This window comes from Cupriavidus sp. USMAA2-4 (assembly GCF_001854305.1).
In the GTDB taxonomy this organism is placed as follows: domain Bacteria; phylum Pseudomonadota; class Gammaproteobacteria; order Burkholderiales; family Burkholderiaceae; genus Cupriavidus; species Cupriavidus malaysiensis.
In genome coordinates, this window is record NZ_CP017750.1 from 113027 (window position 1) to 228369 (window position 115343).

The following is a 115343-nucleotide window of genomic DNA, read 5'->3' on the forward strand; positions in this document are numbered from 1 at the left end:
TCGGCGCGCTTCTGTCTCCAGACCCGGAGGACCCCTTCGACAAGCGGCCAATCTACGACACGGCCAAGATCATCAACGAAGGCGCCGTCTTCTACTGCGCCCTCGACTCCCTGTCCGACCCTATCGTCGGCTCTGCCATCGGCAGCATGGCCTGTGCCGATCTCGCGTCCGTCGCCGGATCGATCTACAACGCCACGGGCAAATCCGACATCTACCTGATGGCTGATGAGGCGGCCGAGATGACGAACAACCAGCTGATCCAGCTGCTCAACAAGGGCGGCGGCGCGGGCTTCAAGGTATTCCTAGCAACCCAGACGGAGGCCGACTTCATTGTTCGCCTCGGGTCACGCGAGAAGGCCAGGCAGATGCTCGGCAACCTGAACAACGTCATCTGCCTGCGCGTCAAGGATACCGACACCGCAGAGTGGATCGCCGGCAGCTTCGGGAAAACCGTGGCGCGACGACAGGCGACCTCCTACTCGAACACGTCGGAAAGCTCCACTGCCTTCACCGAGTTCCGCGGCAGCACGAGCCGCTCGCTCAACGAGACTGAGGTGCCCCTCGTTTCTCCTGACCTACTCACCCGCCTGCCAGGCCTCCACTACTTCGCCTTCCTTGGCGGCAGCACTCTTTACAAAGGACGCTTGCCCTTTATCGGCCGGTCAACTACCCCGCCCTAACGGGCGGAGCTTGAAAGAAGCTCGGGTTGACCAGACCGAGCGGTAACCAACCCGCTACGTTGTACGCAGTGCCCAAGACCGACCCTGCCGTGCTTCCTCAGCGGCAGGCTCTCGAAGCCCCGGTTGCAGACAAGCGAAAGGGTAAGCACGAAACGGATCGAGGCAGATGGCCGGCGTACGACATGGTCGAGGGGAGCGGGTCCGCAAGGACCCCGTCACCAGGCCCGTAAGGGCGATGTTGAATAGGAGGTACCGCATGGCGGTATGTGTGTTAGACCGGCAGGGCAGACCACTGATGCCCTGCAGCGAGAAGCGGGCGAGGTTGCTACTGGCCCGCGGCCGCGCCCGTGTGCATCGGGTCGTGCCGTTCGTGATCCGGATCGTCGACCGGCGCCAGGCCGACGGCCATCTCCAGTCGCTGCGCGTGAAGCTGGACCCCGGAAGCAAAGTGACCGGCATCGCGTTGGTGCGCGAGCTTCCGGTCGCCGACGATGGGAACGGCGACTCGGCGCCAGGCGCGGTGGTGTTGAGCTTGATCGAGCTGGTCCACCGTGGTCGTAGCATTTCCGAGGCACTGACGGCGCGCCGCATGTTCCGCCGCCGCCGGCGTGGGGCGAACCTGCGCTTCCGGGCACCACGCTTCCACAACCGAGTCCGCGCTCCCAGGTGGCTGCCGCCCAGTCTGGAGCATCGCGTCAAGACGACGCTGACGTGGGTGGCGCGGCTGCGTCGCTGGGCGCCAGTCACCGCGCTGAGCTGCGAGCTAGTCCGGTTCGATCCTCAGGCGCTCGAACAACCTGAGATTGCCGGCGTCGAGTATCAGCAGGGAACACTCTTCGGGTACGAATTGCGCGAGTACCTGCTGGAGAAGTGGAGCCGACGCTGTGCCTACTGTGACCGGGAGAATCTGCCGCTGCAGATCGAACATATCCAGGCTCGGGCGAAGGGGGGTACCGATCGGGCGAGCAATCTCACGTTGGCCTGCGCTACGTGTAATCAGGCAAAGGGCGCACTACCCATTGAACGCTTTCTGGCCCGACAGCCAGCGCGGCTGACCAAGATTCTTGCGCAGACCAAGCGCCCACTCAAGGACGCAACTGCGGTCAACGCCACGCGCTGGGCACTGTTGAACGCACTGAAGCACACAGGTTTGACTGTGGACGTCGGCAGTGGTGGCCGCACCAAGTTCAATCGGTCCCGCCTCGGCATTCCGAAGACGCACGCACTCGACGCCGTGTGCGTCGGGAGCCTGGCGCTCGTGAAGGCCTGGCGCCGGCCGACCTTGACGATCACGTGCACCGGGCGCGGCAGCTACAAACGGACGCGGCTGGATCGCTACGGCTTCCCGCGCGGCTATCTGATGCGTGGCAAGAGCGTGCACGGGTTCCGGACCGGCGATGCGGTGCGGGCCAAGGTTCCCACAGGTAAGAAGACTGGCGAGTATTTCGGGCGCGTGGCGGTCCGGGCGTCCGGCCGCTTCAACATCCAAACCAGCGCAACCCTGGTGCAAGGCATCGGCCATCGGCACTGTTGCCTCGTGCAACGAGCCGATGGCTATGGTTATCAGTTCCAAACGACGGATAGCTTAACGCGAGAAAGAGCGGGTTCTGGGCGTGCCGCGCACGCCGCGCTATCCCTGCCCGGCCAGACCGCCGAGGTTTCCCGCGCTGCATGATGACATTTCCACAACGAATCAAGAAGGCGGACCACAAGCCGCTCAACGACCTGGCGAACGAGCTATTCGTTCGGCAGCCAGCCCGCCGCGCCTGGAACGACGAGCCGTTTCTGCGCGAGATCACGATTTGGTTCCTCCAGTACATCGGTGTTGGGCGCCGGGCCATTGCGGACCGCGACGTCGCCAGCCGCGTCGTCAAAATGGCAGTCCTCAAGTACCGCAACGCGCAACGCTTGAATGGCGACAGTGTCGATTCTTATCTGTTCGCGTGGATGGAGGAGGGCAGCTACATCTTCCGCTTCGACTACACCGACAACACGGGACAGACCTGGGACTACCTGAATCAGACCCTCTGTGAGTTCCTCGATGGAAAGGAGGCAGTGATCTGCTCGCAGAACAGCCTTGATCAGTGGACCGCAATGGAACGCTTTGCGACTCGCTTTCTCCGACCAGAGTACGTCCAGGGCCTTCTCGACCGGTACCGCAACCACGCGCACCATGGGAGCCCGCCGTGATCCTGTTCGCTGAGAAGAGTGAGTTCAATCGGCACATCCTGTTCTGGTGGCTGATCGCGCCGCTCCTCACGCTGCTGATCCTTCCGGCCTTCATGCAACCGGAATCGTTCGCGATCGCGTCCGCGGAGGTCCGATACCTCACGCATTGGGGAAGCCGCGTGCACCCGGTCACAGAGCGTGCTGACGCACTTTTCAACTCCCTGTTCGTTGACAGTGGCTGGGTACGCGGGAGCCTCGACCTCGCCCAGCCCCGCACACGCGACCTACCCGCCGCCACCGGTCTATTCCGTTGGCTCCACGGTTGGATTGCTGGGTTCTGGATGCTCCTCTACCGAGTGATCTGGCGCGTCTATGCGCTGCTTCCGATCTACTTGGCGGCGATCCTCGGCTACGCCCTTCCGGCGTTCGTCGATGGCCTCACCACCCGCTTGAAAAAGCGATACGACTTTGGTCAGCACAATCCGATCTTCTTCTATTCCAGCATGCATTTCGTGCTGCTTGCAGTCGGCCTCGCTCTCTTCGTCCCGATCACCCCGCTGACTCTCACGCCGTGGATCCTGGGCGGCTACTTTTTTCTCACAGCGGCCGCGGTATGGATCATGGCATCGAACCTCCAAACCGGCGGGTAGGCGGCCCGGGAATCCGACGGAAATTGGTGCGGCATTCGCATGCACCGACACCCCTGGCGCGTCCGATCATGAACGGATGATCCAGAAGAACGTCATCGCCGAGGCGATATCCCGCTCCCTGCGCCCTCTGGTGCCATACCTCGACGACCTTGAAGTCACCGAGATCATGGTCAATCCCGGCGGAAGGGTGTTCATTGAGCGTAGCGGTGAGCTTTTCGAAACCGACGTCCGCCTTGGGGACAGCGATATCGCCGTGGCAATCCAGGCTGTGGCGAAGTCGATCAATAAGGACACGCGAGCGAACACCCCGGACGCGATACTGGACGCATCGCTCAACGGCATGCGCTTCGCCGGCGCCGTCGCGCCAACGTCCCCGGGGGGCGCCACGTTCTCCATCCGGAAGCACCCACCGCCCGACCAGCGCCCGACGTTGGACTTGCTGATCGACCGTGGAATGCTTGCCCGCCACCAGGCTGATCTGGTGGTCGACCTCCTCGTGAGGCAAGGCAAGAACGTCTTGGTCGCTGGCGGCACCTCGTCCGGAAAGACCACATTGGCGAATGCATTCCTCGGCAGCCTGCCGAGCCACGAGCGAGTCATCACGATCGAAGACGCCCGGGAACTGAACATCAACTTGGCGAACTACGTTCCGTTTGTCACGAATCATCAAGTCGGGCTTACCGCTCGCGCCTTAGTCAAGCACGCTCTTCGATTCCGCCCCGACCGAATCATCCTCGGCGAGACCCGCGGCGACGATACCTATGACCTGATCCGCGCCATGAACAGTGGCCACGACGGAGCCATGACGACCGTCCACGCGAATGGGCCGCAGGAAGCGATGGACGCCATCGAGCTTCTATTTCAACAGTCGTTGCCTCCCGGCGCCCAGATCGACGCGTTGGCCGCACGCCGTTACATAGCACGAGCCATCAACGTGGTCGTTTGCGCGAAGCGCCGGATCGAGGTCCGTCCCGATCAACCCCCGCTGATTCGACGCACCGTCGACAGCATTAGCCTTGTCAAAGGAGTGACACCAGATGGCCAATACGAACTTGAAGCACTCTAGCCCACAAGGCGGACGGCTTCGCTCGGCCGTAGCAATCACCGCAATCCTGTCCTTGTACTCGGCCAGTGCCATGGCCGACGGCGGGATGGCCAGCATGTGTTTCTTCATCACCTACATGAAGCAGATCGTTGGGAGCGTGGCAGTGATCGCGATCTTCGTGTGGGTGATGGGCTATTTCGAGAAGAAAGCGGTCCTCGCCGATATTGGGCAGTACGTTGTCCTCGGTTGCATGATCGCCGCGATGGCGGGCTGGTTCGTCAGCCAAGCAGGCCTCGTCCCGCCAAGTTGCAGCGCATGAGACAGTCCCCCACCTATCTCGCGCTCCAACGCCCGCGCCTCGCCGCCGGCATTGGTTTGAAGGCGATTGCGCTGATCTGGCCCCTCGGCGCGATGGCTTGCATCCTGATGGAAACCGGCTGGCCTTTACTCGTCTCGGTCGGAGCGCACGTCTTCCTGCGGTGGGTCTATCGCCGCGACCAGCACATCCTCGCGATATACATCAAGTACGCGCAAACCTCAGACCACTACGCCCCCGGTGTGTACGACGAGTTGCCCGGAAGGGAACGGCCGCGCGGCTATGGAAGGGGGGTACGATGCTAGACCTCCACTACAAGCGGCCTTTGGAAGGCTCGCCACTTCAGGCCGTCCTGCCGTGGCTGGACTATCTCAGCCCCGAGCTGGTGCTGTGTAAGGATGGATCGATCCTCGCTGGATACCATTTCACCGGCTTGGATCCGGACAATCTCGACGAAGACCTGGTCGATCAAGTCGCCGAGCAGGTCCAGCGTTCGATCTCGCAGTTCGACTCACGAGTCACCGCCTGGTGGCTAATCGACAAGCGCCGCGATTTCAGCTACCCCGAGTCAGAGTTCACCAACCGCGGGGCTGCCCTGCTCGATCGCCTGATCGGCAACGCTTACCGTCGTGGCATCACCTACCGGTTCCGCCGCTGGCTATTCCTTCTCTACACCCCAGCGGGCGGCGCCGACGGCTACTTCGAAACAGTGTCCCGCTTGACGAACGAGGAAGGGATGAGCTTCCCCGCCGCAGTGGTACGTGGCGCCTTCTCTTCGATTTCCACGAGCGAAGCAGCGATGCGAGACGGGTCTCGTCTGCAAGCCGCACAGGGCGATTTCGAGACCATCCTCGCGATGTTCTCGAGCACTGTCCCCGCCATCCAGCTTCAACGGATGGGCCGCCGGGATTTCGAGGTCGCTTTCCACCACCTGACGAACGTCGCGAGCCGCCTCCCGGCCGGAACGAAGCCCGGTGGCGTCATGTTCGACGGCTGGCTCCCGACGGGGGAGGTCACCCCCGGTCGGTCTGCAATCGCGTTCCAGTCCGAGGGCGACGTCCGATACTGCGCGGCGATCGGTATCAACCAATGGCCGGCCCCTACGACGCCGGGCCTCTTCGAGGCGTTGCTGGCATCCGACGTCGAGATGACCATCTGCCACATCATTCGCTTCCTCAGCAACGAGCAGGCGAAGGCGCAGTTGGATGACGCGATCAACTACTACCGGATGACCCAGTTTTCCCCGATCAACTACGTCGCGCAGAAACTCACTGATGCGCCAGCGGAGCCGGACAGCGGAAAGCAGGATCTTCTCGAAGAGTGCATGGAGGCCAAGCGACGGCTCTCCGGCGAGGGCCTGGGCTTCGCGTTGCACAACCTGTCGGTACTGGTCTACGCAGGTAGCCCGGACCAGCTTGAGACCGACTGCCTCGCGGTCCACGGGCGCCTTGCGGACGCAAACTTCCAAACGACACGGGAGCGCCTCAATCTCATGCCGACGTGGGAGGCAATGCTCCCCGGGCAGTGGTCTCGGCAGACCCGCTTTCACGAGGTCAGCCTCGAGACGGTGGCAAACAGCCTTCCGCTGTTCACCATGTCGGAGGGGAGTCACCAACACACCTACTTCTCGGAAGTGCTCCGGCGTCCGGTTTCCGCACTTGCCATCTTCATTGACGGTTACGGTGGTCGTTACCACTACGTTCCGCACGTCGGCCAAGTTGGTCACGCCGTCATCGTCGCGCCAACCGGCATGGGCAAGACAACGTTTGCCAATCTCTGCCTGAGCCAGTTTCGCCGATACGACGACCCCGACCGAGGTGAAGCCCAGGTCTTCATCTTTGACCGCGGCCATTCGTGCCGCATCGTCACCGAGCTGCACGATGGAAAGCACATCGACATGGCCAGCGGCACCATGCGGTGCAATCCCCTCGCACCGCTAAGGGATGGCTCCGCCGACGGTTTGCTCTGGGTCCGGGAATGGATCATCCGTCGAATCGAGGAGGGCGGATACCGCTGCAACGCGCAGGACCGCGAAGACATCGACCTGGCGCTTGTACGCCTGCGCGACACGAGCCAGGAACTCCGTCTTTCCGCACTGGCGATCCAGCTTCCGGCGCATCTGACGCTCCAACTCGGAGAATGGCTGGAGGGCCGGCCCTACGGCATGTTCGATAGTGTCGAGGACACGTATGAGCTGGCAAGTTGGACGTGTACCGAGATGATCCAACTACTCGCGGTGGAGCGCCTGGCGCGCGCGTTCATCGACTACGCGTTCCGGAAGCTCTTTGCCATGCTCGATGGGCGGCCGACCTTCGTCTACATCGAGGAGTCGTCCTTCCTGCTCAGCAACCCGGCATTCGCCCCGCGGCTCGACGAGATTCTCAAGACGCTACGAGCACGAGGCGGCTTCGTATGGCTCACGATGCAGTCGCCTACGTCGATCACATCGTCCGAGATCTCCGCCACGCTCACCGACAACGTCCTGACGAAGATTCTGTTGGCGAACAAGGCGGCTGAGACCCACCGGAAGGCATACCGCGACCACTTCGGCCTGACCGACGAGAACGTGGACGTCATCAAGGCATTGATGCCGCAGCGCGAGTACCTGATCGTCTCGAACGGCTTCGCGCGCGTCGTCCAGCCCGTAATCCCCGCTGAAGCGCTGCCATTTCTCCGCGCCGAGCAGTTCCTGCAGACGGTCTTCGATCGGCACCGTAATAGCGGATCCCCCAACTGGAAGGCTCACTATCTCGCGGAGGCGGCCCGACTATGAACGCTCGTACGCTACTCACTGCCGCAGCACTCATGCTCTCGGTCCAAGCCGCACACGCCGGCGGCGGCGGGGGCGGGATTGTCTTCGACCCCACGAACTGGATACAGACGTCGGCGACCGCCGCTTCGACTGTCAAGCAAGAAGGAATCGCGGTGCAGAACGCCGCCCGGATGGCCAAGATGGTGATCGACTCGGGAAAGATGGTCCAAGGGCGATCCCTCGGGATCACCGACATGACCCAAGCTGTCCAGCTCGCGCAGCAACTCGGGAAGCTGGCCGGCGCAGACGACGCTCTGCTAAACGCCATCGGGAACAAGCAGACCTACATCAACGACGTGATCGCCCTCTATGGCGCCAGCAAATCGGGCGACTTTACGACGTTCGTGAACAGCATCGGCCAGCGCGCGAACCTCGGGAACGCGAACGCGAAGAACCTGCTTACGCAGCACGACGTCCTGAATGCCGCAATTCAGGTTGCCCAAGGCAAGCGCCTGCAGATCGCCTCGGAGATGGGCTCCGTTCCCGGGGTCACACAAGCAGTCCAGGTCGCAACGGCGGCCCTGGACACATTGATCGAGCAGAACCAGGTCCAGGCTTCCGCGTTGGCAGCCCAGTTGGCCGCTGCCGCGAAGCGTGAAGCGATGGAGACCGCGAGCAGAACCAATGCGGACTCTCAGATGGCCGACTACGCGACAGCCACCCGCTCGCGCCTCCGCACCCTCGGCATCACTCCCTAAGGCCAGAACATCGTGAATATCGTCGCCCAATGCTTGCGAGGCCTGATCGCATTCGTTGCTTGCCTGGTTTTGTGGCAGCCGTCCGTGCACGCGCAATCCGAGGTCAACAACGTGCCGGCTGCGCCGTCGGCTCAGCAAGCCGCCAACGGAAAGTGCGGAGGCACGACTGACTTCTTCTCGGGCATTGAAACGGCAACCGCTCGCTTCGAGGGGATGACCAACGTCAAGGCCACGCTCATTCAGGGTGGGAGCGACACTGCGGCCAAGATCGTTCCCTTTGCTAAGGGGATCGCGGGCGGCCTTGCCGTGCTGTCGTTGCTATGGGGCATTGCGCGGGCCATGTGGGGGGGGCAAGGAACACCGATCACTGCAACCCTCGACGTCCTGGTCCCCTCTCTCATCGTCGCCTTCCTCTTGACTAGCTACTCGGGAACGATAGCTGTACTTCAGGAAGGCACCGACATGATCTCCAGTGTCCTGCCAGGGCCGTGGACTGCTGTTGTCAAACTGTTCTCGGCCATGTTCGGCGCAATCGTCGCGGGATTTCAGCACACGATCGCCGCGATCGATTGCGTCGGCGTCTTTAGCTCGGGATTCCTGTGGGCTGTCGGAGTAACCGCTGTCTCCTGCGTTCTCCTGATCTATGCAACGATCTGCGTCGTCGATGGACTTATCGAGATCGTTCGCGTTCTTTTTCTCGGCCCCTTCTTGGCGGCGGTCGGCATCGCCGTGGGCCCGATTTTTGTCGCGTTCGGCGTCTCGGGATGGACACGCTCGTGGATCGGGCCGTGGCTCGGATTCACCATTCAGGCGCTGCTGCTCTCCTTCTTCTCCTCGCTAGTCCTACTGCTGATGGCCACGCCGTTCGCGGCGGTGTCCGACGCAATGAGGTTCGGAGACGTGAGATCCAGCAGTGGCGTCGTGATGCTGGATTGCCTGATGATCGTTGGGCTATCCCTTCTCGCAAGCCGGCTCTTTGCGCAGATCCCTCAGATTGTTTCGACGCTCTTTCCTGGAAATCTCGGCATGGTCGTTGGAAACGGCGCCCGGCATCCCCGCCCCCCCAAAGACGACGGCAAAGGCTCTGGCCGTTCGCAGGGGTCCGGAGGCATCGTCCGGCAGGTACTGCAGGGTGCAGCGAGCGGGATCATTCGTAGCAGTCCCACGCTGTCGCTAGCAGTACGTGGCGCTACAGCACTCACCAACGCAGCGTTTCGCTTCGGCGGTGGTAGCAGAGCTGGGGCAAGCGCTGCCGGTCGGGGAGCCGCCCCGGCGCCGAGGCCCTTCCAGGCCGTGTCGTCAAGTCGTCAACAACGTGCCGCCGATCGGCTCGCACGGCGGCGACGACCCAATGGCACCTAGCCACTTCCTCACCACGGCCCGCATATGCGGGCCGTTTGCATTGGGCAACCCAACCAAATCCCGCGAAATTCTCCATTGCATTCAAGCGCCGGCGTCAAGGTCCAGCGGGAAAAATCTCCTGTATGAAACTTCTCCGCCGCTCACGTCCCTCCGAAGCCGCCGCCAGCTCCACGCCGGTCAGCTTTACTCCTGGCCCGCCGGAAGAAGCGGCGAAGCGAAAGCACTTCGAGCTCGGCGCTGCCGAGCGGATTTCGCGCAATCGCTGGTTTCTCATCGCAATCATCGAAGGCCTCGCGCTGGTGGGCAACGGCTTCGGCATTGCCCATGTGCTCCCTTTGAAGACCGTGGAGCCTGTGGTGATCTACCAGAACGACACCGGCCGGCGGATCGTGGACACGAGTCAGACCGGGAAGTGGCAACCCGATCAGTCAGCAGTAGCGTTCGCCATCAACCAGTGGGCACTGAAGGTCTTCACGATCAACGCGGCGACCCTCGATGCCAACCTCGAGTTCGCTGCCTCACGGACGTCGGGCACCGCTACCGACCAGCTCCGAGACCTGCGCCGCAAAGACAACCCCTATACGGCGCTTCACGACAATCCTCGGCTCGTCAGGGAGTACGACAACCTCTCCCTGAACTTCCTTGGCGATGGTTCGGCGGCGTTGCTCCGCTTCAAAACGACGACAAGGCGGTCGGCCGGCGACAAGCCTGAAGTCCGGTACTTCTCCTTGACGATCAACTTCTACACGGTCAAGCCAGCAAGCCGCGAGGAGGCCTTGAAGGATCCCGCAGGCTTGTTCGTGTCGAGCTTCAACCTCAACGACGAATCGACGCCTGCGGCCCTCAAATAATGCGATCCCTCTTGCCCCTGATTCTCATCGCTGCGGCAGCATTCCCCGCGGCACATGCAAAAGCACCAGCAGACGCCGAACTCGCTCGGATCGCGCCGGCTGCAGCGCCAAGTGAGCTGCCGGATGACAGCCGGATCGTGATGTTCACGTTCAGCCCGGATGCAATCTTTCGGGTCTATACAACCCCGGGAACGATGACCCATCTGGAACTGGAGGCAGACGAGGGCATTGTTGAGAAGCCAGCGCTGGGGGACACGATGCGTTGGCGTGTCGCCGGCGGGCCGAGAAACCTCTTCATCAAGCCGCTGACACCGAACCTCGTCACCTCGATGACAGTGGTCACGGATAAGCGCACGTACCAACTCGAGCTGATCTCGGGTGAACCAGGCGCCAAGCGATATCAGAAGGTCACCTTCCACTATCCCGAGGAAGAGGCCGCACTGACGCTCAAGGAACGTGAGAAGAGCGAGGCGGCGGATGTTGTCGCGGCGCGGGCCAAGGAACGAGACCTCGGCGGGACGCCCGATCCGACCGCCTATGACTTTGCCTACGACATCGATGGCGATGCGACGTTCCGTCCGGTCGCGGTCTTCAACGACGGGAAGCAGACCTACATCAGGCTGCCACAGGTCCAGGACCGACCAGCAGTGTTCCTCTATGAGGACAAGAAACCTTCTCTCGTCAACTATCTCGAGAAGGGCGACTACCTGGTTGTCGACCGTGTCGCCAGCAACCTCTTGCTGAAGCTCGGAAGCCGCGAGGTCCGGGTCTCCCGTAAGACGGGCCTGTTCGGCTGGGGGCGAAACTGATGGCCGAAGAGCTGAAGGATCCCTTCGCCAGGCCGCCGGAGCCGCCACCGCCCCCGTCCGGCGATTCCGCTCCGCACGAGGCCTTGGGGAAGGGGAAGGTACGCCGGAACCTTCACATCGTGGCTCTCATGTCCGCCGCCGTGGCAATCGTCTTGTGGATGTTCTGGCCTCAGGCAAAGACATTGCCGGCATCGCCAGACCAATCGAAGGCCTCGCAGGCAGCGGAGACGAACGCCGCGGGAAAGCAATTGCTCCAGCAACTGCAAGCCGACGCTAGCGCGGCATCTGTGCAACCTGCGTCCGCACCAGCGGTGCCCGGGGCGGGTGCCGGCGCATATGAGTACCGACAAGCGACTGTGCCGACGCCAATGGGCGATGGGGGGGCCGCCGGTCGAGCCGTCTATGCCTCGGCCGATACCTCACAACCTGTGGGTTCTGGCACCACAAAGGAGGAGGACGCCTGGGCATCCGCGCTCGATGTCGGGTCAGTCACGCTTAAGGCAGGATCAAGCGCGGGCCAACGCACTGACAGCGCAGCGGCGCTGGTCGGCGCCATCTCCGGCATTGATCCAGCGAACCAAGGCAGCTCCGCGGCCGGCGGCACCACCGGTGCCTCGCAAGCCAGTCTCGCCGAACGTCAACTCGACGTAATGGGGCAGGTGATGCAACGTCAGCAGACGACCTCGGCAAAGGCGAGCGACGCCGAGTTCGTGAAGCAAGCCGGCGCCGCCATCACGAACCCCGTGAATCGCCAGCAACCCGCGTACACAGAGTTTGCGCTCTATCAGGGTACGGTCGTTCGCAGCGTCCTGCTCACCGGTATGAACAGTGACCTACCGTGCACGGTGACGGCCCGAGTGACCTCGACGGTCTACGACTCGGTCAGTCAGCGAATGCCTCTCGTGCCGGCAGGCTCGCGGCTCTACGGTGTTTGCAAGAGCGAGGTCTCGTCGGGCCAGACGCGAATCCTCGTGGCCCTCCAACGGCTGATTCGGCCGGATGGCACCTGGATCGCGCTGTCTGGCGCGACGGGAGCGGACATGCAGGGGATGGGCGGTGTTGCGGCAGATGTCGACACGCACTTCCTCAAGATCTTCGGCAGTTCGCTCGTGATCGGCGCCGCATCCCTGCTCGCATCGACGTCCTCACAGAACGTCACCGTCAACGTCGGTGCGGGAGCAACGCAGCTCGGCGGGTCCGTGTTTGCACAGACCCTCTCCGACACCGTTCGAGCCATTCTGCAACGCAACGTCAATATCCAGCCCACGTTGACTGTGGAGCCCGGCTCGGAGTTTCTTTTCGTGGTTTCGCGCGACATGCTCCTGTCGCCTTGGAGAACTAAGTGAGCAAGACGTATCTCTGCGCCCTTGCCTTGTGCACCCTCCCGGCGATCGCCTCCGCACAAGGCCCCGACTCCCCTGTACGGATGGTCTTCAACGACGGGGTGAACACCTATATTCAGGCCCGCCCGGGCGCAGTGCTCGCCGTTCCCGATGCCGTCAGGCGGCAGGACGCCTTTATGGTGCGGGGCATGCCGGTTGAGATCACCGTCTACGCACGCGGCCGACGCTACGACGTACGCCGGATCGGAAACTCGACTCAGGCATATGCCGTCGATCTCGCGCCTGAACGCGCCCCCTTGAACCCGGCCCTGCAGGTAGAGATGTCGCCTCCACCCGCCAGCGCCTTGCCTACACGCTCGGCAAGCTCGGCCGTGCCCCGTGTCGACGATGCGGCGGCCGTACAGCCCACGCAGGTTGAGTCCGCCCTGTCGATCATCGGCGCCGAACCGGCCCAGGCCTCGACCAAGGCAACGACCACGCGACCGGCTCCTCCAATGCAGGTCGACCGCCCCGAGACCGACTCACGCGGCATAGCCCAGGTTCCCGTGACCGCAGAGGCTGCGCCACCACAGCTCCGGCCGGATCCGGATATTCGCCTTGAAGTGACCGGGGCCAGCGAGGCTGAAATCCGGGCCGCAATCGCCCAAGCCAAGGCCAACGGGTGGACCTCCTTCTCGGCGTCGGGCGAACCGGACTTCGTAGCGCGCGTTCAGGCCTTGTGGCCCGACGTCCCGGCGGCCCTGGTCGTCAACGGCAACTGATCTAACTCCCGAGCGGAGCTTCTCCCATGGCAAAGAAATTCCTCACTTCCGTATTGCTTTCGACGGCGCTGGCCTCCCCGGCCTACTCGGCCAATTACCTCGTGAAGGGCACGCCCCCGTCCCCCGACTCTCTCGGCACGCTGGTCGCGCAGAAGGACCCGGGCGCCCAACTGACGGCTGCCCCTCAATCCTCTGGCCAGGCCTGGGTCGTAACTCCCGCGGACCAGAACCTCCGGATGCTGCTGAACCGGTGGGCAAGCGCCGCTGGTTGGACCGTTGTGTGGAAGGCCGAACGCGATTCGCCCGTCGAAGGTAGTGCCCAGTTTGCGGGCGACTTCAAGCGCGCTGTGCGCGATCTGCTTCAGGGCACCGAAGGAACCGACCAGCCGCTGCAGCCTTGCTTTCACACCAATGCCGTCATCCGGGTGATCTCCGCCCGCGCTGTCTGCGACCGCACCGAATAAGGAACAACGATGCGACCGACCCTCAAACTCGCAGCATGCGCTGCAGCTGCCGTATCCCTCGCCGGCTGCCTCTCCCCGGAACTCACCCAGCGCACGCTCGGCGCTCATCGCGACGCTCAAGCGCTGGCCGACGCCCAGCGCGGTATGCTCAATCGCACGATCGACAACAAGCGAGCGTTCATCGAGCAAGCGCAGGAGGTCAACCGCCCGTACCTGGTCGGCCGATCGATCCCGCTCTCGAAAGACGTGGCATTGCCGCGCGCGCTCCAGAAGGGCGTTCGGACCGCCACGCTCTTCCCGGATACCCGTGTCTCGCTCGCCCAAGCGGCCCAACGAATTACGCTTGTCACCGGGATCACGGTCAGCATCACGCCGGATGTCTACCTCCCGGCGATCTCGCTCATGCCGAAGAGCGGTACCGTGACCGCCCCTGCAGCTGCCACCCCGGCCGCCGCCGCGGTCCCGCTACCGACCCCCATCGCGGCTGCGGGAGCCACAGTGGGCAGCCTGCCGCCGGCGCCGATGCCGATCTCAGTGGCCCAGGCCAGCGGGGTCGGGCCGGTCCAACCGGACTCGCCGCTTGAACTCGACTTTCCTCGGATGGAAGCGCCGCTGTCCCAGATTCTCGACAGCATCGCGAACCGCCTGCAGATCAAGTGGAAATACGACGAGCAGGCGAACGCCATCAAGTTCTACCGCCTGGTCACGAAGTCGTGGAATATTCCGGTGTCGCCGGCCACGAATTCCTACTCGACGTCCTTCTCCGGTCCGACCTACCAAAGCAACAACAGCAATGCGCTAACCGCCCAGCAGGCCGCCAGTACGGTCCGCAGCGAGGCCAGCGGGCTCAATGAGCTCAACTCCATCAAGGAGGCTGCCGACACGGTCCTGACTCGCGCCGGAACGATCAACGCGAGCCAGGCCACCGGCACGATCACGATCACCGACACGGCGGATGCGATCGAGCGTGCAGACGCGATCATTACGGAGCAGGTCGCCATCCTGTCCCGGATGGTTCTTCTGCGTGTCCAGACCGTGCAGATCACGACGACCGACACCGGCGAAAGCGGCGTCGACTGGAACGCGGTGCTGACGAAGGCATTGGAGCATGTGCCGGCATTCAGCCTGACGGCGCTGTCTCCGGCAACGCTGGTCAGCGGCAACGCAGGCACGCTCGGTCTCAACCTCCTGTCTGGCTCGGGTAGCGGGACCCAAGCGATCATCCGGGCGCTGGCCGAGATCGGGAGGGTACAGACCTCGACCGAGCTTCCGCTGTCCACGCGGAACCGGCACGCGATCAGCTACAACGTCCGGAATACGTTCTCCTACGTCAGTAGCACGACCCCCGGGGTTTCGTCCGTCGCTGGAACGGCCTCCACCCCCGGCATTCAGACCGCGCAGGACTCCACGGGCCTGAAGTTGGTGCTCTTCCCGAACGCGACCAGCAAAGACACAGTCATGCTGACGCTCTCGATCGACCAATCGGTTCTCCAGAGCCTCCAGACTTTCGTATCAGGCTCTGGCACCGCTCAGCAGTCTGTGCAGCTTCCGAATGTGAACGGCGAGGGCTCCACCCAGGAAGTTCCCATCCGAAATGGCCAGACGCTGATCCTGACCGGATTCGACCGCCTCAACTCGCAGTACGACCGCCGGACTATGGGCGACGGCCTGCCTCTCGCCCTGGGCGGATCGAACACACAAAGCCGCACCCGCACAACCACGATCGTCCTCGTCTCCGCGGTGATCCGCGACGACAAGGACAGCTAAGGGGGGGGCCAACTGTGATCCTTACCGTCAACAATCGCCCGGTCGCCTTCGGGCTTGATTGGCGCGTCTTGCTCAGCCGCGGCAAGCCCGATGGCCTCGCCCGCAAGAGCAAGGCGGCGCTACTCTGGGCAGATCCCAACGGCCAGTACGCCGGCCTGCTGCCGCCGGCGGAGGTCCCGCCGAAGCGGGGCGGGCCCGTGTTTGCCGGCGGTCAACTCGTGGCTCGAGCGACTTCAGAGCCGAACGTCGCGTACGTCGCTGAGATGCCGGGCAATGAGCATCACTACCTGGTCTGCTGTATCCATCAGCGCCGTCCTCGTCGTGACTTTGACCAGGTGGACCGCTCTGCGAGTCAGGTATCCGACCTACTGGCCGAGTTCGCTACGCTTTGCGGCGAGCAGGGCTACGTGCTCTACGGCGACGCCCACCTCGAGCATCTGCGCATGCTCACGCTGCAGGATCTGGTGCGGTATGCCGATCCCCAAGCCGCGATGCGCCGCCCGGCTGCGAGTCTCAAGCTAACCCATGTCGCGGCGGCTGTCGTCGTGGTGGGTGGCTCCGTGCTTGGCTATCAGGCCTATCGAGACTGGCAGACCAAGAGGGCGGCAGACGAGGCTGCGCGCAACACCCTGAGCGCAGAGGAACTGTACACGCAGGCGCTGGCTGCGGCAGCGAGCAAGCCTGTCCTGCTCGCTAGGGATCTCGGCCCGTATCTCGACTGGGTGCGCGGGCTGCCGGTCTCTGTTGGCGGGTGGGGTCTGAAGGGCGGCGAATGCAAGCCGGTGGGCCCGGACCGCCTCCAATGCGACGTGCGGTTGGAGCGTAACTTCGCGGCCGCCACCAACGCGACCTTCCTGGCGGCTGCGCCGGAGGCCTGGCGCAGCACCGCGACGTTCGCCCCGGACCAGAAGACCGTGTATGCGTCGGAGAGCGTGGTGTTGGCAGGCTGGACCACCGTGGCGAACGTGCTCAAGGCGGCGCTGCCGCGCGCCGACGTGCCCGGCCAGTTTTTGCCGATCTTGCAGACACTGGCGATTGTCGGGACAGAGCCGAAGCTCGATGCGCTAAGCCCCTTTGCCTTGCCTCCGGGCGTGGCGGAAGGGGACCTCAAGACGATCTACAGGGAAGGGAAGTGGACCGTCCAGATGCCCTTACGCACCGTCCCAAAACTCACCAATTTCCCTACCTACGCCTCGATCCGCTCGATCGGCATCGCCGTGGACCGTAGCCCCAAGGCCACCTCGGCGGAGTCGTTCGCCATCGTCACGGTAACTGGATCCATTCTCACGAGATAACACGCCATGGAACGCAAACACCTCCTGATCCTGCTGGCGACCCTCGCCGGCGCCGGCCCGGCATGGGCCCAAGTCGACGTGGCGACGGTCGGCCAGATCGAACGCCTGGAGTCCGACCTCACCATCAAGAAGCTGAGGGACGAGTTGATGAAGCCCGGTGCGGGCAGCGCCGGAGTCGCACCCGGAGCGCCAGTCAGCACCGGCGCGCCAATCGCCGGCGCCATGCCTCTGAAAGACGCCCCCCCGGTGTCAGAAGCACGGCCGGTGGTCACGGCAGTGTACGGCGTCGGCAACGGCGACGGCACGATCAACTACCAGGCCAGCCTGCGCATGCATGGAAAGATCTACCCGATCCATAAGGGCGCGCGCGTGGGCGGCTACCGCGTGGTCAAGCTGACCACGGCTGGAGCGGATCTCGTCCCAGACACTCGCGATGGCAAGGGTGCCCGCGTCTGGGCGCCTGCGCAGTAATCCAGCCAAGGAACGCGCCATGTTCGCTCGATTCTTCTCCCGACGGGCCCGGCCGAGCACACCAGGAGCACCGCGGGCGCCCGCGCTCTCCGCAACGGCCGTCAAATCGCCAATCGTTGGAGCACAGCCGCCCTCCGCGATGACGGCCGCACGGCCGGGCACGGCTTCGCCAACCCCAGCGCTGGCGCCGGCGCCAGCGCCGATCCGCCAAACAATCGTGCACCAGGTAGCGCCGTCGGTCGTTGAGCACAGTGACGACATGCCGGCCTTTCTTCGCAAGCTGTACGACGAGGTCAACCTGCAGCCTTCGCTTCGGCATCTTGTTTGTCCAATCGAGTTGGAGAATAGCCGCTTCGCCTTGGTTGTGACGGAAGAGCATGTGCGCTCAGATGTGGCGACCGAGCTGATCAAGGCGTTGTCGTTCAAGTACACCGCAGCGGATCCCCTGTACTACGTCGCATCGACCGTTGTCATGGTCGAGCTCTGCCGGGACGGTGAGACGGAACCCCAGCAGCGCGGCCGCTCGAAGTCAGCGCTGATCGGCTCGCGGGCCGGCGAATCATCGCTGTGGTCGCAATTCGAGAACATGGTCCGATTTGCCTCCGTCAATGATGGCTCCGATTTGCATTTCGAGATTGACCGAAGCAAGCCGCGCTCGGTAGTTGGCTTTCGCATCGATGGCAAGCTGATCCGACCGCGCGCCTTCGAGGTCAAGACGTCAGACCTTTTGGATACCGCGGCCTATCTGTACAACGTGAAATCGCAGTCTGGCTCGGAGAACACCTTCAACGAAAACAAGCCGCAGCAGTGCCAGATCAAAGCGGCCATCCACGGCTCCAACCTACTGTTTCGCTGGGCATCCAACAAGAGCGCCAGTGGGACGAAAGTCGTAATGCGTATGCTTCACCAAGATGAGGAGCAGACGATCCGAACGCTGCCCGAGTTGGGCTATCTACCAGATCAGATTGGCATCTGGGATCGATCGATAGGGAGGTTGGGGGGCGGGATCGTGATCGCCGGTGTCGTCGGGTCGGGAAAGTCCACCACCGGCCAGACAGTGATGACGATGCTTCCCTCCACGATGGCCAAGTACACCGTCGAGGATCCCGTTGAGTACATCATACCGGGCACGACCCAGTTCTCCGTCTCGCGCAGCATGACCGATGCGGGATCGGACCCGTTCATCGCCGTCAAGCGCCAATTGAAGCGGATGGACCCGGATGTGGTTCTGATCGGCGAGATCCGGGATAGGGAGAGCGCCGGCTTGTTCCGGGATATCGCGGAATCTGGTCACCGCGCCTTCTCCACGGTCCACGCCCCGAGTGCCATCGACACCATCACGATGCGGTTGACCTCCGACGAGCTGGGCATCCCCATCGATGTCATCGCGACGCCCGGCTTCATGAACCTTCTGGTCTACCAAGCACTGCTGCCGCTGAACTGCCCCCATTGCAAACTCGACCACATCGCCGCTACCTGGATCGAGGAGGACTACCTCGCTCGCGTGGAGAAGCTGTTTGACCTCTCTCGCCGGGATCTACGGTTCGCCAACCCGGAGGGTTGCGAGCATTGCCGGCGAGAGGGGCTTCCCGAACTGCATGGCGTGAAAGGCCGAACCGTCGTCGCGGAGATGATCGAACTCGACGAGCAGATGCTGCATCTTTTCCGCGAGCGCAAGAATCTCGAACTGAAGCACTACGTGCGGTCCCTCAATCGCGCCAAGTTCTACGAGCCTCAGACCGTTGGCAAGCGGGTGCTAGAGGTGTCCATGTACAAAGTCTCACAGGGGCTTATCGACCCCCGTGAAGTCGAGTACAAGTTCGGGACCTTCGAGCAGTACGAAATCCAGAACAATGCCGAGCGCCAACTGCGTCGCGTGGCCTAACCCCTTCCTTGAAACCATGGCACTCTTCAACCGAGAGAAGAACGGCGCGACGGGCGTGTCGACCTCTGTAAGCTTCTCCACGAAGTTCGAGTTCTCCAGCGAGCGTGGGCAGTTTTACTTGGACCTTTGCGAGAACATGCGCGCCCTACCTGGCGTGCCGATCACCACATTCCTCCAGAACTTCGCTCGACGGTACCCGACACGTGCAGTGGGAAAGATGTCGGCGTACTGGTTGCAGCGCGTCAACGAGACCGGAACGATGACGGAAGCCATGCGCGGCACCGTCCCACCCGAGGACCTGACGATCTTGTCCGTATCCGAGCGAGCTGGAGATCTTAGTGCCGGGATGCAATCGCTCGGCGAGAACATCCAAGCGATGCGCGATACGCGCAATCAGATGCTGGGGACGCTTCTCTCGGGCTTCGTCCTGCTCGCTCTCCTCCACGTCTTCCTGGGTGTCCAAGCGTTCATGGTGATGCCTCAATTGGAGAGGGCTCTCTCCTCCGGCGGCGACCCGTCTACCCTCGGCACGCTCGCCAAAGTTCTCTTCGGTGGCGCCGACATCATCAGAACCTGGTGGGCGCTGGAGCTGATGCTCGTTGGTGCGCTCGTCGGGTGGGTGATCTGGTCGTTGCCTCGCTACACCGGTCGCTTCCGACCTTGGCTCGACAATCATGTCCTTCCCTACCAGATGTACCGGGACTTCCAGGGCGCGTCGTTCTTGGTTGCGCTCGGATCGGTGACGAGGCTGATTGGTACGCAACTCGTGCAGGTCGTCGACGCGCTGCAGCGCATCCGTGAGAACTCTGTGCGATGGCTATGCTGGCACATCGACAAGATCCTCCTCAACATGGAGGAACGGCCGAACGCGAAAGGAGAGTTGTTTGACACCGGCATCGTCAACGAGAAGAACTACTATCGCGTGGTCGACGTCGCCGAGTATGCTCAACTCTCCGCGATGCTGAACACCATCGGGGCGCTGATCATGAAGACCGCTCCCGTCGAGATGGCGAAGAAGGCAACGAAGTCGCGGTTCGGCCTCATGGTTGTCAGCTTGCTGCTGATGTTCGGCATCTATGGCGCAACGCTGGTTCTCATCAATGATTTCAAGAACCAGGTCTACATACGGACCATGGCGTCGTAAGGACGTCCTGGATCTGGATGACCGAGAAGGGCCGCTGCGAAGGCGGCCCTTCTTGCTTTTTGCCCCGGCCTCGACACGCCCGCCAGCGCGCGCGACGCCGCGATAACTGCTCGAAAAAGGCTTTGCATTCGATCCGAAGAAAACGGGCACGGCGCACAGACTTGTGTCTGGCAATGACCACCGCGGACACTCCAGCCGCGCGCGGCCAGGCCGCTTTCCACACAACCGGAACGAGGAAAATCGTTATGCAATCCACCACCAAGGCCCGCCGCCGCGAGGCCCATCGCGCCGAGATCGCACGCTTGCGTGCTGACGGCGCATCCCGCACCAAGATCCTGCGCAAGCAGGCCGGCTACAGCATGGTTGAAATCGGCCTTGCGCTGGTCATCATCACGCTCGCGTTGGTCGGCATCGTCGTGTACTTCTCGTCCAACAGCACCGCGAGCCAGGCGCAAGCCCTCGCAGGCGACCTGACGAGCCTGATGGGCAAGGTCAAGCAGGCCTACCAGGGGAGCTATGCCAGCGTCACGAACGCCAACCTGAAGGCCGGCGGCTTCTTCATGAAGCTCAGCACGATCAACTCCACTGCGGCCACGCCGACGCTCGCCTTGGGTGGTGGCACGCTGACGGTCGCGTCCGGCACGGTCAATACGGCCGGTGACTCGGTTCAGTACACGCTGACCCAACTCCCCGACTCGTCCTGCCTGCCGCTGGTCTCGGCGCTGTCGAGCAGCGTTGCCTTCATCTCCGTCGCACCGAACGGTGGCACGGCTTCGGTGGTGAAGGCGATCGGCGCCCAAGCAGATCCGTCGAAGATCACCTGCTCCAACGACAAGAACACCCTCGTGTTCACGGTGCTGTAAGGCGGCCCACGGCACGCCCGCCGCGGTCCTCCCCTCGCGGCGGGCGTACAAGAAGGGGCCGGCATATCGCGGCCCCAAGTCACCTCCCTGCCTCCGGCTTTCGAGCTATGCCAACTCTCCGCAAACGATACCCGAGTCGCACGGCGCGACGAGACGGCGGCTTCATGATGATCGAGCTGGGGCTCTATCTCGTCATCGCCGCGCTGTTGTTCGCAACAGTCAAGCTGCCGGAAATGATCCGGGAGATCGAGAACAACAACGCCAACTCGACCGGCGAGTACGCGACCGAGGTCCGCACGGCTGTGAACCGGTACGTCGCCGGTAACCAGGCTCAGATCGTTGCCGGCGCCGTGCCAGGCTTCGTCAACCCACTCGCGCCCACTATCGCGGAGCTGATCAACACGCAGTATCTTCCGACGGGGTTCCCCACTCGCACGGCACTTGGCCCTGCGATGCGAATCACCCTCTCGAAGACGAATTGCCCGGGCACAAACTGCCAGATCGGCGGAACCGGATTCACCATCCAGGCTGTCGCCGACGAAACGGGTGCTCCCAGAATTCCATTGCTGGCCACAGCTGCGTCGAAAATCGGTGTCGACGGCATGCTGTCATTCCCGGCCGCCCCATCGACGATGACAGGAACCGGCGGCGCGACAGCGGCCAACCCTGTTGCCGGCACACCGGCCGGCATTCTCGGCATTAGGGTCGGATACGGTAGCGCCGGCTACCAAGACATCATCGCCTCTGGCATCAACGGACCCTGCCTGACCATTACGAGCACCACCGGCATCATTTCGGTCAAGTGCAACGGCAACATCACCGTCACCGACGGCACAAACACCACCACGATGAACGCCGCGGGCTTCTCCGCTCCCACCGGCACGCTGCAGTCGCAAACGCTCTCGACGACCGGCGACAACTACTTCAATGGCACGGCGGCGCAAGGGACAGCCTGCACGACCACAGGCTCGATCCGCACGAACACGAAGGCCGCCGGCCTCGTGATTTGCGACGGCGCGAAGTGGCAGCCGATTGGCACGGCAATCTCCAACATCACCACCGGTACCGCTTGCTCCATTACTGGCCAACTGGCGACGGGCAGCGACAACAGTGGCTACATTTGCCGCGGTGGTGTCTACGTGTCGTTGAATACGGCATTTGGCTCGATCACAACCACCCGCAAAGTCAACAACGTGACGGACGGCATGACGTTCACAAAGGACGCCTGCCCAGGCGGAACGCCATGGGCGCTCTATACACCGGCCATCCTTTTGGTGAATGTCACTGGTTACGTGCTGCCGCCGATTCAGGGCGCCTACTTTATGGCAAACGATGGCGGGTCATACTGGTCGGCCCAGGCCTCGGGCCGCTCGCCGGCGGGGTGGTACTCCGGTAATGACACCTGGAACCTCGGCGGCCAACTTGTTGGGACCATGACAATGGGTTGTGCTTATTGATCTGGATGCGCGGCATACCCCGTCCTTTCGGGCGGGGTGGCCGTCAAAGGAGCCTGTTTAGGAGGAGGCTGCCGAACAGGCGCAAATACGTCAGGGGCCACAGGCCAAACATCACAAGTTTGTCGGCGACGACATTCTGGAGTGTGTCGTACATCGGATGATACGTCACGAGCTTTCGATACACCCTTCTGTTCAGGTAGATTCCTGCGAAAATATAGAACCATAAACAGTAGGCATAGGCTTCCGGAACTCCTTTCCAACTGCCATATTTGAACAAGACGTACGTGATTCCCACGCACACCAGATACCTGAATACCGCTTGGCTTAACGACATCCGAGCCTCACGAACAGTTGCGCCACCAGTTGCGAGAACCGGGGGCGGACCACCTGTGAAATTTCCGCCATGCTGATGCAATAGTAGAAGCGCGGTTCCACCGGCTTCCTACGACAGTCTCAGAAAAACATGGGCAGACAGGCGTGGTGGAACGAGCGGACGGTACAACATCCGCTCGTTATCGTAGCACCGATCAGAAGTAGGTCTTGAACGACCAGGACTTGCTGATGGCCACGCCGTTTCGCGCCCCGCTGAAGACCGCAGTGTACGTCTTGTTCGACCCGAGCGGCACCTGTGGGAGGAAGAATGCGACACCGGCATTGATGCCGCTGTCCGTAACCGCCCCCGAGTTCGACGCCGCTTTCGCGTTGGGCGCGATCAAGATTCGTCCAGCAACATCCGCACCGGAACTGTCCACCAGTTTGAACGTCGACACAGAAAGCACGTCAGTCGTCAGATCGGCACGGACACGCACCATCACTGGATGGCCGGGGGCGGCGATGTCCGGAGCTGGCTGAGGGGACTCAGGTGCCATCGCCTTGTCGACCGTCTCTCCATCCAGCGGAGAGTAGGCGATGGCTGTGGCCGCCATCTGCTGGCCACCGCCGACCGGAATAGCATTGAGCTGGCTCACCGTCTGCCCGGTGTAGCCGGTGACCGTGCCAAAGTCCATCACACAATTCACGTTGTAGCCGATGCCCACGGACTCCTGATTGGCGGTGAGGGACTGCAGGTGATAGACGCTATTCGCGAGAACCGTCAAGCAAGCTTGAGCCGATCCCGTACCGCTGATAGTCTCGCCGACCCACGTCGAGGCCGGGACCCCCGCTACCGTGGCGCGATCGCGAGGGTAGGCGCCTGTGAAACCCGGGTTAGAGGCCACTTCCACGTGGCCACCTACAACGCCATTCAGGCTCAGATAGTTCGCGTGCGCCTGTGCCGCGGCGTCCAACAGCGCGTCCTGGCGCAATTCACCAACACCCATCTGGTTGCGATAAGTGTTGACCAGGTTGAAGAGCGAATAACGGATGTCCGTTGTCGCGTAGGTAGGTGCACCAACACCGGTCGCCGGCGCAACGGACGCCGGCGCCGCAGGCGTGGTCGGTTGAGTGACCGGGGCCGTAGGAGTAGGTTGGGGGGTAGACGTCGACGCACTGCTGCCGCCGTCACCACCACCGCCGCAACCCGACAAAGCGGCCAGGGCCGCGAGAACAAAAATCGTTTTTTTCATGAAAGGCTCCGAGTTGACATTCTTGTGCGCGAAGTCAGTCGCCACAATTAAAATTTACCGCGCGACTTCTTCTTCGCAACAAATGCCACAGCAGATTTTCGACGGTTCTAGTGGATTTCAATCCCCCCAATAAGTGGGGGCCAGTCGATTGCAACCGCGTTATGTCGGCCACCGCTACGCTGAATACCTCTGAAAATGGCGAGTCATTCCGGATTTGTCCGTGGGCGGTTAGGGGGCATAGTGTTAGCGTCAGTAGTCTCATGGACCTTCGTTATGCGCACCGCCGCAACCATCTCGGCTCTCATTGCATTCGCAAGTTCCTGGATGCCCCTCCAGGTTCATGCGGAAGTAATCAATCTCCCTGCGGTTCCCGTCACCGTCGCAGACTGCCGATCCGGATATCACTGGGCGGTCGTGAACGGGATAACTCGCTGCGTAGTAAATCAGCCGCCGGACTCATGCTCAAACCACGGTCTATACGCAAACGACCAGGGCGGTGGTTCTACGTTCATCGCTGGCGTCGGGACCTGCTACTACGCCTATACCCCGCCACCCCCGCCGGCATGCCGGTATGCGATGAACTCCAATCCTTCCTACTACCTCGAGATTGGCCCGAGCCGGCCTTCATATGGGGACGGCGGCGGGGGCGGGGGCGGGGTTGGCTATGCCGTCTACTGGGGTACGCCGTTTAACTCGACTACTCCGACCATCTCGGGTTACAACCTCGGCGGCGATCTCACCTTTAACTACAATGCGGCAATCGCTTGGGTCGATTCTCAGCTTGCCGCTCAAGGCTACTCTCGCGGCGCATACCAGAACGGGACCGTCTCAGACGGCAACTACGCCTCGACTCAGTGGTTCGTGGTATGCCATTGATTAAAAGGCGTGCGTTGCTCGGTCGCCTGGTGGTCTGTGGGCTCGCATTGGCGAGCATTGATGCGCAGGCTTTCTGCTTCGACGAAGCGGCGGCGCGATACGGCGTCAATCCTGTTGTTCTTCGCGGGATTGCCTTTGTCGAGTCGCGCCTGCGAGCTACCGTCGTGCGCCGCAATGAGGACGGCTCCATCGACTACGGCCCGATGCAGGTCAACAGCGTCCATCTACCCGAATTGGCTCGATGGGGGATCACGCCGGCCAGGCTGATGGACCCGTGCACGAACGTGATGGTTGGCGCCTACCTGTATCGGAAGAAGATGGAGCGGTACGGGAACACCTGGGTTGCAGTGGGCGCCTACCATTCGGAGACGCCGGAGAACCGCGACGCATACTCTTCCAAGGTACAAGCTGCCGTGCAGAGTTGGATTGGTAGCGTCCGATAGACGCGGTGTCGGTCGAGCATTGGCCAGGTGTGCGGCATGCCTCCTCCTTCACGGCGGGGGCATGACCGCCACCGAAGCCAAGGAATGCCGCCATTCATAGCCTCCCATAGGGGGGCTATTTTATTGCGAGCAATCGCCTACCATGCGCTTGCTTAGACTGGTGACTCGATGCTAACTGCCATGCCCCTTCGCCGATTAATTGCCACCGCACTGTCGGTGATGGTCCTTGGGGCCTGCGCTGTGAAGCCGCCTGAGCCATTGACTGACTCGCAGGTCGCAGACGTTGCGACAGCCTTCTTTTCCGAGCAGGTCCGCTCCCTCTTAGTGCACCGCTACTGGAACTCTGAGAGCCATGGCCAGCGCGCGATCTACTGCGTTAGCAGTCGCGATGCGGAGAAGATTGGGAGCGAGCTGGTACCTGACCTCCGACGAAATCTGACGACTTCCGAGCTCGAGCAAGCGCGGGACTTCCTGGCCACACCAGTCGGTCGCGCATTCATGGACCGGCAAGTCTACAACACGCCACGCCTCGCCTTGAGTGCGAGCGAGATGGCTGCCTTGCGCGATTTCTTGAACACACCAGTTGGATTCAAACTCCTCGATCCGGCTACCGCGGCTCGGTACGCGGACGCGTACGACGCGAAGGTCGCAGAGCGCTTGGATCAATGCGGGAGAACATACCAGCCGATCGAGGTCGACCTCGCTGTTGGGCAGGCAGTTGCGCGCACACACGAAGACATCATATGCACCCGACCGCGCCTGCATTATCCGGCCGACGCGAAGCGGAAGAGGCAATTCGGTAAGGCGGTGGTACGCCTCTGGATCAATACTAAGGGCATCGTGTATCTGACTCTTCTCACGCAGTCGACGGGCGTACCGTTGCTCGATGAGGCGGCCGATAGCGCCGTACGCGATATGCACTGCGTCCCGTACAACGATGGAGGCGAGCTAGTCAAGTCCACCGCATTGCAGCCAATCTCGTTCGAACTAGACTGAGCGCCCAGCTCGAGGCGCAGCATCACGCTGGCACAGTTGACGGAGCCGTTCGCGCGATTCGCGGAGTCTCCCTTTCATAGGGCATTGTGACGCCGCTTGCAGCGCTCGCCGGGGCAGGGGGCTTTGCCCTGGACCTAAGAGGAAAGAAATGAGTCAAGTAACTATAGGAATAGACCCCAACACCTCGCTTCTTTACGAGGGGACTCCTTCCCTCTACGGCCACGCCATCTGGCCATCGCCCTTCCTCGCGATCGCGTCGCATGTGGGCCCACTACAGAACTGGCAGTCACCCGCGTTGCAGGAGAGCGCGACGAATGCGCAGATGCTATTCCGAGAAGACTTCTTCGATCCGGTGGCTCGAGTCAGGCGCGGTCGATTGTACGTTCGGCGCCCGGGAGTAAATCCCGAAACATGGCACGTCCAAAGGCATCCCGCCTATGCCACATCTGGGCAAAGCAGCATGGCAAGGCCAAACGTGGTCGTGGCACCTGATACTCAGGGTTTCCTCGTGACCCGACTTACGACCTTTATGTCGTGGCGCGCTTCAGATGAATTCTTCGCGGGCCGCAGGGACGCCGTCCTGGTCCTCGGATCTGGAAGCCGAACCGTCGTGCACGCAGTTCTCGATATTGAGCGCCTCGCGACAGGAGAGGAATTGATAACGATTCGGACCAGAGCAAACCTCAGCGGGCTGCCGAATCTCATTGATTCGCGGCTTCCAGAGCAGCATTCCGCTTTGATCATTGAGCAGTACGAGAAGGCGGCAAACGCGGCCTTCAGGGATGACGCTGAAAGCGTGATTGACCGATGCCGAGAAGCGGCTACCGCAGCCCTGAATGCGCAACGCGCGACAATGGGCACGGGAGGGGAGTCGATAGGTAAGGACCTTGCAAAGTTAGCTGGATTCTTTGCGCAGCATGATCGGTTCATTGTCGCCAACTCCGCACAAACTCTTGCGCTGTTGCACTCAAGGGCGAAGTCTGTCGAGCGGCTGAATCGCGGTACGCAAGCGCCATCCGAGGCCGACGCTGAACTGGCTATATCTCTGCTTGGATCGATATATCGAGAGCTCGGTTGGGCTTAGTCGGCGCCCCCAGAAGTCTACAGGCGAAAAACGGAGGCACGCGGTAACCCCTTTGCGGCCGTCGCCGCTTACCATTCGCTGCCCCCAATAACCGCGATGCGCGCCAATGCCCGACCTGAAGGACAAGGCTTCTCGCGCATCGTGGTGACAGGCCACCGGATGGGGCCCCTTCTCTTTTGCCGGGCCCCCGCTTGGCGCGTGCGTCGATGTACCTGGAACCTCTGCATCAGCTGAGGGACTTAGCAGCAGGCGCGTACTGGCCCGTACGCGGCACCGAAGCGAGTCGCATACCTGATCTGGCTCCAGGTGCGGACACGCAGAAGGCCTGCGGCACGAGGCTGGACCATGGCACGTTCAAGCCGCAAAGTAGAAGGCATCTGGTACAAAACCTTGGGTGAGATCCAACTCTGTCCGAGGTTTTGTACCATCGCTAGACAGGCGACAACACCAAGGCTGCCGTCGACGCTTTCCTTCCCAGCCCGGAAGGACGGGGCTTGCCACACGCCTGGGCCGATAGCGCCCACGGCTTACCGAGCGACGGCATCGGCGCCGACAGGTTGGTCACAAAGGCGGCTCCCAATATCCATACGAACAAGCGTGCGGCAGAAGTCCCACAATTACGGCCACTTCTGCCGCACGGTTTATACACCTCCTCCACCGAGTAGCCTTTCGCGTACGTTGGCGCACCGGCCATTATCGGCCACAACAGCAGGCGTCGACGTTCTCTGACAGGAGGATCGCACATGTTATCGAACGGTAAGCCCAGGGCCTCGGCCCGCGCTGTCTTGCACGGAGTTCTTCAAGGAATCACTATGGCCGCGCTGGTCACGCTCGGCCTCGCGATGACGGCAGCTTTTGCTGGGACAACGACAGGAGGGAGCCGCCCGAGCGTCGTCGCTGACGTGCTCGGCTGGATCGAGCGATGGCAAGGCGCCCTCGCGCTGGCCGGCTTTGCGATCGCGATCTGGGCAGGTCTCGTGCGCGGCAACCTGGCCGCTTTCCTGGGCGGCATCGCCTTCGCCATGGGAGCGGTGTACCTACCGGGCCTGGCGACTTGGTGAAAGCTATTGCGCAGCGTCCGGCGGCGCAGTATTGACGAGGGAACGCAGGGGCAGGGTGGTAGGAACTGCCTAGTCTACTTCCGCGGTATCGCCGATCTCTGCAAAGTTGGAGATCCGCACGGCGCCATCTGGGAAGCGCGCCACAATCTCAAGTTCGCCGCCCATGGCACGGATGTGGCTGCGCAGCGTTGAGATATACATATCGGTGCGCTGCTCCATCTTGGCGATACTTGGCTGCTTAACATGCAGCACCGAGGCTAGGGCCTCCTGCGATAGACCGCGTGCACGACGCAACTCGCTCAGCGCCATTTCCGCTACCAGGCGCTGGGCCTTCGCATCAGCCCGAGCCCGGGACTCAGGCGCCATCGTGGCCCGCAGCTCCGAAAATTTCTTAGCCATCGTTTTGACCCTCCTGCTTTAGTTCGGCCAGATGCGCGTCATAGAGTGCATCGGCGCGCGGAACATTTTCGTCATACCACCTATCGTTGCCCGTCTTGTCCCCTCCCAATAGGAGAATTGCCGCGCGGCGCGGGTCGAATGCGTACAACACTCGGTACGGCCTCCCCTCATGCTGTATCCGAAGCTCTCGCATATGCCCGTGCCGAGAGCCATTGATCCCGCTCGAGTGCGGATGTCGAAGGTTCGGTCCGAAATGCTCCAGCAACGAGACCGAGGCGGCAACTGACTCCTGCTCCGCTTCGGAGAGGTCCTCCCACCAGTCGCCAAAGATTGATGTGTACTCTACGTCCCATTCCATGCATCAAATATAGCTCTCAAGCTATATTCCGTCAAGGGAATGTCGCTGCACAAGCGTAATGGTCTGCGCCCACCTCTCTGACCGGAAGGTGGCGCAACAGGGTAACGCCGTCACGGGCGAGGCACCGGTCACCAAGGCGACATCGACATCCATAGAAACAAGCATGCGGCAGAAGTCCCACAGATAAGGCCATTTATGACGCACGGTTTATACGCATCCTCCGGCGGGTAGCCTTGCCAATGCGTTGGCGCGCCGGTCACGATCGGCCACAACAGCAGGCATCGACGCTCTCGAACAGGAGGATCGCACATGTTTTCGAACGGTAAGCCCGGGGCCTCGGCCCGCGCCGTCATGCACGGAGTTCATCAAGGGACAACTATGGCCGCGCTGGTCGCGCTCGGCATCGCGGCGACGGCGACCGTCGCAGGGACAGCGACAGAGGGGAGTGGCCCGAGCGATGTCGCTGCCGTACTCGGCTGGCTTGAGCGATGGCAGGGCGCCCTCGCGCTGGCCGGCTTTGCGATCGCCATCTGGGCAGGTCTCGTGCGCGGCAACCTGGCCGCTCTCCTGGGCGGCATCGCCCTCGCCATGGGGGCGATTTACCTACCTGGACTGGCGACCCCGCTCGTGTCGGGCACCTTCTAATCTCCCGCGCGCGGTAGATGGGGCACAGCTACTGCGCGCTCTCCCACTCGCCGCGCGGTTGCGCTTGCCCCGTCTCAAGCGCTGCCTGGCGGGCGCACTCGTGCGCAAGCGTTGGATACTCACCCGCTAGCGCGCTGAGCATGCGGAGCCGGAGTTCTTTACGCGCCTCACGGATGCCTCCGTTCCAGCGATACAGATCGAGCTCATCCTCCGCGTCCTGCATCATCCGCAACAGATCTCCGACAAGCGCCTCCGGAGTGGCTGAGTACCACGGCCGCGATCCAATAAGAGCCTCAAGCGAGATGTTGGGCACCTTGACCTCGATCTCCCGTGCCGCGTCGAGGAGCATATATCGCTTCTTGAGATTGAGATGCTCCAAGACGGCACGCCGCTTCACCGCAGCGGCCAGTGCTGTACGGAAAGCGTCGGTGTTCTCATTGGCGAGGACGCGAGCGCGCTGATAGAGCATAGCCGGGCGCCCGCCACACATTCCGGTAGGGTAACGGTAGGTGTCGGGCACACCAAGGAGCTTCGCGATGATTGCTTTGCTCCAACCGCGCTCAACGAGTTGACTAGTCGTAAAGTAGCTGTCCTGACTGGATTCGGATGTGTCGTCACTCGCCATATGAATATGCGCGTTTCGTGGCCCTAGTTTCGCGGTAATTCGCGGCATTTCTTCCGATAAATCAATCGCTTGAGTGCTGCCGACTTGCGACAGTTGTCGCAAGTCGGCTCTGCAGTGATGGCGCAAGCCGTGGGTCAATCACTAGGCTGCCGCGCCCTCAATCGAGCCCGCCCCATATGCGAAACCCCGTCGCATTGCCCATAACAGGATTGCGGACCTGGCGGATGACGTCGGTCGGCAAGCGCTGGCGCAGTGGCTCCTCGAAAAGGTCCAGCGCGCCGCCCGTCAGCACAATATTGTCAAAGCTATCTTCGGGCAAGCGTCGTACCAGTTGGTCGACCGTATCTGCCGCGAGCATCCGCGCATGCTCTCTGAACGGCGCGGTCGGTATAGTGGTTGTCTGGCCAGCAAGGGCAAGCTGCTCCTGCTTGAACACAGCTTCGGCCATCTTGTAGGAGATGTGCGTACCCAGCGTCTTGGTCATGTAGTTTGTCAAGCTGAACATCAGCGACGACTTGCCTACCGGAATCGCGCCGGAATGCTCATAGATCGGCTTGGTACCGTTTCCCGCATACCAGTCGAAGGTTCGTTCGCCCGGGTCGATGACAAGGTTGCGGACTCCCTCCTGAAGCGCATCCGTACGGCCGGCTTCGAAGCCCCACGCGATGAGAGCGCCGACCGGTTGCGGGACGACCTCCACATTCTGGATTCGGACTTCTGTCGTCGGACCAAACGTACTCACGAGTTGGTCAGGCGTCGGCACCCGAAGTACCACTCCGGAGTAGGCTTCGACCAGCGCGGGGCGGCGGGACTGGAACGTGCTCATCGGTAAGCCGAGCACAAGCTGCCGGATCTCGCGCCGAGCGGTGCCCATCTTCTCGAACATATAGTGGAGCCCGCCGATCACCAGTGCCTTGTACTCGGGCCGGCTGCTGTAGTCATCCGAGATAGATGGCTCCTCGACGGCCGAGGCCATGTCTGGCCCGACGAAGAAGTGCTTGCCGTCAACCTCGACCAGAACGCGGTTCAGGCGGGTGACCTGGCGATTCAGCTGATCCGCACGGGCTGCGTCCGACGACGCAACGCGCGCAACACGGGCTGGGAAGTGAAAGTTTCCCGAGCCCCATTCGATCTTGTTGTTTCCATAGCCAACATCAATTGCGACGACGCCGTTAAAAGCCTGGGAGATTGTCATTGAGAATTCCTCCGTCAAAAAGTATGTCGTTTCACTGTATCGCTTGAAACCGGTGGTGCAACAACGGAAAGCGGTGGCGATTGCCGATGAACTTGTGCAACCTCGCCCGCATAGAGCCCTCGCATTAACAGCGCTTTCAAGTACTTGGCACGCTCACGCGATCCGGCGTGACCGGGTAACTCCGAAAGGCGGTCGTAAAGCGGGCCATCGGCCGGTGTCACCAGAATTTCGGTGCGAATACTGGCTCTTTTCGTCATGGATTCGAATGGTCGTAGGATGGTGGCAGGATGCTGGTAGCTCGATAAAAATAGACGCGCCTAACGCAGCACAAAGTGCGCGCCATATAGGCAATTCGGCAGCATGGTCGTAGCAAATATTTTGGCCTTTCGAGGTAGTTGGTCGGGCAGCAAATCGCGTCCATTCTTCGTTGGATTTTTGCTTCCCAAGTCCCTATGTAGCGCCGCATAATCTGCGTACGCCCCACGGGCCCAGTATTACGTCGCCGTACGTCACGGCAGGAATCAGACTTATCGGTGCGCGGTTGAGTGACCTTCCGCGTCAGCCATTTCACCCATGCCAGTCCACCTGGGCGAAGCGGATACATGCACGCATGTGTCCGGCTCCCACGATGACTGGCGTATTTTTGTTGTTCGGCGCGCCCTTACTTGCCAACACTGAGGACCCCGGACACGCGATCACGCCTGCCTTTGCGGTCTGTTCCGCCGAATGCCACTGGATGAGACACAGTGGGAGCGGACACGGACACGCCCAACGAGAGCACACAACGAGTAGCCATGATCGCCTGCAGAGGCGGGGATGCAAGTCACGAAGCCCGATACACGGCGGCGGGATGGCTTGATCAGGCATGGCGGCCGCGCGGCCAGGACCTGCTTTCGCCAAGAGCGAAGCAGCCTGCGGCGGCTCACCCCTTCAACAGGCCCGTGGCAGCCTGCACAAATTGCCAAATCAGAACCCGTGGCCAGCAATAGGGCACGCGGGCGCACTGACGACTTTCGTCATTGCGATGGTCTGGGTTTCGGAGGCTCCCCGAACCCGGCCAGTCGGCGCGATCGCTAAAGGAGAGGAGCAGATCTACCACGTCCCAGGTACTTGGGCGTGCCGGCCGCCGCCCGTGAGGCGGGCAGCTACCGTACCCATTTCTTCCTGTGCCTTTCGGCATGGGAGAGCTTGTTCGGAAGCCCCATGCTGACAGTCAAATTCGCCATCATCGCCAAGCGTTACGGTCTCCCCGAGCGCTTCGTGGATTCGTTCGTCGCGCTCGCCGGCAAGCATCTAACGAAGGTGCAGAGTCAAACGCGGGTCTCGGATCGCCCCGTCTCGTTTCAGACGCAGTATCGCCGCGTCGTGAACCTTCTTGCTGGCTTCCGCGAGCTGCGCGAGGACGGATACAAACTGGAGAGCCCCTGGAACCTGAAGCAGAAACACATCGCCCATCTTGTGCGCAAGTGGGTCACCGACCTGAAACAATCCCCGGGTACGGTGGAGAACAAATTAACCTACCTCCGGACGATCGCGACCTGGATGGGAAAGCCCAATCTTGTCGGCCGACTCGACGACTACATCGAGCGACCCGAGGACTACAGGCGCGTCTACTACGCCGAGGTTGAGAAGACGTGGGAAGCCAGCGGGGTCGACGTGGACGAGCTGCTGCGGAAAATCGAGCAGACCGACCGCCATGTCGCGCTCCAGTTGAGGCTGCAGGCCGCGTTCGGCCTCCGCAAGAATGAATCATTCTTCCTCAAGCCTCACCGCATCACTGCCGAGGGGAAATTGCTCGTCGACGAGGGCACAAAGGCCAAGCGCGCGCGGACCGTTGCCATCGAGTTCGAGGCCCAGTATCAATTGCTGGCCGATGCCTGCCGAATGGCAAACGGCACCACGGGAACGACCATTCCAAGCCAGTTCACCTTGGATCGGTGGCGCCATCACTACGACTACGTGCTCCGCGTCCACGGCGTGACAAAGCGGGAGCTGCAGATAACCTCACACGGCCTGCGGCACCAGTACTTGAACGGCCTCTACCACCGGGTCACAGGTGAGTTGTCTCCCATCCAGGGTGGACAGCGACCAGACGCCGCTCTGCACCAGGAAGGCATGCGTCGCGTAGTCGAGGCGGCCGGCCACTCGCGGGCGACGAAAAGCAATGCTTACCTGGGGGCACATCGCGTGACCAGTAGGCGTCGGCCCACGCTTGCGGAAGTGCATGCTGCGCTGAACGAGTCCGGTGGCGAGAAGAAGGCTGCAGCAGCCGCGCTCGGTATCTCCCGACAAGCTCTCTACCGCGTGCTAGCCGCCGCGACTTAGCCCCACGGTATCCAGCCACCGAGCTGCGCGGGGGTGCTGAGTCCGGCTCGGACGTCGTGAAGCGCCGGATATACTGCACCGTCCCCGTTGGGTGCTGGGGACAGCATCCGGGCCGTAGATCCGGTCATGGCCTGGATTGTTGCCGGCCGCGCCGCTAGACCACCTCCATTGGCACCGCTAGGCGACATTCCTTCGTTAGAATGAGCGGCACGATTCTTGTCTTCCGCTACCGGGTGACGGCGCTCGCTGCGAGCGAGTGAGGGCGGCGATCCCGGCGGACCAGGTCAAGCTGTAGCGGCGCGCGCTCTCGCGGCGATGGCAACCGCGGGCAAGCTCAAGCTACGCGGTCAGAACTAGGTGCTGGCCTAACATAGAACAAGGGCCGGCGCCGTGCCGTCCCACTGAGAGAGATCATCATGATGCGACAGACCACAGTCACAAAGGTCGGTGAGGGCTTTGTCGACGTCACCGAGCATCGCGTGCAGGCCACCGCGGTCGACGCGCTGATTGAGCACCTCGACCAGTTTTTCGGGAGCGAGCCGACCGACGCTCAGCGCGCGCAGGAGATCCGCGCCCAGGATGAAAGCAACGGCCTGGATTCGCTGCAGCGCCTGTACAAGCTCGCGCAGGGCAACTCCGGCCAGTGTCAGCATGTCGCCGCGTTCCTGCTGGGCTTGTACAACGGCCAACGCTTTCGCTTTGACCTAACCGACTTCCGCTGCGTTGACGCCAGCATCTTCGAGGACATGCTGCGCGTGCTGCGCATGGACAAACAGGCCCGCGCCGAGGTCCACACCTATTTCCCGCAGGGTGGCCAGCGCTTCGAAGAGATCGCCAACGACTGGAACTTGCACTCGCAGACGTGGGAGCCATCCGCTGACGGCTTCAGCCAGCAACGCAACGGCTACATGTGCCACGTCGAGCCGTACGCGTTCGAGGGTCACGTTCACTGGAAGTGGTACATAACCTCGGGCGGTGGCTGGGCCTGGCGCCGGCGTCAGGAGCACGAGATCATCACCCACATCGAGGGCAAGGCCTGGAGCGTCGGTATGGCCAAGGACTCGATCAACGAGTGGTTCGAGCGCGGCGGCGAAACCCCGTATCCCCGCGAGGAGTGAGACGGGCGAGCGATTGGCCAATGCGGGCGTGGTGGCCGAACGCCTCGCGACGGCCAAAGCGCTTTCTGTGCCCGGCTGGCCCGGACAAGGCCAGCCAGCCTCGCTGAAACAGCTACGTGCAGTCGGGCCCCGGCCGCTGGCCAAGGGCGATGTGGTCGGAGACGCGCCGCCTCTTCAGACGACCGCTTCCAGATCAACGTTGCTCGGCCGGGAAGCCGCGACATTGCTGCCCGCCGAACGGGCAGACACCAGAGCCGCATAGCGCGCGCGAACCGATTCCGCATCGAGATAGTCGGACGGGATGCCGACCAACTCGCTGATCCGCCCCCGCACTCTAGCGACCAACGCGGCCTCGGCCAACGTCGGCACGGCTGTCGGCCATCCGCCGGCATAGAGTAGATGCTCCGGCAGCAGTCGCTCCAGCGCCTCGCGTTCCGCAGCCGCCTCCTTCGCCAGCCGTACCCGGTCGGCGAGCTCATCGGACAGCAGGTGCGAAGCTGCATCTGCCAGCCACTTCCCGCTCTGGAAGGAGAACGTGCTTCTGGCCTCGAGCTCGACCATCGCGCGATATATCCCGTGATTCTCCTCACAGGACGCAGCGGCCAGCAGATCAGCCCCGGAGGACATGATGCAGAACGCGCAACTCACCCGGCTCGCGCCGTAGACGCGATAGGCCTCGTGCAGCTCCAGGCCGGCGCCGGCGATCGTCGAAAACACGTCCTCGACCTTCCACTCGATGATCGGATGCCAGGACACCCCCTCGGCGTCCTTCCGGCAAAGCTTCTGCATGCGGGCGGACACTGGCATCTTGCGCCGCGCCGGGCTCTCCTGGCGCCGGATGCCGGCGACGTTGAGGATCGTCTTGCCCGGGTACCACTTTCGCAGCCCGGACGCGATCACCGCGGTCTTCAGCTCGCTGGTGCAGAACCTCATCGCGGGGGTGCTCCATGGCAGCACGAGTTTGGCGCACTCCAGCTTGGCGTAGCGCGTGACGTTCGCGTCCCAGCGCCCCTCCCAACGAGCAAGCATGTCGCCTGCCTGCCGCGCCACCACCTTCAGCTCCCAGCCAATCGCGGCCGCGAGCCGCTCGCATGCCGGCAGACTGTCCTTCCACTCGACGCGACCGAGATCCGCGTGCACGAGCACACGGGGCCCGGCGTGGCCGATCTGGTCCAGGTAGCGCGACGTGGCAATCGCGCAGGCGACCGAGTCTTTGCCACCGCTGACGCCGATGGCGACAACGCAATCCCGGGCGAGGGCCGCATCGACTTCGGTCGTGGTCACGACCGGGAGATGGCTAGCCTGGCCCGCGGCACTTGTCGCGAGTGGGAAAAGCTGTCCGGGCTTTGGCATGAAGATGAGCGAGGCGAGGTCGGACATCGCAGCCTCACTCAAAGTAGCGGCGCGGCAGCACCGTGACCGCCAGCTCGGCGGTACGCAGGCGCAACGCCAGCGAATGGGTGTGCCACCACCCGCCGGTCGTTTCGTTCCGATACACCGTTTGAGGAGGGCCGAACTGGTCAGCGGCGCGGCGGGCACTGGCTTCGGCGGACTCGATCGTGGTGTCCATGGGGCATTCGGTCGTGGTGGGCATGTATTCATTGTCAGCCCCACTTCCCGCGATGCAACCTGCCCTTGGGCGCCGACAATTCGAATGCGGCCGGGCCCGCCCAAGGTGGCCACTCCCCTTTGCGCCCGGCTGCCGCGGCGGAGGATGGCCGCCCCGCCACCACCGCCAGCCCGCAGCTACCCGAGCGCCGGATGCAGCTCGAACCCTGTCGAGTCGCGGAAGAGCCCAGCTGCCCCCTGCAGGTACTGCAGCATCCATTCCACGACCAGCCACCGCCGTCCGAGGCGCTCGGCAGCCAGCCCCGTGCGGGCGGTGCCACCGAACGGGTCGACGACCAGGTCACCGGGCTCGGTCAAGAAACGAACGAAGAAGTCCGGGATATCGGTTGGGTACATTGCCCCATGCACCGGCAGCCCGCGCTCGGCCGCGTGCTTCCGGTACCGTAGCGTGTCCGCGCAGACGTGGCCGCGCTCGATGACGTTCCTCGGGATTCGTCCGGCCGTCGGCAAACCGAAGTCGCCAGGACGCAGCCGGTAGGCGCCGTCGCCGTAGGAGGCGGCGCGCCGCTCGCCGCCGGCGGCGATCAGCTCCCGGTGTCGCTCGGTGTGAGGCTCCAACACGCGGCGATTGTCGGAGCGGACCCGCGCGGGATCGTTCGTGAGCCAGTACACCAGCTCGTGCGCACTGGCCAACTGCACGCGGTTGACGCACGCCCACCACGTGGGGCCTGGCGGCTTGCTGTAGTTGACCCAGGGCACTCGGTCCATGAGGTGAAGACCAAGCCAGTCATGCAGGGCGAGGAGCAGCCGCTCGGCATACATCGACCGCGCCGGGCTACGCTCGAGGAACACGTCGTTCCCGATGTTCAGGACGATGCTGCCGCCAGGAACCAGGGCGCGCACGATCGGCTCCAGGACCACGCAAAGGAAGTCCACGAACTCCCTCTCGGTTGGGTTGCCGTAGGCCCGGGCGGCGCGCAGCGGGTAGGGAGGCGACGTAACGCAAAGCGCGATGGGCTCGCCCAGCGCAGGGAATACGCTCTGCGATCGTGCCCAGATCGCAACACCCAAGTCGGTGCTGAACGCGACGAGCCGCACGCCCGCCGCGGCTTGGTGAAGCTTTTTCGAAGCGCTGTCGCGTAGTTGCCAGAGGCCACGTTGCCCGTCGATGCGCTCAATCACGCCGAGTTGCCTCAGAGTTTGTTGGTGCCAACGAATCGCCCGCTTGATCGGGCTTCGCTGGGCGCCCGCCGTGCCGATCGCCACCGTTGCGTCGAGTTGAGCACGGGCGACGCCAGCCTGCCGTGCGACGGCACGATAGAGCGCCGCGTTATCGACCACTCGCTCGCCGGCTGCCGCGTAGACCGCGGCGACATGCGGGAACAGATCAAGTTGCGTGGAAACCTTCTTGGCCATCGAGGACGTGAGCACCGTAGTGATTCGTGACCATTCCAGTTTGCACGTGGGCCCGCCGCCTGCAACAGAAGCACCGGCGCTGCGGCAGCTACGGACGATGGCTCCGCGCGCGTCCGCCTCACGCACCCTAGCCTCGACTGATAGCGCCACCACGAAAGAGGCAGCCACGATCGTCACTGAAGGGCCCCATCTTGCTCGCCGGCACGAGCAACTGACACGGGTTCGCGGGTAGGCATCGGCATGTTCCGCGTCGGACACGTGACCGATCAGCGCGTCAATTCAGAGCGTACAGGTTGCCGCCGGCGGCTCCACAGGTAGACTGGCTCGGTACCTGTACGGCGCACGCCCCTGCGCCGGCTTACCGGGAGTACGGCATGGATTGGTTGGTACGGATGATCGGGATGCTTTGCGCTTACACACTCATTTAGTGGAGCGGGCGAGCCATTTTTGCCGTCCTCCTGGGGCTCCCTTTTTGATGCCGCTTTGGCTGCGGTATCAAACTTCCGGTGCCGCGGCAGCCGAGATGGGCCCTGAGCGCACGCAAGCACGCTCAGGTCGATAGGGTCATACGGTTGCACAAGAAGACATCATGCGCCCGCCGGCGCAGATCATTGGGGCCTGGATGTCTCAGCCACCCCCCTGGGAAATCACACGATCATGTACTGGCCGTACGCTTCGCGCAGGCGGTCGTCGAGTTCGCTGATCCTATGCTGCGTATCCAACTTAAGCAGACCAGCGTCATACGCGCGGTGGATGTCCGCTCGCAGCGGAATGCCGTCAAGCGCGGCATTTGCGCCGCCCTGCCAGCTCCTGCCCACCAGATGGGCCGCCTCCAGCATCTCCGCCACGGTGCAACCGGTGATAACGCAGCGCGCCCCGTGCCACCCGAAGACCGCCTTTCGGAAGGCCTTTTGCTGCAACCGGAGCTTGACCTGCGCCATAGTGTAAGTTGGGCCATCACGTCTATCGATGTGCGTATCCGCAGATCGAGCGACTCTTTTCCGGACCTTCGGTGACAATTTGGTCGGGTCGAAGTACGAGTAAATGACCGCGCCGTCTTGCTTCAAAATTCCCCTGAGTACTTCCTGGCGAGGATCGCCAAGATTGAGATCTTCTATCTCGAAGCACTGTGCTTGACCGACGACCAGCGAATAGACACCGTCCCGCGCTTCACCCTCCTGCGTACCCAGGTAGGCGCCAAGCCACAGTCGCTTGTGGCGCTCGACGAAGTGAATAGCAAAACCCTCCCCGGGCGACACCCGGGTTGGCCGCCCTTTCCAATACCCGTCAAGCATGGTCCCTGACCGCCTGGCGCGAGCGCGATAGTTCTCTTCCGATTCGGGATGCTTGTTTTTTGTGATGACGGCCGGAGCACCAAGGGCCATCAGAATGGAAACCATCTCGTTCGCTGTCGTTGGCAATGCAACCATCATTCCTCTCTTCGGATTTGGCAGCGAACGTCGGGAGCGCTCGCTAGGTGAACAGTTGTATAAGGGAATAATGGCTATTGTCCGTGGAAACTTCAATCCAACGCTCCCCGTCTTCGAAGATCCAAGGGACGGGACCGTGGCTGGGAAATTTCTCCCACTCATCATCAGGCCAAGGATTACTCGCGCCCCCCTCGCCTCCGGCTGGGGCCTTCGTTTCAGTCATCCATCACGGGTTCTCGTGCAGGCGCCTCGCGCGGCGCTCGCTGACCTTCTGCATAGCCGTGTCCATCCACGTTGAAAAGCGCTCGACCTCCTTGAGCACGGAGAGCAATTGCTCCCCTGTGACGGACACCCGCGGCGCCATGAGCCAGATGCTCTCGCCTTTTTTTTCGCGCACGAGAACGCTGTGCTCGTGCTTGTCCACGAAGAAGGGGTGGTGAAAGCGCTTCAGATCCGATTGCGAATGGCTGGGGCGGTTCGACCCAAGATATTCTTGGTGCTGGATGCGGTTGCGCGCCATGACGACTTGCTCGAGAAGCCGCAGATCAACCTCGCTGTCCGCGAAACGGATACCGAGGGATTTCTCGAAAAGAGCGCGGTAACCCTCCACGAAGCCCCTCTTCTGGAAGATCTTTTGTAGGCTTGGATCGTCCCGCACGCGAGCCTCTCGTTGCCAAGTGCTCAAGAACACCTTCATCGTGTCCGACAGCATAGACAAACAGGCATAGCCCAGCACGTGGAGCGAATCATCCGCTTCTTCCCATTCCACTAGGAAAGGTGGCTCACCGTCTTCGCTGTACGGTGGCTCGTATGGTGCTTGGCCGGCCTCGATCAGACGCTTTCGCTCCCTGTATGCAGCGGCCGAGGTCTCATACAGTTGGCGAATGAACCCCACGCGCACGCGCAGGAAAAAGTCCACATCCATGGCTGTTCTCCTATTTCTTCTCGATGGAAAGACGGTAGCTCGTGTGAGGGCTGATCGCGGTCGTATGCAGATCGAGACAAAGCATTCGGCCCAGAGTGACGGCCCGAAGCGGAACGTGCACTGAAGCACTCTCGGGCTCAACGGGGCAGGTTCCCACCGGAGACCGGACGTTCGCGGCAAGTGCTGCTGGACGGCAGCAATGGATCGAGGCCGTGAGGGAACGTTGCTCAAATCCCGCCAATGCGCGTCCCCCCCCGGGGCGTAGCCTGCCTTATCGAATTCTCGGCAAATCCGGTCGTGGACAGCGTCGAAACGGGTGCGAGCAGCGCCAATTGGCCCCTGGGAGCGATCTTCAGCCCCTTTGGGTGCAATTCAAGACGTTTCCAAACGACCTCGACCCCAAGCAGTCGTCCAATCCCCTATAAGGAAGTCTCTTAACAATTCTGACCGGAATGACGAAACCAACTATATGTTTGTCCTAAAAAAATCTTCATCTGGGACAACGTAGCTGGGGTTGGATTTCACGTAACCGTAAAAGAATCCAAAAATTTTGTCTTTCGCGATGTCGCTAGGAGAGAATGTTTCAGGCGTAAAAACCACGGCCGCTGATTGCTCAATTATCCCTACATGAATAAAGGCCGCAGTGATGAGCTCCGAGCAAAAGTAAACATCTCGGCCACTCAAAACTGCTGCTGTCGTTCCCTCAAAGTACCCACGGACTCGATCCATAAGGTCATTTCGATAAACGTCCTTTCGACTGGGAACTCTTGCCAAACCTATCTGATTAAAACGTTTCCCTTTTACTTGATCTGCAAATTTCTCCAGAGAGCTCACTCTTGCTTCGCCCCATAACGGACTATTTTCCGATTCTCTAAGTACCGCGATGTGGTCGTAGTCTTCGAGAAGCTTTCCTACCGAGACAATCTGCACGCCCTCGTTGGTCGCCTCGAGGACTCGTTCCCCTCGCAAGGCGATCGCTACGTGCGAGTAGCCCGTGCCAATAGCAGTTTTCTCTCCAGCAGTCATGCTCGAATAGCACAACAAGATGTCACCAGCCTGAATATCAGCAATTTTCAAATCCACGAGTTCCCCCTCATTTTAACGTATGGTATTGTCCGAACTGAGTCAGGCATTCTGACGTTATCTATTTGATCTAGTTCAGGCATAACAAGTAATCCTCTGGACGGTTGTCGAGCGGAGCGAGGCTAGCGGTAGCGAGTGGCGGGCGCAGTGATGGCGTTCCTCGCCACGCGCGGATCCGTCCCAAACCACTCATCGCGCACGGCGATCCGCTCGCACTCGAAGCATCAGTCGGCGCTCTCCAGCGCCTTAGGTCGACGGCATACGGTCTTCCAAGCTACGCCTGAAACCAATGCACTCTGTCATTTAACCCCGGAGATATCCCCCGCGCGTCAGCCCGCAAACTCTTGCCAACGGCTGACCGTTACATTCCAGTACGTCTCTGCCGACACCCCGTCGTACGCTCCGAACGCGAACCCATCGTTCATCTCGATCAAGGCTGTGTCTCCAGACTCCAGAACACCAAAGTCGATAACATAGCCAGCCGGCGCAACACCTGCCCTTCCGAGAGCGCGTACCGCGTTCCCAATCACAATATGATCCGGCTGGGCGCTACGATCACCGCCGTTGTCAGCGAACCGCACATCTAAGACTTCTCCCTCGGCAACATAGCCCCTCCATTCGCTGACGAACCGAACCGGGTCAGAAATCCATACTGGCTTCTTCCCAGAAATTCCGTTGAATCGGAAGTCGTCCTCAAACTCGGCTACGAACCCGGTGAATCGCTTCAACCCGTCCGCAGGCTTGATGAACGGCCGACGGCCAGATGCCAATAGTTCGCGGGCTTCGTTCAATGAAGACAGCTTTCGCACCTGGCGGTACAGAAGATCAGCGAGCTGGGCAGGGTAGGGCGTGTAGGCTGGCAAATCCTTTCCAATCTGGCGCAATGCGTGCTTGACGAACGCCACCGAGCCGACTGCCACCACGCCATCGCCCAACACCACCCGCTTTCGCTCCACCTGACTTGCCGAGCCTCGCACAACTGCAATGCCGCACCTCCCCGCCAGCCCAGCCATCATGGCCTCCTCACGGCCAAGCGTACCGTTGCCCTTTATCTCGACCAGAAGTCCGGCCGGCCTGTGCATTCCGCGTCTCCGTTATTCGCCGTGAGTAGGCCCGCTGCGGTCCCCATTGGCCCGCTCGACTTGGAAGCCGCCGGTGCTCCATGCGACGCCATTACCTCCCGGCCGACCTTGCGACACGGCAACGAACTCAACGCGGCGGAAGTGGTTCTGGCGGTACGCACTCACGTAGCATCTTCCTTCCTGAAACTGTTTGGATTTCATCGCGCCTATCCTGATTAAACATCTTCAATTTCGTCCCTTCAGTATTGTCGGCTCAAAAGCTGATCAGATCACCCCGCTCTTAGGGGGGGCGTTCTGCACGTAAGCGATGGCAGGATATTTCCCCCGCAACCGGAGCTCCTCGGGGGGCTGAAATGACGCCGACAGCCGGCCTCGCGTCGCGCTTCGGAGGGCCGCCGTTACGGGCCGGCTCCTGCCGATTGGCGCAGGCGTAGCGGATCTTGAGATCAATCAGACGCTGACCGGCCATGCCGCCGCCTCTCGACATGCTCGTCCAGATTGCACATACTGTTAGCACAGCACAGCACAGCACAGCACAGCACAGCACAGCACAGCATTTAGAAGTCATCTTTGGGTTTTGCCCGACAAACGGGTGCTTCACCTGCGAGAATCGACCTTAGAGCGAGATGCCTGTCAACAAGAGCCCACATACTGTCGTCATAACCGTGAAGCCACGACGCAAGCGCCTGGAGCTGCCCCGTGGCCACAAAGTAGCAGGGACGCATGGTTCGGGGGGAAAACGACCCCACAGTGCCACACAAGAGAGTTCGCAAGCGGTTGCACGGCCGGTCGCAAAGCCGAAGCGTCAAAACTCGTCGAAAAAGAAGCGGGCAACGGTTGCTGCCAAATCGGACCGCCGGAAAATGGTCGAGAGTTTACGTGAAGAGCAGCAGGACGGGCGATTTGGCGGTATGCGAACTTTGCGGAAGTTTGCGGAGTCCTATCCTCGAACAAGGTCCGACAAGCAGAAGCGCAAGGTCGATATCATGATCACCGCTTGGCAAGGTGGCGCCCCCGGGCTGAAGAGTCAGAAATAGCATCGGCGTATCTGCTCAGCCTAGTTTTTTCAACCTAGAAATTCAAATGCAATGAATGATCGGAATCGCTCCGGCGACGTGCAGATCGCATGGCAGTCCTTGAGTGCGGCTATGCTCGATGCCTCGTCGGTTCATAGCGTAAAGGACCTACGCGTTGGGGACGTCAATTGCGTACCTGCTAGTCCGGGGGTCTATGCGTTTTGGTGGGTTGGCGAAAAGAAGCACCTAATGGGCGCGAACCGACACATTGTTTTGAAAGGCCCTGGAGGAGTGGATGTAGATGTTCACTATCACGACTGGTGGCCGAGCGCCGCCCCTTACCCGTGCTTATACGTGGGAAAGTCGACCGACCTGAAGACTCGCTTCAGGCAGCACTTGTTACCTGGTACCGCTGAACGTGCACACCAACCGCTCGAGGGCAACTTCAAAGCGAAGCCTCGGACTACGTCGTGTCAGCTTCGATTTGGCATCGAACACATCTTTCCACAGGAACAGAAACCGCTGAAGCTAATCAGCGAGCACGTCGGCTTTTCCTGGTGTGACGAGTTTCCTGACAATGCTGTCGCGGAGCGCTTCTTTGCCGAGGACCGGCTTGTCGGATATCTTCGGCCTTGGTTCAATATTGACTCCGAACGTTGAGCCGACGCGGTCAAGGACGAAATCTCAATCCCTTGGCGCTCACGTAGCTTCTCGGCCGCCAGGGTCGGGCCGAAGTCGGCGTAACTGTCGCGGATCAGGCTACGCGAGCGACTCCAGGCCTGGGGCCAAACTGGCGCTTGCCAGTTTGGCCCCATTTGCGCGATACGAGGCCGCGCGGGCCGTCCTCCTGGTAGCATTGCGCCACTCGCTCGACCTGGCGCTTCGAGATCCCCTGCCACTCGGCGGCGCGCCCGGCGATCAGGCCGTCCTGCACTACGGCCTCGATGACCTTGCACCGATCCAGCTTTCGCATCTGGCGGCGTTGCTGAGGGGCGGTGGGGCCGGCCTGATGCGACTGAGTCGCGCGCAGGCTGGGTCGGTGGCCGCGCGGTGGGCCAAGTTCAACTGTCCGCATGATTGTGTGGTACCGCTGGGCCGCGCGATCGAGCCGGGGCTATCGCTCGGACGCGCTCGGCAAGCTGTCGCGCCTCGGCCAAGCGGGCAGGGACGCTTTGCTCCGATCGGTGGCGACCGGCCGGCTTCGGCCAGAGGCAGTCCTTGAAAGCATTTCCGCAAACGACTGCTTCAGGTTGGTTGCAGCCGCTCATCGTCGATCCGCCAACCGACCGCGTCCGACAGCGAACGGCTTTACTTTTCTCCCGCTCTACTCATGACCTCCGAAAAGCAGACTCCCTGTGCACCAAACGGCGTGGCCGAAGTTGCAGATCAACTGCTCGCCTTGCCGCAGATACGACGCCGCAGTGTCGATGCCGGCTAGCTTGAGGGCTTCGTCGATCGTCGAGCTCGTCGGGTGTGCGTCGCCAAGGCGCATGTCGTAGGCCCCAGCGATGGCAGCGAAGACCTCGCGTGCGCGCGCCTCCCCGGCCTTCTGTGCCAGGATGCTCTGCAGCAACTTGTTAGAACCCAGCTTCTCCTTGTCGGGGTGGTTGGACAGCTTTCGAAGAGAGCGCACGTCGAGTCGGTCGGAGAAGACGCGAATGAGCTCCTTGGCCAGCCGCAAGAGCGACGCCTGGTCCTTGCTCGAGAAGCGAGAAACGTGCTGCATCGACGCCACATCGTCAATCTCATGTGAAAACAGCGACACACCGAATGTCTTGCGGAAGTCCGCTTCCAGTAACCGCATGCACCCAAACAGCATCTTCTCCACGGCATTGGTGTCCGCTGGCTGCGCCTTGACCTGTGAGGCGAGGAGCTCTGCACTGACTTTACCCTCCGGCGCAACGTTGTTCGCAGCCCAGAGGAACTGCTCCCAGGCGGGCAGCTTGGCAATGTCGTAAGCGTAGACGGTGATGAGTTCCGAGGCGTTGATACCGAAATGGGTCGAATACCCCGAAGTGGATTTGATTGCGCCGGTTTCAGCCGTGTACCACTCCAGGGAGAAGCCTCGATGGCTCAGAATCTCGTTAACCACGGATGGGCGGAACCAGAGCCACCGTCCGATGTCTTCGTTGTTGAGCTCGGCCGAGAACTTGCGCGAGCCGTCAGTGTCGGCGATGAAGTACGGCAGATCCTGATCCTCGTCCCCGCGCACACGTGTGCTCTTTTCCTGATGCTCGATCCACTCATCTCGCCAGAACTCGCCTTCGACACGCACGCCGGGGTAGCCGCTCCGATGACCCCTGGCGCTCTCTGAGGCGGTGTTATCGTTCGTCTCAGGCCCCATGACCGGAGCGTCTTCCTCTTCGTCGACGTCGGTACGCCACATACGAAGCGACGCCCAGCTCCCGCCGAACACGGCGTTCAGTTCCTTGATGCGCAGCTCGTACCTTCCACCTTCACGCTGCTCCTGGATCTCGTTCAGACCGGCATAGGGGCTGTCCTTGAGGTCGACCACGTTCTCGACGCGCTGGCGGTAATAGGACAGACGAAGGGACAGACCCCGCGCAGCCAGATAGTCCATCAGGAATTCGCGCTTGATCTCTATCAGGCGATGGCTGCCATCGCTGCCCACCGTCTCCCTGGCGACCACGACAAAGTCCTCTTCCGGCCTGACCCAGTTCTGCCCCTCCTTAATCAGGCGAAGCGCGACCAGCAGGTCCGGATTCAGGATCCACTGCCGGCCACCGACCACGGGCTGCGGATGCTCGAAAACGAGGTTGACCCCAACGGGCTCCTTGTCGTTGTACTGATACTCGTCGATCGGCGAGTAATGGCCGTCCGAGTATGCATACGGTGCCACGGTGTGCCCGATGCCGATGTCGCTCCAACTCAAACGCTCGGCTAGCTCGTGATGTTGCTTGGGAAAAGCAACGGAGCCGCAAGCGAATACGTCGCTGACATAACCCACTTCCGTCACGTTGCCCTTCTCGTCATTGAGCGACGCACGAAGGGGAACCCAGGTCGCCCGCGAGAACGGACGCCGAATTTCAGAGGCTTGAAGAATCCAGGCTTCGTTCATAGGTTGGTTCTCTAAGTGATGTCAGCAGTCACTACTCTGATCCAGCAGCCCGCGTCGAAATTATATGGGGCCTGTTCGCCAATCGTAGATCCGAGAGCCAGCCGCATCATGCAAGTTGGTCGAGGAGCCCATATCAGAAAGCAGTCACGGGCGAGTGCCAGACTTCGCCGGCAGCGGCTCGCGGGTAATTTTATAGGAGAGCCGCTATGGGGGAGACCGCTATCGCCGTGCAGCAGTCGTTCGCAAACAGACTTCGGGTGACCGCTACGGGTCGGTTGCCGCCGCATCGAGCTCGCCCGGCGTCCGCTATCGGGTCGCAAGCGGCTAACCAGGGCAAGGGCGCCGTTGATAGCCCGCTCCAGGCCCATCCGGGAAATCAGGCGCTGACGCTTCACGTGCCCCGGCGGGTGCTGCGGCCGCGGTGGCTCGCCCTGCAGCGTGCGCGACGGGCCGGCCTGATGCCGGTCGTCGCGCAGCGCCTGCACCTGGGCGGCGATATCCAGCACGTGCCCCAGCCGCTTGTTCTCCACGATGGCCCCCTGGTCGGTCTCCGAGAGCCGGTGGTAGGTGGTGTAGGGCAGGGAAGCACCATCGGCCCACAGTTCCACGTGCCCGTCAGGATAGTCGGCCACTTCGGTGTAGCGATGGATCGGGGGGCGGTGCTCGGGCCGGTCCTCCAGCAGGTACATCACCTTGTCGTATTGCAGCGTGAGGCTGGCCGACACCTTGCGCCACTCGCGCCAGCTGAAGATTCCTTCCAGATCCTCGTCGCCACGCAGCGGCCGGTGCGCGTTGAAATCGCTCTTTGGCACCTTGGCAAAGCGCGCGTTGAAGTCCGCGATAAGCGTCGGCGCATAGGCGTTGCCGGCGTCCATCGAGCTGATGCCGCGCAACCGCAGCTCCTTGACCAGGCGGTCCTGCAGCGTGCCGTTCATCCGTTCGACGCGGCCCTTGGCCTGGCTGGAATTGGCGCACAGGCTGTCGATATTCAGCTCGAACAACGCCCGTCCGAACTGCGTATAGCCTCGGCCTTCGGCGTTGGCCTTAGCGCTGACCCGGAACACGCTGAACTTGTCCGAATAGAACGCCTGCGGCTTGCCGTGCCGCTCGAGGTAGGCCCGGGTGGCGGTGAAATAGGCGGGGGTCGACTCGGTCGGCACGAACAGCAGTTGCATCAGTCGGCCGGTGGCGTCGTCGACATAGACCAGCAGCGTGCACGCCGGCGCGCGGTCTTCGAACCAGTGGTGGTCGCTGCCGTCGATCTGGACCAGCTCGCCCAGGCACGCCCGCCGATTGCGCGGCTGGTGGACCTTGGGCGGGCGCTGCCTGCGCGGCACCCAGAAGCCCGCGTCGACCATGATCCGGCGCACCGTTTCCTTGGCCAGGTCGATGCCATGACGCTCCCGCAGTTTCTCGGCGGCCAGAGTTGGGCCGAAGTCGGCGTAGCTGTCACGGATCAGTCCGCGCACGCGAGACTCCAGGCCAGGCGGCAACTGGCGGTTGCCGGGGCGGCCGCGCTTGCGCGAAGCGAGGCCGCTCGGCCCATCCGCCCGGTACCGCTGCGCCAAGCGCTCCACCTGCCGGCGCGACAAGCCCAGCTTCTCGGCGGCGCGCCAGACCGCCAGGCCGTGCTCCACCACGGCCTGTATCACCTTGAGTCGGTCCAGTTCGCGCATCGTCACGGTCAGGATCTCTGGCTTGCCCATGGCGGCCTCCAGTCTCGGACGGACGGAAAGCCGCCAGCTTGCCAGGGCCGGCAAGCGCTGCGACAGTTCTAATTGGCCCAAGTACGACAATACTATTTGGCCGTAACATGCAAAAAATGCATAATAAACATTATGTAAAATAAAGCACAGCTCAGAGCAGTCGATGCTTGCACTCGCGTTGGTTTGCAAAAAAATTCCCGAACTTTGCAAAAGTTTGCTCCTTGCCCCCATGGGCCAGGCCAAGGAGCCTCACGCGAAGGAGGCCTGACACGTGGCGACCATCCTTCCAGCCTCACCGCCGAACCGCCGCCTTGGCAACGTGCTTGCACGGGGGCGTACACGGCGCCCCTAACGGCGCGCGTCCGCGGCTTCGCAAGTCTCAGTGGGCCACTGACCGATTCGCTGGGATAAGGAACAAAATTGCTCAAAACGTCGACTGGATGAACAATATTCTGCAAAATTCCTTGGCATAAACTTGTTCCCGGTGCCTCGGAAACGGCCAGCTGGCGTGCGACCAGCAGGAACAAAAATATGCAAACCGATGAAAGCGGATGGGTATTCCGCAACCGAAAATATCGGGCATGATGCGCGGCGATTTTACCAACCTATCCGAGCGCAAGCTGATGGAGTGCCTAAATCGCCTCGGCTACGACATTGAGATTAAGGTACGGCCGGCCGCCGGGCCGATTGGGCATCTAACGCTTGCGGCCGCTTGACTAATACTGGTCAGCCGTCCGGTCATTCCGTGCAAAGAGCCGCCTCTGGTGGCTCTTTTTCATCTGGGATGTATGATTGCCTGAAGGCCTTGAGGCGGAGATTGACTTCTACAAGGGGATAACCATGGCTGAGGCCGACCTGTGCCACCTCTACCTGCTGGCCCATGCAAAGGAGCCCGCTATCAAGATCGGCGTGGCCAATGACGTGTTTGCGCGGGCGGCCGCACTCTCACAGAGCATCGATTTCGGTGGATCGTACGTTGCCAAGGGCGAGCGAGAGGCCTGCTACCGCGCCGAGAAGGTGCTACACAAACTGCTGGTGAAACATCGCCTGCCCGCGATGGCGGGCGATGGCGGCACAGAGTGGTTTGGCAATGCGTGCAAGGATCGGGCTCTCGAACTACTTTCGGCACTCAGCGAAGATCTCGGCGTCGGCGCACCGCAGCCGTGTCCTGCCAAACCACGGAACACCCAAGCGCCCGCACCAACACGCCGCTGGCAGCCGCCGCAACCCGAGGCATTAGCCCGACTGTGCCGCAAGCACTATGAACACAATCTGTCGACGGTCCCATTGATTCGCCAGATGCTCTGCTGCGACGACATTCTCCTCACTGGCAGTCACGAAGAACATTTCACGGGATGGCCCTCGTCGACCACTATTTACGTTGTAAAGAGAAGCCCGCCGGTGTCGGCATGGAAGGAAATTGACGATCGTTTCAACGTGAGACTTTATCGCGAGGCAGGGAGGGTAGCCGGCTGGTCAAGCTGGTACAGAGAGAGCTTCGCCCAACGCAAGCTTTTCTCCAGCTGGAGCCGCGACGCCGCCTATTGGATCCTGGATCTCTCCAGCATTGAAGCCTATACCGCCCCAGGGGACACGGTCTACACGCAGTCAATCCGACACGAGATGATGACCGTCATTGCCGAACTGATGGAGAAGGAGCGCCCGGACGTGGCGGGCATCTGCCGAAGTATGCCTTCGATATTTGATGACTCGCGAGACATGAGCGAGGTCTGGCGCGCCTTGGGACTAGAGTAAGGACTTGGCAAAAATTAAAGTGCCCTACCTGGGACACTTCTCATGGATAAAACCTGTGGATCCCCAGCCGCACGATTGCTACCTTTATCTTCTGGCTCACGCCACTCTTCCAGCCATCAAGATCGGCGTGAGCAACGATGTAATCCTGCGCGCCTCCGTCATTGGGCATGAGATCGCATGGGATCGCTCACTGGTCGCCGTGGGCGAGCGAGATGCGTGCTTCGCTGCGGAGAAGGTGCTGCACCAGCTGCTGCGCCGTCATCGCCTCGAAGGAATGGCTGGCAGCGGCAGAACCGAATGGTTCGATGCGGCCTGCTTTGAGCGCGCGAAGGAACTTATCGGCACGCTTGGTAACGAAATGGGAGTAGGGGCGCTCGCTGCCGCACCGAAGCCGGCCGAGAAGACCGCCGCACAGAAGAAGCCGCGAGCGATTCGCGTGTGGGACGAAGCCAGAGTTGCACGGATCGAATCCGCCATCGCGGCGCTAAACGGCCTGCTGGCAATCATCTCGCCCGCAAATCCGTACATCGACGAGTCATGGGAGGACGCCTACCGAGTGCAATTCGACGGCGACTTGGTGCAAGTACCCAATTGCCTGCAGGGAGCCGCCTATGCCCTGGAGTCGCTCAACGGAGGAATGGCTGGACTTCATGGCTACGGCGGAAACAAGAGGGACGTTGTGTCGTATTTGCGTTTGATCAGCCCCGACAAGCTTTTCCGGTGGGTGAGAAGTGATGAGAGTCTGCCCGTCGGATACACGGAGCGCATCGAGCGGGCGGCAACGCGCTACGCAGCAGCCCATGCCGCGATTCCAAGGGAACCACGCGCATCATAGAACTGAGCGATGTTGCATAAATCGAGATTGAAAACAAGGGCTCCTCGGTGAGACTGAGCTCAGGCGATACGGACGGATTGCGGGCGAGCGAGCACGACCATTCGGTTGAGCACTCCCGCACGGATGGCCACTTCGGTGGCCTGCGACCCGATTTCGCGTGTCCACAGACTGTGTCCCGTCAGCGTCTTGAGGCGGTACATCAGGGTCTCAGCCAGCGAGCGCCCGTGATAGCCGCTGGCGGCTTTCCATTCGCGTCGACTGCTCTTCTCGACGGCATCGATGGCCTCGTTACGCCAGGCTGCACCCGGCGTACTTTCGGACCAAGGCTTCGCTCCATCGCGTGGTGGAATCGAGGGCTGTGCACCTCGCGCAGCAATCTCCGCGTGGCACGGCTTGCTGTCGTAAGCGCCATCACCCCCGATGGGATCGATCGGTGTATCAGCCGGGATCTGATCGAGCAGGTCGGCCAACACCTCGCCATCGCCAACGTCCTGGTGAGTCGTCAGTGCAGCACAGGTTTGGCCGGTGTTCGCGTCCATGGCAAGATGGACCTTGCGCCAAGTCCGGCGCTTGAACCAACCATGCTTCCGAACCGTCCACTCGCCTTCGCCGTAAAGCTTCAGCCCAGTGCCGTCGATCACCAGTGGCAGCGGTTCGCCGGTACGCGAGCCGGGCAGCAGGACGTTCAGATTCTGCGCGCAGCGGCAGGTGGAACACCTGCTTGAGACCGAGCAACACCTGGATCAGTGCATCCGTGTAGGCGAGCGGGTGGCCACGCTTAGACTGGGCTTTAGCCGGTGGCACGAACAAGCTCTCATCGACCCATATCGTCACGTCTCCTCTGGCTATCATCCCCTTGTTTTATGCGCCCAGTTCTTGACGCGGTAGACCCCCTGGGGCTCGGCTTGCTGTCGATTGTCCTTGCGCATCGTCCAGGAAAAAGTCCAAGACACTACGCCGCTTCGTCAGAAGTTAACAGAGCCAACGTTCCAGCCGTTGCGCGTAAACGTCAGTTGACCTGCCCCTACGCTTGACGCATAACGCAGAAAAAATCGCTTGGGGGCAAGCAAGAAATACTCTGCTCCTGTCAACCAATCTTCGCATCATGCGTAATGGTGAGAAGCGACCACTCCGTTGCCCAGCGGATATCATTCCGCCCCGAACGGGGACCTATCGATTGACCTGGCCTTGGGGTAAGCATGAACCAAGCAACCGAAGCGAGTTCGGAAGTCTATACGCAAGGTAGCGACGCCATCGCGGTGTTCAACGCGATGACGGCAAGCAGCCTGGGGTTGTAAGCCGGAACCGCCGAAAATTCCGTCAGCCGATCAACGTGGCTTATCTCGCGCCCGGTCGATACGTTCCTGCATCGCCTGCATGACTTCTTCGTGAGTGTACAACTTGGCGTTGGGGTCGTTGGCTTCCCGTAGGGCTTCTTGGACCTCGCGGGTCATACGATCATAGTCCTCTGGCCACAGTACTTGCTCCATGCGCAGCGACGCCTGCCCCAGCAAGTGCAGCAGGCCGAACAGCCGCATGTCGTTGGTGGCGACGATGTGTTCCCGAATCCGCTCCTGAATGGCTTCACTGGCCTCATGCGCTTCGGGCGAAGCCGTGCCCTCGTAGTCGGCGGGGAACTCCACTTCCTCGGCAATTTGTGCCCATGCGCTGGCCAGCGCCTCGATGCTCGGCATGCTCATTTCCGTCGCTCCTGCGCTCTTTGGCGAATCAATCGGCCAAGAGGCCATGATGCGAAAACCAGCAGCATCACGCCTATCGGATACCAGGTCGAGAAGACCACCAAGGCATCGAAGGCTGGCCGTCCCGTGTTGGTCGGCAGAACAGTAGTCACGGCCATCAACCCGCCGACCGTCCAGATGATGCGCCACACGTAGGGCACCACGCGGGACACGTAGCCGTCATCGAAAGCGATCTGGTAGTAGCGGCGCAGGTTGCGCTGGGCAAGCGCCTGGCGCTGACGCTCCGACAGCGCATCCGTCCAGCCGTACCAGCGCCGGAATGGTGGCCAGCGCAGTAGTAAGGGCGTGAAGAGGATCATCACCGCCACGATGGCGACACCCCACGCCATGACGACACCGGCATCGGGCCGCTTGGCGTTCTCGATCACGGGCGCGAAGACGCCCGGAGCGCCGATCATCCAGAACAGCGCGATGTGCTGATGGAGGGAAAGCTTCACTTGCTCATCCACTTGCGCAGCAGGCGCTGTTTCAGGGAAGTGCGTTCCTGCGGGTTGCGTCCCTTGTGGTTGGCGATGCGATCCGCTGTGGCGGCCTGGCGCTTGAGGGGCCAGTAGGAACGGCCATCCTTGCCCATCGACCAAACGCTGCTGACCTGGTTTTCCAGCAGAGGCAGATGGGTGTTCAGGGCGTCCGGCGATGCGCTGGCCAGCGCCATGCGTTCGCGGGTGCGCCAGCGCTGATGCCAGAGCTTCTTGTCCTCGCGCTCGCTGCGGCAGGTCGTGTGCCCGACGATAGGTGTTTTGCGGCGGCTGCGGCTCATGATGTAGCTGTCTCCAAAAACATTCAGGACTGATCCCAGGCGTCGATGGTCAAGACCTGATCGGCAGGACAGGCCGCCACGCGGTCGGAATGCACTTCAACCTTTCCCATCCAGCCGGGCGGCTGCGCGTATTCCTCGCCCTCGTCGATGCCGAAAATCCAAACGCCATCCTTGGGCGGTTGGATGCCGCCGCCCTGGATCAGCGGCAGCACGTCGCCAGCACGGGCGGTATAGCGGTTCGGGTAGCCCCCTCCGGCGAGCTTGGTAGCCTTGCCAGCTTCCGCCAGGTGTTCAATCCAGCGGATACCCTCCGCGCCCGTCTCCCACTGCGCCAGGATGGCCGCACGGCGGGCGTCCTGGTCGGCGCGGTCGCGTTCCTCCGGGCTTTGCGTCGATACGACGATCCACCAGCCGATCATGCGTCACCGTCCATTCCGCCGTAGCACAAGCTGTCCGGGTACAGCGCCGTCAACCGTGACAGCGTTTCCTGTACCTCTTCCAGCTTGGTCATCATGGTGGACACCTGCTCATCCAGATCGCCGGCCAGCTCGAACAGGTCGGCCACTTGGCTGCGCGATCTCTCGTTGATAACCGCCATCGCCAGTTGATGCAGCTTCAGCAGGTCAGTACGAAGCTGGGGCGGCGTAGCGTATTCGCCATCGTTGAGGTCGTCGCGCAGCTCGTCCACGGCATCGACCGCGCGCAGCAGCGAATGCGTCTCGAAATTCTCCGGGGACAGCTTGTCCCATTCGTCGTCGGTGATACGCGCGGCCATTGGTGCCCCCGGTCAGGCGGTGGCGAGCGTCAGATGCCCGACTGGCTCGGCCGCCGGCCGCACCTTGATTTCGATGTCGTAGCCGAGACGGTTCAGGCAGTCCATCAGCTTGCGTTCGGACAGATTGGTGAAATCGCCGTGCATCATGCCCGACACCTTCGGTTGCGGGATGCCCATGCGCTTGGCCGCCGCCTGTTGTGTCAGGCCAAGGGCCCGCATCGCCTTCCTGATCTCGATCACCAGGCCGGTCTTGATCTTCAGTTTCTCGGCATCGGGCAGTCCCAGATCGGCAAAGACGTTGCCCGAGCTGCGTTGAACCTCGACGCCTTCAATGATTCGTTTTTGCATTTCGTAGCTCCTGTGCCAATGCCTCGGCCACCTTCAGCCGAGCGCGGATGATGTCCATGTCCACCTTGGGCGTGGCGATCCCGCTCTTGCTCTTCTTCTGGAAGCAGTGCAGGACAAACACCGCTTCCGCGAACTTCACCGTGTAGACCGCCCGATACGTGCCGCCGGCATCGTCTTCGACGACCTCCAGCACGCCGGCCCCGCCGAAGCCCTTGAGCACCTTCGCCGCGTCGTCCTGGTCGCCCATCTGGGCCAGCGACAGCGCGTAACCGAAACGCCGACGCACGTCAGGCGGCAACGCCATCAGATCCTTGTAGCTGCTCGCGATCCATTCGAGCGGTTTTTCTTTATCGACCATGGCGGCAGTTTATACCTGTTCAGGTAATACGGCAAGCACGACAGGCGCAAAGCAGGTGTCGCCAAACATTTGTTTTGCGACATATCTGCAACAGTCCTGTGCACCAACCTCCTGGTGGCCTCAAAATTGTGCGGAAAACTCTGTCGCCACGCGCTACCATACGGAAACCTATTTTCGATGGTTATCCGCCTATGTTGGTTGGCTACATGCGCGTTTCGTCGGATTCCGACCGCCAGAGCACGGACTTGCAGCGCGATGCGCTGCTCGCCGCCGGCGTCGATCCGCGTCACCTGTTCGAGGATCGCGCCTCCGGCGCGAAGGATGACCGCACCGGCTTGGCGCGGGCGCTCGAATTCGTCCGACCTGGCGATGTGCTGGTCGTGTGGAAGCTCGACCGCCTTGGTCGCTCGCTGTCGCACCTGCTCGCCATCGTGACCTCGCTCAAGGACAAGCGAGTGGCATTCCGCTCACTGACGGAGAACCTGGACACCACGACGCCCTCGGGCGAGTTCCTGTTTCAGGTGTTCGGTGCGCTCGCGCAGTATGAGCGCGCCTTGATCCAGGAGCGCGTCGTCGCCGGCCTGGCCTCCGCGCGCAAACGCGGCCGGATCGGCGGCCGGCCGCAGGCGATCACCGGCGAGAAGCTGGACGCCATCATCGCCGCGCTGGACGGCGGCATGTCCAAGGCGGCGGTATGCCGCAACTTCGGCGTCAAGCGAACCACGCTGATCGAGACCCTGGCACGGGTCGGTTGGATGGGCTCCCGTGGAGCGTCATCGCGATGACGACCAAGAGCGAACGATTGACCGTCCTGTCGGACGCCGAGCAGGAAGCCCTGTACAGCCTGCCGGATTTCGACGACACCCAGCGGCTGGAATACTTGGCGTTGACCGAAACCGAACTGGCGCTCGCCAGCAGCCGCCCCAGCCTCACCGCCCAGGTCTATTGCGTCTTGCAGATCGGCTACTTCAAGGCCAAGCACGCCTTCTTCCGCTTCGACTGGAACGAGGTCGAAGACGATTGCGCCTTCGTGCTGAGCCGCTACTTTCACGGCGAGACATTCGAGCGGAAAGAGATCACCAAGCACGAGCATTACGCCCAGCGCGAACGAATCGCCGACCTGTTCGGCTACCGGTCGTGGGCAGCCGACTTTTTGCCGCAGCTCGCGCAGCAGGCCGCGTTGATCGTGCGCCGCGACGTGACGCCCGGATTCGTGGCCACCGAGCTGATTGTCTGGCTCAACGAGCACAAAATCATCCGGCCCGGTTACACCACGCTGCAAGAACTGGTCAGCGAAGCCTTGTCCGCCGAGCGTCGGCGTTTGGGCGACCTGCTGGCGCAAGCGCTGGACGAATCCGCCAAGGCCGCGCTGGGTCAGCTTCTGGTGCGCGACGACACCCTGTCGCAACTGGCGGCGCTCAAGCAGGATGCCAAGGATTTCGGCTGGCGTCAGATGGCCCGCGAGCGCGAGAAGCGCGCTACGCTGGAGCCGCTGCACGGTATCGCGAAGGCGCTGCTGCCCAAGCTCGGCGTCTCGCAGCAAAACCTGCTGTACTACGCGAGCCTGGCGAATTTCTACACCGTCCACGACCTGCGCAACCTGAAGACCGATCAGACCCAACTCTACTTGCTGTGCTATGCCTGGGTGCGCTACCGGCAGCTCTCCGACAACCTGGTCGATGCGATGGCCTATCACATGAAGCAGTTGGAGGACGAAGGCAGTGCTGACGCAAAGCAGTCCTTTGCCGCTGAGCAGGCGCGCCGTCAGCAAGACACCCCGCAGGTCGGGCGCCTGCTTTCGCTCTACATCGACGACAGCGTGCCCGATCCCACGCCGTTCGGCGATGTGCGCCAGCGCGCCTACAAGATCATGCCGCGCGACACGCTGCAAACCACCGCGCAGCGCATGAGCGTGAAGCCGGTGAGCAAACTGGCGCTGCACTGGCAGGCGGTGGACGGCTTGGCCGAGCGTATCCGCCGCCATCTTCGGCCGCTATATGTCGCGCTCGACCTTGCCGGCACCGATCCGGATAGCCCGTGGCTCGCGGCGCTGGTCTGGGCCAAGGGCGTGTTCGCCAAACAGCAGCGCCTATCGCAACGGCCGCTCGCCGAATGCCCGGCGGCCACGCTGCCGAAACGCTTGCGGCCGTACCTGCTGACCTTCGATGCCGATGGCAAGCCGACGGGCCTGCACGCCGACCGCTACGAGTTCTGGCTGTACCGCCAGGTCAGGAAGCGCTTCCAGGCGGGGGAACTCTACCTCGACGACAGCTTGCAGCACCGTCATTTCTCCGACGAGCTGGTTTCGATGGACGACAAGGCCGACGCGCTGGCGCAGATGGACATCCCCTTCCTGCGGCAGTCGGTCGATGCCCAGCTCGATGCGCTGGCGGCCGAGCTGCACGCGCAATGGCTGGCATTCAACCGTGAGCTGAAACAGGGCAAGCTGACGCACCTGGAATACGACAAGGACACGCAGAAGCTGACTTGGCGCAAGCCCAAGGGCGAGAACCAGAAGGCCCGCGACAAGGCGTTCTACGAGCAACTGCCGTTCTGCGACGTGGCCGACGTGTTTCGCTTCGTCAACGGTCAGTGCCAATTCCTGTCGGCGCTGACGCCCTTGCAGCCGCGCTATGCGAAGAAGGTCGCCGACGGCGACAGCCTGATGGCGGTCATCATCGCGCAGGCGATGAACCACGGCAACCAGGTCATGGCGCGTACCAGCGACATCCCGTACCACGTGCTGGAGAGCGCCTACCAGCAGTACCTGCGCCACGCAACGCTGCACGCGGCCAACGACTGCATCAGCAACGCCATTGCCGCGCTGCCGATCTTCCCGTACTACTCGTTCGACCTCGATGCGCTGTACGGTGCGGTCGATGGCCAGAAATTCGGCGTCGAGCGGCCGACCGTCAAGGCGCGCTACTCGCGCAAATACTTCGGGCGTGGCAAGGGCGTAGTCGCCTACACGCTGTTGTGCAATCACGTGCCGCTCAACGGCTACCTGATCGGCGCGCACGACTACGAGGCCCATCACGTGTTCGACATCTGGTATCGCAACACCTCGGACATCGTGCCGACCGCGATCACCGGCGACATGCACAGCGTCAACAAGGCCAACTTTGCCATCCTGCACTGGTTCGGCCTGCGCTTCGAGCCGCGCTTTACCGACATGGAAGGCCAGTTGCAGGAACTGTATTGCGCCGACGATCCGGCGCTGTACGAGAAGTGCCTGATCCGGCCGGTCGGGAAAATCGACCGCGATCTCATCATCAGCGAAAAGCCGAACATCGACCAGATCGTCGCCACGCTCGGGCTGAAGGAGATGACGCAGGGCACGCTGATCCGCAAGCTGTGCACCTACACCGCGCAAAACCCGACGCGGCGCGCGGTGTTCGAGTTAGACAAGCTCATCCGCAGCATCTACACGCTGCGCTACCTGCGCGATCCTCAACTGGAGCGCAACGTGCACCGCTCGCAGAACCGCATCGAGTCCTACCACCAGCTACGTTCGACCATCGCCCAGGTTGGCGGCAAGAAGGAACTGACCGGGCGTACCGACATCGAGATCGAAATCAGCAACCAGTGCGCCAGACTGATCGCCAACGCGGTCATCTTTTACAACTCGGCCATCCTGTCACGGCTGCTGACGAAGTACGAGGCAGCCGGGAATAACAAAGCGCTGGCGCTCATCACCCAGATGTCGCCGGCGGCCTGGCGGCACATCCTGCTGAACGGGCATTACACCTTCCAGAGCGACGGCAAGATGATCGACCTGGACGCGCTCGTGGCGGGGCTGGAGTTGGGATGACGGAAATTTCGGCGGTTCCGGCTTACAACCCCAGCCTGCTGGCATTTATCGGCCAGCCCGGCGGCACGGCATGGTTTATCGATGTCGTCGAGGAGGGTCAGTCCCTCGAGTACCGGCCGTTCGATGGTGACACGTCGAAGGTCGACGTGACGGTGGCACGCACAGCGGAAACCCTGCATGTGCGCATCCGGCGCCCCGGCGGCGAAGAGACGCAGCTGACGCTGCAGCGCGAGCGCGGCGCCGGCATCGGCGGTCCGATCAGCGGGCGCTATTGCGGTCATGTGCATGCCAGCCAGGAAGCGGGCAGCGTCGATCTCACCATCTCGCCGGACGGCGAGCTGGCGACGCGTATTCCCGGCCACTGCGCCATTGCCGGCCGCCTGACGCCCGCGCACGCGGCCGGCCGCTATGCGCTGACGCTGACGGTCAGCGCGTCGCGCGCCTGCGGCCTGAACGGCAGGACCTTGCCCGGCGAAGCCATCGCGCTCGGCGAGCGCCTGATGGCCGTCTGCCGCAACCAGGCCGGCGGCCTGCTCTATCTCGGCACGCGCGTGCCGGCCTGATACCGCTCGCCCGCACGCCCGCTTTCGCTGTTGCGGACCCAGCGTGTCGCAGCGCCCTCAGGCGGCCGAAGCCGCCTGCGCCGCCCGTGCGGCCTCCTCTGCCTCGGCCGCCCCGCCGGCCTGCCCGACAGCCGCGGTGCCGCGCAGGTGCAGCAGGAATTCCCCCGTCATCCGCATCCACAGCTGCAACATCGCCATCAGGTGAGCACGCGTCACGCCACCGTGCAGCACCACGTCCATCTCCAGCGCGAGCCGGTCGCCGTGCGTGGCCACGCGGGCGAAGCGCCTGCTGCGGTGCCAGCCGTCCGCCAGCACGCGCGGCACCTCGCCGCCGCTGACGCGCAAGGTGCAGGCCAGCGTGAAGTCGACATACCCGCCGTCATCGGCGGCATTTCCCCACAGCACCTCGAAACCCACGCCGTGGCAGGCGCTGTGCAGGGGCGCGCCGGTGCCCTCGATGCGCGTCACGGCGCAGCCGGCGGCGCGGATGGCTTCGGCCAGCCCGTCGGCATCGATGGCGGCGAGGATCTCGCGCTCCGCTCGGTGGTTGCGGCCGTCGTAGCCTGGCGCTGACTCGTGGTTCATCGCTGTGTCCCCTTGTCCTGGTCGGGTGCGGGCCGGGCCGCAGGCACCTCGGCACGCGGGTCGAAACGGTCTTCGTGGAGCCTGTCGCCGAAGTCCTGGACCTGCCGCTCCAGCTTGACGCGGGCGGAGGCGGCGAAGGGCTGGCGGTAAGCTAGCGCGTCCAGCACGTCGATACGCTCGTAGGCCGCGAGGATCTCCTTGGCCGTGGCCTGCAGCCGTGCGTTCATGGCGTTGCAGCGGGCTAGGCGGGCCTCCTGCCCGTGCAGCGTCTCCGCCAGACGGGTCTGCTCCTGCGCCGCGGCGGCGAGTTGCTGCCGCTGCTCGCGCGCCGCCTGTTGCGCGCTGTCGCGCTGGCCTTGCGCCTCGCGCGCCTGGGCGGCGGCCGCCGCCTCCACCTGGCGCTGGCGCGCGGCCAGCCCCTGCGCGCGCTGGCGGCTTGCGTCGAGCTCGTCCTGCAGCACCGCGAGCGCCTTGCGTGCGGCGTCGCGCTCGCCTTCCGCGGCGCGCTGCGCCGCCTGCGCCGAGGCCTTGTCGGCCTGGAGCTGCTGGTTCTGTCCGTTCAAGGTACGCAGCTGCGCGCGCAGCCGCTCTTCCAGCGTGCCCTGCGCCTGCGCCAGGGCCAGCGCGGGGAGCAGGCACGCGGCTACCGCGCACAGGACCGATCGGGTTCGCATGGTGGCCTCCTTCTCTATCAGAACTTGGCGTTCAGTTCCAGCATCAGCACATTGATGGAGAGCGGATCGCCGTACACCTCGCGTCCGCTCAACCAGCGCGCCTGCAGCCAGGCATGCTTGTCGATGCCGTAAGCGGCGCCGAGGAAGTAGCCTTTGGCATTGGTGCCGCCGAGGCGGAAGTCGGGATCGGTGAAACCGTCCGGCACCGCGTCGGGCTCCAGGTACTTGTAGCCGAGCAGGAAGTTCCATTGCCCGCGTGCGGCAATGTTCTGGTTGCCGAACACCGCGCGTACCAGGTAGCCGTTCGGGCCGCTACGCCACTTCTCCTTGTACTCGGACAGCGGCGTCGACCCGCTCACCCCTTCATAGTGGTTGGCCGGATAGGCCCGCGCATCCTGGAAAGGCCGATCCGCGTCATAGGCGAGGTTGCGCACATAGCTGGCCTGCAGGCTGAGGGGCAGCTTGAACAGCCGCGTATCCCACTGCGCGGTCACGTTGAGCGGGCGGAAGTTCTGCGTCAAGCCGAAGAACTGCGGATTCGACACGTCGTCGACATTGATCGGCACGTTGTTGCGCAGCCCGAACACGGTATTGCCCTTCTGCATGAAGGCCGGCCGCGTGTTGTCGGTATCGCAGGAAGGCGCCGAGGTCAGGCAGGGCGAGGAGAAGGCGCCGCGCATGCCGGTGAAGTGATAGTAGGCGACCGCGCCCTTGAAGCGGTTGCCGCCGCCGGCCTTCCAGTCGGCGCCGGCCTGCAGCGCGAACAGCCACTCGTTGCGGCTGCCGGCTTTGTCCGGGCTGTTGGCGGGGAAGTTGTCGTCGCTGTAGTTGACCGGGAACACGCCGGCGGTGGCGAAGGCGGTCACGCTGTGACCGCCGACCGGCTTGAGCCAGCGGCCGGCGATACCGTCGAAGTTGAGGTCGTTGGAGAACACCAGGTCGGCGTTGTCGAGCGTGTAGAACGGATTGCCGAAGCGCCCCGCGGTCACACGCCAGGATTCGCCGAAGCGGTAGTCCAGGTAGGCCTGGTCGAGCCAGATGCTCTTCTTGGCCAGCCCCCCTCCCAGCGTCTGCGTGGTCGAGACCGGGCCGTTGCTGCTGCCGGTGCCGAGCCGGATGCCGGCGGTGAGCTGGTCCGAGATGGCGGCGGTGACGCCGAGCCGCGCACGAATGCGCAGCAGGTCGGTGCGGTTCTGGTCGGTGTTGAGCAGCGGCGGCAGCACGCCGCTGCTGTTGTTCATATTGACCGGACCGCTGGCGTTGATGGCGGCATAGTCGATGGCCGGCGCATTGCCGCTGCCGTAGAAATTGTCCTGGTAGCGCACCCGCACATCGCCCGACACCGTGATGCGCGACACCCACTCGGGGAAGGTATTGGGCGCAGCCCAGTTCTCCTCCTTGGCCTGCGCCATCACCTCCTGCTTGACCTCGTCGCGGATCTGCGCGCGCACGCGTGGCGACACATAGGGCACGCGCACGTCGCCCGCCTGCGCCACCGTGGCGCCGGCCGCGGCCGTGGCCGCCGGCGCCGCGGATGCGTCGGGCGCCAGCGCCGCGGCCTGGGCACGCGCCTGGGCCAGCAGGGTCTCGCCCTCCTCCTTGGTCAGCGTGCCGCGCAGCACCAGCAGCCGGATCAGGTTCTGGGTGACATCCGCCGACGCGGCCGGCGGCGCGGCCTGGCCCAGCGCCTGCTGGCTGCACGCCGCCAGCACCAGTGCCGCGGCCAGCGGGCGCAGCACCGGTGGGCGCGCGCGCGTTGCCTGGTTCATTGCTTTCTCCTCAAGATCCACGAGACCCACGCGGTCCCTCTGTGCTCTGTCCATACGACCGCGCCGCGTCCGCTCATGGACGCTTGGCGCGGATTTCCACGCGCGCCGGGAACACCTGTCCCGCCGGCGGCTTCTCATCGAGCGTGCCAAGCGCGCGCAGCGCGCCGAGCAGTGCCGCGTCGATGGTGGCGTCGCCGCTGGAGCGCACCATCTCGACGCGGGTGATGCGGCCATCCGCGTCCATCCACAGGTGCACCAGTACCGGCGGATAGCTGAGCCGCGCGGTGGCTTCATTGCGCTGCACCGCCCGCTGCAGCGCCGCGCCCAGGTAGCGGCTGAAGAGCGCGTTGCCGGCCCGCCCGCCGCCACCGCCGCTGCCCATGCCGCCGCCGCTGCCGACCTGGATGCCGCCGACGCCGCCCTGCGCGTCGGCGTTCATGGTCACGCTCTCGGCGGCGTCGTCGGCCGGCTTCTGTGCCTCGTCGGGCTTCTGCGCCGGCTCGCTCGGCTTGGGCTCGGGCGCCTGCATGCGCTCCTTGACCGGCTCCGGCGGCTTCTGCTCGGGCGGCGGCGGCGGTGGGGGCGGTGGCGGCGGCAGCGCCACCATGGGCGGCGGACGCGGCGCTTCGCGCCGCGCGCCGGCCTGGTCGGCCGACCACTGCCACAGGGCCCAGCCCAGCAGCGCCAGCACGGCCAGCGCCGTCACGGCAAGCAGCGGCTTGCGGTAGCGGCTCGCGCCGGACGGGGAAGACGTCTGCGTCATATCCCGTCCTAGGAAGCCGGCTTGCCGGTCACCAGGCCCACCTGCTGCAGCTCGAGCCGGCGCAGCAGGTCCAGCACCTCGATGACCTTGCGGTACTGCACGCTGGCATCCCCCTTGACGATGACCGGGAAGTCAGGCGTCAGCGCGCGCTGTGTGCGCAGGCGGTCTTCCAGCTCGGGCAGGCTGACCGGGATCGCGTCCAGGTAGACCTGGCCCGAGTCGGCCACGGTGATCGCCTTGATCTTCTGCTCCGACAGGCTGGCCGAGGCGCTGGCCTTGGGCAGGTCCACCTTGATGCCCTGCACGGCGGCGGTGGTCATCAGGATGAAGATGATCAGCAGCACGAACGCGAGGTCCAGCAGCGGCGTGATGTTGATGTCGTCGTAGGGCTTGTCGTCGTCTTGCGCGGCGGCCATGGCGCCTCTCCTCAGAGCGCGCCACGGCCGTCTGCCGGCGCCGCCGGCGCCAGGCCGGGCGCGCCGTGTCCACCCGGTGCCAGGCCGGCCTCGCGGAAGCGATGCATCAGCTCGGCCACCAGGCGGTCGAGCGTGTCGCCGGCCACGGCGCCAGCCGTCCCCGCCGCGGCTTCCGGCATCGCGTGCAACTCGGCCAGGCGCGTGACGAACTCGTCGACGAACACCTCCATGTCGGCGCTGACGTTCTTGTTGCGGGTAAGCAGGTAGTTGTAGGAGAACAGCGCCGGGATGGCGACGAACAGGCCCACCACGGTGGCCACCAGGGCGGCGGCGATGCCGGGCGCGATGGCGTTGATGTTCACCTCGCCGGCCAGCGCCACCGCGGCGAACACCAGGATGATGCCGACCACCGTGCCGAGCAGGCCGAGATAGGGGCCGCCCGAGATCGAGATGGTCAGCAGCACCAGGCCGCGGTTCAGGCGCTGGTTCTCCCGCACACGCGTGGCGTCCATCGAGGCGCGGATGGCCTCGATGGTCTCCGCCGTCACCTGCGCGCTGCCTTCCTGCGCGCGGCGCGTGCGCAGTTCGTTGACCGCCACCTGGTAGAGGCGGTAGAGGCTGGACGCCTGCAGGCTGCGCGACAACTGCGCATCGGCCGGCACGCTGTCACTGAGCGCTTCGAGGCGGTGGCCGATCTTGCGGAACTGCGCCATGAAGGCATCGTTGGCGCGCGACACGCGGCTGACGTAGGTGGCCTTGGTATAGGTGACCCACCAGGACAGCACCGCCATGATGGCCAGCAGGCCGATCACCACCCAGGCGTCCGCCGGCACGTTGGCCAGGATGAAGCCGATCTCGCCGAAGCCGCCGCCGGCCTGCTTTTCGTCGGGGCCGTAGGCGAGCAACTTGGAATCGCGCCCCTGCATCGCCGCTTCGGCCGCCAGCAGCACGCTGGGGCGCCGCACGCGCGACAGGCGCACCTCGTCCAGGTCGCCGACCAGGGCAGGCACCTCGCCGGCCGGGTCGACGCCGATCGCTGCCGCCCCGGCCAGCGCCGGCAGCGACGCGGCCAGCTTCGCCACCTCCTGGCCGTTGACCAGCAGCGCCACCTCGCCGGCGCCGGCGGCCACCGCCACATGGGTCCACTGGTCAGCACCCAGCGGCTGCGGCGCGAGCGCCTGCTGCTGGCCGACGCGCACATAGGGCACGCCGTCGGCCAGCCCAACCACCAGCGCGCCGCCACCGTCGCGGCGCAGGTAGAGCGCGCCGCTGGCGCCGGCGGCGGTGCGCACCCAGGCACCGAAGGTCATGGCGCCGCCGGCCGCCACCTTGAGCGATTCACTGGCCGGCAGCTGGATGCCGCTCTTGCCGTCCAGCTTCGCCGCCTGGCCGAGCAGGCCCTCGCCGAGGGCCACGCCGGCCTGCGCGTTGTTGTGGTAAGCGGTGGCATCGGCGGGCGCCGCGCCGGAGCTGCCGTCGAAGTGGAGCACCGCGGTGTAGTCGGCATCGAAGGGGGACGTGCCCGCGGCCGGGGCAGCCTTGGCATTGCCGTAGTACATCCAGAAATCCTGGCGCGCGCTGCCGGCCACCGCCGGCATGTCCACCCACACCAGCGCCATGCCCAGCAGGGGGTCGAACTGTTCCACCTGGGCGTTCAGCGGCGTCTTGTCGTCGGCGGCAACGAAGCGCAGGTCGCCGCCCTTGTCCTGCACGCCGTCGAACTGGAAGTTGCCCGCATGCAGCCGCACCAGCACCGGCATGCGGCCGAGCGGCTCGGCGATGCCGGCGCCGTTGGGCGTGGTGTCCACCGCCATCGGCTTGCGGTAGGACCAGTCCTGCTGCCACCACGCCAGCGCGCTCTGCGGCAGCGCGGCCGCGGCCAGGGCGAGCCAGAGGAAAACGAACCATCTACGCATGACAAGACTCCGTCGCGCGCCGCGCGGGCGCATCAGAAATTGGCGCGAACATTGAAATTCACCGTGGGCGAACCGGCCCGGGTACGCTGCGCGTCCCGCAGCGGCCAGCCGACGTCGAGCTTGCCGGTGAGCGTGCGGAACAGGCGGAAGCTGGTGCCGAAGCCGGCGCCGAGCAGGGTGTAGCTGCGCCGCTGCTCGGGCAGCGGATCACGCAGGCGCAGCGTGGCCACGTCGAAGAAGCCGTAGACACGCCACTCCTCCGCTCCGGCCCACAGCCAGCGCGCGTACGAGGGCGAGCGCAGTTCGAGCGAAGCGAGCACGCCGTCGTCGCCGGTGGCCTCGGCCGAGTAGTAGCCGCGCACGCTGGTGGCGCCGCCGGCGGCGAACTGCTCGCCCGACACCAGCGGCCCCGACGACAGCTGCGCCGCGCCGCGCACATGGACCTGGGCGCCTCCGCCCAGCATCTGCGTGTGCGAGCCATCGGCCTTCACGTACATGAACTCGGGCGAGGCGCGGTAGCGCTTCTGGCCGAACTCGCGCGCATCGCTGCCGAGGCCGAAGCCGTTCACCCACGACACCGCCACACTGCTCTGCGAGCGCTCGCCGAAGCGGTAACCATTGAAGGACAGCGTGAGCGGCGCGTAGTGCAGCGGCACGTCCGAGCGGCTGGCGCCCATCGCCACCGCCTCCTTCAGGTCCTTGTAGTCCATGCCCACGCCGAGCGAGGCCGACCAGTCGCCCGCCGGCGGCAGCGCATAGTTGCCCTGCAGGCCGAGCGCGTAGCCCTTGCCGAGCACGCTGGTGCCACCAACCGTCGCCACGTTGCTGTCGGAGGTATAGCCGGTGGCCTGCAGGCTGAACGGCGAGCCGCGCCACGGCGCGAGATAGCTGAATGACCACACGCGCGCCTCGCTGAGCGCCTGCGGCGCGCCGAAGAACGTCACCGAGGCCTGGTGGCCGAGCTGCCACAGGTTGTCGTGGGCCAGCGTGGCCGATGCGCGCAGCGCGTGCGTGTCGATGCTGTGGTCGTTGTTGAGCGACAGGCTCGCGCTCACAGGGTTCTGGTCCTCGACCTTGAGCTCGATGTCCACCGTCTGCGGCAGCGAGCCGGGGCGTACCATCGGTATCACCTGGCGGTTGGGCGAGCTGTTGAGCGCGGTCAGTTCCTGCTGCGCGGCATTGAAATCGGGCACGCCGCCCTCGGCCAGCGCGGGCACCGCCTCGCGCACGGCGGCCGGCGAATAGTGCTCGGCCCCCAGCACGCGCACACGGCCGACGCGCGATTCCACCACCTGCAGCAACACCACGCCGGCGCTCACGCGCTGTTCGGGAAGCTCCACCACCACGGCCTGGTAGCCGCGCTGCTGGTAGCGCTTCTCCAATGCCGCGCGCGCGCCTTCCAGGTCGTCAAGCGAGCGCTCCGGCCCCAGGAAAGGCTCGATCGCTGCCTCGATCTCGTCCGCGTCCAGCACCGTGTTACCGCGCACCACGTACTCGCTGACGTCGATGCGGCGCGGCGCTTCGGCGTGGGCGCCCCCTTGCGCCTGCGCCTGCGCCACCGCCAGGCCTGCCTGCGCCAGCAGCAGCAGTGCCAGTCCGGCGCGGGGCCGGCGCGAGCGCGAGCGCGGCCCGATCCCGTCCTGCGGGGACATGTCCATAGCCAACCCTCTGCAGACCTGGCGCTCAGCGCACCGCCGAAATCACGCCATCGAGCGCGGCCTGGTCCAGCACGTCGGCGCCCTGCGCCTGCACCTGCTGCTTGAGGTACTGCTGCGCGGCATCGGCCTGGTACTGCTGGCGCAGGGTCGCGCGCAAGCGCTCGCGCACTTCGTCGAAGGGCAGCTGGCCGGGCTCGCGCACCGCCACCAGCTTGAGCACGTGGAAGCCGGCGCCGGAGCGCACCGGCCCGGCCACCGCGCCCGGCTTCAAGGCCGTCACCGCGGTGCGGATCTCGGCAATCATGTCGGCTTCGGCCAGCCAGCCGTTGTCGCCACCGTTGGCCGCCGAGCGCGGCTCCTGCGAGCGCGACTTGGCCAGCGCGGCGAAATCGGCGCCGGCGGCCCTGGCCTGCCGCGCTACCTCGTCGGCCTGCCGGCGTGCCCGTGCCTGGGCGGCCTCGCCGCCGTCAGCGGCGATGAAGACCTGGGCCAGGTGGTAAAGCCGGGGCACCGTGAAGGCGGCCGCATTGGCGGTGTAGGCGGCCTTGAGCTCGGCGTCGGACGGATAGCCTTGCGGCGGCTCGGCGACCGACTCGAGATAGCTGCGCATCACGACCGATTCCTGCGCCTCGCGCACGCGCTCGGCCACCTCGGGCCGCTTGGTCCAGCCCTTGGCTTCGGCCTCCGCGAGCACGGCCTTCTGTGCCAGCCGGTTCTTCACCAGGTTCTCGAGCGTCGCCTTGTCGGCAGCCAGGCGCTGGCGCGCCGGCGCATCGAGCGTGCGCAGGAAGGCTTCCAGTTCCTGCTGCGTGACCGTAGCCTTGCCGCTGCGCGCAACCACCAGGTCGGCCGCCAGCGCGTGCAACGGCAGCAGAGCGGCGAGCAGGGCCGCGCCGGTGACGGCACGGTGGATAAGGGGCAAGACCTTGCGCATTGCGAGAGACCTCCTGTAGCGTTTGCTCAACGACGGTCCACGCGGCCAGTTCCACGGAGCTCGACGTTGAAGCAACTTCATCGATTTGCGATGGCGGCGATTCTTGCGGGGCGGGGTGACGCAGTTGTTGCGGAATCTGGGCAGATTCCCGCGGCGGTGGGCCCCGCCTGCGTCAGCGTGGCGGTCGACGGCCGGCGCGCACCCGCGCTGGACTGCATCAACACGCGCTTCGCGCAGGCGCTGGGCGGCCAAGGGGCTGCTGCTGCAGAAGCGGGCCGCGAGGGTATCGCGCTGAGCGAGCAGGCCGCGCGCCGGCCTTCCAACCAGCTCGGCCTGTTCAACTACGCGGCCACCGCCAACCGCATGTGCAACCGCTTCGGCATCGCCGTCGAGGCACAGCGGCCGCCTGCGCAAGCGCCCTACCTGCCCGCGCTGCGGCCACCTCGGTAAGGCTCCCGCACCCCCTTCCGAGGGAGGGAGCGTACGCGCCGGAAGCATCACGGCCGAGGCCTGGCGCGGCCTCGCGGGGACGCGTGCGAATCGAGTAATCGATATGGCAATGTCTGTAGAGATTATGTAACGATTCCGACACGCACCTCACATAGCATCGTTCGCGACCACCACAGAGCCATCCAAGATGGCCGCTCGCGCGGGTACCCGAAACGGACCACGCGAGACATAAGAGCGCAGCACGCGCGTGGTCTTTCAGTACGAACAGGTCCATCCGGCATCCGCGTCGCCACTGGAGCAATACAGCCCTCAGGTCTGCCACCGAACACGGCGGACCCGTCATCCAGACGCATGACGCCACTCCACACCCGGACTCCATCCGCCGCAGTTGCCACGAGCGCCTGCGGATTCGTCTTGAAAAGAAGAGGGGAATATAAGCAATGACGGAAAACCAATGGGTCATGAACGTGACTAAGTTCAGTTCGAACCCGTCCCGCGCGCTCGAAGCGGCGCAGGAACAACCGGTCCTCGTGATCAAGCACCAGCGGCCGCATGCCTACCTCGTGTCGGCATCCTGGTGGCGCGAGGTCATGACCACGCTGGCCGACCACCGGGCGCGCCTCGCCGAGCAGGGTGCGCCTTGCGGAGAGGCGCGCGGCAGCTGAGCGCGCCGCCCCGGTACGAGACCCGCCTCGCATCACGGGCGGGTCGACCAGCCCCCCTTGCGCGCCGCCCCTCGCGGCCTTCCCTCCGGCACGCCGGTTATTGTCTTAGATTCCAGTCATTGCCGCGTCCTGCGCACCGTACGCACCCTAGGCACCGCCGCCACGGCACCGAGCCTTCCCCTTCCCTGCTCACCCACCCCACCGCGCCAGCCGCTGCAGGCCACCGGCGCCCCACCCGCCGCCGCTGCGCGCTGCGCATGATGGTTCGATGGCAGAACCTGCCCCGTTGCCGCCATGGTTCTGCCGCAATGCGCCGATACCTTAGCCGCACCACCGACGCAGCCGCGGCGCGCAGCAGGCAAAGGCGCCGCGGCCCGATGAACCCAAGGACCTCCGCACCCCGGCGCTCGCGCCTTCCCGCCACATGCCGCTCACCCGCACCGTCCCGCGCCGCCTGGCGCTGCTGGCCGCCGCCGCGCCGCTGTGCGCCGCGCCCCTGGTCTGTGCCGCCGCGCGCCAGGTCACGCTGGCCTTCGACAACGCCGACATCGCCCAGGTGGTGCAGGCCATCGCCAGCGCCGACGGCAAGGCCGTGCTGGTCGATCCTCGCGTCAAGGGCACGCTGAGCCTGTCGTCCGACCGGCCGCTGCCCACCGCCGAGGCCATGCGCATGCTGCAGTCGGCGCTGCGCCTGCACGGCTATGCCATGGTCGAGGATGGCGGCACCGTCAAGGTACTGCCCGAGGCCGACGCCAAGCTGCAGGGCATGGCCACCGTCACCGGCGGCGGGGGCAGCGGCAGCAACAACAGCGATGGCGCGCGCGGCGGACAGGTCATCACGCGCGTGTTCCGCCTGTCGCGCGAATCGGCCGCCAGCCTGGTGCCGGTGCTGCGCCCGCTGATATCCGCCAACAACACCATCAACGCCTACCCCAACAACAACACCCTGGTGGTGACCGACTACGCCGACAACGTGCGCCGCATCGCCGCCATCATCGCCGCGGTGGACCGCGGCGTGCCGGGTGGCGAAGTGGAGGTGGTCACGCTGGAGAACGCCGTCGCCAGCGATATCGCCGTGCTGCTGCAACGCATGCTCGACGGCGGCACCGCCGCGGTCGGCGCCGCTGCCGGCGGCAGTGGCGGCAGTAGCGGCGGTGGCGGGGAGAGCAGCCTGCGCCTGAACGTGGTGGCGGAGCCGCGCAGCAATTCGCTGCTGATCCGCGCGCCCAGTGCCGAGCGCCTGCAGCAGGCCAGGGCGCTGGCCGAGCGGCTCGACCGCCGCGCCCGCCGGCCCGGCAATATGTACATGGTGCCGCTGAAGAACGCCAGCGCGGTCACGCTGGCGCAGACCCTGCGCGCCCTGGTTGCCGCCGACGCCACGCTCTCCACCCAGCCAGCGGCCGGAGCGCAGTCGGGCGCGGCGGGCGGCACGGCCGCCCAGTCCGCCTATCCGTCGATGCCGCCGCTGCCGGCCAGCACGGCCTCCAGCGCCGGGCTCGGCCTCGGCGGCTCGGCCGGCTCCGGCGGCAGCGCCGGTGGCGGCCTCGGCGCGGGCGGCTTCACCACGGGCAACACCCAGCAGAACCTGCCCACCACCGGCGGCACCATCCAGGCCGACCCGGCCACCAATTCGCTGTTGATCACCGCCTCGGAGCCGGTCTACCGCAACCTGCGCGCGCTGATCGACGAACTCGACACGCGCCGCGCCCAGGTCTACGTTGAATCGATGATCGTCGAGATCACCGCCGACAATGCGGCCGAACTGGGCCTGCAGTGGCAGACGCAGAACGGGCGCTTCTTCGGCGGCACCAACTTCGGCGGCAACGGCCAGAACATCGTCAACCTGGGCAGCGAGACCGTGCAGGGCGGCGGCATCCTGGCCGGGCTGGCATCGAGCCTGCCCGGCGCCAGCGGCCTCAACATCGGCGTGCTGAGCGGCAAGCTCGGCCTCAACGCGCTGCTGCACGCCCTCTCCAAGACCACCGGCGTCAACATCCTCTCCACCCCCAACCTGATGGTGATGGACAACGAGGAGGCCCGCATCATCGTCGGCCAGAACCTGCCCTTCGTCACCGGCTCCTATGCCCAGACCGGCTCCTCGGCCTCGGTCACGCCGTTCCAGACCATCGAGCGCCAGGACGTCGGCCTGACGCTGCGCGTACGCCCGCAGATCACCGACGGCGACAGCGTCAAGCTGCAGATCTACCAGGAGACGTCGGACGTCATCTCGGCCGGCGGCAGCAACGGCCCCACCACCAACAAGCGCGCCCTGGAGACCTCGGTGATGGCCGACGCCGGCGACATCATCGTGCTGGGCGGCCTGATGCAGGACGCCTACAACGAAGGCGTGCAGAAGGTACCGGGACTGGGCGACATCCCGCTGCTCGGCAGCCTGTTCCGTTACGAGAACAAGCAGCGCAAGAAGACCAACCTGATCGTGTTCCTGCGCCCGGTCATCGTGCGCACGCCGGAAGCGGCGCGCAGCGTGGTGCTGACACGCTACGACTACATGCGTGCCGAGGGCGGGCGCGCGCTCACCGACAACTGGTTCGTGCGCGACGACGACACGCCGCGCCTGCCCGATGTCTCCGCCGCCGCGCCGGACCAGCCGCTGCCGCTCGGCAACCGGCGCCCCAAGGCACCGCCGCGCGGCCAGGCCGAAGACAATGCGCTGACCCTGCCGCCGCCGCGCGGCGACGCGGACGGCAGTGATGCCAGCCATGGCGGCAAAGGCAGCCATGGCGGCAATGGCGGCGCCGGCCACCCCGCCGCGCAGGACGCCGCGCCATGAGCGCCGCCCTGCCCGAGCTGCCGCGCGGCGCCTCGGCGCGGCTGGTGCCCTACGGCTGGTCTCGCGCCGCACGCCTGCTGCTGATCGCCCGCGACGGCGACACGCCGAGCGCCTGGGTCTGCGACGAGACGCCGGCCGAAGCCATCGCCGAAGTAGCACGCACCTACGGGGTGCAGGACTGGGTGCCGGTGCCGGCCGACCACCTGCGCCAGGCACTGGCGCAGGCCTATGCCGGCCAGGAAGGCTCGGCCGCTCAGGTGGTCGGCGAGGTCGAGGGCGAGGTCGACCTGTCGCGCCTGATGCAGGAACTGCCCGCCGTCGAAGACCTGCTCGAGGCCGAGGATGACGCGCCCGTGATCCGCATGATCAACGCCCTGCTGACCCAGGCCGCGCGCGAAGGCGCCTCCGACATCCATATCGAGGCCTTCGAGCAGAGCTCGGTGGTGCGGCTGCGCGTGGACGGGGCCATGCGCGACATCGTGCGCCCGAAGAAGGCCCTGCACGGCGCGCTGATCTCGCGCATCAAGATCATGGCCCAGCTCGACATCGCCGAGAAGCGGCTGCCGCAGGACGGCCGCATCACGCTGCGTGTGGCCGGCCGGCCGGTCGATGTACGCGTCTCCACGCTGCCCACCACGCACGGCGAGCGCGCCGTGCTGCGCCTGCTCGACAAGGACGCCGGCCGCCTCAACCTGGCCCGCCTCGGCATGGGCGCGGACACCCTGGCGCGCTTCGACCGCCTGATCCAGCAGCCCCACGGCATCGTGCTGGTGACCGGCCCGACCGGCTCGGGCAAGACCACCACGCTGTACGCGGCGCTGTCGCGGCTGGACGCGGACACCACCAACATCATGACGGTGGAAGACCCGGTCGAGTACGACCTCGATGGCATCGGCCAGACCCAGGTCGGCGAGCGCATCGGCATGACCTTCGCCAAGGCCCTGCGCGCCATCCTGCGCCAGGATCCCGACGTGATCATGATCGGCGAGATCCGCGACCTCGAAACCGCGCAGATCGCCGTGCAGGCCTCGCTTACCGGCCACCTGGTGCTGGCCACGCTGCACACCAACGACGCCGCCTCGGCGGTGACGCGCCTGACCGACATGGGGGTGGAGCCCTACCTGCTGTCGTCTTCGCTGCTGGGCGTGCTGGCGCAGCGCCTGGTGCGGCGGCTGTGCCCGGCCTGCCGGCGCCCGCAGGACGGGCGCTGGCATGCGGTCGGCTGCGAGCGCTGCGGGCCGACCGGCTTCCAGGGCCGCTCGGGCGTCTACGAGTTGCTGGTGGTCGACGATGCGGTGCGGCGCCAGATCCACCAGCAGGCCGCCGATGCCGAGATCCGCGCCGCCGCGGTGGCCGGCGGCATGCTGACCATGCGCGAGGACGGCCAGCGCTGGATCGACGCCGGCCAGACCACGCTGGAGGAGGTGCTGCGGGTGACCAAGGACTGAAACCGCCGCCCGCCGGCGGCAAACCCGCACCACGCCCGCGCCACGCCCGCGCCACGCCCGCGCCACGCCCGCACCACGCCCGCACCACGCCCGCACCACGTCCACACCCCGTTCGCCCCACCACCGCACCGCTCCGAGGGAGGCCCCGCATGCCCGCATTCCGCTACGAAGCCGTCGATCTCCGCGGCAAGCTCCACCGCGGCGTGCTCGACGCCGAAGGCAACAAGGCCGCGCGCGGCCAGCTGCGCACGCGCGGCCTGACCCCGCTCAAGGTGCTGCCGGTCGCCGCCGCCACGCCCGGCGCGGGCGCGACACTGTTCGGCGGCCGCCTCGGCGCGCAGGAACAGGCCCTGTTCACGCGCCAGCTGTCCAGCCTGCTGACGGCGGGCCTGCCGCTCAACGACGCGCTCGGCGCGCTCGCCGACCAGGCCGAGCGCGCCTATGTGCGCCACCTGGTAGCCGCCATCCGCGCCGAAGTGGTGAGCGGGCAATCGCTGTCCGGCGCGCTCTCCCAGCACCCGCGCGACTTCCCCGACATCTACCGCGCCCTGGTCTCCGCCGGCGAGCACAGCGGCAAGCTGCACCTGGTGCTGACGCGCCTGGCGGACTACGTCGAAAGCCGCAACGCGCTCACACAGAAGATCAAGCTCGCCTTCACCTATCCCGCCGTGGTCACCGTGGTCGCCTTCGGCATCGTGGTCTTCCTGCTCACCTATGTCGTGCCCCAGGTGGTGGGCGTGTTCACCACCACCAAGCAGAAGCTGCCGCTGATCACCGAAGTCATGCTCGCCTGCAGCGACTTCGCGCGGGAATGGGGCTGGGCCGCCGCGCTCGGGGCGGGCGCGCTCGCCTGGGCCGTGCGCCGCCTGCTGGCCCGCCCGGGCCCGCGCCTGCGCTGGCATGCCTGGCTGCTGACCGCGCCGCTGCTCGGCAAGCTGGTCAGCGGCTACAACACCGCGCGCTTTGCCAGCACGCTGGCCATCCTGACCAGCGCCGGCGTGCCCATCCTGCGCGCGCTGCAGGCGGCCGGCGAAACGCTCAACAACGTGGCGCTGCGCGGCACGGTCGAGGAGGCCATTGCACGCGTGCGCGAAGGCAGTTCGCTGGCGCGCGCGCTGGCCAGCGCCCACCGCTTCCCGCCGGTGCTGATCCACCTGATCCGCTCCGGCGAAGCCACCGGCAACCTGCCCGACATGCTGGAGCGCGCCGCCGAGGGCGAAGCCAGCCAGCTCGAGCGGCGCACGCTGCTCCTCACCGGCCTGCTCGAACCGGCGCTGATCCTCGGCATGGGACTGATGGTGCTGATGATCGTGCTGGCGGTGCTGATGCCGATCCTTGAGATCAACCAGATGGTGCGGTGAAGGCGCGGCGCACATGGTCTTGCGACACAGACACGCAGTCACCGTCTTGTCACGCCGGCTGTCTAGTTTTGCATGGGACCGGGGCTGCCGCCGACGGCGGCGGCGTCCCGGGCCAGCGCCAGCCGGGACGACAGGGCCCGGGAGAAACCAGGGGAAATCAGGAGACGCCATGAACGACATCAGCCAGCAGCTCGATCAATTGGTGCGCGCACGCGCCGCCGCCACGGCCGACCAGCGCCGGGCCACCCAGCTCTCGGTCTGGCAGCGGGACCCGCTGGCAGCCGAGCCGGACCGCTCGCGTGCGCGGGACTTCGCCGCGCGCATGGGCGCCGAAGCCATCCAGGGCGATAGCATCGACTACCTGCCGGCCTCCTTCCTTGCCCTGGGTACGCGCCGCAGCCGCGCGGTGGCCATTGTCCGCTCCGGCACCGGTTCGGCCATCGGTACGGGCTTCCTGATCAGCCCGCAACTGTTCCTCACCAACCGCCACGTGCTGGAGAACGCCGCCGACGCGGCCACCGCCCTGGTCGAGTTCAACTTCGAGACGGCCGAGGACGGCACACCGCTGAGCGGCGTGCGCTTCGCGCTCGACCCGCGCCGCTTCTGGCTGTCGAACCCGATCGATGCGCTCGACTTCGCCCTGGTCGCGGTCGGCGAGCGCCTGTCCGGCGACGGCGACCTGGCCGGCTTCGGCTATCTCAGCCTGAGCGACCGCCCCGACAAGCACGCGCTCGGCATGACGGTCAACCTGATCGAGCACCCGCAAGGACGGCGCAAGCAGGTCGTGGTGCGCGAGAACCGCTTGCTCGCGCGCGGCGCATCCGGCATCGCCGAACATTGCCTGCACTACAGCGCCGACACCGAACCGGGAGCGTCCGGCTCCCCGGTCACCAACGACAACTGGGAAGTGGTGGCGCTGCATCACTGGGGCGTGCCTCACCTGGACACGGTGTCGCTGGACGGCACGCCGATTCCCTTCACGGTCAATGAAGGCATCCGCGTCAGCGCCATCGTCGCGCAGTTGCGCCAGGACCTGGCCGGGCTCGACCGCGCGGCGCAGCAACTGCTGAGCGCGGCCCTGGCGCTGGGCGATGCGGCCATGCAGGACGCCGGCATGGGCGCTCCCCGCGCGCCCGGCAACCCGCCGCCGGGCGCGCACGTGCTCCATCTTGGCGGGGAATCCCTGCCGCCCCTTCCCCCTGGAGATCCCATGCCCGCTGACCCAGGCGCATTCCGCCGCACCCTGATGGTCCCCCTCGAAGTATCCGTGCGGCTGGCGGCGCCGGCCGCGCCCTCCCCGCGCCGCGATAGCGCCGCACAAGCGGAACGCACCGCCTTGCCCACCGGCCTGCGCTACGCGGAACGCCTCCAGCTCGACCGCGACTACGGCAACCGCAACGGCTTCGATCCGCATTTCATCGACGGGCTGTCGCTATCCCTGTCCGAACTGGTCGGCGCCCGGCTCGATGAAACCGCCCCGTTGAGCGGCGCCGGCGCGACGCGCCACGGCCAGCTCGACTACCAGAACTTCTCCATCATGGTCTGCGCGCCGCGCCGGATGGCCTTCGTCTCCGCCGCCAATATCGACGCCGCGCGCTACGTCGACATCGACCGCGACACCGGCGCGCCCAAGGTCGGCCCCGAGGGCGACAGCTGGTACGACGATGCCCGCATGGAGCCGCGCTACTACCTGGGCCAGGATTTCTACGGCAGCTGGAGCACCTACTTCGACCGCGGGCACCTGACGCGCCGCAGCGATCCGACCTGGGGCACGGCCGCGCAGGCCGCGCGCGCCAATGCCGACACCTTCCACCGCACCAACTGCACGCCCCAGCATTTCCGCTTCAACGAGAGCATCCGCTATTGGCAGGGCCTGGAGCGCTACATCCTCGAATTCGGCGCGCTGCAGGACAAGGCGCGGGTCTCGGTGCTGACCGGCCCGGTGCTCGACGAGGACAACGTCGCGCCCTGCGACGGCATCGATGTGCCGCTGCTGTTCTGGAAGGTGGTGCTGCGCCTGGGCCCGGCCGGGCAGCCGCAGGCCAGCGCCTTCCTGGTCAGCCAGGAGAAGCTGCTGAAGGAGGCCCGCGTCGCCATCAAGCCGCCCTCGGATCAGGCGGTGCCCACGGTCGACACCTTCCGCATCGGTATCGCGCAGCTGGCCGATCTCACCGGCCTCGACTTCCGCGGCATCGCCGCCCACGATACCTACAAGCGCCGGCCGGGCGCCGAGGCGGAGGCATTGCCGATGACGGCCTGGGAAGATGCCTTGTGAAGCAGCGCGGCGCGAGCCGCCGCGCTTGACGCAGGGCTGAGCCACGCACCGGGCTCGGCAGTGCCGGCCCGCGCGCCTTGCCGCTTCCTATGGCGCCGGTCCCGCGCCCTCGGCCCGGGCCGCGCTGCCCGCCACATTGCTCACCAGCGCGGGCCGGCCGTCGCCACCACGCGGGCGCGCATCGGCCACCGGCAGCACCGGCACGGCGGGCCGCGCCGGCATCGGCACCTGCTGGCGCACACCGTCACGCTCCAGTACCACCGCACGCTCGCCGACCTCGGCCAGCACCAGGCCCGGCATCACCTGACGGCCCACGCGCACCAGCCGCGCGGGCTGGCCGGCCACCGCCACGATGGCGGCGTCGGTGCCGCCCGGACGCGCGGGGTCGCCCGCGCGGATCACGCCGGCAACCGCCACCTGCAGATTGGCGGACTCCGCCGGCCGCGCGCCGAACAGGCCCGCACCGGCGCCGGATGGCGCGGGCGCGACGGCCGCGCCCGCGCCTTGGCTCGCCTCGGGCAATGGCGGCAGGCCCTGCCAGGTCGCGTAGACGCGCGCGCCCCAGTAGCCGGCCGCGGCCAGGCAGGCAAGGCCGGCCGCGGCGCCGGGAAGCCAGGCGCGCAGCGCGGCGCCGCCTGGCACGAGCCGGTGCCGCTGCAGCACGGACCAGCGGGACAGCAGGATCTGGGACATGGTGGCAGCTCTCGCGAATCCCGGCCGCAAGGCGACGGCCGGCGTATGACGGTTCGGTGTCGGAATCCACGCAAGGCGCGTAACCGCCGTGCCCCACGGTTTGGACAGAATCCTCGTGACGCCGGGCGGCTGGCAGCCTTCGCTGCTTTGTACCGCCTCCGTATGACACACGGCTTGCGGAAACTACGATGAATCCTGCCCTCCGACTTCCGGCGGCACGCCGCCGGCGCGCCGGCTTCACCCTGATCGAGATCATGGTCGTGATCGTCATCCTCGGCGTGCTGGCCGCCCTGGTGGTGCCGAAGATCATGAGCCGCCCGGACGAGGCCCGCATCGTGGCGGCGCGCCAGGACATCTCGTCCATCATGCAGGCGCTGAAACTCTACCGCCTCGACAACAGCCGCTATCCCACCACCGAACAGGGACTGGTGGCCCTGGTCAGCCGCCCGGCCACCGAGCCGGTGCCGAACAACTGGAAGGGCGGCGGCTACCTGGAGAAGCTGCCCAAGGATCCCTGGGGCCACCCCTACCAGTACCTCAACCCGGGCGTGCGCGGCGAGATCGACGTGTTCAGCCTGGGCGCGGACGGGCAGGCCGGCGGCAACGGCACCGACGCCGACATCGGCTCCTGGGAATGAGGCGCCGCCCGGCCCGACCGGCCCGCCGCTGACCGTCGCCACCGGCCACCTGCCGCCACCTCGCTTCCGGCCTCCATCCATCGCCGCGCCATGCCCGAGCCCGCCGCCCGCTGCTATGTCCGCCTCCCCGCCCGCCCCGCGCCCGCGCGGGGCCAGGGTTCCGCGCCCCTGCAGGCCCTGTCCTATGCGCTGGCCGATGCGCACGGCGAGTGGCTCGGCAGCGGCCTTGCCGACGCCGGCGCCCTGCCGCCGTCGCGCGAAACGATCCTGATCGCCGACGCGCGCGACGTGCTGCTGCTGCGCCTGCCGCTGCCCGCCGTCGGCGGTGCGCGGCTGCGCGAGACGCTGCCCGGGCTGGTGGAGGACCACCTGCTGGGCGACCCCGAGCAGAGCCATATCGCAGTGCTGGCACGCCACCCCGACGGCCAGGCCACATTAGCGGTCATCGCCCGCGACTGGCTGGCGCAGGTGCTCGATGCCGTCGGCGGGCGCCGCCTGCGCGTGCTGCCGGCAGCCCTGTGCGTGCCGCAGCGCGACGGCCGCGCCGCCGTGGTGGTCGAAGCCCTGCCCGGCGGCGCCGGTGCGGCGCCCGCGCTCTGCCTGACCGTGCGCACGGCGGCAGGCCTCGGCCACGGCATGGCGCTGGCGCCAGCGCAGGCCACGCACTGGCTCGGCACCCGGCTGGCGGACGCCGACCTCTACGTCGATGCCGCGGCTGCCGCTGCTTTGGCGCACGATGCCAGCGCGGGCGCGGCCGCCTGGCCCCTGTGGATCGCCGGCGCGAGCGCGCTCGCCGATACCGACCTGTGCCAGTTCGAATTCGCCCGCGCGCGCCGGCAGGCGGCCGCCCAGGGCGCCCGGGCCCGCTGGCGCTGGCCGCTGCGGCTCGGCGCCGCCGCCTTGCTGCTGTGCGTGGCCGGCATCCACCTGCAGGCGTGGTTGCTGGCGCGGCAGCAGGCCGCCCTGCGCGCCGGCATGGAGGCCGAGGTGCGCCGGCATTTCCCTGCCGCCGGCCCCATCGTCGACGCCCCGCGCCAGATGCGCCAGCAGCTCGACACGCTGGCGCGCGCCCGCGGCGCACCGCTGCCCGGCGACCTGGCCGACCTCGCCGACCGTTTGGCCCAGGCCCTGGGTCCGGTCCCGCCCGAGGCGGTGACTGAGCTCCGCTATCGCGAGCGGACCCTGGAGGCGCGCCTGGCCGACACTGCCCAGGTCGACGCCGAGGCCCTGCGGCGGCGCCTGGAGGCAGCCGGGTTGTCGGCGCGCTTCGCGGACGGGCGCTGGCAGATGAGGCTGGCGTCATGAATGCACCGGCCGAGAAGCCCTGGCGGGACACGGATCCCGACGCCCTGCCGGGCAGCGGCCCGGGCCACGACGAAAGTGGCAACGGCGCCGGCACCCCGGGAGACACCCGACGCAGCCGCAGCACGCACGGCACGGCGATCCGCGCCCGCCTGCGCGCCGCGCTGGACCCGTGGCGGCAACAGTGGGCGCAGAAGTGGGCGCAGAAGTGGGCGCCAAAGTGGGCGCAGGACTGGCAGCCCAGGTGGCAATCCAAGTGGCAACAACTGCCGCCGCGCGACCGGCGCGCCGTGCTGGCCTGCGCGGCCGTGCTCGGCACAGGCGCGCTGTGGCAGTTCGGCTGGGAATCCGCCGCCGGATCCGTGCCCCGGCTGCAGCACGAACTGCCCGAGACGCAGGCGCAAGCGCAGCAGGTGCACAGGCTCGCGCACGAGGCCGCCCGCCTGCGGGCCCTGCCCGCGCTGCCCGAACGCACGCCCGAGGCGCTGCGAGAAGGCCTGCGCCAGTCGCTGCAGGCAGCCGGCCTGAAGGGCGCCACGGTGGAAGGCGGCGCCCCGCTCCTGCGCGTGCGCGCCGGTCCGGTGTCCTTCCATGCCTGGATGCAATGGCTGGCGCGCGCCCGCGCCGAATACGGCGTGGCCGTGGTCGCGATGGAAGCCAGGGCCAGCGGCGGCGAGCGCGGCGAGGTCGCCGTACAAGCGGAACTGGCGCTGCCTGGACGCTAGTCCATTGCGTCAGGGAAAGCGCCCCCGAGCGGCGGTGCGTCCGGGTCGCAGGCTAGGCGCAGAACCCAGCCATCGCACGGCCCATCGACGGACTCAGGGTGGCCTGAGTCCACGGATTCGTGATTCAGGACACCGGGGCATCAAGGCGCTACGGCGCGCCCTCCTCCGTCCTCCTCGGTCCGCCCGCCACGCGGCGCCTGCCAGCGGCGCAGGATGTCCGCGATGGCGCGTGCATAGCGCTCGCGCAGCGCCGGCGTCTCCGAGTGGTAGGCGCCCACCGCCGCCCAGGTGTTGCCGTGGCGGTTCATCTTGCGCCGCAGGTGCCAGGCGCCGATGAAGACGCTGGCGCAACCGTCCTCCAGCGTGCGTGCGTCGACGCCGTAGCGCTTCAGTTCGGCAAGATGGACCGAGTTGATCTGCATCAGCCCGCGGTCGATCGAGCGGTCGTCATTGCGGCGCACCGCATCGGCGCGGAAGCGTGACTCCTGCCAGGCGATGGCGCGCAGCACCATGGGATTGACCTGATGGTAGGCGCCTGCCGCGTCGAAGCAGTCCGCGCGCGCCGCGCCGGCCGCCAGCATGGCCATGGCGGCCAGCACCATCACTGCCGCGTGCACCTTGGCATTGTCAACAGCGCCCGCCACCGTTGCTGCCGGCGCTGCCCGCTTCGTCCTCAAGATCCGCACCCCGCGCCCTCCGCCGGCCCGCGCCGGCATGACCCGCTGATGACCGGTTCCACGCAGTTCCTGTCACCGCGCCGCCCCGCCGCCGCGCCAGAATCGCCGGGCGCCCTGCCGTTGTACCGCGCGCGCATGACGGACTCCTTGCGGAAACTACGATGATCTGGCACCGGCCCCCGGCCCGTGGCTTCACCCTGCTCGAACTGCTGGTCGTGGTCATGATCGCCGGCATCCTGCTCGGGCTGGCCGCGGTCAACGCCCATCCCGATCCGCGCCGCCGCCTGCACGGCGAGGCGCAGGACCTCGCGCTGCGCTTCCAGTCGGCGCACGAGGAGGCGCGCCTGCGCTCCGCCCCGGTGGTATGGGAGGCCGGCGCGCAGCGCTACCGCTTCCTCGCGCGCGGCGGCGGCCAATGGCAGCCGCTGCGCGACGATATCCTGCGCGAGCGCGCCTGGCAGGCGCCGCTGAGCGCGCTCGCACTGGCCCCGCCCGGTGCGGCAGCAGGCACGCAAGGGGCCGTGCGGCTGGTGTTCACGCGCGAAGCCACAGCGCCGGTGTTCGCCCTCACGCTGCAGCGCGACGGCAGCGTGGCGCAGGTGGTGAGCGACGGTTCGGGCCGCTTCGATGTCCGCTAGTCCATGGCGTCAGCGAAAGCGCCCCCGAGCGGCGGTGCATCCGGGTCACAGGCCAGGCGCAAAGCGCAGCCATGGCACGGCGATGGCGAGCCTTAGCCACGACGCCTACGGCCTGGAGGCGCTGTCGATCGGGGGGGCATTGCGAATGACGCAGTGGGCCAGCCGCGCCACCCCGCCGCGCGCGCTGGGCTTCACCCTGCTCGAAGTGCTGGTCGCGCTGGCCATCGTCGCCGTCGCACTGGGCGCCTGCCTGCGCGTACTGGGCTCGATGACCGATGCCAGCGAGGCCCTGCGCGCGCGCACGGTGGCGCAATGGAGCGCCGACAACCAGCTCGCGCTGCTGCGCATCGGCAAAGCCTGGCCGGAACCCGGCACGCGCCGCTTCCCCTGCCCGCAGGGACCGCTGGATCTCGTCTGCGAGCAGGTGGTGGCGCCGACGCGCGACCCCATGGTGCGCCGCGTCGAGGTCTCGGTCTACGCCGCCGCCGGCGCGCCGGCCCGGCTGGCCAGCCTGACGCGCCTGATCGCCAGCGAGGCCCGCAGTGACTACTGACGCCAGCTTCCGCCTCCGCGCCCGGCCGGCGCCCGCCCGTTCCGCCCGCAGTGCCGCCTGCTGCGCCGGATTCACGCTGATCGAGATGATCGTGGCCATCACGCTGCTCGCCATCATCGCGCTGATCTCCTGGCGTGCCCTCGACGGCGTCACGCGCGCGCGCGCGGCGCTGAGCGATGAAATGGAGAACCTGCGCGCCCTCGACCAGCTCTTCGGCCAGCTGCGCGACGACGGCGCCGAACTTGTCGACGACCGCGACCTGCGCGCCCCCGCGCTGGCCTTCGCCCCGGGGCAGCTGCGCCTGGTGCGGACCGTGCGCCAGGACGGCCAGCCGCTGCGCTGGCAGGTGGTGCGCTACCGGCTGGAGCAGCACACCGTGCTGCGCTACGCTTCGCCGCCGGCGGAGTCGCGCGCGGCGCTGATTCCGCTGCTGGACGGCCCGCCAGCGGACGCTGGCCTGCCCATCGCCAGCGGCATCGCCGTCTTCCAGGCGCGAGCCTGGGTGGGCGGGCGCGGCTGGATCGCCGATATGCGCGACGCGCGCCAGGTAGCGCCGGTGCTGGCCGTCAGCAACGATCCGGAGGCAGGCACCAGCGGCATCCGCGGCATCGAGCTCACGGTGCGGCCGGACGTCGCCAGCGGCGCCTACCTGCGGCTGGTGCCGGTGCGTCCCTGAGCGCTGGCCGCGCCGCGAACGGGTGGCAACGGCCGAAGCCGGCGCCTGGTGCCAGTCCACTGAATCCCTGGAATCGGTGGACTGGCACTAGGCGCCCTCGCCCGGATCCTCGTCGCGCACCCAGACGATGCGCGACACCACGAAGCGCGCCAGGTTGCGCTGCCGCTCCACCAGCGCCGCCACGGCGACGCTGGCGCGCTCCCGGCGCACCTGGCAATGCACGATGAAATAGCCGCTCTTGACATCGACGCGGCCGACCAGCGGATAGGTGATGCCCGGAGCCACCGCGCGCAGCCGGTTCTCCAGGTCGCCCGCGTTCTGGATGAAGGCTTGTCCACGCGCGTTCACCAGCTGGCGCGCTTGCGCCACGCTCAGGCCCGGCACCGCCGCCGCCAGCACCTCGGCGCCGGCCGTGTTGACGTTGACGGGCGAGCGCTCGGGCAGGATCACCGCGTAGCGTTGCAGGCGCTGCACCATCTCCACCGTGTAGCCGGGAATGGCCAGCAGGTCCTCGATCCGCGCCATCGGCAGGGCACGCCCGGATTCCCGGGCACGCAGCAGGTAGGCAGCGGTCAGCGGCGCCAGCCCGGCGTTGAGCGACAGCCCGGCCAGCAGCCGGCCATAGGCGGCGATGCCATCGGCATCGAGCTGGAAGGGCTGGCCCAGCGCCGGCTGCTGCAGCAGGTTGGCGAGATTGAAGCGGGCCTGGGCGTCCTCGATCTCGCCGCGCAGCCACAGCTGCCGCCAGTCCTCGTCCGCAGCGCCGCCGCCCGGCGGCAGCAGCGCGGCCAGGCGCGCCGGAGTCAGCGGCCTGGCCCACTCCTGCCCCAGGTGATCGACCTCGCTCTGGCCCGCGCCGCGCTGCAGCGCCACGCGCACCGCCTCGACCAGGCTATCGGCCTGCCAGCGCGTCTGCGCGCGCAGCCTGGCGTTCTCCAGCGAACGCACGATGGCGCCCTGCCGCACGAACATGCCGGCGATCAGGGACACCACCAGGGCAACGATCAGCAGCGCTGTCACCACGGCGATGCCGCGCTGCCGGGGCCGCACGCCGGCACGAGCCGTGCGCCTGCGCACCGGCTGCCGGCGTGGTGCGATGGCGGCAGGCGTCTTCGCAGCGGCGGCAGCGGGCGGCGCGTCAGATGGCGCTTCAGTTGGTGCGTCAGATGTTGCTGGCACCGTGCGTCCGCTGCGCTGGGTGCGCACGGTGCAGCCCTTCGTGCGTCAAGCAGCCATCGCCAAGGCCAGCGCGGGTGCGGGCTCCCAGCTCCGCATGCGCATCACCACGGTCAGCTCCAGCATCGCCGGGGCCTCCTGCTGCGGCAGCCACAGCCGTGCGCTGCCGTCGGTCCAGCGCCACGGCAGGCCGCCCTGCGTCTCGACGCCGTAGAAACCGTCACCAAAGGCATCCGATGCCATCGGCACGGCTTCACCGTTGAGGCATACATTGGCCACGCAAATGCCAAGGCGGCGGCCGTCTTCGAGCGTCGGCACCAGTTGCGCCAGCACGCCAGCGTTCGACACGATGCGCACGTCGGCTGCTCCGGCGGGAATAGCAAACCAGGCGCGCTGACCGGCTTCCACCGTCGCACGCACGACTTCGCCGTCGACGACGAGGTGCAGGTCCGACGCCTCCGTCATGCGGAAGCCCAGCGCGAGGGCACGGTCCAGCAGCCGCTGCTTGACATCGGCCAGTTGCGGGCCTGCCATCACGCACGGCGCGCAGGCGTTCTCCCAGCTTTGCGGGTCAAGGCGGCCGTGGAGCGCCGCATGCTCGCCGGCATTGTCGAAGCTCATACGGTTACCGTCGTCCAGATAGCTCTCGCACGGCAGGCCTTCGGCCAGCAGCACATCGTGCGATTCGAGTTCCACGTGGTAATAGTCCACCACGTCGACGTCATGCGGCACGATCGTTGCACCGTTCACCAGGCAGCCAGCCGGAATCAGCACGCCGTCGACGTAGATGGCATGGCCCGGCGACACGATCAGGTCGCGAACCGGCAGTCCGTCGCCGAAGGCATGGGCGCGGATGCGGATGGGGCGAACTTCCCAGGCACGCGGGTGATTGCGAACATGAACGCGGGAGTGTCCGATCCAGGTGACGGCGCGGCATGCGCCAGATGCCGTCTGCACCATGTCGCCAACGTTAAGCTCATCGACCGCGACCTGCTCGCCTGCCGTACGGACCAGGGTGCCAGCGGCAAAGCAGGGAGCAGCTGGCGTGTAGCCGGCAGCAACGGCATCTTCCACGAATGTCACGCCGTCGAAATAGGGCTTGTCTGAAATGGGATCGCTGGCCAGAAAGTAGTAGTTGCTTTGCGATGGAAAGACCTGATCCGGCGTGACGACAAGGAGAATCGCCGAAGAGTGGCCGGCGCCCGCGCCCGTATAACCGAGCACCTGCATTTGCAAGCCATCCGCCGGCCAGGGGGCACCTGCCGGACTCCCATCCGCGCCCAGGAGTCGAACTGTCATGGTGCCAAGTTCCGCATCGATGTTCGAGAACTCGATGGAAACCACATCCGAGCGCCCATTGCCCATGACTCCATCCCACCCTCCTACTTGGAGGTTGGACAGAGATCCCCAGTTTTCACCCGTGTACTTCAGCCCGCTCGCGGTATCCCCCTGGAACGAATTCGCAGTCTGAGCCGAAGAAAAGTACTTCACGTCGTAGAGTGCAGCGCCGAGCTGCTCAAGATCAAATCCGCTGATTGCCATGTCTTGAATCCGTGGTTCGTTACAAGGGAAAGTAGCCGGTCGGTTTGTGCCGCATGCATCAGCGGGATCACCTCCACAGTCGCGCATCATCCAAGGATACGGTGGCCGGAGAATGACGAAATCTGCGTATGCTCCGCGTAAAACAAGGGCGGCCTGCCCGCGAGGGCAAGCCGCCTTCTACAAGGTAACCCCCGCGAAGTTCAGCGGGGTCGGACCAGCGAGCTGCGATTAGCGGCCCTTACCACCGCACTGCGCTTGCGTCGACAGACCAATTTGCAGGCTTTGACCGTCACCCGTACCGAGGAAGGTCGCCGTCGCCGCGTCCACGAAGGCATCCGGCAGCGCGATGAACTGGTGGTCACCGATCGCGGTCTTGACAGCGGCATAGCGAGCGTGGAAGCGGTCGAAGAATTCACGCAGGACCAGGGTTGCGTTGCCCAGATCCGCCGCAGCGTTGTAGCACTGGCTCAAGATCAGGTTGGTCGTGCCAACGATCGGGTAGCCTTGCGACGGGTTGCTGACCACCGGCACCCACTTCGTCGGGTCGGTGCGGTTCGCGCCGGTCGGCGCCAGCAGGGCGGCGCTCAGCGCCAGCGACACATCGCCGTTGCCGGCCGGCAGGCGGGCCGGAGCGCCCGACTCGTTCTTGTTGTACAGGCCGGCCACCGGCTTGCTCTGGATGAAGTCCGGGCTCACGTAGCCGATCGTGCCGTCGGCGGCATCGATGGCGGCGCGCACGCCGGGGTTGCCGGCGGCGCCCACCCAGTTCGACGGCTCAGCACCCACGTGCGCGGTAGTGAACGTGGTGCTGGTGGTGAACACGCTGCTGCCGCAGACGGCTTCCAGGTGGCGCGTGAACAGTTCGGTGGTGCCGCTGCTTTCCGAGCGGAAGACCACGTTGATCGGGCCCGAGGCCGACGAGATCTGGTTCCAGTTGGTGATGGAGCCACCGAACACGCCGCACAGCTGGGCCGAGGTCAGGTTCAACGACGACACGCCGGCCTTGTTGAAGGCGACGGCCACCGAGGTGGCGACGGCGGGCACCTGGATCAGCTTGCCAGCCGTGGCGGCCACGGTGCCGGCGTTGTAGTTGCTCAGCTCGGTGGCGGAGATCACCGAGTCGCTGCCCACGAAGTGCACCGGCGAGGCGTGCGAGGTGTTGCCGTTCAGGTACCACTGGTCGTTGTTGAAGAACGCGTTCTTGCCCGCGCCGCTGCCCACGCCCACGTAGCTGAACAGATTGGTGCCGCCGGCGGCTTGGGTGTCCTTCTGCACGCGCACGTCGGTGTACAGGTTCTGCGGCAGCGTGGCGCCACCGGAAACCAGAGCGGCCATCGAGGCCGAAGCGGCGCCTGCGCACAGAACGGCCACGGCGGCCTGGATCAGATTGCGATGATTCACGTTGAACTCCAGATTGAAAAGTGGAACTAACAATGAAACGAAGAGAGCCATGAGAAAAACGGACAGGGATCCGGATTTCCCCCTCGCCGCACAGTGCCTCCCGGTACCTGCGCGACAAGCTCATTTCAATCCAGTTTCGTGAAGTTGACGCGACCCAATCTCCGTAGAATTCCGGCGCACCGGCGCACCGGCGCACCGTTCCGGCGGACCGGCCATGTCTGCAGATGCCGTCAAAGGATGGTTCCGGATCGGCCCTCTCGCCGGAATCCCGCGCCAAGCCTTGATTCAATGCGCTCGCCGAGGCGTGCGCCTGGCACGCAACACCCCAGAGGACAGACTGCCGGATGGCGGCGCCAATAGCATGCGGACCGACTAGTTTCCTAATCCCGACTCCTCCGGCAACACAATACGATGGAAACTGAATGCAATGAACCATCGATATAAATTCCATTGTGTGATAAGACCTATTACCTTCTTTTTTTATATATTTCCGACTCAATGTAAATGACGTTTTTTTAATCCAGATATTCATCTTTTTTCCGACGCGAGCAATGCGCCACGCACCGAGGACGGGAGGCAGGGTCGGCGGGAGATGCTGGCGCAGAGAAGCGGGATAGGGAATCATGGCAGCAGTGTCCCGCCGGGCGGCGCGCGCCCGCCGCGCTCCGAGCGGCGAGCGGAGAGCGGAGAGCGGAGAGCGGAGAGCGGAGAGCGGAGAGCGGCGTCAGCCCTGCGGCACAGGCAGCGCGTTGAGCAAGGCGGCGAGTTCGGTCTGCAGGCTACTGTCGCGCGGCGCTGCGGCGGCAGGCTCCGCGGTCTGTGCCAGCGCGAGCAGCTCCTCTACCTGGCGGCGGAATTCGCGATCGGCGGCGGCGGTGCGGTGGGCAGCCTTGAGCGCGCGCGAGCGGTCCGGGCGCTTGAGTGCGGCATCGCGTGCACGCTGCGGAGTCCAGCCGGACAGCTCGAAGCTGCCCTGGGGAATGCCCAGCTCCTGCAGCAGCCGCATGGCGGAGGCGGGATCGCGGAAGGTGCGCGGCTTGCGGTCGGCCACGGCGACCAGGGCCACGCGCGTGCCGTCGCGGATTTCAATGTCGATGGTGAAGACATCGCCGTACGCCCGCAGGATGGCGGCACGCACCCCGCCGGTGCGCACTGCCACGCCTACCTCCGAGACATCCATCGCCTCATGCATGGCGCCTCCCGTGACGGCGCCAGGCGCGCCGCAGCACGTCCGCCACGGCGCCGGTCGGGGCAGCGGTGCACGGCCCTGCGCTGCCTCGCCTGCGCGCCGGCCTATGCCTATTGCCCGTCCGCATCGCCGCCGAAACCGAGCACCTGCACCGAGACGATCGACGGCAGCCGCCCGCGGGTGTCGGCGGCCTGCTGGCGCAGCGCATCCTGCGCGGTCTGGGTCGCCGAACTGGCAGCGGCGCTGGCCGAGGCCAGCGCGCCCGCATTGGGCGCGGCGGCAAGCTGCAGCCCGGTGGCCGAGCCCTGCGCCTGCACGTTGGCGGCATTGACCACTTGCAGCGCCGCCAGGTTGACATTGCCCGAGACGCGGATGCCGGCCTCGCCGACGTCGATGGTGCCCAGCGGCGCGATCAAGTCGACCGCCCCCGGCAGGATCGACGGGATCGGATTGAGCGTGGCGATGCCGGCGCCGGAGCTGGGCGCGGTGGGCGCCAGCGTGACGTTGCCGAAGGCGTCGTAGACGCGGCTCACCGGCGGGTAGACCAGCGTGGTCTTGCTGCCGCGTCCGGCATTGATATCGCCCTCGGCCGACCAGCCGAGGATGTCGCCGCCATAGGTCGTCATCACGCGGCTCTGGCCGAGCAGGACGCTGCCTCGCGCGTAGATCTGGATATCGCCCGCGCCCTGCGTGACCACACCGGCGCTGGCTGGCGGCACCACACCCTCCACCCCCAGCACCGCCTTGCCGCCGGGCGCCAGCAACTGGATCGCACCGCCGAAGTCGGTGCGCACGCCGGCCGCGCCGAACATGGTGAAATCGCCGGCATAGCGGATCGGCTGGCCGCTGCTGTCCCGTTCCGGGAACAGCGTGGCGATCGCCTGCCGGCCCCGCAGATAGCTGCCGGCGCGCTTGCTGGCCGCATCGTTGTACTCGCGGCCGCCGGCGCGCAGTTCGCTGAAGTAAACCTGGCGCAGGAACACTTCCCGCTGGCGTGCCGGCAGCGCACCGAAATACTGCAGTGCCTGCGCCACCGTGCCCGCGAACTGGTAGCGCTCGCCGAGCCAGCCCACCAGTTCCGCTTCATAGGTCCATGCGACCTTGCCGGCATTCTCGGCGCTGTCCAGCGGAAAGTCGGCATTGGCCCGGTTGGCGGGATCCAGGTAGCGCCTGGAAAGCGCGCTGTAGTCCGGCCCGCCGGCGCCGGCGCCAGCCTGGATCACGATGCCCGCGCCGCGGGAGCGGTCGCCTGCCGCGCCGGCGCCGACCGGGCCGATGCTGGCCAGCGTGCCCTTGTCTTCCAGCAGGATGCTGCGGCCGGCGCTCACCTCCAGCGTGCCGGGTCCCGCCACGCTGAAGCTGGCGTGCACGATATCGCGGCCGGCGGAGACGACCGAGATATCGCTGGGGTTGTTGTGGACGAGCAGGTTGCCGGTGGACTGGCCATACGTCAGCTCCGACTGCGGTGTGCCGGTCGACGTGTTCGGCGCCGTTCCCGCCCCGAGGATGTCCCGGCCTGCCATGATCCAGACTGGCTTCGCGCCCACCAGCCACGTCGATACCGACCGGTTCGCACTTGCGCCGAATCGAAGGATCTCGCCCGTGCGCAGATCGACGATGTCGCCATCCAGCGCGTAGAAGCGGGCAGGATCGCCATCGCCGGCATGCAGGGTCCCGCTCGCGGTATCGGCGGCCAGCGCGAACAGCGGAAATGGATTCGTGCTGCTTCTCCGCACGCCTTCCGCACTGACGTTGCCCACGGCTGATGTGGCGCCAAGGCCGACATAGGCCGGCCGGACCGGCGAAGGCAACAGTGCCGGATTCGCCCCCGATATGTCGACGGCGTACGGCCCGCCATAAATCGAGTTGCCGGCGAGGAACTCCAGTTGGCCCTTCGCCGACGGTGCCAGCAACAGCGAATAGGCCAGATCCGCCGCGGTCTGCCCTCCCCCGACGGCCGAGCCATAGTAGAGGCTGCCATTGGCCGCGACCGCGCGAAGCGTGCCGGGATAGACGAAGCGCCCGTCCGTGGCCGCGTAGTCGCCCTTCAGTACATTGGCGACATAGGCTTCCCGCAATTGCGTGCTGGGCGTCAGGTTCCCGCCGGCGGCGAACAGGTCGATGGCTGTCCGCTCCGTCCACAGCGAGAACCACGACAGGCCGCCACCGGCATACGTGGTGCCGTTCGCGGTCGATGGCGTGGTATTCCATGCACGTACGCGGCCGGCATCGGCCGCCCCCCCCAGCACCAGGTCGCCACGCGTGTCCAGGCGCACGGTCGCGTCGCCCGGTACGACGACGATGCCGCCATCGGCGACGGACACGCGCGCGGTATAGGGATCGGCACGCAACGTATTGCCCAGGCCATAGTTCAGGGCGATCGTGCCGAGGGCCCCCGCCTTGAGGCCGATACTCCCCCGCAGATCGACCAGCGCGCCTTGCAGGTCATGCTGGATATTATCCAGGTTGAGGGCATTGAACGCATAGGCCGTATTCAACCCACCGCCGACATGCAGGCTGAGATCGCCGCCGCCGGTCAAGGACAAGGTGCCATCCCGCCCGACACGTCCGGTGCTGCCGACCGCCGCGACCAGTGCGCTGCTGAAGGGCGCCGTTTCCCGGACCGCGCCGCCCGGCGGCCGCCCGATCATGCCGGCGTCGCCGCCGGATGTCAGCGCCACGTTGCCGCCGCCCAGCGCGCCGAACCCCGTGAAGCCGACCACGTAGGCGTTGCTGCCGGCTGGCGACTGCGGCACCTTGGCATAGGTGCCGAAGTTGATCCACCATGCCGCCGGGATGTCTCCCCCGCCCTGCCGCCACAGCCAGTTTCCGACCGAGGCGGATGGCCCTTGCCGCGACGTCTGGCCGCTCAGCGCCGTCGAGGCGCTGCCCAGCACCTGGCCCGCGAGGTCGCCCTGGGCCTGCACGAACAGATTGCCGCCGCTGTCCGGGTAATATGCCTGGTAAGCGTCCGCAGTGCCCACCAGCGCTTCATAGGCCACGCCATTGGCGCCCAGCACCGAAGTGCCCAGCCGTCCGGTTTCGTCGACGCTCATGCCACGCGGCTGGTTGTAGGGGTCCACGCCCACCGCGCCAACCGTGCGCGACTGGGTGCCTGCCGTGTACACACCGAACAGCGATTGCATCGACAGGTCTCCGCCGGCCAGCATGTCCAGGTCGCCGGTGCCGGTGCGGATCACGCTGAAGATCGTTCCCGCCGTCCGTGCTTCGCTGCTCATCTGGTAGTGGCTGTCTGCCATGACCAGGTTGCCGCCGCCATCGAGGCCACTCGCCGCGCGCATCCCGCGCGCGTCCGCCGCCTGGAGATCCGCACCGGCAACCAGGCGCATGTCCCACGACTGGGAACCGGCCGGCAGCATCGGTGCCACCGCCCACAGGCTGCCCTGCGTACCGCCGGCGCCGACGGGGCGGGTGGATGGCAGATAAGCGGACGACGTCAGCTGCGTCGTGCCTGCCGGAATCACTGCCCCGGCCTCGACCCGCGTGTCGGTGGCAAGCCTGACCGTGCTGGCACTGTAGAACGATAGCGAAACGTTGGCCGGCACGGTGGAACTGCGCGTGGTCAGGGTTCCGGGGCTGCCAGGGGACACCGGCGGCAGCGTGGTGCCGGCGCCGAAGATCGATCCGGCCGGGATCGGCGCGGCCACCGTATCGCCGGCCTGGTACAGCAGCACGCCCGTGCTGCTCCAGATGGACGCGGTCGCCACCCATCCCGTGGTGCCGGCCGGCACCGACAACGTGCTCCCCGACACAAACTGCGCCGGAATCACCACACCGCGGCGGATCGCCATGGAACCCGCCGTGATGCCGAAATTGAGGGTCTCGGTGGTGCGGAAGGTCGCACCGCTGGCGATCAGCACCGGCGTCGACAGCACCAAGGGTTGCGCCAGCGTGGCGTTGCTGAGGTTGCCTTCGACCTTGAACACCGTATTGAAGGGGATGACGTCACCGGCCTTGAGCAGCGCGGATGCGGCCAGGGTCACGTTCCCGCCGAGCGCGTCGAGCGGCGCCCCCTTGGGCCAGGTCATCGCCTGGATTTCCATCGCCACCGGCAGCGCATTGCCAGTTCCGATGACGGTGCCGCGTCCGAGCGTGCCGGCGGGCACCACATCCCCCTTGTGATAGACCTGGCCCGCTGCGGTGCGGACGTCGCCGCCCGCGATCCAGTCCGTGGCCACGGCATAGTCGCGATTGAGCGTCACGCCGACCGGGATCGCCACCCCCGCGCGCAAGGTCGACGCCCCGATCTGGATGTCGAACGTCAGCGCGCCGCGGACCGAATTGAACTGCGTGCCCGCGCCCAGCATCATCGCGCCCGGCACCGTGATATTGCTGCCCACCACGTTGCCGGTGTCGATCACCCACCCGTTCTCGTCGAGCTTGTTGCCAGTCTGCGCCGGCGGCGCGAATCCGTCGTTGATGCTGCCGTGGATGCTCAGGTCGCCACCGGCACGGATCACCAGCGCGCCGGGCTCGCCCGAGCCGCGTAGTGCCGGGTTCGCCGTCGGTCCATAACGATAGCCGGACAGGTCCAGGTCGCTGACGACGCGCAGGTCCCCGTCCGCCGTGGCGCTGACGATCTCCACGCCTGGGCGTACATGCAGCGTGCCGCCCTGGCTGTCCGTGAGACCGCGCAGCCGGCCTTGCAGGCTGGCATTGCCGAGCGCTGCCGCCATGAAGGCCTGGCTGTCCGCATCGAGCCGATCGAGATACCCCTGCGAGATGTCCTGCACCGGACGCCCATTGCTGCCCGGCGTGCCCTGCGGGGCATCGTCGTAGCGCCAGAACGCATTGACAGCGATCGATTTCGCCCCGGAAATCACCGGCGTGCCCTGCACGTCGATGCGGATATCGCTGCCGCGCGCCGCATCGCGCGATGCATTGAGGTTCAAGGTACCGCGCGCCACATTGTCGGCCGCACGCAGGTCGATCGTGGCGCCGGGCGCCAGTGTCAGCATGGCGTCCTTACCGCTGACGGTGAGGTCGACGGTAGCGCGGTTCGGCGCATCGATCGCCTGCCCGTAGCTGTCGACGCGCAGCTCGCTGCCATGGGCGTCGAGTTTTGCGGTACTGGCCAGGTAGAGGCCGTCGCGCGCCGCCAGGCGAATGCTGCCCGGCTGCGCGCCGCTGGCGTCGATGGTGCCGTTGACTGTCAACTTGCCCCCGTCAACCGAAATCGAGACCGCATTGGCCTTGACGCCATCGCCGATCACCAGGTCGCCCTGCTTCACGGCGAAGCTGCGCGCGCCGGTCACGCCGCCCTCGCTCAGCCGTTGGTTGAGGCCGCTGAAATCATCGAGCGCCTGGGCGCGTACCTCGATGCGCCCGGCCTGGAACGGCACCAGGGTGCCGCCCGCGTCGTAGCGGCCCGAACTCGTGCCGAGGATCGAGCCGGCCAGGGCCACCTGGCCCGCGCCCGCGGCAGTCGCGGTCACCGACATGCTGCCCGCGGCGTTGTCCTGCGCGGACAGGTCGATCACGGCGCCGCGCGCCTGGCTGACGTTACCCTGGGCGCTTTCGATGACCAGGTCACCGCCCCAGCTATAGCGCGTCACATCGAAGAACGTCTTGGCACGGCCGGCCAGGTCGATGCGCGAAGCATCCTGCAGCGCGATGTCGTGCTCGGCTTCAAGGGTCAGCTTGCCACTCGGCAAGGCGACCGTGCCGGCCACGTCGATGCGGTCGGCCTTGAGCTTCAGTTCCGCGCCGAGCGCTGCGGCGCCGACCGGTGCGGCCCGGGCGCCGGCCGGTGCCGCGATGGCCAGCCGCCCGCCAGCGGTCAGCGCGTTGACCGATCCGGCCTCGCCGCTCAGGAGCGGTGTGTTGAGCGCCAGATTGCCGCCGCTGTATTGGTAACCCTTGCCGGCCTCGTAGTCGCCTTGTGCCTGGTACACGGCCAGGCTGCCCTTGTGATTGGCCGTGATGCGCTCGCTTGCCGTCAGCTTGACGGTATCGAAGCCCAGTGCCATCCGCCTTACGGTCTGGCTGGTATCCGGCCGCGTCTTGCCGCCATAGCCGAAGACGATCTGGTCGGCCACGATCTCCAGCGTGCCGCTGCCCGTGCCGGGCGCCCCCCTGGCCACGGCCCCCGGCACGGCATCCGCCACGCCGTTCCAGACCAGCGTGCCGGTGGACAGCATGGCGCGATCCCCGGCACCGCCCTGCCCCTTGATGAGCGGCGTGGTCAGCACCAGCTGGTCGAGCGTGGATTTGCCGGTCCCCGGGTCGATGGTGGTCAGGTTGGCGCTGCCGTAGAAGTCCAGCTCGCCGGCCGCCAGGACCAGGCTTTCCAGCGCAGGCGCGCGCTTCTCCGGATCGCCGTTCAGCAGCCGGTCGAGCAGGCCCTGCGTCAGCTTCAGGCCGCCGGCGGCGGCGCCCGCCAGCGCTGCGTCATTGCCGATATGCACGGCCGGCACGGACAGGACGAGGTTGCGCGTGCCGAAGCGCGCGTTGTCGTGCAGGTTGAAGTCCACCGCGGTGGCGACCGTGATGGTGCCGTCCGAGTAGAGCCCGGCCTTGCCGCCGCAGCTTGCCTGTGCGCAGGCGCCGACCTCGATGCGGCCACGCTTCTGTGCCGTCTCGCCAGCCACCGACGGCAGGAAGTCCAGCCAGCCGTTCGAGACCGCGAGCACGTTGCTGGAGTCCGGTGCGTAGAAGTATCCAGCCGTCGAGTCGTAGGCCACCGCGCCCTTGCCAAGGGTATTGATCTCGGCCCCCGCCTCGACCACGACGTTGCCCTGCGAGTTGGAGACGAGAAACACTTCAGGGGCGCTCAGCGTGGCCTTGTCCCGCAGGATGACCTCCGCGGACTTCGCCACCCAGCCGACCCGGTTGCGTTCGCTTCCACCGATCCCTCTCAGGTCCGTGCCCATGTCTCCGCCGACCACCAGCCGCGCGGCGCCGAGGGCGTTCAGGTCACCCGCGCGCACCGAGACATAGCCTGTCGTCGGCAAGCCGGCGTCATCGCCGACCACTTCAAGCTTGCCGTCCGGCACCGTATAGACGGCTGCCGTACCGCCATAGCCGCCGCTTGCCGGCGACAGCCTGGTTACGCCTTCCATGCGCAAGGCCCGCGCCGAACCCGGCTCGGCGGCAAAGCTCAAGGTCAGCGTCCTGGCGTCCTCCGGCAGCACGGGACGGACCGTCCCTTGCCTTGCCGCGTCCGCCGTGGCGAATTCGCGGTAGCTCGTCTCGTTGTACTGGGAATACTTGCGCACCGTCTCGCCCGGCGTCAGCGTGAGCTGTGTCGGGACGGCATTGCGGATGCCGGTATTGGCGATGCTGCCGGTGCCGGTGGCGGCGTACGAGCCGTTCGGCAGCGCCACCACGCCCGTCGCGCCCAGCGGCGCGGCGCCACCGAGTTCGACGCGGTACGCGCCGGGCAGCAATGCATAGTACGCGGGCATCAGCGTGTAGGTGCCGGCGGGCAGGCCCGGCACGCCGGCCGGGATGGTGATCTGCTGGCCCACCGCCGGGCGCGAGCCGGCATAGCCCGAGGCCAGGTCGGGCGGCGCCACGGGGGCCGCGCCGGCCTGCGCGCCGGGCACGATGGCATATACCGGGTGCGCCGACAGCACGGGCAGCGTGAAGCTGCCGCCGGCGCGGTCGTACTGCATCAGTGCATTGAGCAGCGTGTCGGTGGAGCCGCCGCGCCCGCTGACGAAAGCCGCGCCGGTCACGGTGCCGCCGCCGGACAGGTCGAGCAGCGAGCCGTGCTCGGAGGCGATCGACTGCCCGGCCAGCAGGATGCCGCCGGGCGTGGACGGGAAGCGGACGTCGGCGCCGTTGTATTTGTAGCTTACGCCGTCGGTGGTGCCGCCGTAGGGCGCCACCAGGCCCGCCGCGCTGACCGAGGTGATGCCGCCGGGCAACAGGCGCACGGACTCGGTACGGGCATTGCCGTAGCCGTCCGTGCCGAGCTGCAGGGAGCCGAGCGGTGCGCGCACGATGCCGCCCTGCTCGACGTGGGGTGCGGCCAGGATCAGGGCGCCGAACAGCGACAGCGGCGCGCCGGGGTCGTCGGCGCCGTTGCGCGCCACCGTCAGCGTGCGCCCGTCGGCATAGCTGTTGGAGCCAGTGTAGCCGGCCAGCGCGCGCGCGTTGGCGCCGGTGGTCGGATAGACCTGCGCCGCCGTCAGCGCCAGGTCGCCTGCTGTCACCAGGCTCGTATTGATGCCCCCCGTTGCGCCCACCACGTTGGTACTACCCGCCACGAAACGGATATCGCCCTGGCTGTCCAGCGCCACCAGATCGAAGCCGCGCCGATCGACGCTCTGGCTGGTGCCGGCCAGCGCCAGCGTTTCCTGCACGCCGAAGCTGACGCCGTCGCGGACATCGATCAGGCCCGCGCGCACGCCGAAGCGCGCCAGCGTCGAGCTCTTCGACACGCCGCCGTTGACCACCGGGAACAGCCTTTCGCCACCCACCGACGTGACGCCGCCCACCAGTACGTAGGGCGCCTGCAGATCGATGCGCGCATCGGCGCCCGAGGTTTCCGCCAGGCCGATCACGCGCTGGCGCAGTTGCAGCGACTGTCCGAGTTTCAGCGAGACGTCGCCGTCGAAGGTTAGCAGGCCGTTGGCCAGCAGGCTGAGATTGTCGAAGCCGCCGGCCTCGATCTTGTCGACGCCGAGGTAGGCCTTGCCGTACGCCAGCGCCGGATCGGCGGCACCGGGAGCCAGCGTCGACGACAGGCCGCTGGCACGCTGGGCCTGACCGAGCACGATCTCGCGCGGGGTCAGCACAGCGGCAATGGGATTGTCGTTGCGATTGAAGACGGGCGTCTCCAGCGACACCGCCAGCGTGCCACCCGCGGCGCCCATGCCTCCGGCGTGGGCACGCAGCGTGCCGTCCAGGTACACGCCGTCATAGGAGCTGAAAGCAATGGTGCCGCCCCGGCTGGCCACCGGGATCGCGGCGGACGCCGGCCCGGACGCCTTGCGCGCCGCCAGGCCGGTCACCGCATCGAGTTCCGCATGCGTGCCCGAGGCGTCGAGCACCGCGCCCGGACGTAGCACGATGAACGAGTCGGTCGCAGCGACCTGGCCATCGTCCTGCGTGCCGCGCGCGCCGATCACGATGCGGCCGCCATCGGGCACCAGGCCATAGATGCGCCCGGCGGCGTCCCGCCGCGTCTCGGCACGCGCCGCGACATCGAGGACCGCATTGTCGCCAATCCAGATCGAGCGGGCATGCCCGCTCGCCTGCGCCTGCCGCTCCGTGGTGTTCTGCCCCAGCACGGCGATCTCGCCGCCCCAGGCATCGAGGCGCCCGTCGATGGTGATCTGGCCAGGGCTGCTGAGCGCGATCGAGCTGCCGGCATCGACGCCGAGGCGCGCCCCGGTGCCGATCTGGATCTTGGCGGAGGCAGTCTGCTGCTCCACGGCCACCTCGGGCACCACCGACTTCAGCGTGAGGGTGGCAGCACCGCGCTGCGAGAGCCGTCCCCTGGCCGGATCGTCCAGATAGGCGGGCGGGGTCCACAGCGTCATGGCCGCGGACGGGTCGGCCCCTCCGGCGACGTGGTGGGCGTCATCGTGGAAGCGGTAGACCGGCATCTCGACGCTGAGCCGGGCGCCGGGTGCCACCGTCAGTCCCTGGTAGCCGTTGATGTCGTAGGCCGAAAAGCCCTGGCGGAAGAAATCCTCGCCCAGGCGCACCATGCCAGCGGCATCGGCCGCGCTGTCGGCGCCGCCGATCAGGACCTCGCGGCTGGCCAGCGTCAGCTTGCCGCCGGTCACGCCGTAGCCGCGCACGGTGCCGTCCAGCGTCATCGCGGCGCTGCCCGGGGTGCCGGTACTGGCCAGCACGCGGTTGGCCTGCAGCGTGACGTCGCCGCCGCGCCCGCCCGTGCGCTTGCCGTTGACAAGCACCGCGCCGCCCGAGGAGGTATCGATCACGCTGCCGCGGCGCAGGTCCATGCCGCCGGTGGTGTCGAGCACCACGCTGCCGCCGTGGAGATAGGCGAGATCGTTGACGCTGTCCGGGTCCAGCCACAGATTGGCCCAGGCCCCGCGCGTGTTCAGCACGGCACCCTCGGCCAGCACGATCATCGGGTCGCCGCTGGCCGGCGTCAGGCCGAGCTGCAGCGGCGCATAGATATTGCCCAGGCGGATGCTGCCGGCCTGCGCAGTGAGCGCGGCGGCCACCTCGATATGCGGCGCGACCAGGCGCAGTTCGCCGCCGCGTGCCAGCGTGAGCGGCGCATTGACCGTGATACCTGCCGCGCTTTCCACCGACAGGCCGCCCAGGCCCGCGCGGCTGAGGGCGGCAGCGTCGAACAGGGCGTGGCCGGTGCGCCCGGCCGGCAGCGCGTCGCCCGCCCCCATGCCGGCGGTCACTCCCGCCACCTCGCCGAACACCACCTCGGTGGCATAGGGCCGGGGCTGCACACCATTGAGATTGGCCAGCGCAAGCTGGCCCGCCAGCGCCACGGTGTTGCCGGTGACCTTGTAGCCGTCGCTGATACCGGCCAGGCGCTGCCCGGTCTGGCGCTCGCCCTGCAGCACATTGGCCTGGATATCGCCTTCCAGCACCGGCGTGGCGCTGTTGATCACGAGCTTGCCGGCGTCGCGCCCGACCAGGTAGCCACGCTGCCACCGCGCCGCCGGCGCCAGCGCCACGTTGTAGAAGCGGTCGGTCACGCCCCAGCGCGCGTAGTCCACCTCGAAGCCCTTGTAGATGCCGCTGTACAGGATGTCGCCCGGAGCGCGCGAGACGTCGTAGAGGCGCCCGTCCGGCCCCCTCACCCAGGAGGTGCGGACCATGCCGTCCTGGTAGGCAAGCGAGCCGCCGGCCAGGTTGATGCTGGAGCCGGCCTGCGTCACCACTTCCTTGCCGCCCAGCGTGAGCGTGCCACCGACCGCCGCCCATTCGGCCGCGGTATGCCCGGTGGTGCCGAGATAGCCACCGACCTCCAGCAAGCCGCCCTTGGTGTAGTAGCGGTCGGTGGCGTAACCGTTGGTGCCGGCCGGCACGAACACCAGGTCGCGCACATCCACCCACACATCGCTGTTGTTGAGCCTGGCGCTGTCGCGATTGCCCGCGGCGTCGCGCTGCTCGTTGCCCTGCACGTTGATCTTGAGGTTGTTGCTCTCCATCGCCACCTTGACGGCAGTGGCCCCCGACACATCGAGCCTGGCGCCCTCGGCGACGAAGGCGCGCCCGCTCGCCGCCACCGCCACCTGGCCGCCGGTGGCCAGCGTCAGCGAGCCCCGCTCGAACACCACGTTGGCGCCGCTGACGATCTCGACGCGCGACTGGTCGCGCCGGTCGGCCAGTGTCGCGAGGTTATCGAAGGCCGGCGGGATCGACGTGCCGTTGGCGCGGATGGCATCCTGCTCGGTCGACTCCTTGATCAGCGCATCGCGCTGGCCGTCCACGGCGGTCTCGGTACTGTCCTCGATCAGCACCGCGGTCACGCTGCCGGGGCCCAGCGTGACGCTGCCGTCGGCATCGCCGGCCGAGTTGAGCAGGTGGATGGTGCCGCGCTGGCTGACCGAGGTGGTGGCCACGGCCACGCCGTCCTGGCGCACCGCATGGCCGGCCAGGGTGATATCGCCGCGCTCGGCCTGGATCACACCGGTGTTGGTGACCGCGCCCGCCGCGCTGCCGGGCAGGCGCTGCACGGCGATCTCGTTGCCGCGCGTGGTGGAGACCTGGTTGCCGTCGCTGCCGTAGCCGCGCCGCACGATGAAGGCATCGCCGGCGGCGAGCTGCGCTTGCCCGCGCGGCGTGTTGATGGTGCCGGCGTTGTGCACCTCGCTGCCGGCCAGCAGCGCATAGCCACCGCCCTGCGTCGCCGACTGCGGCGCGCGCGTCGACAACTGCGCACCGGCTTCGACGATCAGCTTGCCGCCGGCATCGGTGAAGCTCGGCGCGAAGCCACTGGTGGCAGCCGCGCTGTACAGGCCGTTGTCGCGGAACTGCGCGTCGCTCATGCGCGCGGCGGCGGCCACCAGGTTGCCGGTATCGACCTGGCTGGTGCCGGAGAAGACGATGCCGTTGCGGTTGAGCACCATGACCGTGCCGGCGCCGCTCAACTGCCCCTGGATCTGGCTGGGGCGCGCGAGCGGGTCGTTGACGCGGTTCAGCACCGCCCAGTTCGACTGCTGGTCGAAATGCAGCGCGGTGTTGCGGCCGATGTTGAAGGTTTCCCAGTTCAGCAGCGCGCGCTCACTGGTCTGGCGCACGCCCACCAGCACGCGGCCGGTGGCGGGGTCCACGCTCTGGGTGGGCCGGTCGGCGCCGCTCCAGCCTGCGGTAAGCGGGTTGCCATCGACCTTGAGGCCGCCTTCGGCGAAGCCGTCCGGCACGCCGCCGCCGGCGCGCAGGGCGTCTTCACGCGCCTTGCGCTGGGCTTCGGCGGCCGCCGCGGCGGCCTGCGCCACCTGGCCGAGGTTGGCGATCGACAGCCGCGTCTGCTCATTGAGCTGCTGGATCTGGCGCGCGGTCAGGGTGGCGCCGAAGGCGGTCATGGTGCCGATGCGGGCGGCATCGGCCGCCGCCTGCCTGCCGGCCTGCTGCTGGATCCAGGCCGCGTTGAAAGCCGGCCCCGAGGCCGCCGCCGGCGCGGACCAGGCCGCCATCGCCAAGGCCACCGCGCCGGCGATGGGACGCGGCACACCACGCCAAGGATACGCATGGGCGCGCCGATGGCCGCGCGTTCTGACCTTCTGCAGCTTGTTCATTGCCTGGATTAGGGTGGCCGTAAAACCGCGGCAGATTGCAGACCGGCGGTGACGCGTTCGTGACCGGAACTGGGCAGATTCCCCCGAAGCCGCGCGCCACAAGGGTTGGCGGAGCACGGCGTAAATCGCGCCGGAGCCGGCGCGGCGGCCGCGGCCTGCGCAGATTCTGTCGCCATCGTTTCACACGGCCCTCCGCCCCCGCTGCCACTCCGCCCCGCCTGCACGCCAGCCACGCGCGCCCGGCGCGCGGCGATCTACGCAGATTCCGCCATATCCGAGACGCACGGCCTGCCTAGCATCCGTCCTCGCCCGCCGTCTGGGCCTGGTCCAACCTATTCGTACCTGACCCGCGCCCGACTCGCGTCCGATCCGCATCCGATCCGCTCCCATCTCGCGTCCATGACATCCAACGCCTTGCCGCAGGAGGAAGTGCCTTACGCCACCGTTCTCGCCCCAGGCCTGCGCCGCGCGCCGGGCGTGCTGGCCGCACCGGACTTCGACTGGAAGGGAGCGCCCCTGAGCGAAACACGCTTCGCGCGCGCCGGCAACGCCGCGCGGGGCTGGATCGACGCCGCCCTCGACGCCATGCCCGCCTACGCCGACGACGGTCCGCATGCGCTGGCCGAGGCGGTGGTCACGGCGCGCGTCGGCGGCAGCTTCTGGGGCAGCGATCCGGCGCCAGCGCTGGCCGCACTGGCAGCACCGGCGCCTGCCGGGTCGCCGCAGGCGCGACCCTTCGCGCTGTTGCGCCCGGGCAACCTGCGCCAGGCCGGGCGCATGCTCGCGCTGGCGCAGCAATGGGCGCTGGCGCCTTGCCTGGTGATGCCCGGCAGCGCGCACTGGAAGAGCGCGCTGCACGCCCGCGTGGAAGCCGGCCACGGCGTGCTGCTGCACGACCCGGTCGACCCCTGGCCCTTGCTCGACCACTGCCGCCACGTGATCGTCGACGGCAACGATCCGGTCGGCTTCCTCGCCCTGCTGCGCGGGCTGCCGGTCACCTGCGTGGAGTCCGGCTACCTGTCCGGGCGCGGCCTGACGCAGGACCTCGGGGCGGCCGAGTGCAAGCCCGCGCGCTCGCTGGCCCAGCTCGCCGAGGCCGTGCTGCGGCAAGGCACGCGCTATGTCGATCCCTTCAGCGGCCAACCCTGCGATTGCGCAGCGGTGATCGAACTGCTGGCCTTCTGGCGCGGCTGCTGCCACCAGAACCGCGAAGTGGCCTGCTGCACCGGCATGGCGCTGTGGAAGCGGCGCGACATCGCCCGCTTCTTCCACAACGGCACGAGCGCCCCGCCCTTTTTCGCCGGTGCGCGCCGCCCCGTGCTGCACGCGGCCAGGCACGGCGGCGCGGTGGCGGTATGGGCCACGCGCGCCACGGACGAGCTGGCCGCCCATGCCGCCGCGGCTGGCGTGCCGCTGTGCCGTGTGGAAGACGGATTCATCCGCTCGCACGGGCTGGGCAGCAACCTGTTCCCGCCGATGTCCATCGTGGTGGACCGGCGCGGCATCTACTACGACCCGGCCAGCGGCAGCGACCTGGAAGTCCTGCTGGCCGCGACCGAGTTCACGCCGGCCCTGCTGCGCCGGGCGCGCACGCTGCGCCGCATGCTGGTGGCCAACCGCATCACCAAGTACGGGCGCGCGGACGGCGCGCAGGCGCAAGGCAGCGAGGGCCTGCCGCTGCTGCCCGCCGGGCGCCGGCGCGTGCTGGTGGCGGGCCAGGTCACCGACGATGCCTCCATGCGCCTGGGCGGCGCCGGCATCGACGGCAACCTGGAGTTGCTGCGCCGCGTGCGCGCTGCCGAGCCCGATGCCTTCATCGTCTTCAAGCCGCACCCCGACGTGGAAGCGGGCCACCGGCCCGGACGGCTGAGCGAGGCGGAGATGCTGGCCCACGCCGATCTGGTGGCGCACGGCGTAGCGCTGCCGGCTCTGCTGGACGCCGTGGATGCCGTGCACGTGCTGACCTCGCTGGCCGGCTTCGAGGCGCTGCTGCGCGGCCGCGAGGTGATCGTGCACGGCCAGCCCTTCTACGCCGGCTGGGGCCTGACCACCGACCTGGCGCCGCTGGTCTGGCGGACCCGCCGGCTGGTACTCGACGAACTGGTGGCGGGCGCGCTGCTGCTCTATCCGCGCTATCTCGATCCGCACACCGGCCTGCCCTGCCCGCCCGAGGTGCTGGTGCAGCGGCTGGCGCAGCAGCGCCGCGCGGCCGCCGGCGCGCTGACACGGCTGCGGCGTCTGCAGGGACAGCTGCGGCGCGGCCTGCAGGCCATGCAGGCACGGCTGGCGGAAGCCTGGTCATGACCCGCCGGCACGCGCGCGTCTTTCTCTTCCTGCAGGGGCCGCCCGGCGCCTTCTTCCGGCGCCTGGGCGCAGCCCTGCGCACGGCCGGTCACGCCGCGCACTGCGTCCATTTCCACGGCGGCGACGCGCTCGCCTGGCGCGGCGGACACGGCGCCGCCTTCCGCGGGCGCGCCACCCGCTGGCCGGACTGGTTCGCCGCGCGGCTGGCGCGGCTGGGCGTCACCGACCTGGTGCTGTTCGGCGACTGCCGGCCGCTGCACCGCGCCGCCATCGCCATCGCGCGCGCGCGCGGCGTGCGCGTCCACGTGTTCGAGGAAGGCTATCTGCGCCCCGACTGGGTGACGCTGGAACGCGACGGCGTCAACGGCCACTCCACGCTGCCGCGCCAGCCCAACTGGTACCGCACGCGCGCCGCCGCGCTGCCGGCGACGGAAGACCTGCCAGCGCAGCCTGGGTTGCCCGGACACTTCGGCGAGCGGGCGCGCGCCGCGGTGCTGTACTACCTGGCGGCCTTCTTCTCCTGGCCGCTTTATCCGCACTACAGCACGCACCGGCGCTGGCACCCGGCACGCGAGAGCCTGGGCTGGGCGCGCCGGCTGCTCGGCCGCGCGGCGGCGGCCCGGCGCGACGAGGCGGCGCGGGCGCGGCTGGCCGGACACGACTACTTCCTGTTCCCGCTGCAACTCGATTCCGACTATCAACTGCGCGTGCACTCGGCCTTCGGCGGGCTGGAAGGCGCGCTGGACGAGGTACTGCGCAGCTTCGCCATGCACGCGCCGGAAGGCCTGCTGCTGGCCGTAAAGGCCCATCCGCTCGACAACGGCGTGATCGACTGGCGCATGCGCACCCAGGCCGCCGCTGCCTGTCTCGGCATCGGCGCGCGCCTGGTGTGGTTCGACGGCGGCGACATCGCCGAGCTGAGCCGGAGCGCGCGTGGCATGGTCACCGTCAACAGCACCAGCGGCACGCTGGCGCTGGCCGCCGGCGTGCCGGTGCGCACCCTTGGCCGGGCCGTCTACGACCTGCCCGGGCTGACCGACCCGCAGCCGCTGGCCGATTTCTGGCGGGCGCCGCGGGCGCCCGACCCGGCGCTGTTCGATGCCTTCCGCCGCGTGCTGGCCGAACGCTGCCTGCTGCACGGCGGCTTCCACAACACCGCGGCCATCGAGCGGCTGCTCGACGCGGCCTGCCGGCGCCTGCTGGAAGCCGGCGACAGCGCGCCAGCTGAGCGGGCCGCGGCGCAGGCCGCAAGCGCGGACGGCAACGGCCGCGCCGACGGCGGAGCGGAGGCGCCGGCATGAGCCGCCCGGACCTGCTGCTGGACATCACGCGGCTGCTGCGGCGCGCGCGCCACGCCACGCCGACCGGAATCGACCGCGTCGAGATGGCCTATGCCCGCTACCTCGCGCGCCATGCCGCCGAGCGGCTGGTCTACACCGCCTTCCATCCCGGCGGCTGGCATGTGCGCCTGCCCGCCGCGGCGGCGGCGCGCTTCCTGCAGGAAACCACGCGCCGCTGGCGCGGCGAGCCTGCGCAGGCGCGCCGCAGCGCGGCCGCGCTGTGGGCCCGCCTGTGCCTGACGGCGCCTGCCGCGCCGGCGGCGGTGGGCGCGCGTCCGGCCGCCTACCTGCTGCTGTCCCACACCAACCTGGAGCGCCCGGCCGCGGTGGCGCGCGCGATCGCCGCCGAGCGGGCCCGGCTGGTATGCCTGGTGCATGACCTGATCCCGCTCACCCATCCGCAGTTCGCGCGCGCCGGCAGCGAGCGCCTGCACCGCACGCGCCTGGGCACGGTGGAAGCACTGGCCGACCTGGTGGTCTGCAATTCGCAGGCCACCGCGCGCGCGATCGGCGCGGCGCTGGGCCGGGGCGCGCGCCAGGCGCGCATCGTGGCGGCCCCGCTGGGGGTGGCGCTGGACTGGCAAGATACCCAGGCCTCCGCACGCGCGGCCGGGACGCTTGACACCGCCGGCACCGGCGCGGCGCAGCCGCCCGCCGCCGCCCCCTATTTCGTCATGCTCGGCACCATCGAGCCGCGCAAGAACCACATGCTGATGCTGCTGGCCTGGCAGCGCCTGGTCGAGCAGTGCGGTGCCGCCGGCGCGCCCCGCCTGAAGCTGATCGGACGCAGCGGCTGGGACAACGCCCATGTGCTGGGCCTGCTGGAGCGCACGCCGGCGCTGCGCGGCGTGGTGTCGCTGTCCGGCCGCGCCGGCGACCGCGAAGTGGCGGCGCTGCTGCGCGGCGCGCGCGCGCTGCTGATGCCGTCCTTCGCCGAAGGCTTCGGCCTGCCGGTGGCCGAAGCGCTGGCGCTGGGCGTACCGGTGATCGCCAGCGACCTGCCCGCTCTGCGCGAGGCCGGCGGCGCGGCGCCGGAATACCTGGACCCGCTCGACGGCCCGGCCTGGCTGCGGGCCGTGCGCGACTACGCGCCGCCGCACGCGCCGCGCCGCGCCGCCCAGCTCGCCCGCATCGCCGCCTGGCGCGCGCCCAGTTGGGAGGCACACTGCGGCACCGTGCTGGCCGCCATCGACAACCTGCCCTATCCACCGCCAGGTGGACCGGAGACCTGCCTTGTCCGCTGAATCGACGCTGCGCCACGGCCTGCGCGTGCAGCTGCGCGTGATCGGCGCGCTGATCCTGCGCGAACTGCACACGCGCTACGGCCGCGAGAACATCGGCTACCTGTGGCTGATCGCCGAGCCCATGCTGCTGGCCGGCTCGGTCTCGCTGATCCACCTGGGCGACCCGCACCACCGCGGCGGCATCCTGCCGGTGCCATTCGCGCTCGGCGGCTACTGCGTCTTCATCATCTTCCGCTCCATCATCACGCGCGCCGAGGGCGCGCTGCACGCCAACCAGCCGCTGCTCTACCACCGCATGGTGACCATCTTCGACATGCTGGCCGCACGCGCGGTACTGGAGACCGCGTCCAGCACGGCGGCGCTGTTCTTGCTGCTGGCCGGGGCCTGCGCGCTCGGCGTGGCCGAGCCGCCGGCCCGGCCGCTGGTGCTGCTGGCCGCACTGGCACTGATGAGCTGGTTTTCCTTCGCGCTGTCGATGATGGTGTGCGCCGCCACCTACGTCAGCAAGATGGCGCACCGGTTGATCCATCCGGTGGTCTACCTGGCGATGCCGATGTCGGGCGCCTTCTTCCTGCTCAAGTGGATTCCGGAGCCCTACCGCGGCTGGCTGTCGTGGGTGCCGCTGACGCAGATCTTCGAGCTGCTGCGCATCGGCCAGTTCGAGAGCTTCGACAGCCCCTACGTGGACCCCGCCTACCTGGTGGCCTGGTGCCTGGCGCTGACGCTGGCGGGCCTGGCCTGCCTGCGCATCGTGCGGCGCCACATCCATCTCTGACTCCCCGTGCTGCCATGACCGCCGACGCCACCCACCCCGCCCAATCCGCGCCCACCGCCGACGGCCTCGCGTCAGCGCGCGCCGCGGCCACGCCTCCGCGCCACGCCGGCTGGGCCGCGCGCTGGCGGCGCCAGCGCTTCTTCCTCGCCACCGTGGTGCTGCCCACGCTGCTGGCCGCCCTCTACTACTTCGGCTGCGCCGCCGACCAGTACGAGTCCGAAGCGCGCTTCGTGGTGCGCTCCACCCAATCGCAGCTGCCCAACGCCGGCGGCGGCCTGGGCCAGATGCTGGGCCTGGCCGGAGTCCTCAACGACGCCCAGGCGCAGTCCTTCAGCGTGGGCGACTACCTCGCTTCGCACGACGCGGTACGGGCCCTGCACGACCGCCTCGACCTGGTCACGCTGTTCCGCCGGCCCGAAGCCGACGCGCTGTCACGCCTGTGGTGGGCCGAGCCGAGCCCGGAGACGCTGCTGCGCTACTACCGGCGCCAGGTCACCGTCGCCTTCAGCCAGGACACCGGCATCACCACGCTGCGCGTGCACGCCTTCCGTCCCGACGATGCGCGCGCGCTGGCGCGCTGGCTGCTGACGCTGGGCGAGGCGCGCGTCAATGCCTTCAACCAGCGCGCCGTCGAGGACGCGGTCCGGGTGGCCGCCGCCGAGCTGAAAGAGGCGGAGGCCCAGGTCATCGAGGCACAGCGCGCGCTGACCTCCTTCCGCGTCGGCCATCGCGACATCGATCCCGAGAAAACCGGCGTGGGCCAGCAGACCCTGCTCGGGCGGCTGGAGGAGGCGCTGGCGCAGGCGCGTGCACAACTGGCGGCGATGCGAGCCACGGTGGACGCCGACAGTCCCCAGGTGGTGGCGCTGCGCGACCGCGTGGCGGGCCTGGAGCAGCAGCTCGCGGCGCAGAACGCCCGCCTGACCGACGCGCAGGGCACCGCGCCGCGCATGGCTGACTACCAGCGCCTGCTGATGAAGCAGGACTTCGCCGCCAAGCGCTACGCGGGCGTCGCCACGGCGCTGGAGACGGCGCGCGAGAACGCGCTCAAGCAACAGCTCTACATCGTGCGCGTGGTCGAGCCCAACCTGCCGGTGCGAGCGCTCTATCCGCGCGGCGCGCTGATCGTGACCAGCCTCTTCTTCAGCCTGCTGGTGGCCTATGCCATCGGCTGGCTGATCGTTGCCGGCGTGCGCGAGCACGCGGCCTGAACGGGAGTCGACCGTGAAACTGTTCAAGCGAATCCTCCCCGCCGGCGACCGTGGCGACAGCAACCGCCGCGGCAGCAGTCACAGCGACGCCCGCGCGCTGGTGGCTGCCGGCGACCGCGCGCGCGACGCGCGCGACTGGCACGCCGCCGCCGGCCACTACCGCCGCGCGCTGGAAGCGGCGCCCGCCATGGCCGCGATCTGGGTGCAGTACGGGCACGCGCTCAAGGAGAGCGGCGAGCTGGGCGGCGCGCGCGAAGCCTACCGGCGCGCCATCGCCATGGCGCCGGAGGTGGCCGACACCCACCTGCAGCTCGGCCACGCCGACAAGCTGGCGGGCGATCTGGAACAGGCTGCGGCCAGCTACGCCCAGGCGCTGGCCCTGCAGCCCGGCAGCGACGATGCGCTGCGCGAAGTGCACGCGCTCGCCCTGCGCGGCGTGCGCGTCGATGCCGGCCGCCTGCGCCAGGCCTGGGACGGGGCGGCGCCGGCAGCGCACGGCGCGGACCGGGCCGAGGCAAGCGAGCCCGGCAAGCCGCGCGCTGCGGAGCATGCGCTCGCGCTGCTCGACACGCTGCTGGCGGCCGCACGCGCCCACGAGCCCGCGCCGCCGCACGCGGCGGCGGCACGCCAGGCGCGCGAGCAATTGGCCGGCGCCGCCGAGCTGCTGCGCAGCCTCGACGCGCAGGCACTGCTGCCGCCGCCCGGCGCCGATGCAGAGGCAGCGGCACCGGCGCGGGCCGTCATCGTCTTCGACGCCACCGACCTGATCCACCACCTGCGCGCCTCGCGCCTGCCCACCGGCATCCAGCGCGTGCAACTGGAACTGATCAGCGCCTTCGCGCAGCCGGAGCGGCCGGCGCCGCGCATCTGCTACCTGGGCGAGGCCGGCTGGCTGGAGGCACCGGCGGCGCTGTTCGCGCGCCTGTGCCGGCTGTGCCTGCAGGGCGGCGGCACCGACCAGGGCGAGTGGCGGCAGGCGTTGATGCAGCTCGACACGCTGATGCTGGGCGGCGCGCCGATGGACTTTCCCCACGGTGCCTGGCTGGTCAGCCTGGGCACCTCCTGGTTCCCTGACTACCTGCTGCATGTGCGCCTGGCCAAGCGCCGCCACGGCATCCGCTACGTGCCCTTCGTGCACGACCTGATCCCGCTGGTGATGCCGGAGCACTGCGTCGACGACCTGGTCGAGCGCTTCGGCGCGTGGCTGCTCGGCGCCTTTGCGCACGCCGACCGTTTCCTGGTCAATTCGGCGTCGACCCGCGGCGACTTGCTGGCGGCCGCCGCGCGCCTCGGCCACGCGCTGCCAGCGGAGCACATCGAGGTGATCCGGCTCGATGCCGACATCCGCAAACCCGGTCTGGCGCCACCGCAACCGGACGGCATGCAGGGCTGGGGCTGGAACCGCCAGCCCTTCGTGCTGCTGCTGTCCACCGTGGAGCCGCGCAAGAACCACCTCGCGGCGCTGCGCGCCTGGCGCGCGCTGATCGACCGGCATGGCGCGCGGCGCGTGCCCCACTTGGTGTGCGCCGGCGGCAAAGGCTGGAAGAACGAGGCGGTGTTCGCCCTGCTGGAGCGCGACGCGACGCTGGCCGCGCGCGTCACCATGCTGTCCGGGCTCGACGACGCCCAGCTCGCGCGGCTGTTCGAACGCTGCCTGTTCACGCTCTACCCGAGCCTGTACGAAGGCTGGGGCCTGCCGGTCACGGAGTCGCTGTGCCACGGCAAGGTGCCGCTGGTGTCGGCTGTGGCGTCGCTGCCCGAGGCCGGCGGCGACTTCGCCGACTACTTCGACCCGGCAGCGCCGCAGGCACTGGCGGAGGCGGCGCAACGGCTGATCTTCGACGCACGCCACCGCCAGGCACGCGAGGCGGCCATCCGCGCCGGCTTCCGCCCGCGCCGCTGGCGCGACCTGGGCAGGCAGCTGGCACAAGCGCTCGATCGCTGGAGCGAGGCGCCAGCCTCTGGCGGGGACGACGCCCCCGCCTGCGCGCCGCGCCTGGCGGCGGGCCGCTACTATCCGCTCGCCACCGCGCCCCTGCCGGTGCTGCGCGGCGGCACCGTGGCCGCCGAGAGCCTGCGCGCCGGCGACGGCTGGCACACCATCGAACCCTGGGGCTGCTGGAGCCGGCCCGGCGACAGCCGGCTGGCGCTACGCGTGGACGATACACTGCGCGGCCAGCCGCTGCGCCTCTACCTGTGCCTGCGCGGCGTGCCGGGCCGGCGCCTGCGCTACCGCCTTGAGTACCTGGCCGGTGGCGAAGGCAGCGGCGCTGCGGGCCTGTGCGCCCGCGGCACGCTGGATGCCGGCGAAACGCGCTGGGTCACTGCCACCGCCACCGCCCCGGCGGGGCCAGGCCAGGCGCTCGAACTCTGCCTGCACAGCGACGGTTTCCAGGACCTGTCGGAAGCCACCCAGGGCGCCGACCGCCGCATGATCGGCCCCGCGTTGCTCGGGCTCTACCTGTGCGCCGCCGACGACGTGCAGGGCCGCCTGCGGCTGGTCGAGGCGGTCGCGCTCGGCAACCTCGATGTGCTCGCCGAGGGTGGGGCGGAGATCGAGGCGGTGGAAGGAGTGGTGGATGAAGCAGGAGCCGTTGCCGCGCACCCGCCCCGGACGACCGGGGACAGTGTGGACATTGCCGGCGACGCCTGCCCCACGAGCGCGGCAGCCACCCCTGCCGTGCGCCGCGAAGCCGCCAGCCTGCTGGCAGAACCGTGAGGCCGGCGCCATGAACGCCATCGAGATCCCGGCGCCGGCGATCCTGCGGCAATCCGTGATCCCTGCCGGCATGCCGCAACGGCTGGGGAACGCGAGCAGGATACCGGTGGAGATTGCCGAGGCGCGATCCGACGGCTATCCGGGCGCGCACGAAGTCGCGCACTGCGCGGGTGCCTGCGGACCGGAGAACTGAGCCATGCATGACATCGCGCCCGCCCCCTCCACCGCCGCCCGCCCCGCCGCCATCGCCCTGCAACGGGCCGGCGAGCTCGCCTCGTCCGGCCGTATCGACCAGGCCCTCGACGCCTACCGGCGGCTGCTCGACGAAGATGCCGGCTGCGCCGAGGCCTGGTATCGGAAGGGCCTGCTGCACCGCCAGAACGGCGACACACGCCTGGCCATGGTGGCGCTGAGGCGCTGCGCCGAACTTAAGCCGGACGACCCGTGGCCCCGCTTCCAGCTGGCGCAGATGCTCTGGTCGACCGGCATCGGCCGCCGCTGGGAATCGCTGGGGCTATTCCGGCAAGCCTTCGCACTCGACCCCGGCTGCGCGGAGTTCCGCCTGAACCTGGGTCATGCGCTCCACGCTGTCGGCCAGCTGGCCGATGCCGCGCAGGTACTCTCCGCGCTGCCGCGGACCCTGCCGAGCTGGTGGGCCGCCGCGCGCGACCATGCGCTCCGCGCGTACCACGCCGCCCGTGCCGAAGCCTGCGCGCTGTTGTCCCGGCGGCGCGGCGCGCCGGAGCGCCAGTTGCCGGTTCCGGACCTGCTCAGGCTGGCGGGCCTGCTGGGCTCGCTGGGCCGCTATCGCCCAGCGAATACGCTCGCCCTGGCGATGATGCGCGCGCATCCGCATACCTGGGAGGCGTTCGCCATCCGCGCGGAAGTCCTGGCCAAGCACCATGGCCCGGCGCCCGCGGCGGCTTTCCTCGACACCCTGCGCTGGCTGTTCGGAGGCCACCCGCCGTACGAGACCGCGCTCGCGCGCCTGCGCTACGAAGACGGCGACAGCGATGCGGCCTGGAAGCTGCTGACACCGGCGCTGCGGTCCGCATCGCAGGAGTCCAGGGCGCTGGCCGGATCGGTCCTGCTCGCACTGCGCGAGGGAGACGTCCTGCTGGAGCACTGCCGCCAATGGATCGGCGACGCCCCGCACGATACCGCCCCCTATATGTTCGCGCTGGCGGCGCAGCAGGCGCGCGGCGCCCTGCGCCCCTTCGACGACGGTGCCGCCGCTTCCGCGCCCGCCCCCGGCCCGCACCAGCCGCTCGCCCTGGTGCAGTACTGGGACAGCGCCGATCCGCCCGAGGAGGTCAGGCAGGCGCTGTCGTCCTGGGCGGCGGCCAATCCCCGACTGCGCCACACCGTCTTCTGCGACGCCCGCGCCAGGGACTATCTCCACACCCACTATGGTGCCGACGCGGTGGCAGCCTATGACTGGTGCCATCACCCCGCGATGAAGTCAGACCTGTTCCGCCTGGCCTATCTCGCCCGTGACGGCGGCGTCTATGTCGATGCCGATGAGTTCTGCCGCAGGCCCTTGCTGCCACTGCTGGCCGAGCTCGACACGGTCGAGTTCATCGCCGCGCGCTCCGCCGACGTGGCGCCCTACCTGTACAACGCCTTCCTGCTCGCGCGCCCCGGCAGCGGCATCGTGGCCCACGCGCTCGAGCTGATGCTGGACGGCCTCGCCCGCGCGCGCCACGCCCGCCACCACCCCGACATCTGGCACGCAACCGGTCCCGGCGTGCTGACACGGGCGGTCGCCGGGCTGCTCGTGGCCGACCCTGCCGTATCGGCACGCGTGCTGCTCCTGACCAAGGGGCAGTACGAGAGCTTCTCCGAGGAAAGGGACACCATGGCCTACAAGCAGACCGTCGACGGCAACTGGCGCCTGTCCAGGCGATAGCGCCAGCCGGCACGCGCGCGCAGCCCCGCACCACCAACCGGACTTTCGAGAACATCCATGACCCATCCCAATGCGGCACAGGCCGTCTTCACGGAGATCTACCAGAACAACCACTGGGGCAGCCCCGAGTCCGCCTCCGGCTCCGGTTCCGAGCTGCACCGCACCTTTCACCTGCGCCGGGAATTGCCCTACCTGCTGCGGGAATTCAATATCCGGTCGCTGCTCGACGTCCCCTGCGGCGACTTCAACTGGATGCAACAAGTGGACCTGAGCAGCATCCGCTATATCGGCGCCGACATCGTGCCCGAGATCGTGGAGCGCAATCGAGCGGCCCATGCCGGCGCGCAGGTGCAGTTCGAGCACCTGGACCTGATCACCTCGCCGCTGCCGAAGGTGGACGCGGTCCTGTGCCGCGACGGGCTGGTGCACTTGCCCCATGCCGGCATCGACGCGGCACTGCGCAACATCTGCGCGAGTGGTGCGCTCTACCTGCTGACCACGCATTTCACCTTCCGCATTCCCTCCGCCAACGAGGAAATCGCCCTCGGCCAATGGCGCCGGCTCAACTTCGAGCTGGCGCCCTTCCACTGGCCCGCCCCGACCCGCGCCATCATCGAAGGCTGCGACGAGCACGGCGGCCTGTTCGCGGACAAGAGCCTCGCCATCTGGCCGGTCAACGAGATCCGCAGCCGGCTGCGCTGACGCCGGTGCGGCGCTCCACGCGCCGGTGCCGGCGGCCGGCGCCTCCCTAGCGCCGGAAGAACTGATTGCCGGTATAGACCGGCGAGAACAGCAAGTTGACGATCGACACGAACTTGGTCAGCCCGTTCGCCTCGGCATTGGCGATGTAGACCACGTCCTTGTCGCGCATGGCGAAGCGCTGCGCGAGGAAGTAGTGGGTCGGATTCATCAGGTCGAGGCGGTAGACGACCGGCTGCGCGTCCGGCGTGTCCGGCGCGACGGGCTCCTGTGCCGCCTGTGCCGCCTGCCCCGGCACCTGCCCGCCATCCTGGTAGCGGAAGATGAAGACCGCGCTCGGGTCGGCCTGCAGGTCGCCGGGACCGCCGACCTTGGCCAGCGCTTCCGCCAGGTTCAGCCTGGGGGCGTCGAACGGCACCTGCGAGACCTTGCCGGCCGCGCCCAGCACGGAGTAGCTGCGCGGACGGCGCTCCACCAGCAGGCGGTCCTGCGGGCGCAGCGGCAGGTTGGCGTCGCTCTCCGGCGACAGGTCGCTGAGCGCCAGCTCGCGGGTCTGCTGCCCGCGCGTGAGGCGGGCGCTGACGTCGGTCATCGGATAGACCGCGCCGCCGGCCAGCGCCACCGCATCCAGCAGCCGCTCGCCGGCGGCGGACAGCGGCACGCGGCCCGGCTTCCGGACCTCCCCCATCACCATCACGCTGTTGCTGAGGTTGTCGCGCACGCTGACCACCACCTGCGGGTCCTGTGACTTGCCCTTGAGCCCGGCGCGCACGGCGTCTTCCAGCTCGCGCGGGGTACGCCCGGCGGCGCGCAAGCGGCCCAGGTAAGGCACCGGGATGGTGCCGTCGGCGGCCACCGTCAGCGGCGGCATCGCCTGCCCCGCGGCGGCCGGCAACGGTCCGGCGCCGATGCCGCCGCCCAGCGCGGCAAGGCCGGAGCCCGGGCCGAACAGCGCCGTGCCGACTTCGAAGATGGAGAGGTTCAAGGTATCGCCCGGCCCGATGCGCTCGAGCGAAGCCTCGGCCGCCGGCGGCGGCGCGGACGGCGGCGCGGACGGCCGCGCCTCCAGCGTGGCGACGAGGCCGGCGTCGAGGTCGACGATGCGGAAACCCAGCGCATTGGCGGCACTGTCCTGCGCCGCCAGGATGGCGCGCGCGGTCGGACCGCTGCTGGGCAGGCTGCCGCAGCCAGCCAGCGCCAGCATGGCGGCGAGCGCAAGTGCCCGCGGCGCCGTGGAAGAAGTCGGCAAGGTCATGAGTGTCATGAGTGTCATGAGCAAGAAATCACGCGCTCGTACATGGCATGCAGGCGTGCCTGGTAGCGCTCCGGCGCGAAGTGCAGCGCCTGGCGCGGCCCGGCCTCGGCCAGGCGCGCGCGCAGCGCGCCGTCGCCGTCGAGCCGCCGCAGCGCCGCGGCGATATCGGGCACGCTGTAGGGATTGACCTGCAGCGCGGCATCACCCGCCACTTCAGGCAGCGAGGCCACGTCCGAGGTCAGCACCGGGGTGCCCAGCGACATGGCTTCCAGCACCGGCAGGCCGAAGCCTTCGTAGATCGAGGGAAAGGCCACCGCGCGCGCGCCGCGCACCAGCGCCATCAGCCAGGGACGCGGCAGGTAGTCGTAGCGCCGGATGCGCTCGCTGACTGCGCGCAGCGGTCGCCCGCCATCGCCCTGCAGCAGGCGCGTCTCGGCCTCGCTCTTCCAGGCCCGTGCG

Annotated in this window: 94 protein-coding genes and 3 pseudogenes (2 of these 97 running past the window's edge); 55 read left to right on the top strand and 42 right to left on the bottom strand. The window is 66.6% G+C overall.

Going from position 1 to position 115343, the window contains the following annotated elements; translation table 11 throughout:
* The 22 genes from traD to BKK79_RS36745 all read left to right on the top strand — a co-directional run.
* On the top strand, positions 1-680 hold the 3' portion of the coding sequence (gene traD / locus BKK79_RS36640; RefSeq protein WP_071040613.1) for a conjugative transfer system coupling protein TraD. Its footprint begins 1162 nt before the window's first position; 680 of the gene's 1842 nt are visible here — the last part of the coding sequence; its start codon lies off the left edge, out of view; it ends in the stop codon at positions 678-680.
* 256 nt (positions 681-936) lie between these two features.
* Complete coding sequence (iscB, locus tag BKK79_RS36645; RefSeq protein ID WP_071040614.1) at positions 937-2355, top strand: RNA-guided endonuclease IscB; 1419 nt, start codon at positions 937-939, stop codon at positions 2353-2355.
* On the top strand, positions 2352-2870 hold the full coding sequence (locus BKK79_RS36650) for a hypothetical protein (RefSeq protein WP_071040615.1): 519 nt from the start codon (positions 2352-2354) through the stop codon (positions 2868-2870). Before iscB ends, BKK79_RS36650 begins: the two co-directional genes overlap by 4 nt.
* The gene (locus BKK79_RS36655) at positions 2867-3499 is read left to right on the top strand and encodes a DUF4400 domain-containing protein (RefSeq protein WP_071040616.1); all 633 of its coding nucleotides are present in this window, start codon (positions 2867-2869) and stop codon (positions 3497-3499) included. The genes BKK79_RS36650 and BKK79_RS36655 overlap by 4 nt, the downstream gene beginning before the upstream one ends.
* 76 nt (positions 3500-3575) lie before the next feature.
* Positions 3576-4565, top strand: coding sequence for a CpaF family protein (locus BKK79_RS36660; RefSeq protein WP_071040617.1), 990 nt, complete (start codon positions 3576-3578; stop codon positions 4563-4565).
* A complete protein-coding gene (locus BKK79_RS36665) occupies positions 4537-4863 on the top strand; it encodes a hypothetical protein (protein ID WP_157128676.1) in 327 nt (108 codons plus the stop codon). Before BKK79_RS36660 ends, BKK79_RS36665 begins: the two co-directional genes overlap by 29 nt.
* Positions 4860-5165 (top strand): VirB3 family type IV secretion system protein, encoded by a 306-nt coding sequence (locus BKK79_RS36670; RefSeq protein ID WP_071040619.1) that lies wholly within the window; start codon positions 4860-4862, stop codon positions 5163-5165. Before BKK79_RS36665 ends, BKK79_RS36670 begins: the two co-directional genes overlap by 4 nt.
* Entirely contained in the window at positions 5159-7633 is a 2475-nt protein-coding gene (locus BKK79_RS36675; RefSeq protein WP_071040620.1) for a VirB4 family type IV secretion system protein, read from the top strand. The genes BKK79_RS36670 and BKK79_RS36675 overlap by 7 nt, the downstream gene beginning before the upstream one ends.
* 32 nt (positions 7634-7665) lie before the next feature.
* Positions 7666-8370, top strand: coding sequence for a hypothetical protein (locus BKK79_RS36680; RefSeq protein WP_071040621.1), 705 nt, complete (start codon positions 7666-7668; stop codon positions 8368-8370).
* Positions 8371-8382: 12 nt separating this feature from the next.
* Positions 8383-9732 (top strand): hypothetical protein, encoded by a 1350-nt coding sequence (locus tag BKK79_RS36685; protein WP_157128677.1) that lies wholly within the window; start codon positions 8383-8385, stop codon positions 9730-9732.
* Positions 9733-9854: 122 nt separating this feature from the next.
* Positions 9855-10583 (top strand): type IV secretion system protein, encoded by a 729-nt coding sequence (locus tag BKK79_RS36690; protein WP_071040623.1) that lies wholly within the window; start codon positions 9855-9857, stop codon positions 10581-10583.
* A gap of 11 nt (positions 10584-10594) precedes the next feature.
* Positions 10595-11392, top strand: a complete 798-nt coding sequence (locus tag BKK79_RS36695) for a TrbG/VirB9 family P-type conjugative transfer protein (RefSeq protein WP_198173439.1) — start codon at positions 10595-10597, stop codon at positions 11390-11392.
* Positions 11393-11520: 128 nt separating this feature from the next.
* Entirely contained in the window at positions 11521-12738 is a 1218-nt protein-coding gene (locus tag BKK79_RS36700; RefSeq protein WP_157128678.1) for a TrbI/VirB10 family protein, read from the top strand.
* Positions 12735-13496: a hypothetical protein gene (locus BKK79_RS36705; RefSeq protein WP_071040626.1), complete on the top strand. Its 762-nt coding sequence runs from the start codon at positions 12735-12737 to the stop codon at positions 13494-13496. The genes BKK79_RS36700 and BKK79_RS36705 overlap by 4 nt, the downstream gene beginning before the upstream one ends.
* Positions 13497-13522: 26 nt before the next feature.
* Entirely contained in the window at positions 13523-13960 is a 438-nt protein-coding gene (locus BKK79_RS36710; protein ID WP_071040627.1) for a toxin co-regulated pilus biosynthesis Q family protein, read from the top strand.
* A gap of 9 nt (positions 13961-13969) precedes the next feature.
* Positions 13970-15727, top strand: a complete 1758-nt coding sequence (locus BKK79_RS36715; protein ID WP_071040628.1) for a hypothetical protein — start codon at positions 13970-13972, stop codon at positions 15725-15727.
* Positions 15728-15741: 14 nt separating this feature from the next.
* A complete protein-coding gene (locus tag BKK79_RS36720; RefSeq protein ID WP_071040629.1) occupies positions 15742-17022 on the top strand; it encodes a hypothetical protein in 1281 nt (426 codons plus the stop codon).
* Between the two features lie 6 nt (positions 17023-17028).
* Positions 17029-17493, top strand: a complete 465-nt coding sequence (locus BKK79_RS36725) for a hypothetical protein (RefSeq protein ID WP_071040630.1) — start codon at positions 17029-17031, stop codon at positions 17491-17493.
* A 19-nt stretch (positions 17494-17512) separates the two neighbouring features.
* Positions 17513-19378 carry a GspE/PulE family protein gene (locus BKK79_RS36730; protein ID WP_198173440.1) on the top strand — a complete coding sequence of 622 codons (1866 nt, stop codon included), beginning with the start codon at positions 17513-17515 and terminating at the stop codon, positions 19376-19378.
* 16 nt (positions 19379-19394) lie between these two features.
* Positions 19395-20522 (top strand): type II secretion system F family protein, encoded by a 1128-nt coding sequence (locus BKK79_RS36735; RefSeq protein ID WP_198173441.1) that lies wholly within the window; start codon positions 19395-19397, stop codon positions 20520-20522.
* Between the two features lie 245 nt (positions 20523-20767).
* Positions 20768-21385, top strand: a complete 618-nt coding sequence (locus BKK79_RS36740; protein WP_071040633.1) for a type 4 pilus major pilin — start codon at positions 20768-20770, stop codon at positions 21383-21385.
* 164 nt (positions 21386-21549) lie between these two features.
* A complete protein-coding gene (locus tag BKK79_RS36745; protein WP_071040634.1) occupies positions 21550-22842 on the top strand; it encodes a hypothetical protein in 1293 nt (430 codons plus the stop codon).
* A gap of 527 nt (positions 22843-23369) precedes the next feature.
* Here the strand turns inward: BKK79_RS36745 and BKK79_RS36755 are convergent.
* Positions 23370-24407, bottom strand: a complete 1038-nt coding sequence (locus BKK79_RS36755; protein WP_071040636.1) for a CAP domain-containing protein — start codon at positions 24405-24407, stop codon at positions 23370-23372.
* Between the two features lie 866 nt (positions 24408-25273).
* Here BKK79_RS36755 and BKK79_RS36760 point away from each other — a divergent pair.
* On the top strand, positions 25274-25726 hold the full coding sequence (locus tag BKK79_RS36760; RefSeq protein WP_071040637.1) for a lytic transglycosylase domain-containing protein: 453 nt from the start codon (positions 25274-25276) through the stop codon (positions 25724-25726).
* Positions 25727-25906: 180 nt separating this feature from the next.
* Positions 25907-26722, top strand: a complete 816-nt coding sequence (locus BKK79_RS36765; RefSeq protein WP_071040638.1) for an energy transducer TonB — start codon at positions 25907-25909, stop codon at positions 26720-26722.
* A 544-nt stretch (positions 26723-27266) separates the two neighbouring features.
* On the opposite strand, the gene BKK79_RS40920 is transcribed toward BKK79_RS36765, so the two are convergent.
* Positions 27267-27452 carry a hypothetical protein gene (locus BKK79_RS40920; RefSeq protein WP_157128679.1) on the bottom strand — a complete coding sequence of 62 codons (186 nt, stop codon included), beginning with the start codon at positions 27450-27452 and terminating at the stop codon, positions 27267-27269.
* Between the two features lie 1166 nt (positions 27453-28618).
* On the opposite strand from BKK79_RS40920, the gene BKK79_RS36770 reads away from it, so the two are divergent.
* Positions 28619-28867 (top strand): hypothetical protein, encoded by a 249-nt coding sequence (locus BKK79_RS36770; protein ID WP_071040639.1) that lies wholly within the window; start codon positions 28619-28621, stop codon positions 28865-28867.
* Between the two features lie 69 nt (positions 28868-28936).
* On the opposite strand, the gene BKK79_RS36775 is transcribed toward BKK79_RS36770, so the two are convergent.
* Positions 28937-29266, bottom strand: coding sequence for an XRE family transcriptional regulator (locus BKK79_RS36775; RefSeq protein ID WP_071040640.1), 330 nt, complete (start codon positions 29264-29266; stop codon positions 28937-28939).
* Positions 29259-29624, bottom strand: a complete 366-nt coding sequence (locus BKK79_RS36780; RefSeq protein WP_071040641.1) for a type II toxin-antitoxin system RelE/ParE family toxin — start codon at positions 29622-29624, stop codon at positions 29259-29261. The genes BKK79_RS36775 and BKK79_RS36780 overlap by 8 nt, the downstream gene beginning before the upstream one ends.
* 378 nt (positions 29625-30002) lie before the next feature.
* On the opposite strand from BKK79_RS36780, the gene BKK79_RS36785 reads away from it, so the two are divergent.
* A complete protein-coding gene (locus tag BKK79_RS36785) occupies positions 30003-30269 on the top strand; it encodes a hypothetical protein (RefSeq protein ID WP_198173442.1) in 267 nt (88 codons plus the stop codon).
* Between the two features lie 28 nt (positions 30270-30297).
* On the opposite strand, the gene BKK79_RS36790 is transcribed toward BKK79_RS36785, so the two are convergent.
* From BKK79_RS36790 to BKK79_RS40925, 3 genes are read right to left on the bottom strand one after another with little or no spacing between them, the layout of a single operon-like run.
* On the bottom strand, positions 30298-30996 hold the full coding sequence (locus BKK79_RS36790; protein ID WP_157128680.1) for a hypothetical protein: 699 nt from the start codon (positions 30994-30996) through the stop codon (positions 30298-30300).
* Positions 30997-31051: 55 nt separating this feature from the next.
* Positions 31052-32089 (bottom strand): hypothetical protein, encoded by a 1038-nt coding sequence (locus tag BKK79_RS36795; RefSeq protein ID WP_071040644.1) that lies wholly within the window; start codon positions 32087-32089, stop codon positions 31052-31054.
* A 14-nt stretch (positions 32090-32103) separates the two neighbouring features.
* Positions 32104-32346 carry a hypothetical protein gene (locus BKK79_RS40925; RefSeq protein WP_157128681.1) on the bottom strand — a complete coding sequence of 81 codons (243 nt, stop codon included), beginning with the start codon at positions 32344-32346 and terminating at the stop codon, positions 32104-32106.
* Positions 32347-33292: 946 nt separating this feature from the next.
* Between BKK79_RS40925 and BKK79_RS36800 the strand changes: the two genes are divergently transcribed.
* Positions 33293-34414 carry a helix-turn-helix domain-containing protein gene (locus tag BKK79_RS36800; protein ID WP_071040852.1) on the top strand — a complete coding sequence of 374 codons (1122 nt, stop codon included), beginning with the start codon at positions 33293-33295 and terminating at the stop codon, positions 34412-34414.
* 416 nt (positions 34415-34830) lie between these two features.
* Positions 34831-35532, top strand: a complete 702-nt coding sequence (locus BKK79_RS36805) for a DUF7673 family protein (RefSeq protein ID WP_071040645.1) — start codon at positions 34831-34833, stop codon at positions 35530-35532.
* Positions 35533-35706: 174 nt separating this feature from the next.
* Here the strand turns inward: BKK79_RS36805 and BKK79_RS36810 are convergent, their stop codons facing one another.
* From BKK79_RS36810 to BKK79_RS36850, 10 genes and pseudogenes are all read right to left on the bottom strand, one after another.
* Entirely contained in the window at positions 35707-36912 is a 1206-nt protein-coding gene (locus BKK79_RS36810) for a phosphoadenosine phosphosulfate reductase domain-containing protein (RefSeq protein ID WP_232346518.1), read from the bottom strand.
* Positions 36913-36919: 7 nt separating this feature from the next.
* Positions 36920-37102 (bottom strand): hypothetical protein, encoded by a 183-nt coding sequence (locus tag BKK79_RS36815; protein WP_232346519.1) that lies wholly within the window; start codon positions 37100-37102, stop codon positions 36920-36922.
* Between the two features lie 176 nt (positions 37103-37278).
* Positions 37279-38517 carry a DNA-methyltransferase gene (locus tag BKK79_RS36820; protein ID WP_071040647.1) on the bottom strand — a complete coding sequence of 413 codons (1239 nt, stop codon included), beginning with the start codon at positions 38515-38517 and terminating at the stop codon, positions 37279-37281.
* A gap of 647 nt (positions 38518-39164) precedes the next feature.
* A complete protein-coding gene (locus BKK79_RS36825; protein ID WP_198173443.1) occupies positions 39165-39950 on the bottom strand; it encodes an HNH endonuclease signature motif containing protein in 786 nt (261 codons plus the stop codon).
* A 223-nt stretch (positions 39951-40173) separates the two neighbouring features.
* Entirely contained in the window at positions 40174-40872 is a 699-nt protein-coding gene (locus BKK79_RS36830) for a hypothetical protein (protein WP_071040649.1), read from the bottom strand.
* A gap of 465 nt (positions 40873-41337) precedes the next feature.
* On the bottom strand, positions 41338-41955 hold the full coding sequence (locus tag BKK79_RS40930; RefSeq protein WP_157128682.1) for a hypothetical protein: 618 nt from the start codon (positions 41953-41955) through the stop codon (positions 41338-41340).
* 329 nt (positions 41956-42284) lie between these two features.
* On the bottom strand, positions 42285-43037 hold the full coding sequence (locus BKK79_RS36835) for an ATP-grasp domain-containing protein (protein WP_232346520.1): 753 nt from the start codon (positions 43035-43037) through the stop codon (positions 42285-42287).
* A gap of 1770 nt (positions 43038-44807) precedes the next feature.
* On the bottom strand, positions 44808-45026 hold the full coding sequence (locus BKK79_RS36840) for a helix-turn-helix domain-containing protein (protein ID WP_071040650.1): 219 nt from the start codon (positions 45024-45026) through the stop codon (positions 44808-44810).
* A gap of 351 nt (positions 45027-45377) precedes the next feature.
* Positions 45378-47132, bottom strand: a complete 1755-nt coding sequence (locus BKK79_RS36845; RefSeq protein ID WP_071040651.1) for a hypothetical protein — start codon at positions 47130-47132, stop codon at positions 45378-45380.
* Between the two features lie 293 nt (positions 47133-47425).
* A pseudogene (locus BKK79_RS36850) lies at positions 47426-48838 on the bottom strand (ISNCY family transposase); the annotation flags it as partial.
* Between the two features lie 545 nt (positions 48839-49383).
* Here BKK79_RS36850 and BKK79_RS36855 point away from each other — a divergent pair.
* The 3 genes and pseudogenes from BKK79_RS36855 to BKK79_RS36865 all read left to right on the top strand — a co-directional run.
* Positions 49384-49554, top strand: a pseudogene (locus BKK79_RS36855) (helix-turn-helix domain-containing protein); the annotation flags it as partial.
* Positions 49555-49630: 76 nt separating this feature from the next.
* On the top strand, positions 49631-50593 hold the full coding sequence (locus BKK79_RS36860; RefSeq protein WP_071040652.1) for a GIY-YIG nuclease family protein: 963 nt from the start codon (positions 49631-49633) through the stop codon (positions 50591-50593).
* Between the two features lie 4 nt (positions 50594-50597).
* A complete protein-coding gene (locus BKK79_RS36865; RefSeq protein WP_084085758.1) occupies positions 50598-51428 on the top strand; it encodes a GIY-YIG nuclease family protein in 831 nt (276 codons plus the stop codon).
* A gap of 59 nt (positions 51429-51487) precedes the next feature.
* Here the strand turns inward: BKK79_RS36865 and BKK79_RS36870 are convergent.
* The 8 genes and pseudogenes from BKK79_RS36870 to BKK79_RS36905 form a co-directional block, all read right to left on the bottom strand.
* Positions 51488-52357 (bottom strand): annotated as a pseudogene (locus BKK79_RS36870) (IS5 family transposase).
* A gap of 399 nt (positions 52358-52756) precedes the next feature.
* Positions 52757-53128, bottom strand: coding sequence for a hypothetical protein (locus tag BKK79_RS36875; protein ID WP_071040654.1), 372 nt, complete (start codon positions 53126-53128; stop codon positions 52757-52759).
* Positions 53125-53625: a transposase gene (locus tag BKK79_RS36880; protein ID WP_071040855.1), complete on the bottom strand. Its 501-nt coding sequence runs from the start codon at positions 53623-53625 to the stop codon at positions 53125-53127. Before BKK79_RS36880 ends, BKK79_RS36875 begins: the two co-directional genes overlap by 4 nt.
* Complete coding sequence (locus tag BKK79_RS36885) at positions 53622-53948, bottom strand: hypothetical protein (RefSeq protein ID WP_071040655.1); 327 nt, start codon at positions 53946-53948, stop codon at positions 53622-53624. The genes BKK79_RS36880 and BKK79_RS36885 overlap by 4 nt, the downstream gene beginning before the upstream one ends.
* A gap of 23 nt (positions 53949-53971) precedes the next feature.
* Positions 53972-54367, bottom strand: coding sequence for a hypothetical protein (locus BKK79_RS36890; protein WP_071040656.1), 396 nt, complete (start codon positions 54365-54367; stop codon positions 53972-53974).
* A complete protein-coding gene (locus BKK79_RS36895; RefSeq protein WP_071040657.1) occupies positions 54364-54723 on the bottom strand; it encodes a transposase in 360 nt (119 codons plus the stop codon). Before BKK79_RS36895 ends, BKK79_RS36890 begins: the two co-directional genes overlap by 4 nt.
* Positions 54724-54735: 12 nt before the next feature.
* Positions 54736-55071: a helix-turn-helix domain-containing protein gene (locus BKK79_RS36900; RefSeq protein ID WP_071040658.1), complete on the bottom strand. Its 336-nt coding sequence runs from the start codon at positions 55069-55071 to the stop codon at positions 54736-54738.
* Complete coding sequence (locus BKK79_RS36905; protein WP_071040659.1) at positions 55052-55429, bottom strand: type II toxin-antitoxin system RelE/ParE family toxin; 378 nt, start codon at positions 55427-55429, stop codon at positions 55052-55054. The genes BKK79_RS36900 and BKK79_RS36905 overlap by 20 nt, the downstream gene beginning before the upstream one ends.
* A 191-nt stretch (positions 55430-55620) precedes the next feature.
* Between BKK79_RS36905 and BKK79_RS36910 the strand changes: the two genes are divergently transcribed.
* Genes BKK79_RS36910 through BKK79_RS36920 form a run of 3 tightly spaced genes read left to right on the top strand, consistent with a single transcriptional unit; the run spans position 55621 to position 59803 of the window.
* Positions 55621-56214: a recombinase family protein gene (locus BKK79_RS36910; RefSeq protein WP_071040660.1), complete on the top strand. Its 594-nt coding sequence runs from the start codon at positions 55621-55623 to the stop codon at positions 56212-56214.
* Positions 56211-59240, top strand: coding sequence for a Tn3 family transposase (locus BKK79_RS36915; RefSeq protein ID WP_071040661.1), 3030 nt, complete (start codon positions 56211-56213; stop codon positions 59238-59240). Before BKK79_RS36910 ends, BKK79_RS36915 begins: the two co-directional genes overlap by 4 nt.
* Positions 59237-59803, top strand: a complete 567-nt coding sequence (locus BKK79_RS36920; protein WP_071040662.1) for a hypothetical protein — start codon at positions 59237-59239, stop codon at positions 59801-59803. Before BKK79_RS36915 ends, BKK79_RS36920 begins: the two co-directional genes overlap by 4 nt.
* 57 nt (positions 59804-59860) lie before the next feature.
* Here the strand turns inward: BKK79_RS36920 and BKK79_RS36925 are convergent, their stop codons facing one another.
* From BKK79_RS36925 to BKK79_RS41360, 8 genes are all read right to left on the bottom strand, one after another.
* Complete coding sequence (locus tag BKK79_RS36925; protein ID WP_071040663.1) at positions 59861-60388, bottom strand: YbjN domain-containing protein; 528 nt, start codon at positions 60386-60388, stop codon at positions 59861-59863.
* Entirely contained in the window at positions 60385-61062 is a 678-nt protein-coding gene (locus tag BKK79_RS36930) for a hypothetical protein (RefSeq protein ID WP_084085760.1), read from the bottom strand. Before BKK79_RS36930 ends, BKK79_RS36925 begins: the two co-directional genes overlap by 4 nt.
* 17 nt (positions 61063-61079) lie before the next feature.
* A complete protein-coding gene (locus tag BKK79_RS36935) occupies positions 61080-62831 on the bottom strand; it encodes a putative porin (RefSeq protein ID WP_071040664.1) in 1752 nt (583 codons plus the stop codon).
* Between the two features lie 73 nt (positions 62832-62904).
* Positions 62905-63594: an energy transducer TonB gene (locus BKK79_RS36940; RefSeq protein ID WP_071040665.1), complete on the bottom strand. Its 690-nt coding sequence runs from the start codon at positions 63592-63594 to the stop codon at positions 62905-62907.
* 8 nt (positions 63595-63602) lie between these two features.
* Entirely contained in the window at positions 63603-64010 is a 408-nt protein-coding gene (locus BKK79_RS36945) for an ExbD/TolR family protein (RefSeq protein ID WP_071040666.1), read from the bottom strand.
* 11 nt (positions 64011-64021) lie between these two features.
* Entirely contained in the window at positions 64022-65926 is a 1905-nt protein-coding gene (locus tag BKK79_RS36950; RefSeq protein ID WP_071040667.1) for a MotA/TolQ/ExbB proton channel family protein, read from the bottom strand.
* A 32-nt stretch (positions 65927-65958) separates the two neighbouring features.
* Complete coding sequence (locus tag BKK79_RS36955; RefSeq protein WP_071040857.1) at positions 65959-67578, bottom strand: ShlB/FhaC/HecB family hemolysin secretion/activation protein; 1620 nt, start codon at positions 67576-67578, stop codon at positions 65959-65961.
* A gap of 31 nt (positions 67579-67609) precedes the next feature.
* A complete protein-coding gene (locus BKK79_RS41360; RefSeq protein WP_071040668.1) occupies positions 67610-68518 on the bottom strand; it encodes a peptidylprolyl isomerase in 909 nt (302 codons plus the stop codon).
* 156 nt (positions 68519-68674) lie between these two features.
* On the opposite strand from BKK79_RS41360, the gene BKK79_RS41365 reads away from it, so the two are divergent.
* The 6 genes from BKK79_RS41365 to BKK79_RS36990 all read left to right on the top strand — a co-directional run bounded on the left by BKK79_RS41365 (position 68675) and on the right by BKK79_RS36990 (position 77508).
* The gene (locus tag BKK79_RS41365; protein ID WP_071040669.1) at positions 68675-68968 is read left to right on the top strand and encodes a hypothetical protein; all 294 of its coding nucleotides are present in this window, start codon (positions 68675-68677) and stop codon (positions 68966-68968) included.
* 461 nt (positions 68969-69429) lie between these two features.
* Positions 69430-69633 (top strand): hypothetical protein, encoded by a 204-nt coding sequence (locus BKK79_RS36970; protein WP_198173444.1) that lies wholly within the window; start codon positions 69430-69432, stop codon positions 69631-69633.
* Positions 69634-70057: 424 nt separating this feature from the next.
* Positions 70058-72424, top strand: a complete 2367-nt coding sequence (gene gspD / locus BKK79_RS36975) for a type II secretion system secretin GspD (RefSeq protein ID WP_084085766.1) — start codon at positions 70058-70060, stop codon at positions 72422-72424.
* Positions 72421-73872 (top strand): type II secretion system ATPase GspE, encoded by a 1452-nt coding sequence (gene gspE / locus BKK79_RS36980; RefSeq protein ID WP_071040671.1) that lies wholly within the window; start codon positions 72421-72423, stop codon positions 73870-73872. The genes gspD and gspE overlap by 4 nt, the downstream gene beginning before the upstream one ends.
* Before the next feature lie 149 nt (positions 73873-74021).
* Positions 74022-75233 (top strand): type II secretion system inner membrane protein GspF, encoded by a 1212-nt coding sequence (gene gspF, locus BKK79_RS36985; RefSeq protein WP_071040672.1) that lies wholly within the window; start codon positions 74022-74024, stop codon positions 75231-75233.
* 169 nt (positions 75234-75402) lie between these two features.
* Entirely contained in the window at positions 75403-77508 is a 2106-nt protein-coding gene (locus tag BKK79_RS36990) for a DNA/RNA non-specific endonuclease (protein ID WP_071040673.1), read from the top strand.
* Positions 77509-77595: 87 nt separating this feature from the next.
* Here BKK79_RS36990 and BKK79_RS36995 read toward each other — a convergent pair whose 3' ends face one another.
* On the bottom strand, positions 77596-78201 hold the full coding sequence (locus BKK79_RS36995; protein ID WP_071040674.1) for a hypothetical protein: 606 nt from the start codon (positions 78199-78201) through the stop codon (positions 77596-77598).
* 188 nt (positions 78202-78389) lie between these two features.
* Between BKK79_RS36995 and gspG the strand changes: the two genes are divergently transcribed.
* From gspG to gspM, 3 genes are all read left to right on the top strand, one after another.
* Positions 78390-78839, top strand: coding sequence for a type II secretion system major pseudopilin GspG (gene gspG / locus BKK79_RS37000; RefSeq protein WP_071040675.1), 450 nt, complete (start codon positions 78390-78392; stop codon positions 78837-78839).
* Positions 78840-78929: 90 nt separating this feature from the next.
* On the top strand, positions 78930-80144 hold the full coding sequence (gspL, locus tag BKK79_RS37005; RefSeq protein ID WP_071040676.1) for a type II secretion system protein GspL: 1215 nt from the start codon (positions 78930-78932) through the stop codon (positions 80142-80144).
* Positions 80141-80866 carry a type II secretion system protein GspM gene (gene gspM, locus BKK79_RS37010; protein WP_071040677.1) on the top strand — a complete coding sequence of 242 codons (726 nt, stop codon included), beginning with the start codon at positions 80141-80143 and terminating at the stop codon, positions 80864-80866. Before gspL ends, gspM begins: the two co-directional genes overlap by 4 nt.
* 140 nt (positions 80867-81006) lie before the next feature.
* Here the strand turns inward: gspM and BKK79_RS37015 are convergent, their stop codons facing one another.
* Positions 81007-81468: a lytic transglycosylase domain-containing protein gene (locus BKK79_RS37015; RefSeq protein WP_071040858.1), complete on the bottom strand. Its 462-nt coding sequence runs from the start codon at positions 81466-81468 to the stop codon at positions 81007-81009.
* Positions 81469-81704: 236 nt separating this feature from the next.
* Here BKK79_RS37015 and BKK79_RS37020 point away from each other — a divergent pair, with 236 nt between their 5' ends.
* The 3 genes from BKK79_RS37020 to BKK79_RS37030 all read left to right on the top strand — a co-directional run bounded on the left by BKK79_RS37020 (position 81705) and on the right by BKK79_RS37030 (position 83410).
* Positions 81705-82181 (top strand): GspH/FimT family pseudopilin, encoded by a 477-nt coding sequence (locus tag BKK79_RS37020; RefSeq protein WP_071040678.1) that lies wholly within the window; start codon positions 81705-81707, stop codon positions 82179-82181.
* Between the two features lie 145 nt (positions 82182-82326).
* Positions 82327-82734, top strand: a complete 408-nt coding sequence (gene gspI / locus BKK79_RS37025) for a type II secretion system minor pseudopilin GspI (protein WP_071040679.1) — start codon at positions 82327-82329, stop codon at positions 82732-82734.
* Entirely contained in the window at positions 82724-83410 is a 687-nt protein-coding gene (locus BKK79_RS37030) for a PulJ/GspJ family protein (protein ID WP_157128684.1), read from the top strand. The genes gspI and BKK79_RS37030 overlap by 11 nt, the downstream gene beginning before the upstream one ends.
* An 87-nt stretch (positions 83411-83497) precedes the next feature.
* On the opposite strand, the gene gspK is transcribed toward BKK79_RS37030, so the two are convergent.
* The 5 genes from gspK to BKK79_RS37055 all read right to left on the bottom strand — a co-directional run bounded on the left by gspK (position 83498) and on the right by BKK79_RS37055 (position 101362).
* Entirely contained in the window at positions 83498-84460 is a 963-nt protein-coding gene (gspK, locus tag BKK79_RS37035; protein ID WP_084085770.1) for a type II secretion system minor pseudopilin GspK, read from the bottom strand.
* Positions 84461-84634: 174 nt separating this feature from the next.
* Entirely contained in the window at positions 84635-86128 is a 1494-nt protein-coding gene (locus tag BKK79_RS37040) for a Hint domain-containing protein (RefSeq protein WP_198173445.1), read from the bottom strand.
* Positions 86129-86356: 228 nt separating this feature from the next.
* Positions 86357-87529 (bottom strand): substrate-binding domain-containing protein, encoded by a 1173-nt coding sequence (locus BKK79_RS37045; RefSeq protein WP_198173446.1) that lies wholly within the window; start codon positions 87527-87529, stop codon positions 86357-86359.
* A gap of 724 nt (positions 87530-88253) precedes the next feature.
* Complete coding sequence (locus tag BKK79_RS37050) at positions 88254-88721, bottom strand: hypothetical protein (protein WP_157128686.1); 468 nt, start codon at positions 88719-88721, stop codon at positions 88254-88256.
* 107 nt (positions 88722-88828) lie between these two features.
* Positions 88829-101362: a filamentous haemagglutinin family protein gene (locus BKK79_RS37055; protein ID WP_157128687.1), complete on the bottom strand. Its 12534-nt coding sequence runs from the start codon at positions 101360-101362 to the stop codon at positions 88829-88831.
* A 465-nt stretch (positions 101363-101827) separates the two neighbouring features.
* Here BKK79_RS37055 and BKK79_RS37060 point away from each other — a divergent pair, with 465 nt between their 5' ends.
* The 9 genes from BKK79_RS37060 to BKK79_RS37100 are packed head-to-tail and all read left to right on the top strand — an operon-like array spanning position 101828 to position 113632.
* Positions 101828-103732 carry a capsular polysaccharide export protein, LipB/KpsS family gene (locus BKK79_RS37060; protein ID WP_071040686.1) on the top strand — a complete coding sequence of 635 codons (1905 nt, stop codon included), beginning with the start codon at positions 101828-101830 and terminating at the stop codon, positions 103730-103732.
* The gene (locus tag BKK79_RS39810) at positions 103729-105033 is read left to right on the top strand and encodes a capsule biosynthesis protein (RefSeq protein WP_084085774.1); all 1305 of its coding nucleotides are present in this window, start codon (positions 103729-103731) and stop codon (positions 105031-105033) included. The genes BKK79_RS37060 and BKK79_RS39810 overlap by 4 nt, the downstream gene beginning before the upstream one ends.
* The gene (locus tag BKK79_RS37070; protein ID WP_084085776.1) at positions 105030-106316 is read left to right on the top strand and encodes a glycosyltransferase family 4 protein; all 1287 of its coding nucleotides are present in this window, start codon (positions 105030-105032) and stop codon (positions 106314-106316) included. Before BKK79_RS39810 ends, BKK79_RS37070 begins: the two co-directional genes overlap by 4 nt.
* A complete protein-coding gene (locus BKK79_RS37075; protein ID WP_084085777.1) occupies positions 106306-107091 on the top strand; it encodes an ABC transporter permease in 786 nt (261 codons plus the stop codon). Before BKK79_RS37070 ends, BKK79_RS37075 begins: the two co-directional genes overlap by 11 nt.
* A 14-nt stretch (positions 107092-107105) precedes the next feature.
* Entirely contained in the window at positions 107106-108302 is a 1197-nt protein-coding gene (locus BKK79_RS37080) for a hypothetical protein (RefSeq protein ID WP_071040689.1), read from the top strand.
* Between the two features lie 13 nt (positions 108303-108315).
* Positions 108316-111021, top strand: a complete 2706-nt coding sequence (locus BKK79_RS37085) for a glycosyltransferase (protein ID WP_071040690.1) — start codon at positions 108316-108318, stop codon at positions 111019-111021.
* A 10-nt stretch (positions 111022-111031) separates the two neighbouring features.
* Complete coding sequence (locus BKK79_RS37090) at positions 111032-111214, top strand: hypothetical protein (protein ID WP_071040691.1); 183 nt, start codon at positions 111032-111034, stop codon at positions 111212-111214.
* A 3-nt stretch (positions 111215-111217) separates the two neighbouring features.
* On the top strand, positions 111218-112930 hold the full coding sequence (locus BKK79_RS37095; RefSeq protein ID WP_071040692.1) for a tetratricopeptide repeat protein: 1713 nt from the start codon (positions 111218-111220) through the stop codon (positions 112928-112930).
* A 57-nt stretch (positions 112931-112987) separates the two neighbouring features.
* On the top strand, positions 112988-113632 hold the full coding sequence (locus BKK79_RS37100) for a class I SAM-dependent methyltransferase (protein WP_071040693.1): 645 nt from the start codon (positions 112988-112990) through the stop codon (positions 113630-113632).
* A gap of 46 nt (positions 113633-113678) precedes the next feature.
* Here the strand turns inward: BKK79_RS37100 and BKK79_RS37105 are convergent, their stop codons facing one another.
* Complete coding sequence (locus tag BKK79_RS37105; protein ID WP_198173447.1) at positions 113679-114893, bottom strand: polysaccharide biosynthesis/export family protein; 1215 nt, start codon at positions 114891-114893, stop codon at positions 113679-113681.
* 5 nt (positions 114894-114898) lie between these two features.
* A protein-coding gene (locus tag BKK79_RS37110) for a glycosyltransferase family 4 protein (protein ID WP_071040695.1) crosses the window boundary here: on the bottom strand, positions 114899-115343 show its 3' end. 857 nt of this gene lie beyond the right edge of the window; 445 of the gene's 1302 nt are visible here — the last part of the coding sequence; its start codon lies off the right edge, out of view; it ends in the stop codon at positions 114899-114901.

Excerpts from the sequence above, each read along its gene's own strand:
- BKK79_RS41360 (WP_071040668.1), bottom strand. The coding sequence starts at position 68,518 with ATGCGCAAGGTCTTGCCCCTTATCCACCGTGCCGTCACCGGCGCGGCC.
- BKK79_RS36800 (WP_071040852.1), top strand. The coding sequence starts at position 33,293 with ATGCTGACAGTCAAATTCGCCATCATCGCCAAGCGTTACGGTCTCCCC.
- BKK79_RS36785 (WP_198173442.1), top strand. The coding sequence starts at position 30,003 with ATGGCCGCGCTGGTCGCGCTCGGCATCGCGGCGACGGCGACCGTCGCA.
- BKK79_RS36700 (WP_157128678.1), top strand. The coding sequence starts at position 11,521 with ATGTCCGCCGCCGTGGCAATCGTCTTGTGGATGTTCTGGCCTCAGGCA.
- BKK79_RS36770 (WP_071040639.1), top strand. The coding sequence starts at position 28,619 with ATGGCCGCGCTGGTCACGCTCGGCCTCGCGATGACGGCAGCTTTTGCT.
- BKK79_RS36915 (WP_071040661.1), top strand. The coding sequence starts at position 56,211 with ATGACGACCAAGAGCGAACGATTGACCGTCCTGTCGGACGCCGAGCAG.
- BKK79_RS37020 (WP_071040678.1), top strand. The coding sequence starts at position 81,705 with ATGATCTGGCACCGGCCCCCGGCCCGTGGCTTCACCCTGCTCGAACTG.
- gspE (WP_071040671.1), top strand. The coding sequence starts at position 72,421 with ATGAGCGCCGCCCTGCCCGAGCTGCCGCGCGGCGCCTCGGCGCGGCTG.
- BKK79_RS36680 (WP_071040621.1), top strand. The coding sequence starts at position 7,666 with ATGCTCTCGGTCCAAGCCGCACACGCCGGCGGCGGCGGGGGCGGGATT.
- BKK79_RS36925 (WP_071040663.1), bottom strand. The coding sequence starts at position 60,388 with ATGAACCACGAGTCAGCGCCAGGCTACGACGGCCGCAACCACCGAGCG.
- BKK79_RS36885 (WP_071040655.1), bottom strand. The coding sequence starts at position 53,948 with ATGAGCCGCAGCCGCCGCAAAACACCTATCGTCGGGCACACGACCTGC.
- BKK79_RS36650 (WP_071040615.1), top strand. The coding sequence starts at position 2,352 with ATGATGACATTTCCACAACGAATCAAGAAGGCGGACCACAAGCCGCTC.
- BKK79_RS36765 (WP_071040638.1), top strand. The coding sequence starts at position 25,907 with ATGCCCCTTCGCCGATTAATTGCCACCGCACTGTCGGTGATGGTCCTT.
- BKK79_RS36945 (WP_071040666.1), bottom strand. The coding sequence starts at position 64,010 with ATGGCCGCCGCGCAAGACGACGACAAGCCCTACGACGACATCAACATC.
- BKK79_RS37015 (WP_071040858.1), bottom strand. The coding sequence starts at position 81,468 with ATGGTGCTGGCCGCCATGGCCATGCTGGCGGCCGGCGCGGCGCGCGCG.
- BKK79_RS36755 (WP_071040636.1), bottom strand. The coding sequence starts at position 24,407 with ATGAAAAAAACGATTTTTGTTCTCGCGGCCCTGGCCGCTTTGTCGGGT.
- BKK79_RS36930 (WP_084085760.1), bottom strand. The coding sequence starts at position 61,062 with ATGCGAACCCGATCGGTCCTGTGCGCGGTAGCCGCGTGCCTGCTCCCC.
- BKK79_RS36835 (WP_232346520.1), bottom strand. The coding sequence starts at position 43,037 with ATGCACAGGCCGGCCGGACTTCTGGTCGAGATAAAGGGCAACGGTACG.
- BKK79_RS37100 (WP_071040693.1), top strand. The coding sequence starts at position 112,988 with ATGACCCATCCCAATGCGGCACAGGCCGTCTTCACGGAGATCTACCAG.
- BKK79_RS36940 (WP_071040665.1), bottom strand. The coding sequence starts at position 63,594 with ATGACGCAGACGTCTTCCCCGTCCGGCGCGAGCCGCTACCGCAAGCCG.
- BKK79_RS36760 (WP_071040637.1), top strand. The coding sequence starts at position 25,274 with ATGCCATTGATTAAAAGGCGTGCGTTGCTCGGTCGCCTGGTGGTCTGT.
- BKK79_RS36905 (WP_071040659.1), bottom strand. The coding sequence starts at position 55,429 with ATGGTCGATAAAGAAAAACCGCTCGAATGGATCGCGAGCAGCTACAAG.
- BKK79_RS36780 (WP_071040641.1), bottom strand. The coding sequence starts at position 29,624 with ATGGAATGGGACGTAGAGTACACATCAATCTTTGGCGACTGGTGGGAG.
- BKK79_RS36820 (WP_071040647.1), bottom strand. The coding sequence starts at position 38,517 with ATGGCCAAGAAGGTTTCCACGCAACTTGATCTGTTCCCGCATGTCGCC.
- BKK79_RS37060 (WP_071040686.1), top strand. The coding sequence starts at position 101,828 with ATGACATCCAACGCCTTGCCGCAGGAGGAAGTGCCTTACGCCACCGTT.
- gspI (WP_071040679.1), top strand. The coding sequence starts at position 82,327 with ATGACGCAGTGGGCCAGCCGCGCCACCCCGCCGCGCGCGCTGGGCTTC.
- gspM (WP_071040677.1), top strand. The coding sequence starts at position 80,141 with ATGAATGCACCGGCCGAGAAGCCCTGGCGGGACACGGATCCCGACGCC.
- BKK79_RS36775 (WP_071040640.1), bottom strand. The coding sequence starts at position 29,266 with ATGGCTAAGAAATTTTCGGAGCTGCGGGCCACGATGGCGCCTGAGTCC.
- BKK79_RS37095 (WP_071040692.1), top strand. The coding sequence starts at position 111,218 with ATGCATGACATCGCGCCCGCCCCCTCCACCGCCGCCCGCCCCGCCGCC.
- iscB (WP_071040614.1), top strand. The coding sequence starts at position 937 with ATGGCGGTATGTGTGTTAGACCGGCAGGGCAGACCACTGATGCCCTGC.
- BKK79_RS36825 (WP_198173443.1), bottom strand. The coding sequence starts at position 39,950 with ATGATGGTTGCATTGCCAACGACAGCGAACGAGATGGTTTCCATTCTG.
- BKK79_RS36830 (WP_071040649.1), bottom strand. The coding sequence starts at position 40,872 with ATGGATGTGGACTTTTTCCTGCGCGTGCGCGTGGGGTTCATTCGCCAA.
- BKK79_RS36670 (WP_071040619.1), top strand. The coding sequence starts at position 4,860 with ATGAGACAGTCCCCCACCTATCTCGCGCTCCAACGCCCGCGCCTCGCC.
- BKK79_RS36690 (WP_071040623.1), top strand. The coding sequence starts at position 9,855 with ATGAAACTTCTCCGCCGCTCACGTCCCTCCGAAGCCGCCGCCAGCTCC.
- BKK79_RS40925 (WP_157128681.1), bottom strand. The coding sequence starts at position 32,346 with ATGACGAAAAGAGCCAGTATTCGCACCGAAATTCTGGTGACACCGGCC.
- BKK79_RS36660 (WP_071040617.1), top strand. The coding sequence starts at position 3,576 with ATGATCCAGAAGAACGTCATCGCCGAGGCGATATCCCGCTCCCTGCGC.
- BKK79_RS36900 (WP_071040658.1), bottom strand. The coding sequence starts at position 55,071 with ATGCAAAAACGAATCATTGAAGGCGTCGAGGTTCAACGCAGCTCGGGC.
- BKK79_RS36875 (WP_071040654.1), bottom strand. The coding sequence starts at position 53,128 with ATGAGCATGCCGAGCATCGAGGCGCTGGCCAGCGCATGGGCACAAATT.
- BKK79_RS37040 (WP_198173445.1), bottom strand. The coding sequence starts at position 86,128 with ATGGCAATCAGCGGATTTGATCTTGAGCAGCTCGGCGCTGCACTCTAC.
- BKK79_RS36805 (WP_071040645.1), top strand. The coding sequence starts at position 34,831 with ATGATGCGACAGACCACAGTCACAAAGGTCGGTGAGGGCTTTGTCGAC.
- BKK79_RS36675 (WP_071040620.1), top strand. The coding sequence starts at position 5,159 with ATGCTAGACCTCCACTACAAGCGGCCTTTGGAAGGCTCGCCACTTCAG.
- BKK79_RS36710 (WP_071040627.1), top strand. The coding sequence starts at position 13,523 with ATGGCAAAGAAATTCCTCACTTCCGTATTGCTTTCGACGGCGCTGGCC.
- BKK79_RS36665 (WP_157128676.1), top strand. The coding sequence starts at position 4,537 with ATGGCCAATACGAACTTGAAGCACTCTAGCCCACAAGGCGGACGGCTT.
- BKK79_RS36730 (WP_198173440.1), top strand. The coding sequence starts at position 17,513 with ATGTTCGCTCGATTCTTCTCCCGACGGGCCCGGCCGAGCACACCAGGA.
- BKK79_RS36810 (WP_232346518.1), bottom strand. The coding sequence starts at position 36,912 with ATGTCCGACCTCGCCTCGCTCATCTTCATGCCAAAGCCCGGACAGCTT.
- BKK79_RS36990 (WP_071040673.1), top strand. The coding sequence starts at position 75,403 with ATGAACGACATCAGCCAGCAGCTCGATCAATTGGTGCGCGCACGCGCC.
- BKK79_RS36955 (WP_071040857.1), bottom strand. The coding sequence starts at position 67,578 with ATGTCCCCGCAGGACGGGATCGGGCCGCGCTCGCGCTCGCGCCGGCCC.
- BKK79_RS36995 (WP_071040674.1), bottom strand. The coding sequence starts at position 78,201 with ATGTCCCAGATCCTGCTGTCCCGCTGGTCCGTGCTGCAGCGGCACCGG.
- gspL (WP_071040676.1), top strand. The coding sequence starts at position 78,930 with ATGCCCGAGCCCGCCGCCCGCTGCTATGTCCGCCTCCCCGCCCGCCCC.
- BKK79_RS36815 (WP_232346519.1), bottom strand. The coding sequence starts at position 37,102 with ATGGACACCACGATCGAGTCCGCCGAAGCCAGTGCCCGCCGCGCCGCT.
- BKK79_RS36910 (WP_071040660.1), top strand. The coding sequence starts at position 55,621 with ATGTTGGTTGGCTACATGCGCGTTTCGTCGGATTCCGACCGCCAGAGC.
- gspD (WP_084085766.1), top strand. The coding sequence starts at position 70,058 with ATGCCGCTCACCCGCACCGTCCCGCGCCGCCTGGCGCTGCTGGCCGCC.
- gspG (WP_071040675.1), top strand. The coding sequence starts at position 78,390 with ATGAATCCTGCCCTCCGACTTCCGGCGGCACGCCGCCGGCGCGCCGGC.
- BKK79_RS36715 (WP_071040628.1), top strand. The coding sequence starts at position 13,970 with ATGCGACCGACCCTCAAACTCGCAGCATGCGCTGCAGCTGCCGTATCC.
- BKK79_RS36845 (WP_071040651.1), bottom strand. The coding sequence starts at position 47,132 with ATGAACGAAGCCTGGATTCTTCAAGCCTCTGAAATTCGGCGTCCGTTC.
- BKK79_RS36970 (WP_198173444.1), top strand. The coding sequence starts at position 69,430 with ATGAACGTGACTAAGTTCAGTTCGAACCCGTCCCGCGCGCTCGAAGCG.
- BKK79_RS36725 (WP_071040630.1), top strand. The coding sequence starts at position 17,029 with ATGGAACGCAAACACCTCCTGATCCTGCTGGCGACCCTCGCCGGCGCC.
- BKK79_RS37050 (WP_157128686.1), bottom strand. The coding sequence starts at position 88,721 with ATGCATGAGGCGATGGATGTCTCGGAGGTAGGCGTGGCAGTGCGCACC.
- BKK79_RS37090 (WP_071040691.1), top strand. The coding sequence starts at position 111,032 with ATGAACGCCATCGAGATCCCGGCGCCGGCGATCCTGCGGCAATCCGTG.
- gspF (WP_071040672.1), top strand. The coding sequence starts at position 74,022 with ATGCCCGCATTCCGCTACGAAGCCGTCGATCTCCGCGGCAAGCTCCAC.
- BKK79_RS40920 (WP_157128679.1), bottom strand. The coding sequence starts at position 27,452 with ATGCTGCTCTGGAAGCCGCGAATCAATGAGATTCGGCAGCCCGCTGAG.
- BKK79_RS36895 (WP_071040657.1), bottom strand. The coding sequence starts at position 54,723 with ATGGCCGCGCGTATCACCGACGACGAATGGGACAAGCTGTCCCCGGAG.
- BKK79_RS36735 (WP_198173441.1), top strand. The coding sequence starts at position 19,395 with ATGGCACTCTTCAACCGAGAGAAGAACGGCGCGACGGGCGTGTCGACC.
- BKK79_RS39810 (WP_084085774.1), top strand. The coding sequence starts at position 103,729 with ATGACCCGCCGGCACGCGCGCGTCTTTCTCTTCCTGCAGGGGCCGCCC.
- BKK79_RS36840 (WP_071040650.1), bottom strand. The coding sequence starts at position 45,026 with ATGCGAAAGCTGGATCGGTGCAAGGTCATCGAGGCCGTAGTGCAGGAC.
- BKK79_RS37080 (WP_071040689.1), top strand. The coding sequence starts at position 107,106 with ATGACCGCCGACGCCACCCACCCCGCCCAATCCGCGCCCACCGCCGAC.
- BKK79_RS36950 (WP_071040667.1), bottom strand. The coding sequence starts at position 65,926 with ATGCGTAGATGGTTCGTTTTCCTCTGGCTCGCCCTGGCCGCGGCCGCG.
- BKK79_RS36740 (WP_071040633.1), top strand. The coding sequence starts at position 20,768 with ATGCAATCCACCACCAAGGCCCGCCGCCGCGAGGCCCATCGCGCCGAG.
- BKK79_RS37070 (WP_084085776.1), top strand. The coding sequence starts at position 105,030 with ATGAGCCGCCCGGACCTGCTGCTGGACATCACGCGGCTGCTGCGGCGC.
- BKK79_RS36935 (WP_071040664.1), bottom strand. The coding sequence starts at position 62,831 with ATGAACCAGGCAACGCGCGCGCGCCCACCGGTGCTGCGCCCGCTGGCC.
- BKK79_RS37105 (WP_198173447.1), bottom strand. The coding sequence starts at position 114,893 with ATGACACTCATGACCTTGCCGACTTCTTCCACGGCGCCGCGGGCACTT.
- BKK79_RS36890 (WP_071040656.1), bottom strand. The coding sequence starts at position 54,367 with ATGATCGGCTGGTGGATCGTCGTATCGACGCAAAGCCCGGAGGAACGC.
- BKK79_RS36795 (WP_071040644.1), bottom strand. The coding sequence starts at position 32,089 with ATGACAATCTCCCAGGCTTTTAACGGCGTCGTCGCAATTGATGTTGGC.
- BKK79_RS36745 (WP_071040634.1), top strand. The coding sequence starts at position 21,550 with ATGATGATCGAGCTGGGGCTCTATCTCGTCATCGCCGCGCTGTTGTTC.
- BKK79_RS36920 (WP_071040662.1), top strand. The coding sequence starts at position 59,237 with ATGACGGAAATTTCGGCGGTTCCGGCTTACAACCCCAGCCTGCTGGCA.